The sequence below is a fragment of the Kluyvera intermedia genome, assembly GCF_021440345.1.
Lineage (GTDB): Bacteria > Pseudomonadota > Gammaproteobacteria > Enterobacterales > Enterobacteriaceae > Kluyvera > Kluyvera intermedia_A.
This window is the reverse complement of the sequence record NZ_JAKCNS010000022.1, coordinates 1-115,343: the sequence shown is the minus strand read 5'-3', so window position 1 is coordinate 115,343 and position 115,343 is coordinate 1. Positions and strand designations below refer to the sequence as shown.

General features: G+C 54.1%; 105 protein-coding genes, 14 tRNA genes and 1 riboswitch. Of the genes, 70 read left to right on the top strand and 49 right to left on the bottom strand.

Annotated features, from left to right (window positions below; all coding sequences use genetic code 11):
• Positions 1–41 precede the first annotated feature (41 nt).
• Positions 42–1,217, top strand: a complete 1,176-nt coding sequence (ubiF, locus tag LZ634_RS07765) for a 3-demethoxyubiquinol 3-hydroxylase (protein WP_234503707.1) — start codon at positions 42–44, stop codon at positions 1,215–1,217.
• A 128-nt stretch (positions 1,218–1,345) separates the two neighbouring features.
• On the opposite strand, the gene LZ634_RS07760 is transcribed toward ubiF, so the two are convergent.
• The 8 genes from LZ634_RS07760 to LZ634_RS07725 all read right to left on the bottom strand — a co-directional run bounded on the left by LZ634_RS07760 (position 1,346) and on the right by LZ634_RS07725 (position 2,620).
• A tRNA-Gln gene (locus LZ634_RS07760) sits at positions 1,346–1,420 on the bottom strand.
• A 37-nt stretch (positions 1,421–1,457) separates the two neighbouring features.
• Positions 1,458–1,532: transfer RNA gene (locus tag LZ634_RS07755), tRNA-Gln, on the bottom strand.
• Between the two features lie 46 nt (positions 1,533–1,578).
• Positions 1,579–1,655, bottom strand: a tRNA-Met gene (locus LZ634_RS07750).
• Between the two features lie 20 nt (positions 1,656–1,675).
• Positions 1,676–1,750 (bottom strand) — tRNA-Gln (locus tag LZ634_RS07745).
• Positions 1,751–1,787: 37 nt separating this feature from the next.
• Positions 1,788–1,862: transfer RNA gene (locus tag LZ634_RS07740), tRNA-Gln, on the bottom strand.
• Between the two features lie 23 nt (positions 1,863–1,885).
• Positions 1,886–1,970: transfer RNA gene (locus LZ634_RS07735), tRNA-Leu, on the bottom strand.
• Between the two features lie 8 nt (positions 1,971–1,978).
• A tRNA-Met gene (locus tag LZ634_RS07730) sits at positions 1,979–2,055 on the bottom strand.
• A 199-nt stretch (positions 2,056–2,254) separates the two neighbouring features.
• The gene (locus tag LZ634_RS07725; RefSeq protein WP_234503652.1) at positions 2,255–2,620 is read right to left on the bottom strand and encodes a hypothetical protein; all 366 of its coding nucleotides are present in this window, start codon (positions 2,618–2,620) and stop codon (positions 2,255–2,257) included.
• A gap of 205 nt (positions 2,621–2,825) precedes the next feature.
• On the opposite strand from LZ634_RS07725, the gene LZ634_RS07720 reads away from it, so the two are divergent.
• The 5 genes from LZ634_RS07720 to LZ634_RS07700 are packed head-to-tail and all read left to right on the top strand — an operon-like array spanning position 2,826 to position 6,532.
• Entirely contained in the window at positions 2,826–3,152 is a 327-nt protein-coding gene (locus tag LZ634_RS07720) for an HMA2 domain-containing protein (RefSeq protein ID WP_234503650.1), read from the top strand.
• 19 nt (positions 3,153–3,171) lie between these two features.
• Positions 3,172–3,867, top strand: coding sequence for a hypothetical protein (locus LZ634_RS07715; protein WP_234503648.1), 696 nt, complete (start codon positions 3,172–3,174; stop codon positions 3,865–3,867).
• Entirely contained in the window at positions 3,851–4,162 is a 312-nt protein-coding gene (locus LZ634_RS07710; RefSeq protein ID WP_234503646.1) for a hypothetical protein, read from the top strand. The genes LZ634_RS07715 and LZ634_RS07710 overlap by 17 nt, the downstream gene beginning before the upstream one ends.
• Positions 4,149–4,451, top strand: a complete 303-nt coding sequence (locus LZ634_RS07705) for a YtxH domain-containing protein (RefSeq protein WP_234503644.1) — start codon at positions 4,149–4,151, stop codon at positions 4,449–4,451. The genes LZ634_RS07710 and LZ634_RS07705 overlap by 14 nt, the downstream gene beginning before the upstream one ends.
• Positions 4,448–6,532, top strand: coding sequence for a heavy metal translocating P-type ATPase (locus tag LZ634_RS07700; RefSeq protein ID WP_234503640.1), 2,085 nt, complete (start codon positions 4,448–4,450; stop codon positions 6,530–6,532). Before LZ634_RS07705 ends, LZ634_RS07700 begins: the two co-directional genes overlap by 4 nt.
• A gap of 73 nt (positions 6,533–6,605) precedes the next feature.
• Here LZ634_RS07700 and asnB read toward each other — a convergent pair whose 3' ends face one another.
• The 5 genes from asnB to nagB all read right to left on the bottom strand — a co-directional run bounded on the left by asnB (position 6,606) and on the right by nagB (position 12,718).
• A complete protein-coding gene (gene asnB, locus LZ634_RS07695) occupies positions 6,606–8,267 on the bottom strand; it encodes an asparagine synthase B (RefSeq protein WP_234503637.1) in 1,662 nt (553 codons plus the stop codon).
• 394 nt (positions 8,268–8,661) lie between these two features.
• Positions 8,662–9,414, bottom strand: a complete 753-nt coding sequence (locus LZ634_RS07690) for an HAD-IIA family hydrolase (RefSeq protein ID WP_234503634.1) — start codon at positions 9,412–9,414, stop codon at positions 8,662–8,664.
• Between the two features lie 67 nt (positions 9,415–9,481).
• Positions 9,482–10,702: a DNA-binding transcriptional regulator NagC gene (gene nagC / locus LZ634_RS07685; RefSeq protein ID WP_234503631.1), complete on the bottom strand. Its 1,221-nt coding sequence runs from the start codon at positions 10,700–10,702 to the stop codon at positions 9,482–9,484.
• 8 nt (positions 10,703–10,710) lie between these two features.
• Positions 10,711–11,859 (bottom strand): N-acetylglucosamine-6-phosphate deacetylase, encoded by a 1,149-nt coding sequence (nagA, locus tag LZ634_RS07680; RefSeq protein WP_234503629.1) that lies wholly within the window; start codon positions 11,857–11,859, stop codon positions 10,711–10,713.
• Positions 11,860–11,917: 58 nt separating this feature from the next.
• Entirely contained in the window at positions 11,918–12,718 is an 801-nt protein-coding gene (nagB, locus tag LZ634_RS07675) for a glucosamine-6-phosphate deaminase (RefSeq protein ID WP_234503627.1), read from the bottom strand.
• Between the two features lie 342 nt (positions 12,719–13,060).
• Here nagB and nagE point away from each other — a divergent pair, with 342 nt between their 5' ends.
• From nagE to chiQ, 4 genes are all read left to right on the top strand, one after another.
• Entirely contained in the window at positions 13,061–15,007 is a 1,947-nt protein-coding gene (nagE, locus tag LZ634_RS07670; RefSeq protein WP_234503625.1) for a PTS N-acetyl glucosamine transporter subunit IIABC, read from the top strand.
• A 184-nt stretch (positions 15,008–15,191) separates the two neighbouring features.
• Positions 15,192–16,850, top strand: coding sequence for a glutamine--tRNA ligase (gene glnS / locus LZ634_RS07665; RefSeq protein WP_234503623.1), 1,659 nt, complete (start codon positions 15,192–15,194; stop codon positions 16,848–16,850).
• 421 nt (positions 16,851–17,271) lie between these two features.
• Entirely contained in the window at positions 17,272–18,678 is a 1,407-nt protein-coding gene (gene chiP / locus LZ634_RS07660; protein WP_234503622.1) for a chitoporin ChiP, read from the top strand.
• Between the two features lie 50 nt (positions 18,679–18,728).
• Entirely contained in the window at positions 18,729–19,064 is a 336-nt protein-coding gene (gene chiQ / locus LZ634_RS07655) for a ChiQ/YbfN family lipoprotein (protein WP_234503621.1), read from the top strand.
• A 115-nt stretch (positions 19,065–19,179) separates the two neighbouring features.
• Here chiQ and fur read toward each other — a convergent pair whose 3' ends face one another.
• The 4 genes from fur to ybfF form a co-directional block, all read right to left on the bottom strand.
• The gene (fur, locus tag LZ634_RS07650) at positions 19,180–19,632 is read right to left on the bottom strand and encodes a ferric iron uptake transcriptional regulator (RefSeq protein ID WP_061283437.1); all 453 of its coding nucleotides are present in this window, start codon (positions 19,630–19,632) and stop codon (positions 19,180–19,182) included.
• A 296-nt stretch (positions 19,633–19,928) separates the two neighbouring features.
• Positions 19,929–20,459 carry a flavodoxin FldA gene (gene fldA / locus LZ634_RS07645; protein WP_234503619.1) on the bottom strand — a complete coding sequence of 177 codons (531 nt, stop codon included), beginning with the start codon at positions 20,457–20,459 and terminating at the stop codon, positions 19,929–19,931.
• A gap of 151 nt (positions 20,460–20,610) precedes the next feature.
• Positions 20,611–20,904: a LexA regulated protein gene (gene ybfE / locus LZ634_RS07640; RefSeq protein WP_234503617.1), complete on the bottom strand. Its 294-nt coding sequence runs from the start codon at positions 20,902–20,904 to the stop codon at positions 20,611–20,613.
• A 130-nt stretch (positions 20,905–21,034) separates the two neighbouring features.
• A complete protein-coding gene (gene ybfF, locus LZ634_RS07635) occupies positions 21,035–21,799 on the bottom strand; it encodes an esterase (protein ID WP_234503615.1) in 765 nt (254 codons plus the stop codon).
• Between the two features lie 182 nt (positions 21,800–21,981).
• Here ybfF and seqA point away from each other — a divergent pair, with 182 nt between their 5' ends.
• The 3 genes from seqA (at position 21,982) to LZ634_RS07620 (ending at position 24,731) form a co-directional block, all read left to right on the top strand.
• On the top strand, positions 21,982–22,551 hold the full coding sequence (seqA, locus tag LZ634_RS07630; protein WP_234503612.1) for a replication initiation negative regulator SeqA: 570 nt from the start codon (positions 21,982–21,984) through the stop codon (positions 22,549–22,551).
• Positions 22,552–22,583: 32 nt separating this feature from the next.
• Positions 22,584–24,224, top strand: a complete 1,641-nt coding sequence (pgm, locus tag LZ634_RS07625; protein ID WP_234503611.1) for a phosphoglucomutase (alpha-D-glucose-1,6-bisphosphate-dependent) — start codon at positions 22,584–22,586, stop codon at positions 24,222–24,224.
• 174 nt (positions 24,225–24,398) lie between these two features.
• Positions 24,399–24,731, top strand: a complete 333-nt coding sequence (locus LZ634_RS07620; protein WP_234503609.1) for a DUF1294 domain-containing protein — start codon at positions 24,399–24,401, stop codon at positions 24,729–24,731.
• Positions 24,732–24,768: 37 nt separating this feature from the next.
• Here the strand turns inward: LZ634_RS07620 and LZ634_RS07615 are convergent, their stop codons facing one another.
• The 10 genes from LZ634_RS07615 to kdpF form a co-directional block, all read right to left on the bottom strand.
• Positions 24,769–25,245: a pyridoxamine 5'-phosphate oxidase family protein gene (locus LZ634_RS07615; protein ID WP_234503606.1), complete on the bottom strand. Its 477-nt coding sequence runs from the start codon at positions 25,243–25,245 to the stop codon at positions 24,769–24,771.
• 65 nt (positions 25,246–25,310) lie between these two features.
• Positions 25,311–26,627 carry a putrescine-ornithine antiporter gene (gene potE / locus LZ634_RS07610; RefSeq protein ID WP_234503604.1) on the bottom strand — a complete coding sequence of 439 codons (1,317 nt, stop codon included), beginning with the start codon at positions 26,625–26,627 and terminating at the stop codon, positions 25,311–25,313.
• A complete protein-coding gene (speF, locus tag LZ634_RS07605; RefSeq protein WP_234503601.1) occupies positions 26,624–28,819 on the bottom strand; it encodes an ornithine decarboxylase SpeF in 2,196 nt (731 codons plus the stop codon). The genes potE and speF overlap by 4 nt, the downstream gene beginning before the upstream one ends.
• Before the next feature lie 367 nt (positions 28,820–29,186).
• Positions 29,187–29,291 carry a leader peptide SpeFL gene (gene speFL, locus LZ634_RS07600; protein WP_006819052.1) on the bottom strand — a complete coding sequence of 35 codons (105 nt, stop codon included), beginning with the start codon at positions 29,289–29,291 and terminating at the stop codon, positions 29,187–29,189.
• Positions 29,292–29,569: 278 nt separating this feature from the next.
• Positions 29,570–30,247 carry a two-component system response regulator KdpE gene (kdpE, locus tag LZ634_RS07595; RefSeq protein WP_234503597.1) on the bottom strand — a complete coding sequence of 226 codons (678 nt, stop codon included), beginning with the start codon at positions 30,245–30,247 and terminating at the stop codon, positions 29,570–29,572.
• Positions 30,244–32,931 (bottom strand): two-component system sensor histidine kinase KdpD, encoded by a 2,688-nt coding sequence (gene kdpD, locus LZ634_RS07590; protein ID WP_234503705.1) that lies wholly within the window; start codon positions 32,929–32,931, stop codon positions 30,244–30,246. Before kdpD ends, kdpE begins: the two co-directional genes overlap by 4 nt.
• 2 nt (positions 32,932–32,933) lie before the next feature.
• The gene (gene kdpC / locus LZ634_RS07585; protein ID WP_234503594.1) at positions 32,934–33,509 is read right to left on the bottom strand and encodes a potassium-transporting ATPase subunit KdpC; all 576 of its coding nucleotides are present in this window, start codon (positions 33,507–33,509) and stop codon (positions 32,934–32,936) included.
• 10 nt (positions 33,510–33,519) lie between these two features.
• Entirely contained in the window at positions 33,520–35,568 is a 2,049-nt protein-coding gene (kdpB, locus tag LZ634_RS07580; RefSeq protein ID WP_234503590.1) for a potassium-transporting ATPase subunit KdpB, read from the bottom strand.
• Between the two features lie 20 nt (positions 35,569–35,588).
• Positions 35,589–37,268, bottom strand: a complete 1,680-nt coding sequence (gene kdpA / locus LZ634_RS07575) for a potassium-transporting ATPase subunit KdpA (protein ID WP_234503587.1) — start codon at positions 37,266–37,268, stop codon at positions 35,589–35,591.
• Entirely contained in the window at positions 37,268–37,357 is a 90-nt protein-coding gene (gene kdpF / locus LZ634_RS07570) for a K(+)-transporting ATPase subunit F (RefSeq protein ID WP_077625464.1), read from the bottom strand. Before kdpF ends, kdpA begins: the two co-directional genes overlap by 1 nt.
• A gap of 306 nt (positions 37,358–37,663) precedes the next feature.
• On the opposite strand from kdpF, the gene LZ634_RS07565 reads away from it, so the two are divergent.
• Together LZ634_RS07565 and phrB are read left to right on the top strand one after the other, a co-directional pair.
• Entirely contained in the window at positions 37,664–37,870 is a 207-nt protein-coding gene (locus tag LZ634_RS07565; protein WP_234503584.1) for a YbfA family protein, read from the top strand.
• 170 nt (positions 37,871–38,040) lie between these two features.
• Positions 38,041–39,462: a deoxyribodipyrimidine photo-lyase gene (phrB, locus tag LZ634_RS07560; protein WP_234503582.1), complete on the top strand. Its 1,422-nt coding sequence runs from the start codon at positions 38,041–38,043 to the stop codon at positions 39,460–39,462.
• Between the two features lie 69 nt (positions 39,463–39,531).
• Here phrB and dtpD read toward each other — a convergent pair whose 3' ends face one another.
• Positions 39,532–41,013, bottom strand: coding sequence for a dipeptide permease DtpD (dtpD, locus tag LZ634_RS07555; protein WP_234503580.1), 1,482 nt, complete (start codon positions 41,011–41,013; stop codon positions 39,532–39,534).
• Between the two features lie 281 nt (positions 41,014–41,294).
• Here dtpD and LZ634_RS07550 point away from each other — a divergent pair, with 281 nt between their 5' ends.
• The 6 genes from LZ634_RS07550 (at position 41,295) to nei (ending at position 46,324) form a co-directional block, all read left to right on the top strand.
• Positions 41,295–42,038: a type 2 GTP cyclohydrolase I gene (locus tag LZ634_RS07550; RefSeq protein ID WP_234503703.1), complete on the top strand. Its 744-nt coding sequence runs from the start codon at positions 41,295–41,297 to the stop codon at positions 42,036–42,038.
• A 15-nt stretch (positions 42,039–42,053) separates the two neighbouring features.
• The gene (pxpB, locus tag LZ634_RS07545; RefSeq protein ID WP_234503577.1) at positions 42,054–42,710 is read left to right on the top strand and encodes a 5-oxoprolinase subunit PxpB; all 657 of its coding nucleotides are present in this window, start codon (positions 42,054–42,056) and stop codon (positions 42,708–42,710) included.
• The gene (gene pxpC, locus LZ634_RS07540; protein ID WP_234503575.1) at positions 42,704–43,636 is read left to right on the top strand and encodes a 5-oxoprolinase subunit PxpC; all 933 of its coding nucleotides are present in this window, start codon (positions 42,704–42,706) and stop codon (positions 43,634–43,636) included. The genes pxpB and pxpC overlap by 7 nt, the downstream gene beginning before the upstream one ends.
• Positions 43,626–44,360: a 5-oxoprolinase subunit PxpA gene (gene pxpA, locus LZ634_RS07535; protein WP_234503572.1), complete on the top strand. Its 735-nt coding sequence runs from the start codon at positions 43,626–43,628 to the stop codon at positions 44,358–44,360. The genes pxpC and pxpA overlap by 11 nt, the downstream gene beginning before the upstream one ends.
• A gap of 224 nt (positions 44,361–44,584) precedes the next feature.
• A complete protein-coding gene (locus LZ634_RS07530) occupies positions 44,585–45,454 on the top strand; it encodes a DUF1266 domain-containing protein (RefSeq protein WP_234503569.1) in 870 nt (289 codons plus the stop codon).
• A 78-nt stretch (positions 45,455–45,532) separates the two neighbouring features.
• Positions 45,533–46,324, top strand: a complete 792-nt coding sequence (gene nei, locus LZ634_RS07525; protein WP_234503567.1) for an endonuclease VIII — start codon at positions 45,533–45,535, stop codon at positions 46,322–46,324.
• Between the two features lie 88 nt (positions 46,325–46,412).
• Here the strand turns inward: nei and LZ634_RS07520 are convergent, their stop codons facing one another.
• Positions 46,413–47,696, bottom strand: coding sequence for a citrate synthase (locus LZ634_RS07520; protein ID WP_234503564.1), 1,284 nt, complete (start codon positions 47,694–47,696; stop codon positions 46,413–46,415).
• Positions 47,697–48,333: 637 nt separating this feature from the next.
• On the opposite strand from LZ634_RS07520, the gene sdhC reads away from it, so the two are divergent.
• The 8 genes from sdhC to sucD all read left to right on the top strand — a co-directional run bounded on the left by sdhC (position 48,334) and on the right by sucD (position 58,143).
• On the top strand, positions 48,334–48,738 hold the full coding sequence (sdhC, locus tag LZ634_RS07515) for a succinate dehydrogenase cytochrome b556 subunit (RefSeq protein WP_052284856.1): 405 nt from the start codon (positions 48,334–48,336) through the stop codon (positions 48,736–48,738).
• The gene (gene sdhD, locus LZ634_RS07510; RefSeq protein WP_153743392.1) at positions 48,732–49,079 is read left to right on the top strand and encodes a succinate dehydrogenase membrane anchor subunit; all 348 of its coding nucleotides are present in this window, start codon (positions 48,732–48,734) and stop codon (positions 49,077–49,079) included. Before sdhC ends, sdhD begins: the two co-directional genes overlap by 7 nt.
• The gene (gene sdhA, locus LZ634_RS07505; protein WP_234503561.1) at positions 49,079–50,845 is read left to right on the top strand and encodes a succinate dehydrogenase flavoprotein subunit; all 1,767 of its coding nucleotides are present in this window, start codon (positions 49,079–49,081) and stop codon (positions 50,843–50,845) included. Before sdhD ends, sdhA begins: the two co-directional genes overlap by 1 nt.
• Before the next feature lie 15 nt (positions 50,846–50,860).
• Positions 50,861–51,577 carry a succinate dehydrogenase iron-sulfur subunit SdhB gene (gene sdhB, locus LZ634_RS07500; RefSeq protein ID WP_234503560.1) on the top strand — a complete coding sequence of 239 codons (717 nt, stop codon included), beginning with the start codon at positions 50,861–50,863 and terminating at the stop codon, positions 51,575–51,577.
• Positions 51,578–51,932: 355 nt separating this feature from the next.
• Positions 51,933–54,734 (top strand): 2-oxoglutarate dehydrogenase E1 component, encoded by a 2,802-nt coding sequence (sucA, locus tag LZ634_RS07495; protein WP_234503558.1) that lies wholly within the window; start codon positions 51,933–51,935, stop codon positions 54,732–54,734.
• 13 nt (positions 54,735–54,747) lie between these two features.
• A complete protein-coding gene (odhB, locus tag LZ634_RS07490) occupies positions 54,748–55,968 on the top strand; it encodes a 2-oxoglutarate dehydrogenase complex dihydrolipoyllysine-residue succinyltransferase (protein WP_234503555.1) in 1,221 nt (406 codons plus the stop codon).
• A 139-nt stretch (positions 55,969–56,107) separates the two neighbouring features.
• Positions 56,108–57,274, top strand: coding sequence for an ADP-forming succinate--CoA ligase subunit beta (sucC, locus tag LZ634_RS07485; RefSeq protein WP_234503553.1), 1,167 nt, complete (start codon positions 56,108–56,110; stop codon positions 57,272–57,274).
• Positions 57,274–58,143, top strand: coding sequence for a succinate--CoA ligase subunit alpha (gene sucD / locus LZ634_RS07480; RefSeq protein ID WP_234503550.1), 870 nt, complete (start codon positions 57,274–57,276; stop codon positions 58,141–58,143). The genes sucC and sucD overlap by 1 nt, the downstream gene beginning before the upstream one ends.
• Positions 58,144–58,241: 98 nt before the next feature.
• Here sucD and LZ634_RS07475 read toward each other — a convergent pair whose 3' ends face one another.
• Entirely contained in the window at positions 58,242–58,958 is a 717-nt protein-coding gene (locus LZ634_RS07475) for a GntR family transcriptional regulator (protein WP_234503547.1), read from the bottom strand.
• Between the two features lie 183 nt (positions 58,959–59,141).
• Between LZ634_RS07475 and mngA the strand changes: the two genes are divergently transcribed.
• The 22 genes from mngA to pnuC all read left to right on the top strand — a co-directional run bounded on the left by mngA (position 59,142) and on the right by pnuC (position 76,437).
• On the top strand, positions 59,142–61,058 hold the full coding sequence (gene mngA / locus LZ634_RS07470; RefSeq protein ID WP_234503544.1) for a PTS 2-O-a-mannosyl-D-glycerate transporter subunit IIABC: 1,917 nt from the start codon (positions 59,142–59,144) through the stop codon (positions 61,056–61,058).
• 24 nt (positions 61,059–61,082) lie between these two features.
• Positions 61,083–63,716, top strand: coding sequence for a mannosylglycerate hydrolase (gene mngB, locus LZ634_RS07465; protein WP_234503541.1), 2,634 nt, complete (start codon positions 61,083–61,085; stop codon positions 63,714–63,716).
• A gap of 876 nt (positions 63,717–64,592) precedes the next feature.
• Complete coding sequence (cydA, locus tag LZ634_RS07460) at positions 64,593–66,161, top strand: cytochrome ubiquinol oxidase subunit I (RefSeq protein ID WP_234503539.1); 1,569 nt, start codon at positions 64,593–64,595, stop codon at positions 66,159–66,161.
• Between the two features lie 15 nt (positions 66,162–66,176).
• Positions 66,177–67,316 (top strand): cytochrome d ubiquinol oxidase subunit II, encoded by a 1,140-nt coding sequence (gene cydB / locus LZ634_RS07455; RefSeq protein WP_234503536.1) that lies wholly within the window; start codon positions 66,177–66,179, stop codon positions 67,314–67,316.
• A gap of 14 nt (positions 67,317–67,330) precedes the next feature.
• Positions 67,331–67,444 (top strand): cytochrome bd-I oxidase subunit CydX, encoded by a 114-nt coding sequence (cydX, locus tag LZ634_RS07450; protein ID WP_234503534.1) that lies wholly within the window; start codon positions 67,331–67,333, stop codon positions 67,442–67,444.
• Complete coding sequence (gene ybgE, locus LZ634_RS07445; RefSeq protein ID WP_234503532.1) at positions 67,444–67,740, top strand: cyd operon protein YbgE; 297 nt, start codon at positions 67,444–67,446, stop codon at positions 67,738–67,740. Before cydX ends, ybgE begins: the two co-directional genes overlap by 1 nt.
• A gap of 146 nt (positions 67,741–67,886) precedes the next feature.
• Positions 67,887–68,291 (top strand): tol-pal system-associated acyl-CoA thioesterase, encoded by a 405-nt coding sequence (ybgC, locus tag LZ634_RS07440; protein WP_035892730.1) that lies wholly within the window; start codon positions 67,887–67,889, stop codon positions 68,289–68,291.
• Entirely contained in the window at positions 68,288–68,980 is a 693-nt protein-coding gene (gene tolQ, locus LZ634_RS07435; protein WP_003022976.1) for a Tol-Pal system protein TolQ, read from the top strand. Before ybgC ends, tolQ begins: the two co-directional genes overlap by 4 nt.
• Positions 68,981–68,983: 3 nt before the next feature.
• A complete protein-coding gene (gene tolR / locus LZ634_RS07430) occupies positions 68,984–69,412 on the top strand; it encodes a colicin uptake protein TolR (RefSeq protein WP_234503530.1) in 429 nt (142 codons plus the stop codon).
• Between the two features lie 93 nt (positions 69,413–69,505).
• Positions 69,506–70,753: a cell envelope integrity protein TolA gene (gene tolA, locus LZ634_RS07425; protein WP_234503529.1), complete on the top strand. Its 1,248-nt coding sequence runs from the start codon at positions 69,506–69,508 to the stop codon at positions 70,751–70,753.
• A gap of 132 nt (positions 70,754–70,885) precedes the next feature.
• Positions 70,886–72,178, top strand: a complete 1,293-nt coding sequence (tolB, locus tag LZ634_RS07420; RefSeq protein WP_234503528.1) for a Tol-Pal system beta propeller repeat protein TolB — start codon at positions 70,886–70,888, stop codon at positions 72,176–72,178.
• Positions 72,179–72,212: 34 nt separating this feature from the next.
• On the top strand, positions 72,213–72,734 hold the full coding sequence (gene pal / locus LZ634_RS07415; RefSeq protein ID WP_061283404.1) for a peptidoglycan-associated lipoprotein Pal: 522 nt from the start codon (positions 72,213–72,215) through the stop codon (positions 72,732–72,734).
• 9 nt (positions 72,735–72,743) lie between these two features.
• Positions 72,744–73,538 (top strand): cell division protein CpoB, encoded by a 795-nt coding sequence (cpoB, locus tag LZ634_RS07410; RefSeq protein WP_234503526.1) that lies wholly within the window; start codon positions 72,744–72,746, stop codon positions 73,536–73,538.
• A 165-nt stretch (positions 73,539–73,703) separates the two neighbouring features.
• Positions 73,704–73,779: transfer RNA gene (locus tag LZ634_RS07405), tRNA-Lys, on the top strand.
• A 25-nt stretch (positions 73,780–73,804) separates the two neighbouring features.
• Positions 73,805–73,880 (top strand) — tRNA-Val (locus tag LZ634_RS07400).
• Between the two features lie 2 nt (positions 73,881–73,882).
• Positions 73,883–73,958, top strand: a tRNA-Lys gene (locus LZ634_RS07395).
• Between the two features lie 52 nt (positions 73,959–74,010).
• A tRNA-Val gene (locus tag LZ634_RS07390) sits at positions 74,011–74,086 on the top strand.
• 3 nt (positions 74,087–74,089) lie between these two features.
• Positions 74,090–74,165, top strand: a tRNA-Lys gene (locus LZ634_RS07385).
• 43 nt (positions 74,166–74,208) lie between these two features.
• Positions 74,209–74,284, top strand: a tRNA-Lys gene (locus LZ634_RS07380).
• A gap of 32 nt (positions 74,285–74,316) precedes the next feature.
• Positions 74,317–74,392 (top strand) — tRNA-Lys (locus tag LZ634_RS07375).
• A 258-nt stretch (positions 74,393–74,650) separates the two neighbouring features.
• A complete protein-coding gene (gene nadA / locus LZ634_RS07370; protein WP_234503701.1) occupies positions 74,651–75,694 on the top strand; it encodes a quinolinate synthase NadA in 1,044 nt (347 codons plus the stop codon).
• A 23-nt stretch (positions 75,695–75,717) separates the two neighbouring features.
• Entirely contained in the window at positions 75,718–76,437 is a 720-nt protein-coding gene (pnuC, locus tag LZ634_RS07365; RefSeq protein ID WP_234503524.1) for a nicotinamide riboside transporter PnuC, read from the top strand.
• Here pnuC and zitB read toward each other — a convergent pair.
• Positions 76,434–77,378, bottom strand: coding sequence for a CDF family zinc transporter ZitB (zitB, locus tag LZ634_RS07360; protein ID WP_234503522.1), 945 nt, complete (start codon positions 77,376–77,378; stop codon positions 76,434–76,436). The two genes, pnuC and zitB, sit on opposite strands and share 4 nt — an antisense overlap.
• A gap of 333 nt (positions 77,379–77,711) precedes the next feature.
• On the opposite strand from zitB, the gene aroG reads away from it, so the two are divergent.
• Complete coding sequence (aroG, locus tag LZ634_RS07355) at positions 77,712–78,764, top strand: 3-deoxy-7-phosphoheptulonate synthase AroG (protein ID WP_234503520.1); 1,053 nt, start codon at positions 77,712–77,714, stop codon at positions 78,762–78,764.
• Positions 78,765–78,863: 99 nt separating this feature from the next.
• On the opposite strand, the gene gpmA is transcribed toward aroG, so the two are convergent.
• The 7 genes from gpmA to modE all read right to left on the bottom strand — a co-directional run bounded on the left by gpmA (position 78,864) and on the right by modE (position 86,778).
• Positions 78,864–79,616 carry a 2,3-diphosphoglycerate-dependent phosphoglycerate mutase gene (gpmA, locus tag LZ634_RS07350; RefSeq protein WP_234503519.1) on the bottom strand — a complete coding sequence of 251 codons (753 nt, stop codon included), beginning with the start codon at positions 79,614–79,616 and terminating at the stop codon, positions 78,864–78,866.
• Positions 79,617–79,914: 298 nt separating this feature from the next.
• Positions 79,915–80,955 (bottom strand): galactose-1-epimerase, encoded by a 1,041-nt coding sequence (gene galM / locus LZ634_RS07345; RefSeq protein WP_234503517.1) that lies wholly within the window; start codon positions 80,953–80,955, stop codon positions 79,915–79,917.
• Positions 80,949–82,097: a galactokinase gene (gene galK, locus LZ634_RS07340; protein ID WP_234503515.1), complete on the bottom strand. Its 1,149-nt coding sequence runs from the start codon at positions 82,095–82,097 to the stop codon at positions 80,949–80,951. The genes galM and galK overlap by 7 nt, the downstream gene beginning before the upstream one ends.
• A 2-nt stretch (positions 82,098–82,099) precedes the next feature.
• Positions 82,100–83,146, bottom strand: coding sequence for a galactose-1-phosphate uridylyltransferase (gene galT, locus LZ634_RS07335; protein WP_234503513.1), 1,047 nt, complete (start codon positions 83,144–83,146; stop codon positions 82,100–82,102).
• Positions 83,147–83,156: 10 nt separating this feature from the next.
• Positions 83,157–84,173 (bottom strand): UDP-glucose 4-epimerase GalE, encoded by a 1,017-nt coding sequence (gene galE, locus LZ634_RS07330; RefSeq protein WP_234503512.1) that lies wholly within the window; start codon positions 84,171–84,173, stop codon positions 83,157–83,159.
• A 279-nt stretch (positions 84,174–84,452) separates the two neighbouring features.
• Entirely contained in the window at positions 84,453–85,922 is a 1,470-nt protein-coding gene (modF, locus tag LZ634_RS07325) for a molybdate ABC transporter ATP-binding protein ModF (protein WP_234503510.1), read from the bottom strand.
• Positions 85,923–85,989: 67 nt separating this feature from the next.
• A complete protein-coding gene (modE, locus tag LZ634_RS07320) occupies positions 85,990–86,778 on the bottom strand; it encodes a molybdenum-dependent transcriptional regulator (RefSeq protein WP_234503508.1) in 789 nt (262 codons plus the stop codon).
• Positions 86,779–86,908: 130 nt separating this feature from the next.
• On the opposite strand from modE, the gene LZ634_RS07315 reads away from it, so the two are divergent.
• From LZ634_RS07315 to modC, 4 genes are all read left to right on the top strand, one after another.
• Complete coding sequence (locus LZ634_RS07315; protein WP_234503506.1) at positions 86,909–87,058, top strand: AcrZ family multidrug efflux pump-associated protein; 150 nt, start codon at positions 86,909–86,911, stop codon at positions 87,056–87,058.
• Between the two features lie 176 nt (positions 87,059–87,234).
• Positions 87,235–88,008, top strand: a complete 774-nt coding sequence (modA, locus tag LZ634_RS07310) for a molybdate ABC transporter substrate-binding protein (RefSeq protein ID WP_234503504.1) — start codon at positions 87,235–87,237, stop codon at positions 88,006–88,008.
• Positions 88,008–88,697, top strand: a complete 690-nt coding sequence (gene modB, locus LZ634_RS07305) for a molybdate ABC transporter permease subunit (protein ID WP_234503502.1) — start codon at positions 88,008–88,010, stop codon at positions 88,695–88,697. Before modA ends, modB begins: the two co-directional genes overlap by 1 nt.
• Before the next feature lie 3 nt (positions 88,698–88,700).
• Complete coding sequence (gene modC, locus LZ634_RS07300) at positions 88,701–89,759, top strand: molybdenum ABC transporter ATP-binding protein ModC (RefSeq protein WP_234503500.1); 1,059 nt, start codon at positions 88,701–88,703, stop codon at positions 89,757–89,759.
• On the opposite strand, the gene LZ634_RS07295 is transcribed toward modC, so the two are convergent.
• Positions 89,760–90,578 carry a pyridoxal phosphatase gene (locus LZ634_RS07295; protein WP_234503497.1) on the bottom strand — a complete coding sequence of 273 codons (819 nt, stop codon included), beginning with the start codon at positions 90,576–90,578 and terminating at the stop codon, positions 89,760–89,762.
• Positions 90,579–90,708: 130 nt separating this feature from the next.
• Between LZ634_RS07295 and pgl the strand changes: the two genes are divergently transcribed.
• Positions 90,709–91,704, top strand: coding sequence for a 6-phosphogluconolactonase (gene pgl / locus LZ634_RS07290; protein WP_234503494.1), 996 nt, complete (start codon positions 90,709–90,711; stop codon positions 91,702–91,704).
• A 117-nt stretch (positions 91,705–91,821) separates the two neighbouring features.
• On the opposite strand, the gene LZ634_RS07285 is transcribed toward pgl, so the two are convergent.
• The 6 genes from LZ634_RS07285 to bioA form a co-directional block, all read right to left on the bottom strand.
• Positions 91,822–93,105 (bottom strand): putative acyl-CoA thioester hydrolase, encoded by a 1,284-nt coding sequence (locus tag LZ634_RS07285; protein WP_234503491.1) that lies wholly within the window; start codon positions 93,103–93,105, stop codon positions 91,822–91,824.
• A 217-nt stretch (positions 93,106–93,322) separates the two neighbouring features.
• Complete coding sequence (locus LZ634_RS07280; RefSeq protein WP_414467731.1) at positions 93,323–93,985, bottom strand: MltR family transcriptional regulator; 663 nt, start codon at positions 93,983–93,985, stop codon at positions 93,323–93,325.
• 58 nt (positions 93,986–94,043) lie between these two features.
• Positions 94,044–95,201: a mannitol-1-phosphate 5-dehydrogenase gene (locus tag LZ634_RS07275; RefSeq protein WP_234503488.1), complete on the bottom strand. Its 1,158-nt coding sequence runs from the start codon at positions 95,199–95,201 to the stop codon at positions 94,044–94,046.
• A 55-nt stretch (positions 95,202–95,256) separates the two neighbouring features.
• Entirely contained in the window at positions 95,257–97,233 is a 1,977-nt protein-coding gene (locus LZ634_RS07270) for a PTS mannitol transporter subunit IICBA (protein ID WP_234503485.1), read from the bottom strand.
• 455 nt (positions 97,234–97,688) lie between these two features.
• The gene (locus LZ634_RS07265; protein WP_234503484.1) at positions 97,689–98,165 is read right to left on the bottom strand and encodes a kinase inhibitor; all 477 of its coding nucleotides are present in this window, start codon (positions 98,163–98,165) and stop codon (positions 97,689–97,691) included.
• Positions 98,166–98,234: 69 nt separating this feature from the next.
• Entirely contained in the window at positions 98,235–99,524 is a 1,290-nt protein-coding gene (gene bioA / locus LZ634_RS07260; RefSeq protein ID WP_234503482.1) for an adenosylmethionine--8-amino-7-oxononanoate transaminase, read from the bottom strand.
• An 84-nt stretch (positions 99,525–99,608) separates the two neighbouring features.
• Between bioA and bioB the strand changes: the two genes are divergently transcribed.
• From bioB to uvrB, 5 genes are all read left to right on the top strand, one after another.
• Complete coding sequence (gene bioB / locus LZ634_RS07255; protein ID WP_234503480.1) at positions 99,609–100,649, top strand: biotin synthase BioB; 1,041 nt, start codon at positions 99,609–99,611, stop codon at positions 100,647–100,649.
• On the top strand, positions 100,646–101,803 hold the full coding sequence (bioF, locus tag LZ634_RS07250) for an 8-amino-7-oxononanoate synthase (RefSeq protein WP_234503478.1): 1,158 nt from the start codon (positions 100,646–100,648) through the stop codon (positions 101,801–101,803). Before bioB ends, bioF begins: the two co-directional genes overlap by 4 nt.
• Positions 101,787–102,542: a malonyl-ACP O-methyltransferase BioC gene (bioC, locus tag LZ634_RS07245; RefSeq protein ID WP_234503475.1), complete on the top strand. Its 756-nt coding sequence runs from the start codon at positions 101,787–101,789 to the stop codon at positions 102,540–102,542. The genes bioF and bioC overlap by 17 nt, the downstream gene beginning before the upstream one ends.
• Positions 102,535–103,212: a dethiobiotin synthase gene (bioD, locus tag LZ634_RS07240; protein ID WP_234503473.1), complete on the top strand. Its 678-nt coding sequence runs from the start codon at positions 102,535–102,537 to the stop codon at positions 103,210–103,212. Before bioC ends, bioD begins: the two co-directional genes overlap by 8 nt.
• A gap of 615 nt (positions 103,213–103,827) precedes the next feature.
• A complete protein-coding gene (gene uvrB, locus LZ634_RS07235; RefSeq protein ID WP_234503471.1) occupies positions 103,828–105,852 on the top strand; it encodes an excinuclease ABC subunit UvrB in 2,025 nt (674 codons plus the stop codon).
• A 284-nt stretch (positions 105,853–106,136) separates the two neighbouring features.
• Here uvrB and pmrB read toward each other — a convergent pair whose 3' ends face one another.
• The 4 genes from pmrB to yvcK form a co-directional block, all read right to left on the bottom strand.
• On the bottom strand, positions 106,137–107,216 hold the full coding sequence (gene pmrB, locus LZ634_RS07230; protein ID WP_234503468.1) for a two-component system sensor histidine kinase PmrB: 1,080 nt from the start codon (positions 107,214–107,216) through the stop codon (positions 106,137–106,139).
• A gap of 3 nt (positions 107,217–107,219) precedes the next feature.
• Positions 107,220–107,891: a two-component system response regulator PmrA gene (gene pmrA, locus LZ634_RS07225; RefSeq protein ID WP_052284725.1), complete on the bottom strand. Its 672-nt coding sequence runs from the start codon at positions 107,889–107,891 to the stop codon at positions 107,220–107,222.
• Positions 107,892–107,901: 10 nt separating this feature from the next.
• The gene (gene eptA / locus LZ634_RS07220) at positions 107,902–109,533 is read right to left on the bottom strand and encodes a phosphoethanolamine transferase EptA (RefSeq protein ID WP_234503467.1); all 1,632 of its coding nucleotides are present in this window, start codon (positions 109,531–109,533) and stop codon (positions 107,902–107,904) included.
• 77 nt (positions 109,534–109,610) lie between these two features.
• Positions 109,611–110,516: a uridine diphosphate-N-acetylglucosamine-binding protein YvcK gene (gene yvcK / locus LZ634_RS07215; protein ID WP_234503466.1), complete on the bottom strand. Its 906-nt coding sequence runs from the start codon at positions 110,514–110,516 to the stop codon at positions 109,611–109,613.
• A 238-nt stretch (positions 110,517–110,754) separates the two neighbouring features.
• A riboswitch (molybdenum cofactor riboswitch) is annotated at positions 110,755–110,892 on the top strand.
• Here yvcK and moaA point away from each other — a divergent pair.
• From moaA to LZ634_RS07175, 8 genes are all read left to right on the top strand, one after another.
• On the top strand, positions 110,880–111,869 hold the full coding sequence (gene moaA, locus LZ634_RS07210) for a GTP 3',8-cyclase MoaA (RefSeq protein ID WP_234503464.1): 990 nt from the start codon (positions 110,880–110,882) through the stop codon (positions 111,867–111,869). (Overlaps the previous riboswitch by 13 nt.)
• 22 nt (positions 111,870–111,891) lie before the next feature.
• Positions 111,892–112,404 carry a molybdenum cofactor biosynthesis protein B gene (gene moaB / locus LZ634_RS07205; RefSeq protein WP_234503463.1) on the top strand — a complete coding sequence of 171 codons (513 nt, stop codon included), beginning with the start codon at positions 111,892–111,894 and terminating at the stop codon, positions 112,402–112,404.
• A 4-nt stretch (positions 112,405–112,408) separates the two neighbouring features.
• Positions 112,409–112,894: a cyclic pyranopterin monophosphate synthase MoaC gene (gene moaC, locus LZ634_RS07200; RefSeq protein ID WP_052284730.1), complete on the top strand. Its 486-nt coding sequence runs from the start codon at positions 112,409–112,411 to the stop codon at positions 112,892–112,894.
• Entirely contained in the window at positions 112,887–113,132 is a 246-nt protein-coding gene (gene moaD, locus LZ634_RS07195) for a molybdopterin synthase sulfur carrier subunit (RefSeq protein ID WP_234503461.1), read from the top strand. Before moaC ends, moaD begins: the two co-directional genes overlap by 8 nt.
• A 1-nt stretch (position 113,133) precedes the next feature.
• Positions 113,134–113,586: a molybdopterin synthase catalytic subunit MoaE gene (moaE, locus tag LZ634_RS07190; RefSeq protein WP_061282707.1), complete on the top strand. Its 453-nt coding sequence runs from the start codon at positions 113,134–113,136 to the stop codon at positions 113,584–113,586.
• 98 nt (positions 113,587–113,684) lie between these two features.
• Positions 113,685–114,389, top strand: a complete 705-nt coding sequence (locus tag LZ634_RS07185; protein ID WP_234503460.1) for a Bax inhibitor-1 family protein — start codon at positions 113,685–113,687, stop codon at positions 114,387–114,389.
• A 230-nt stretch (positions 114,390–114,619) separates the two neighbouring features.
• Positions 114,620–115,012 (top strand): hypothetical protein, encoded by a 393-nt coding sequence (locus tag LZ634_RS07180; RefSeq protein WP_234503458.1) that lies wholly within the window; start codon positions 114,620–114,622, stop codon positions 115,010–115,012.
• The coding region (locus LZ634_RS07175; RefSeq protein WP_234503457.1) for a hypothetical protein at positions 114,994–115,343 on the top strand (350 nt) is incomplete at its 3' end. The genes LZ634_RS07180 and LZ634_RS07175, both read left to right, overlap by 19 nt.

Genomic DNA, 115,343 nt, shown 5'->3' with positions numbered 1-115,343 from the left:
TCCGGTAAACTGGAGGGATTCAGGTTTAAGGATAATAAATGATGACAATTCTACACGCAGATGTTGCCGTCGTTGGCGGCGGAATGGTCGGCGCAGCGTTAGCGTTAGGGCTGGCGCAGAATGGTTTTACGGTCGCGGTGCTGGAAAAAAATGCCCCGCCGGCCTTTGACCCGTCTTCGCAGCCTGATGTGCGGATTTCAGCTATCAGCGCCTCTTCTGTTTCCTTATTACGTAGCCTGGGCGTCTGGGATGCGGTGTTGGCCATGCGCGCGCACCCGTGGCGGCGGCTGGAAACCTGGGAGTGGCAGAACGCGCACGTGGTGTTTGATGCCAGCGAACTGAAACTGCCCAACCTTGGTTATATGGTCGAAAATAACGTGCTGCAGCTGGCATTGTGGCAGGCACTGGAGGCTCATCCACAGGTGACGCTGCACCACGGGACATCGCTTGAGTCGATGCATCAGCAAGATGAGGGACAGCTCCTGCATCTGGCCGACGCGAGCGATATTCACGCGAAGCTGGTGGTGGGAGCTGATGGCGCAATGTCGCAGGTACGGCAACTCGCGGGCATTGGTATTCACGGCTGGCAGTATCCGCAATCCTGTATGTTGATAACCGTCAAGTCCGAAAACGACCCCGGTGACAGCACCTGGCAGCAGTTTTCGCCAACCGGCCCTCGTGCCTTCCTGCCGCTGTTTGATCATTGGGCATCGCTGGTGTGGTACGACACACCGGCACGTATTCGTCAGCTCCAGTCGCTTTCGATGCCGCAGCTCAAGCGAGAAATTGCGGCTCATTTCCCGGCGCGATTAGGTGATGTCACGCCGGTGGCTTCCGGTGCCTTTCCACTGACCCGTCGTCATGCCCAGCAGTACGTGCAGCCGGGGCTGGTATTGGTCGGCGATGCTGCGCACACCATTCACCCGCTGGCGGGGCAGGGCGTCAATCTGGGTTATCGTGACGTTGATGCGCTGTTGGATGTATTGGCGAACGCGCGTAGCGTCGGAGAAAACTGGGCCAGTCTGCCGGTGCTGCAACGCTATCAAGCGCGTCGTAGGGTGGATAATTTACTGATGCAAAGCGGAATGGATCTGTTCTATGCCGGGTTCAGTAACGATCTGGCACCATTACGCGTGCTGCGTAATGTCGGTCTGATGGCGGCGCAGCGTGCGGGCGTGTTGAAACGCCAGGCGCTGAAGTACGCATTAGGGGTGTAAACCAAAGACAATCCCGGGCGAGCATAGTGACCCCGGGAAATGGGGATATCAGTCGCAGAGAAGAGAGGGCGGGATGATTCGACGGGTACAAAAACAAAAAAAGCTCGCCGAAGCGAGCTTTTCGAAAATGGCTGGGGTACGAGGATTCGAACCTCGGAATGCTGGTATCAGAAACCAGAGCCTTACCGCTTGGCGATACCCCAACGGGTGCGTCTGCTAAAGCAAACGACTTTTTGAAAATGGCTGGGGTACGAGGATTCGAACCTCGGAATGCTGGTATCAGAAACCAGAGCCTTACCGCTTGGCGATACCCCAACAATTTTTTTTCGAATTTATCGATTAAATCGAGAAATTCTGAATTTGGTGGCTACGACGGGATTCGAACCTGTGACCCCATCATTATGAGTGATGTGCTCTAACCAACTGAGCTACGTAGCCGATACTAACATATTCTTCGATGGCTGGGGTACCTGGATTCGAACCAGGGAATGCCGGTATCAAAAACCGGTGCCTTACCGCTTGGCGATACCCCAATACCGTCGCGGCAATCCGCAAATATCGAAGAAAATATGGCTGGGGTACCTGGATTCGAACCAGGGAATGCCGGTATCAAAAACCGGTGCCTTACCGCTTGGCGATACCCCATCCGTGCAACGCTTACGGGTGAATGGTGCGGGAGGCGAGACTTGAACTCGCACACCTTGCGGCGCCAGAACCTAAATCTGGTGCGTCTACCAATTTCGCCACTCCCGCAAAAAAGATGGTGGCTACGACGGGATTCGAACCTGTGACCCCATCATTATGAGTGATGTGCTCTAACCAACTGAGCTACGTAGCCATCTTTTTTTCGCGTTACCTTATCGGCGTTGCGGGGCGCATTATGCGTATTGAGCCCAATACCGTCAACACCTTTTTCAATGAAATTCACTGGAATGTGACTGTTTGGTTAGGTTGCGAACAGCATGGCGCAATAATCGGCAATTATTGGTTATTTACCGTTATTCAGTGCGGTGAAAGTACCCGCAATCCATAAAGGGTTATCGGGTTAATACGCTGACGATAGAAACAACCGGGCCACCGACTGTACGCTTTAATGCACCAAAAGCCAGCGTTTTCAATAAATGACCGGCGCCAACGCGTAATGTGTTCTCTATATAGCTTTTATCTTTTTGGCTGCTCAGCCACTGCGCCTGTTCCAGCTGTGTTAATAGCTCGCTGGATGAAACGCGTGAGGAGTCGAAATTGATGGCTACCGATCCTGCATATAAACGGTGGACGATCTCCTGGATACCGTCGCGGGCGCGTAGGGTTTCGATAAGTCGCGAAACTTCCTGCGGATGGCGCTGGATCCAGCTGGAACGGATACGAATGCGATTGGGGGTCTGGTGCAGGTAAGGAGTCATAGCCGCCTCATTTTACTTATGTAGTAGTAATGAGAGTAATTTATATTTGCATTACACCCGTGTCCAGCGCTCACCGCACTCAGTGCAAAAAAGAATCGCACCCTGGCTTTTGATACACCGCAAAAGAAGGTCGATTAGCACTGTCTGGTGCTCTACATCTGTGATTTGATTAATACCACTTATAAATATCTGGGTATTAACTGATATGCCTGCCGAATCTTTTGGCGACTTACTGACGCTGCGCCGCTTTGTTGAAGTGGCACACCATATACCCGGGCGTTTACGCCTGCGTTTTTCTAACAAGCTGATTGCCAGCCTGAGTCAGGGCAAGCTCAAACAGCTTGATGCTTATTGCCACCCTGAAGGGTACCTCCGGCGTTATCAGATCAATAGCGATAGCGGCTCCATCGTCCTCGAATACGATGCGGCAGCTATTCGCCCACAGATTTTAAATCAACTGTTTGGTCATGACGGCGAACAAGCGCAACAAGCGCTGGAGCAACTCGCCGCCATTCTCGATCCCTCTCACTAAATGAATAAGGGCAGTCATCATGAGCACTAATGACACCAACGCGCAGCAGGTACCACCAGCAGGCTACTACCCGCCATACGGCTATCCGTGGTACCCGTACCCGCCAATGCCGCAGGGCATGGCCTGGCCGCAGAATGGACAGATGCCGACTCAGCCGCAGGTTCCGCCGCAGCCGCAAATGCAGATGCCACCGCAGATGGCGATGGGTTTTCCTCCGATGGGCTTCCCGCAGGGGGCCGTGCCACCGCAGTTTCCTCAACCGCATCACCCACATCACCAGCATCATCATGCTGCTGCGCCGGGCGTTGACTGGAGTCAGTATGCACAGCATGTGGTCGATGGCGCGATGGGCGATCAGGCAGGCCTGCTGAAGAACATCATCAGCACCGTGGGGATGGACGATAAAGAATTCTGGAAAGGGGCAATGGTCGGCGCGGCCGTCACGCTGCTACTGACCAACGATTCCGTGCGTGGCATGTTGATGCAGACGCTGGCTGGTGCTGGCGACATGCTGAAAGCGGGCTCCAGTAAAGTGAAAGATGGCGTGAAAAACGGTTCTGAGGCTATTAAAGACACAGCCACCTCCAGCGCCGCGATTTTCCGCGACACCATGAAGGCGGGTAAAGACGGTTTCCAGGAATCCGTTGAGCGTCATCGTCAGCCTACTGCCATGCCATTTGACGATGAGGGCGTAGCGGATGAACAACAGCCGTGACAGAAATAGCCGGGTAAGCCGCGCCGCCGTTGCCGGCGCGCTTGTCGGCGGAAGCGCTGCCTGCCTACGGGAATGGCAGCGTTATCAGCAGAGCGAACAAACGCTGAACGAAGCGGCCTGTACGGTGATAAAGGAGACGGCAAAAGCCAGCCTTATCAGCGGCACGGTGATGGCGATTGCGGATGCCAATAAAGCCCGCCCGCTGGAGTCCGTCCTGACTATTATCGGGGTAGGCGCCGCTTCACTTTATCTGATGGATGCGATAGCTAAGCGAGGAAAAAATGAATCAGCCTGAGTACCTGTATAACCCGTACACCGGGATGTGGGAACCGAACCCAGCGGCGATGCCGGTACAAATGCCAGCGGCCACCAATAGCCGTACGCATCTGATTACGGGTCTGGTCGCGGGGGCTGCTATCACCTATCTGTTGACCAATCGTAACGTGCAGCAAGGGATCACCAATACGGCAAGCAAAGCCTGGGGAACCGTACGGGGCGAAATGGAAGAATTGAAGGAACGCGTTGCGGACCTACAGGCAGAGGTCGATTACTACCGCAGCCAGAATAAGGATGATATCGCGTGAGTGCTGTAGGCGAACGTGTGGTTATCGTTCACCAGATCCCAGGACGCGTACGCCTGCGGGTATCCGCGCTGAAAGATTACCCTGATGCCGCAGGATGGCTGAAACAGCAGATCCTCACCTTTCCCGGCGTTAGCGGCGTACGTATTCGTCCTTCAGCGCGCAGCGCGGTGATTGAATGGGATCGCGCGCGGACCTCAGCGGCGGACATCGTGGCGGCGGTGAGTGAGCTTGACTGGCAGACGGCGGACGACATTGAGTTTGAAACCGAGTATTGCGGCGGTGACAACCTGCTCAATCTCGCAGGTCTGGCGCTGACGCAGGTTTTACCTGACCGCTGGGCGCGTCTGCCGGCGGCGCTGCTGACGGCACCGACTATCCTGGAAGGGGCGCATACTTTAAGCCAGGGCCAACTCAAGGTTGAAGTACTGGATGCGCTGGCTCTCAGCCTGTCGATGCTGCGGGGCGATAACCGTACCGCCATGCTGACCCAATCGTTGCTGACGCTTGGCGAATACATGGAGCAGGAGACCAGCCGTCATTCCGATGCGCTGTTAGCCGATCTCATGCAGCCGCGCGAGCATCCGGTATGGGTGGAACGTGCGGGTGAAAGCGTTGAGATCAACAGCAGCGAGCTGGTGACTGGCGACGTGATGCTGCTTGGCCCGGGAGACAATATTCCGGCAGACGGTACCGTATTGCGCGGTGTGGCTCAGGTCAATCAGGCGTCGATGACCGGTGAAAGCGTGCCGGTGCGCCGCGAAGCGGGTTCATGGGTTTATGCGGGAACGCAAATCCAGGAAGGGAACGTGGCGATAACCGCCGAGCAGGTGGGCGAATCTTCTTCTACTGCGCACATCCGCCGTTTTATCCGTGATTCCCTGACCCAGCGTAGCGAAACGCAGCAGGTCACGCAGCAAATGGCCGACCGCCGCGTGGCGATCACGCTGGGCGTCGGTGCCGCTGTGTTCGCGATGACCCGCAGCTGGGAGCGCCTGGCATCGGTATTCCTCGTTGACTACTCCTGCGCGTTGAAGCTCAGCACGCCTATCGCCTTTAAGTCGATTATGTATCGTGCCGCGCAGAGCGGACTGTTGCTCAAAGGCGGCAGGGCGATTGAGAAGCTGGCAGACGTCGATACGGTGGTGTTTGATAAAACCGGTACCCTGACTCACGACCAGATGCAGGTCACCGACGTTATCAGCTTCAACGACCAACTTGTGCAGGCTAAGCGTCTGCTGGCGATTGCTGCGTCGGTGGAAGAGCACAGCAACCATCCGCTGGCACATGCGGTGGTCGCGGCGGCAGAGCACCATGAGCTGCCGCATATTCCGCACGGTGAAGTGGAATACGTTATCGCCCACGGCCTGCTATGCGCGCTGGAAGATCATCAGATGGTGATCGGTAGCCGCCACTTCCTCGACTGTCACTACGATATTGATTTCTCACCGTATGAGGATGAAATCAACGAGCTGGAAGCGAAGGGGCGTCACCTGCTGTTTATCGGTTTCGACGATCAGCTGGTGGGGATGATTGGTCTCCAGGATCATCTGCGTGATGAGGCTTCCGAGGTCATTGCTCAGCTCAAAGCATCGGGTATTCGTCAGGTGGTACTGCTGACCGGCGACCGCGCGGAGAAAGCCTGCCAACTGGCAGAGCGCGTGGGCATCGACCGCTACGTTGCTGAAGCGACGCCGGAAAGCAAAGTTGAGGTTGTGCGGGCCTTGCAGGCGGCGGGGCATAAAGTTCTGTTTGTCGGCGACGGGATTAACGATGCGCCGGTGCTGACTCAGGCGGATGTGGGTTTAGCGATGAACCAAAGCACCGAGCTGGCGCAGCAGGCGGCTGATGCGGTGCTGTTGCAGGATAATCTGCACGGCGTTATCACCGCCCGCCAGCTATCAACGGAAGCGATGAAGCTGGTGAACAGCAACATCAAGCTAACCGAGTGGACTAATAGCGCCATTATGCTGGCGGCCGCACTGGGCTGGCTGTCGCCGGGCGCAAGTGCGATGCTGCATAACGGCACCACGCTGGGTGTGCTATTGCGTTCGCTGGCAGCGAAGAAGGGTCGCGGGGAGTAGACTTAACCCTCGCCCAAAAAAAAGCCCCCTGATGTCACCATCAGAGGGCTTTTCTATTTAAGCATCACGCTGACTAATATGCAGACTGGTGCACGCCTACCGCACGGCCTGACGGGTCGTCCATGGTTTTGAACGCTTCATCCCACTCAATTGCTTTTGCTGAAGAGCATGCCACGGACGGGCCACCAGGGACACACTCTGCGGCGCTTGGTACCGGGAACAGTTCTTCAAAGATTTCGCGGTACAGATAGCCTTCTTTTGAGGTCGGTGTGTTGTACTGGAAGCGGAAATGCGCCGTCTCCAGCTGTTGGTCAGTAACCTGTTTCGCCGCGACTTCTTTCAGCGTATCAATCCAGCTGTAGCCGACACCATCAGAGAACTGCTCTTTCTGGCGCCATGCCACGCTTGCTGGCAGATAGGATTCGAAGCACTCACGCAGCACGTGTTTTTCCATTTTGCCGTTGCCGCACATTTTATCCTGTGGGTTGATGCGCATCGCCACGTCGAGGAATTTCTTATCCAGGAACGGCACACGCGCTTCCACGCCCCAGGCGGACATCGCTTTGTTTGCACGCGCACAGTCGTACATATGCAGCGCCTGCAGCTTACGCACGGTCTCTTCATGCAGCTCTTTGGCGTTTGGCGCTTTATGGAAGTACAGGTAGCCGCCAAATACTTCGTCAGACCCTTCGCCGGACAGCACCATCTTGATGCCCATCGCTTTGATTTTACGCGACATCAGATACATCGGCGTGGAGGCGCGAATAGTCGTCACATCGTAGGTTTCAATGTGGTAGATAACGTCGCGAATCGCATCCAGACCTTCCTGCACGGTGAAGTGAATTTCATGGTGCACGGTGCCGAGGTGGTTTGCCACTTCCCGAGCTGCTTTCAGGTCAGGGGAACCCTCAAGGCCAACGGCGAAGGAGTGCAGCTGAGGCCACCAGGCTTCTGAACGTTCCTGATCTTCCACGCGGCGTGCGGCGAATTTCTTGGTGATAGCCGAAATAACGGAAGAATCCAGGCCGCCGGACAGCAGGACGCCGTAAGGCACGTCGGACATCAGATGGCTTTTCACCGACTCTTCCAGCGCCTGGCGCAGTTCGTTTTTGTCGGTAACGTTGTCTTTCACCGCGTCATAGTCGAACCAATCGCGCTGATAATACTGGCGAATTTCGCCGTCTTTGCTCCACAGGTAGCTACCGGCCGGGAACTCCTGAATGGTGCGGCAGACCGGCGTCAGCGCTTTCATTTCAGACGCGACGTAGAAGTTACCGAATTCATCATGGCCCATATACAGCGGAATAATACCGATATGGTCACGGCCAATCAGGTAAGCATCTTTTTCGCTGTCGTACAGGGCGAAGGCGAACATGCCTTCCAGCTCGTCGAGGAAGTCCGGACCTTTTTCCTGATACAGTGCAAGGATCACTTCACAGTCAGAACCGGTCTGGAACTGATAGCGATCGGCGTATTCTGCACGCAGCGCCTGATGGTTGTAGATTTCACCGTTGACTGCCAGGGCGTGCGTTTTCTTTTCGTTGTACAGCGGCTGAGCGCCGGCGTTGACGTCAACAATCGACAGGCGTTCATGTGCAAGAATGGCTTTGTCGCAAGCGTAGATACCGGACCAGTCTGGGCCACGGTGGCGCATCAGGCGGGAGAGCTCAAGCGCTTTTTTACGCAGCTCGCCCGCGTCAGTTTTAATATCCAATACACCGAAAATAGAACACATAGACTTCTCCGTTAACCCTGTGGTGTTGTGCTGTTTTATTGTGTGGCGCTGCGCTATCGCGGTGCCTTTGCATGACTAAAAAAATGCCGTAAAGGGGCGATGGGTGCAAGGCTTTTTCGGCCTCGGGAAGAAATAATTCAATAGGGGTTAATGAATACTAAAAAATACGTATGTGAATCTCTCTATTATTGATGGATCATCATTTTTATTGCGATTTTTTTGACGATTCAACTTCTTCAGGTGCGAATAGATAGCGAAGTCGCCAGGCATTGCAGGGGAACGTGCGTGACAGCTAAAGAGTTGCATGAAGAAAAGAGGGAAGGGAGTGCGGTAAATCAGGCCGATGCCCGGCTGGGCATCGGTATTGCCGTTATGGATGACCACGGCAGGAAAATTAGATTATCTCGATTTCGGCGACCGACGGGTAAATCCACGATGGCCTGAACGGCATATTGTCGATGTCATCGATGGTGGATACGCCGGAGAGGACCAGAATCGTTTCCAGCCCGGCCTGGAAGCCAGCCAGGATGTCGGTGCGAAGATTATCGCCCACGATAACCGTCTGTTCCGAGTGAGCCTGCATCTTGTTGAGCGCGGCGCGGATAATCCACGGGCTGGGTTTGCCCACGACGAATGGTTTCCGGCCAGAGATTTTTTCGATACCTGCGCAAAGTGCGCCACAGGCCGGGTAATACCCACGGCCATGGGTATCCGGGTTCGTGGCGATGAAGCGTGCGCCATTGGCCACGAAGAATGCGGCCTTGTGCATCATATCCCAGTTAAAGGAGCGGGTTTCGCCGACGATAACGAAATCCGGGTTGACGTCGGTAATGGTGAATCCGGCTTTATACAACTCATGGATCAGCGCGCCTTCGCCGACAACATAGGCTTTTTTCCCTTCCTGGCGACGCAGAAAATCGGCGGTTGCCATGGCGGAGGTGTAAAACACGCTGTCCGGGACGTCGATGCCCGCAGTGGCGAAGCGGTTCGCCAAATCCTGACCTGTCTGTGAAGGGTAGTTGGTCAGACAGACAAACGGCATACCTTTATCCAGTACGCGCGCGACGAATTCTGCCGCGCCCGGCACGGCTTCGTTGTCGTGCATCAGCACGCCGTCAATATCACAGATTACATTCTGAATGGTCATGGACTTCCTGGCGTTTGTATTAAAGAGGCGTAATTATACACGTTATCCCCAGCATTACCTCTTACGACTAGCCTTCCAGCAAATGCTGCAGCAAAGAGCCGTTTAGCATCGCCCGTTTTACCAGCGCAAAAGCACCAATCGCCGAGCGATGGTCGAGAGTCGAACGTACGACCGGTAGATTTTTACGAAACGCCTTCAAAACCTGAGTGTTAATGCAGCCTTCAATCGCGGGCAGCAGCACGCGGTCGGCCTCAATAATTTCGCCGGCTATCACTACTTTCTGCGGGTTGAACAGGTTAATGGCGATAGCGATGGTTTTTCCCAGATGACGCCCGACGTGCTCGATCACTTCAGTCGCCAGCGGGTCGCCTTTATTGGCAGCCTTGCAGATGGTTTTGATATGGCAATCGTCCAGCGTTAACCGGCTATGATAGCCCTGCTCCAGCAGATGACGAACGCGTTGCTCGATAGCGGCGTTGGCGGCGACCGTTTCCAGACAGCCAAAGTTACCGCAGTGGCAGCGCTCGCCGAGCGGGTCGACCTGAATATGGCCGATTTCGCCGACGTTACCGTTACGGCCGATAAAAATACGCCCATTGGAGATGATCCCGGCACCTGTCCCGCGGTGTACGCGCACCAAAATGGAGTCTTCGCAGTCATGACTTGCCCCAAAGTAGTGCTCGGCGAGCGCCAGACTACGGATATCATGACCGACAAAGCAGGTGACTTTAAACTGTTTTTCCAGCGCTTCAACCAAACGCCAGTTTTCGACCGGGATGTGCGGCATATAGCGGATTACGCCGCTTTCAGGATCGACGAGGCCCGGTAGGATGACCGAGATGGCAATCAGCTCGCGGATTTTGCGCTGGCACGATTCAATAAACGTCGCAATGGTGTTAAGCAGCGCATGTTCCAGCGTCTCCTGAGTGCGCTCAGGCAGCGGATAGTGCTCTTCAGCCACCACTTTACTGCTCAGATCGTACAGCGTGAGGGTCGTGTCATGACGGCCAAGACGAACGCCGATGGCGTGGAAATTGCGGGTTTCGGTGATGATAGATATTGCGCGGCGGCCCCCGGTGGAGGCCTGCTGATCGACTTCTTTGATCAGTCCGCGCTCAATAAGCTGACGCGTGATTTTGGTCACGCTGGCGGGCGCAAGCTGGCTCTGCTCGGCAATCTGAATACGCGAGATTGGCCCATGCTGGTCAATCAGGCGGTAAACGGCCGCGCTGTTTAACTGTTTTACGAGGTCAACATTACCAATTTGAGCTTGTCCGCCTGATGTCATACTTTCTCTTACTCAGTAACGACCTCGTTGCCATTAACGATGGTCTTGATGATTTTAAAATCGTGGGTGAACGCAGTGAGGTTCGCCACTTTGCCCGGTGCGATGCTGCCCAGCTGTTTGTCGACGCCAATCGCGCGAGCAGGGTAGAGGGTTGCCATGCGCAGTACTTCGTCCAGCGCAATATTGGCGTGATTGACCAGGTTACGCACCCCTTCAATCATGGTCAGGGACGAACCGCTCAATGTCCCGTTTTCATCAACACAGAGTCCATTGCGGTAGTATATTGTTTTACCAGCAAAAATGAACTGCTCAATATTGGCACCCGCCGGCGCAGTTGCATCGGTGACGAGGCACAGTTTATCGCCTTTTAAGCGCTTGGCGTTACGGATATTGATGTAGTCAACGTGCAGACCGTCGGCGATGATGCCGCAGTAAATTTCGTTGGCATCAAGGATAGCGCCGGTCAGGCCGGGTTCACGGCCTGACATATACGGCATGGCGTTAAACAGGTGCGTTGCAAAAGAGATGCCTGCGCGGAAACCGATACGTGCCTCTTTCGCCGTGGCGTTGGAGTGGCCCGCAGATACCACGATACCGGCATTGGCCAGTTGGGTAATCACGGCGGGGTCTACCATTTCCGGTGCCAGAGTGACTTTGGTGATAACGTCAGCGTTATCGCACAGGAATTGCACCAGTTCGGCGTCAGGTTTACGCACGAAGCTTGGGTTGTGCGTCCCTTTTTTGACGATGTTCAGCCACGGGCCTTCAAGGTGCAGACCGAGCGCTTGATTAGGGTGTTTAGCCAGATATTCGCGCATCACGCGTACGCCCTGTTTCATCAGGTCGTCGCTGGTGGTGATGAGCGTTGGCAGGAAGCTGGTACAGCCCGATTTCTCGTTGGCTTTCTGCATGATTTCCAGCGTTTCAACGGTCACCGCTTCGGCGGTATCGTTGAACTGCACGCCGCCGCAGCCGTTAAGCTGAACGTCGATAAAGCCAGGGGCGAGTATGGCGCCATTAACGGAACGCTGTTCGACGTTCGCTGGTACATCAGCCAGTGGGCAAATACGTTCAATAAGGCCATTGGCGACGATAATCGCATGGTCATCCAGAATTTCGTGACCGGTATAAATCCGGCCATGGGTTAATGCATACATTACGACCCCCGGTGTTCAAAAATGTTGTCCCGCGGCGAGCCACGGGACGGTAAGACAATTACAGACCTTTGATATTTTCCGCTTCGAGCTCGTTGAAATACTTCAGGGTCTTGACCTTCAACTCCATGGTGGAAGGTTCATCGCAGACGATCAGTGATTTCGGGTGCAGCTGCAGACAGGTAATGGTCCACATGTGGTTAACGTTACCTTCAACCGCTTGCTGCAGAGCCAGCGCTTTCGGCGCGCCCTGAACCAGGATCATCACTTCTTCCGCATCCAGAAGCGTACCTACGCCTACGGTCAGCGCATATTTTGGTACCATTGCTACGTCGCCGTCAAAGAAGCGAGAGTTCGCCACGCGGGTTTCGTGCGTCAAGGTTTTGATACGGGTACGGGAAGAGAGGGAAGAGGCCGGTTCGTTAAACGCGATATGACCGTCGTTACCTACGCCACCCATAAACAGGTGAATTTTGCCGTATGAACGGATTTTTTCTTCGTAGCGACGACATTCTGCATCAACATCCGGTGCATTGCCGTTCAGCAGGTTGATGTTTTCTGCTGGAATATCGATATGATCGAAGAAGTTACGGTTCATAAAGCTGTGATAGCTTTCAGGATGCTCTTTCGCCAGACCTACATATTCGTCCATATTGAAAGTGACAACGTGCTGGAAACTAACCTGGCCCGCTTTATGCATTTCAACTAAAACTTTATAGGTCGCCAGCGGAGTACCGCCGGTTGGCAGGCCCAGCACGAACGGACGGTCCGCGGTAGGTTTAAATGCGTTGATACGGTTAACGATATGGCGAGCTGCCCATTTGCCGACTTGCTCAGCGTTAACGAGAGGAATCAGTCTCATTCTTCACCTCAATATGTAAAATGTAAGATGTTGGCGGATGGCATCTCCATGCATGCTCTAAGCGTAACCTGTTTACATCGACAGGGAGCGATCCGTTTTGATTTTTTGAATGATAAAATAAGTTTTCATAGTTAGCCAGTGAAAGGGAGTGGTGTTGACAATTTTTGGTGACAATAGTCACAAAAAACACGTGTTTAATTTGCGATACGAATTAAACTTCCACACACTCACAATCCATAAGAGTTGTGAATGCAGTTTACAAGACATCGCAGTTACATGCTTTTTTGTACAATAAAAAAATGGCTTAAATGAGCCGTATCGGGGTCTCGTAGGGGGAATAAGATGAATATTTTAGGTTTTTTCCAGCGACTGGGTAGGGCGTTACAGCTCCCTATCGCCGTGCTGCCGGTGGCGGCGCTGTTGCTGCGATTTGGTCAGCCAGATTTACTGAACGTTCCATTCATCGCACAGGCGGGTGGATCAATCTTTGATAACCTGGCGCTAATCTTCGCTATCGGTGTGGCCTCCAGCTGGTCGAAAGACAACGCGGGTTCGGCAGCATTGGCGGGTGCAGTGGGTTATTTCGTCCTGACGAAAGCCATGGTCACCATCAACCCAGCGATTAACATGGGTGTGCTGGCGGGTATCATTACCGGTCTGGTCGGCGGTGCCGCGTATAACCGTTGGGCAGGCATCAAACTGCCTGACTTCCTGAGCTTCTTCGGCGGCAAACGCTTCGTTCCAATCGCCACTGGCTTCTTCTGTCTGGTGCTGGCTGCCATCTTCGGCTACGTATGGCCGCCGGTGCAGAACGCAATCCATGCTGGTGGTGAATGGATCGTCGGCGCAGGCGCGCTGGGTTCCGGCATCTTCGGTTTCATTAACCGTCTGCTGATCCCAACCGGTCTGCATCAGGTGCTGAACACCATCGCCTGGTTCCAGATTGGTGAGTTCACCAACGCCGCTGGCGCAGTCTTCCACGGTGACATCAACCGCTTCTATGCGGGTGACGGCACTGCGGGTATGTTCATGTCCGGCTTCTTCCCAATCATGATGTTTGGTCTGCCGGGTGCAGCGCTGGCGATGTACTTCGCCGCACCGAAAGAGCGTCGCCCAATGGTTGGCGGTATGCTGCTGTCCGTTGCAGTCACCGCGTTCCTGACCGGTGTTACCGAGCCGCTGGAATTCCTGTTCATGTTCCTGGCTCCGCTGCTGTACCTCCTGCACGCGATTCTGACCGGTGTAAGCCTGTTTATCGCCACGCTGCTGGGTATCCACGCTGGCTTCTCCTTCTCCGCAGGTGCTATCGACTACGTGTTGATGTACAGCCTGCCGGCAGCAAGTAAGAACGTCTGGATGCTGGTAGTCATGGGTCTGGCGTTCTTCGTTATCTACTTCGTGCTGTTCAGCGTGGTTATTCGCATGTTTAACCTGAAAACGCCTGGCCGCGAAGACAAAGACGACAACGTCGTGACTGAAGAAGCCAACAGCAACACCGAAGAAGGTCTGAACCAGCTGGCAACCAGCTACATTGCAGCGGTTGGCGGTACTGACAACCTGAAAGCGATTGACGCATGTATTACCCGTCTGCGTCTGACCGTGGGTGATTCTGCGAAGGTGAGCGATGCGATGTGTAAACGTCTGGGCGCTTCCGGTGTTGTAAAACTGAACAAACAGACTATTCAGGTCATCGTGGGTGCGAAAGCTGAATCTGTCGGCGACGCAATGAAGAAAGTCGTTGCACGTGGCCCGGTTGCTGCAGCAGCGGCAGAAAGCGCACCGGCAGCAGCGGCCGCGGTAAAACCGCAGGCTGTGGCTAACGCGACCACCGTTGAAGCGCTGGTTTCACCAATCACTGGTGACATCGTTGCTCTGGAACAGGTTCCTGACGAAGCGTTCGCCAGCAAAGCAGTAGGCGACGGCGTAGCGGTAAAACCAACGGATAAAACCGTTGTTTCACCGGCAGCGGGTACCATCGTGAAAATCTTTAACACCAACCACGCGTTCTGTCTGGAAACTGACAAAGGTGCGGAGATCGTTGTCCACATGGGTATCGATACCGTCGTGCTGGAAGGTAAAGGCTTCAAACGCCTGGTCGAAGAGGGTGCGGAAGTGGTTGCGGGTCAGCCAATTCTGGAAATGGATCTGGAGTTCCTCAACGCTAACGCGCGTTCAATGATTAGCCCGGTTGTTTGCAGCAACAGCGATGATTTCGGTGGTTTGGTAATCAAAGCCGAAGGTCATGTAGTTGCCGGTCAAACGCCACTGTATGAGATTAAAGGTAAATAATCGCTCCTGAGTAAAGTTGATTAATGCCTTAAGCGGCGGGGGAAATCCTCCGCCGCTTTTTTTTGCAGCAATTTGCCCCAATATTTTCGTTTGCGACATTTTTTGCGTAACTAAAGGTTGTCAGTCCGTCCGGCTTATAAGATCATATGCCGTTATACGTTGTTTACGCTTTGAGGAATCTACGATGAGTGAGGCTGAAGCCCGCCCGACAAACTTTATTCGTCAGATCATTGACGAAGATCTGGCTACCGGTAAGCACACTACGGTGCATACTCGTTTTCCGCCAGAGCCAAATGGCTATCTGCACATCGGCCATGCGAAATCTATCTGCCTGAACTTCGGTATTGCGCAAGACTATCAAGGCCAGTGCAACCTGCGTTTCGATGACACCAACCCAGTTAAAGAAGACATCGAATACGTTGAGTCCATCAAAAACGACGTCGAGTGGTTAGGTTTTCACTGGTCTGGCAACGTTCGCTACTCCTCTGATTACTTCGATCAGCTGCATGCCTATGCGGTAGAACTTATCAATAAAGGTCTGGCCTACGTCGATGAACTGACGCCAGAACAAATCCGCGAATACCGCGGCTCGCTGACCGCACCGGGCAAAAACAGCCCATTCCGCGATCGCAGCGTGGAAGAGAACCTGGCGCTGTTCGAAAAAATGCGTACCGGTGGCTTCGAAGAAGGCAAAGCCTGTCTGCGTGCCAAAATCGACATGGCATCCTCTTTTGTGGTGATGCGCGATCCGGTTCTTTACCGTATTAAATTTGCCGATCACCACCAGACCGGCACCAAGTGGTGCATCTACCCGATGTACGACTTCACCCACTGCATCAGCGATGCGCTGGAAGGGATTACGCATTCACTGTGTACTCTTGAATTCCAGGACAACCGTCGTCTGTATGACTGGGTTCTCGACAACATCACTATTCCGGTTCATCCGCGCCAGTACGAATTCTCGCGCCTGAATCTGGAATATACCGTGATGTCTAAGCGTAAGCTGAACCAACTGGTGACTGAGAAGCACGTTGAAGGTTGGGATGACCCACGTATGCCGACGATTTCCGGTCTGCGTCGCCGTGGTTACACCGCAGCTGCTATTCGTGAATTCTGCAAACGCATCGGCGTGACCAAACAGGACAACACCATTGAGATGGCTTCTCTGGAATCCTGCATTCGCGAAGATCTGAACGAAAACGCTCCACGCGCGATGGCGGTTATCGATCCAGTTAAACTGGTCATCGAAAACTATCCGCAGGGCGAGAGCGAAATGGTCTCTATGCCTAACCATCCGAATAAACCGGAAATGGGTAGCCGTGAAGTGCCGTTTAGCGCAGAGATCTGGATCGACCGCGCCGACTTCCGTGAAGAAGCGAACAAACAGTACAAGCGTCTGGTGATGGGTAAAGAAGTTCGCCTGCGTAACGCCTACGTGGTGAAAGCAGAGCGCGTGGAGAAAGATGCCGAAGGCAATATCACCACGATTTTCTGTACCTACGATGCGGATACCCTGAGCAAAGATCCGGCCGATGGCCGTAAAGTGAAGGGCGTAATTCATTGGGTCAGCGCTGCACACGCGTTGCCGATTGAAATCCGTCTCTACGATCGCCTGTTCAGCGTCCCGAATCCAGGTGCCGCAGAAGACTTCCTGTCGGTGATGAATCCGGAATCACTGGTTATCACTCAGGGCTATGGCGAGCCATCTCTGCAGGCCGCTGAGGCCGGTAAAGCGTATCAGTTTGAGCGTGAGGGTTACTTCTGTCTCGACAGCCGCTATAGCACCGCTGACAAGCTGGTATTTAACCGCACCGTCGGTTTACGTGATACCTGGGTTGGCTAAACGGTCATTTGCCCTACCAAAACGCCGCCTCTGAGCGGCGTTTTTTTATCCTCCAATTGCCTATCCGTAGTTTCGCGCAGCGAATTAATACATACCTTCGAGTTCTAAGAACTCCGTATATCGCGCGATGCCTCGCTTGAAAATCACGATGTAAGCGTTCTCATTAACATTTCATCCAGGCCCCATAAGGGTTGGTGACGGGAAATGTTAATAACGCACTCCGTTACACATTGAAACCAAATATGTGCGCTTTGTCATAATCCTGCACTCTTGTTGCGGAAAAGGATTGATAATTCGCGTCGCGAAAAATAGTCTATCGGTGTAGCGAAACACCTTTTTCCAGAAGTTCATTTTTTTTAAAGTTTTTATTTTTTTGCCTCTGCTTTGCGGCGGCATTTTAAAAGTCAAAGAGGATTTAACTATGCGTACGTTTAGTGGCAAACGTAGTACGCTGGCGCTGGCTATCGCCGGTGTGACAGCACTGTCGGGCTTTACAATGGCACCGGATGCAAAAGCTGAAGGGTTCATTGACGACTCATCATTAACTGGCGGCATCTATTACTGGCAGCGTGAGCGTGACCGTAAAGATGTTACCGATCACGATAAATATAAAACCAACCTTTCTCACTCCACCTGGAACGCCAACCTCGACTTCCAGTCTGGCTATGCCGCCGATATGTTCGGTCTTGATATCGCTGCGTTTACCGCGATTGAAATGAACGAAAGCAGCGAAAGTGGCCACCCGAACGAAATCGCGTTCTCTTCAAAAAACAAAGGTTATAGCGAAGATTACAGCGGTGATAAGTCTGGTATCAGCCTGTATAAAGCGGCGGCTAAATTCAAGCTTGGGCCAACCTGGGCACGTGCCGGTTACATTCAGCCAACCGGTCAAACCCTGCTGGCACCACACTGGAGCTTTATGCCTGGTACTTACCAGGGCGCTGAAGCCGGGGCCAATTTCGACTACGGCGACAACGGTGCACTGAGCTTCTCCTACATGTGGACCAACGAGTACAAGGCACCTTGGCATCTGGAGATGGATAACTTCTATCAGAACGATAAGAAGACCAAGGTCGACTACCTGCACTCCATCGGTGCTAAATACGATTTCAAAAATGACCTGGTGCTGGAAGCGGCATTTGGTCAGGCAGAAGGCTATGTTGATCAGTACTTCGCCAAAGGTAGCTACAAATTCGATATCCCTGGCGGCCCTCTGACCACCAGCTATCAGTTCTACGGTACCCGTGACAAAGTGAGCGATCACGGCGTGAACGATATTTACGACGGCACCGCGTGGCTGCAAGCGTTAACCTTCGGCTACAAGCTGAAAGAGGTCTTCGACTTCCGCCTGGAAGGGACCTGGGTTAAAGCTGAAGGTCAGCAGGGCTTCTTCCTGCAGCGTATGACGCCAACCTACGCTTCCTCCAACGGTCGTCTGGATATCTGGTGGGATAACCGCTCTGACTTCAACGCCAACGGCGAAAAAGCAGTGTTCTTCGGCTCCATGTATGACCTGAAAAACTGGGATCTCCCGGGCTGGGCAGTGGGCGCGTCTTACGTCTACGCATGGGATGCTAAGCCATCGACCTGGCAGATGAACCCGGATGCTTACTACGACAAAAACAATAAAATCAAAGAGTCTGCTTACAGCCTCGATGTGGCTTACACCGTACAGGATGGCCGCGCGAAAGGGACTCTGTTCAAACTGCACTTCACGCAGTATGACAACCACTCCGACATTCCAAGCTGGGGCGGTGGTTACGGCAACATCTTCCAGGACGAGCGTGACGTGAAATTCATGGTTATCGCACCGTTCACTATTTTCTGATGCATGACGCGGCAGGGGGAAACCTCTGCCGCCGCTAAGAGGTTCATCGCATGAAAAAATTGATTCTTGTTGCTTTAATGGCTGCTGGTCTCACCGCCTGCGTCCAGTCACCTGCGCCGAAAGAAGACACCAAACTGAAAGATGCCTATAGCGCCTGTATCAATACGGCGGAAGGTAATCCGGATAAAATCCAGGCCTGCCAGAGCGTATTGAACGTGCTGAAACAAGATAAGAAGCACGAGCAGTTCGCGAATCAGGAAAGCGTACGCGTGCTGGATTATCAGCAGTGTATTCTGGCGAGAAAAACGGGTAACGACCAGGCCGTTGCCAGCAAGTGCGATAAGATTTGGCAGGAAATTCGCAGCAACAATACGCCACAAAAATAATGTCGTGTTAAGAACTGAAAACCGCTGCTTGCAGCGGTTTTTTTATGTCGATACCAGACCGACAGGCAAAAAAAAACCAGCACACAATGGCTGGTTTTTTGACGAGCGGCGGTCGTTACTTCTCGATGCCGTCGTGAGCGTGTTCATCTTCGCGGCAGTCGCCTTCAGCGCAGTGACCGTAAAGATACAGGCTATGGTTGGTTAAGCGAATTCCGTACTTGGTGGCGATTTCACGCTGGCGCGCTTCAATCGAATCATCGCTGAACTCGATAACTTTGCCGCAGTCGAGGCAGATCAGGTGATCGTGGTGATGCTGCTGAGTCAGTTCGAATACGGATTTGCCGCCTTCAAAATTATGGCGAGTCACAATGCCAGCGTCATCAAACTGGTTCAGTACGCGGTAAACCGTGGCTAAACCGATCTCTTCACCCATGTCGATCAGGCGTTTGTATAAGTCTTCCGCGCTGACATGGTGGTTATGAGGTTCCTGAAGAACTTCCAGAATCTTTAACCGTGGAAGTGTGACTTTCAGGCCAGCCTTCTTTAATGCGGTATTATTGTCAGTCATGCGGAATCTGTCCTGTTGCTAAACGATTAACTTCCATCAGCGAAAGTTTCACAGAGAATGCACCCGAATTAATGCGTCTCATTATAGAATGGCCCTATCAAAATGAAAACAGCAAGGCCCGGGTAAGCTAAGCTTTCAAAAACGAGGCTTCACCGACAAACTGAGCGATGAACCTGCGCTAAATCAGAAGATATTGTACAGGTATGCGATAAAAAGTTAAAAATTTGTAGCTATTATTTTAATTGCTTTTACCTATTAATGAGGTGCAGTTTGATAATTGCACCTCATTATTGCGATTAGGCGTTTTTGATTTCGTCCAGGTGCAGTTCTTCAGCCACCTGCTTAACCCACTTCTCAACGCGCTCCGCGGTCAATTCTGGCTGACGGTCTTCGTCAATTGCCAGACCCACGAAGTGATCGTCATCGGCAAGTCCCTTAGACGCTTCAAAATGGTAGCCTGCGGTTGGCCAATGACCCACGATGGTTGCGCCACGTGGTTCAATAATATCGCGAATGGTGCCCAGGGCATCACAGAAATATTCCGCGTAATCTTCCTGGTCGCCACAACCGAACAGCGCAACCAGTTTACCGTTGAAATCGACTTCTTCCAGCGTCGGGAAGAAATCATCCCAGTCGCACTGTGCTTCACCGTAGTACCAGGTTGGGATACCCAGCAGCAGGATATCGAACGCAGCCAGATCTTCTTTGCTGCTCTTGGCGATGTCATGCACGTCAGCGACATCTTTACCAAGCTGTTTTTGAATCATTTTTGCGATATTTTCGGTGTTTCCGGTATCGCTACCGAAGAAGATGCCAACGATTGCCATGAGTAAAATAACCTCTTGAAACTTAATGATATGGTGGTGGCTTATTGCCCACAGATAAGGGCAATCATAGCAGAACAGCGCAGTGTGCGGAAACAGCAATCGTGCCGGACTGCACACTCTGCTACATGAAAGCGTGTTTTGGGGGGATTTTTCAGACTTTCCCCTGTCCGTGCAGCAGCGCAAGCTGGTTCATCAACATCTCTTCGATGAGTTCGCTGCGGCTCATATCACGGGCAGTCGCCAGCTCGTTGAGTGCATCAACGGCTTCGTTATTCAGCTTCAGTTCGACGCGCTTAAGCCCGCGAACCTTATCGCGTTTTAGCTGATTACGCTTATTGATGCGGAGCTGTTCGTCACGCGAAAGCGGATTGGTTTTTGGTCTTCCCGGGCGACGCTCATTTGCGAACAAATCTAGTGTCGTACGGTCCGTTTGTTCTTTTGCCATGATTCTGAGTGACTTCGGGGAAAACAAGCTACCGGGCAGTGCCCAGCGCAGACAGCGCGCAATCATACATCAGTGGAACCCGCACGCCAACGACCGCGGCCATTCTGGCGCGCGGTCGATGCATTTTTAATCACTCTGCGAGGTAACGGCGGATAGCGCGCATTACAGCGTCTGGTTTTTCCGCATGAACCCAGTGACCGGCACCGGCAATAACGTGTGCTTTGGCCTGCGGGAACTGGGCTAACAGGCTGTCTCGATAGGCTTCGGTGACGTACGACGAATTGCCGCCAGGAATAAAGAGCGCAGGCTTATTCCACGCGGGGATAGTTTCCCAGCCAACAATGTGCGGGTATTGTTCCCACAGCACCGGCACGTTGAAGCGCCAGGCACCGTCAACGAACGATTTCAGCAGAAACTGGATGACCCCTTCTTCATGGAGGAACTCGCGCATCACCGTGGCAGCCTGCTGACGCGTGGCCACGCCGGCGTTGGTCACCGCATTGATCGCCGCAAAAATTTCATCATGACGACGAACATGATAATCCACCGGCGCAATATCAATCGCCACCAGGTGGTCGATACGCTCTGGTGCCAGTGCGGTCAGCGCCATCACCGCTTTACCGCCCATGGAGTGGCCAATTAGCGTTGCGGTTTCAATATTATGCTCGTCAAGCGTATCGAGGAGATCCTGGGCCATGGCCGGGTAGTTCATCTCTTCCGAACGCGGCGACAGCCCGTGGTTACGCATATCGACCTGGATGATATCGTGGTCGGCAACGAGGTCGCGGGCAAGGATACCGAGATTGTCCAGGCTGCCAAACAGGCCGTGGACGAGGACGATGGGGGAATTATTGTGCAGGTTTTGTGCAGATTGCGCTCGGACATTCAATTTCATAGCAAAGTTCTTTTTTTCGCGTTGTCGGGTTAGGGTATCATGTTGGACATTCTAACGCTCAGGGGCAAGTAAGGAACTCATCCGAATTTTGCCGCGTTCCTGGTTTGGCGCTACCCGCTGTTGGGTTTTGACTTTATAATCCCAATGAATTGTATTCAGAAAAATTATTGCACCGGATTAAGATGAAAACGATCGAAGTTGATGACGAGCTCTATCGCTATATTGCGGCTCACACTCTGCACATTGGCGAGAGCGCGTCCGACATTTTACGGCGTATGCTGAAATTCTCCGCCGCTTCACAGCCTGCTGTTGCCGCAGCGCCGGTCGTCAAAGCAGAACCGGCCCCTGCGCCAGCTGCTGCTCCCGTTGCTGAAGTTAAAACGGTTAAAACGACGAAAGACAAAGTTCGCGCGATGCGTGAACTGCTGCTCTCCGACGAATACGCCGAGCAGAAAAAAGCGGTAAACCGCTTTATGCTGATCCTGACCACGCTCTATTCGCTGGACAACAAAGCCTTTGCTGAAGCCACCGAATCGCTCCATGGTCGCACCCGCGTCTACTTTGCTGCCGATGAGCAGACGCTGCTGAAAAACGGTAACCAGACGAAACCTAAACAGGTGCCGGATACGCCATACTGGGTCATTACCAACACGAATACAGGCCGTAAATGCAGCATGGTCGAACATATCATGCAGTCAATGCAGTTCCCGGTGGAGCTGATTGAAAAGGTTTGCGGTACCATTTCATACTGAAAATCTAACCCTTGCATAAGAAGGACCAGGCAATGGCAAACCATACCCGTGCGGGTCAGCCTGCACAGCAAAGTGACTTGATCAACGTGGCCCAGCTGACGTCTCAGTACTACGTACTGCAGCCGGAAGTGGGCAATGCGGAACACGCGGTGAAATTCGGGACTTCCGGTCACCGCGGGAGCGCAGGTCGTCACAGCTTCAACGAAAAGCATATTTTGGCCATTGCTCAGGCAATCGCTGAAGAGCGCGCGAAAAATGGAATTACGGGCCCATGCTATGTCGGGAAAGATACTCACGCGCTCTCCGAGCCTGCGTTTATCTCTGTTCTTGAAGTGTTGGCAGCAAATGGTGTTGATGTCATTGTGCAGGAAAACAATGGTTTTACGCCGACTCCGGCTATCTCCAACGCCATCCTTGTGCATAACAAAAAAGGCGGCCCGCTGGCTGATGGGATCGTCATTACGCCATCCCATAACCCGCCGGACGATGGCGGTATCAAGTACAACCCACCAAACGGTGGCCCGGCTGATACCAACGTCACCAAAGTGGTTGAAGATCGCGCCAACGCGCTGCTGGCAGCCGACCTTAACGGCGTGAAGCGCATTTCCTACACTGCGGCGCTGGCTTCCGGTCACGTTAAAGAAGTGGATCTGGTGCAGCCGTTTATTGAAGGGCTGGCGGATATCGTCGATATGGCGGCTATCCAGAAAGCGGGTCTGACGCTGGGCGTTGATCCGCTGGGCGGCTCCGGTATTGAATACTGGAAGCGTATTGCCAAACACTACAACCTGAACCTGACCATCGTGAACGATCACGTTGACCAGACTTTCCGCTTTATGCACCTCGATAAAGACGGCGCAATCCGTATGGACTGTTCCTCCGAGTGCGCGATGGCGGGCCTGCTGGCGCTGCGTGATAAGTTCGACCTGGCGTTTGCCAATGACCCGGATTACGACCGTCACGGTATCGTAACTCCGGCTGGTTTGATGAACCCGAACCATTATCTGGCGGTGGCTATCAACTATCTGTTCCAGCATCGTCCGCAGTGGGGCAAAGATGTGGCGGTCGGCAAGACGCTGGTTTCTTCTGCGATGATTGACCGCGTGGTCAACGATCTGGGCCGTAAGCTGGTGGAAGTCCCGGTTGGCTTTAAATGGTTTGTTGACGGTCTGTTCGACGGCAGCTTTGGCTTTGGCGGCGAAGAGAGCGCGGGGGCTTCTTTCCTGCGCTTTGACGGTACGCCATGGTCCACCGATAAAGACGGCATCATCATGTGCCTGCTGGCGGCGGAAATTACCGCTGTCACCGGTAAAAACCCGCAGGAGCACTACAATGAGCTGGCGGCACGCTTTGGTGCGCCGAGCTACAACCGTCTGCAGGCCAGTGCAACTTCCGCGCAGAAAGCGGCGTTGTCTAAGCTGTCTCCAGAAATGGTCAGCGCCAGCACCCTGGCGGGCGACCTTATCACCGCCCGTCTGACGGCGGCGCCGGGTAACGGCGCATCGATTGGTGGCCTGAAGGTGATGACCGACAACGGCTGGTTTGCTGCGCGTCCATCGGGCACCGAAGACGCCTACAAAATCTACTGTGAAAGCTTCCTCGGCGCTGAACATCGTCAGCAGATCGAGAAAGAAGCGGTAGAGATTGTTAGCGAAGTGCTGAAAAACGCCTGATAGCGAAAGCGTCGTGAGGTTTAATGCCGAACGATTTAGGGGTTCCTGAAAGTTCGCTGATGCAAGAATCCGTAGTCCCCTCGGGATTACGGATTTTTTTATGGCTGAAATACGTTTACGGCTCGCTTACGGTGTATCCAGGAATGAGCCGATGACCAAAGGATGTATAGAGAGATGAGATTTAACCCGTTTTGTTATGGCCTGTTGGCCCTCTTAGCGACAGCCAGCTATTTCCATTTTCATTCTTTCTGGGCATGGTTGGTGATGGTCAATATCGCCACGCTGTTGGTGTACGGTATCGATAAATTTGCCGCCCGTAAAAGCTGGCAGCGAGTGCCTGAAATGACGCTGCTGGTGTTCGGGATCGTTGGCGGCTGGGTAGGGGCACTGGTGGCGCAGCAGCTGTTCCGTCATAAAACCCAGAAACAGCCGTTTCGTACCTGGTTTATGCTGAGCGTGGTGTTGAACGTATTGGCGGTGGTGGGGTGGGGATACTGGCAGGTATAGAATCCGCCGTCTCCCCGCGGAGCTTAAGATGGCTCCGCTATTCCGCCTGATTGCGGCGGCAGGTTAACTCCTCGCAGTCGATACGCACTACGCAAACCGCTTTCATCATGTCGTCACGGTAGCTGAAGGTTTTTCCCGGTACGGCCTGATGCATGATGATGTCGAGGCCCCGTTTCATCTCTTCGGGCTGCTGCAAAATGGTTGCCCGTCCTTTGGCGATAATACTGGTGTAGCCGTAGCTGTAATCGCAGGCTTCTTCGGCCGGAATCAACCGATGATCGCCGTCTATCTCAATGCTAACGGCTGGGTTTTTTCGCAGCAGCCGCATTTTTTTCCCGCAGCGCGCGCCGTGAAAATAGATTGCCCAATGCCCATTTTGATACTCATAGCCAAAATTGACCGGCACGATATACGGGCTGCTTTCGTCGTTAAGCGCAATCCGGCAGATGTGGTGGTGCTGAATAATGGCAAGCGTGGTGTCGATATCGGAGACGATGCGCTCTGGGTTGCTCATGATGATTGTCTTAAGAAGGGAAGTAAAAGAAAGCGGGTTGCCGTTGCCAGCAACCCGCGAAGGTCTTAACTGTGTTTGTTTTTCAGTTCAAAGCGTGGTGATACCAGGCCGTACAGCGTCCAGCCAAGGAAGGTCACGATAGAACCGTACAGCATCGCTTCTTCACCGGAGGAGAACAGGGCGTAGAAGCTATACATCGCACCAATAAAGGCCACGATGTTGGCCATGCGGGCTTTGCCAGCAGGAACATTCGCCATGCGCTGAATAATCACCAGCGCCGCCATCGACAGGATGTACGGAATGATGTTGGTCACCACCGCCAGGTTAACCAGCACGTTGAACTGATTATTCAGCGATGGGCTGATGGTCATTAATGACAACCCAGACTGAATGACCACAATCACCAGCATCCCTTTCACCGGCGCATCGGCTTTACTGACCTGAGAGAACACTTTCGGGAAGTAGCCTTCATCCGCAGAGGATTTAAACACCTGCGCAATGGTGAACTGCCAGCCGAGTAGTGAACCGCAGCAGGACATCACCATCAGCGCCATGATCACTTTCCCGACTTCCGGGGTGAACATCTGCGCGAAGGCCAGACCAAACGGCGCGGTGGAGTTCGCCAGATCCATGTTTGGCACGATACCGGCAATGACGTTGGTGGAGATGATGTAAATCACCGCCGCCCCCAGCGTCCCGCCCAGTACGGCGATTGGCACGTTACGTTCTGGATTCTCAACCACTTCAGCATTCGCACAGGCGGATTCCAGACCGAGGAAGGCCCACAGCGTCATGGCGATGGATGAACCTACCGCGGTGAAGAACGGTACGTGGTGCGGGTTCCAGGACTCTGCGTACATGGTTGGACTGAACCAGTACCAGCCGATGATGCACAGACCGACCACCGGAATAATAACCCCCCATACCGTAATGCTGCTGAGCTGACCGGTAATACGCGCACCGCCGAAGTTAGCAACGGTACAGATCCACAGCACGCAGATGGTGGCGATCCCGATTTGCACCGGGCTGAGTGCGGCACCGAAAAGCTCGGTGCCGTAACCGACGGCAGAAATGGCGATGGCCACGTTGGCAATCAGCAACGAAACACCGTAGGTATAGTTGGCCATAAAGTTGCCCGACTTACCAAAGGCATACTCGGCATAACCGCCCATACCACCGGATTTCTTACTGAACATCCCGCATTTGGCGAAGGCCCAGGCTAACGCCATCGAACCGACGGCGGTGACTAGCCAGGAGATAATCGAAATGGTGCCGACTTCAGCCAGTTTGGTGGGCAGCATGATAATACCGGAGCCCATCATGTTCACCATCGTCAGGATGGTGAGCTGAACAACACCCATTTTATTGTTGGCTTTGCTCATAATTTCTCCCCTTTCAGCAGCGCAGGTTGCGGCAGCTGAGACTGAATCACGTAGCACCACACCTGTTTGCGCCCATCATGCTCCTGGATATAAACCCCCTGCAGTTCAGGCGCAAAGCCCGGCAACAGGTTGATCCCTTCTTCCAGCGCGGTGAAGTAGCGCAGTACCGAATCGCCCCAGATTTCGCCAGGGACTACGCACAGCACTCCTGGAGGATATGGCAGAGCACCTTCGGCGGCGATTCGACCTTCCGCCTGTGACAACGGAACCAGCTCAACTTCGCCACGCAGATAGGCGTAGTTGGCATCCTGCGGATTCATGCTGACAGGTGGGAAGTGTGATTTGCGGAACATCTCTTTTTGCAGTTGTTTCACGTTATGACGGGCATACAGGTTATGCATCTCCTGGCACAGCTGGCGCAGGGTGTAATCCGCATAGCGATCTTTGTACTGACCGTAGAGTGATGGCAGAACCTCTTTCAGCGGCGCATCCGCTTCCAGCAGCGTTTCGAAGCGGACCAGTAGGGCAACCAGTTGCTGCAACTTAGCCATATCTTCGGCCGGGGTCAGCAGGAACAGGATGGAGTTCAGGTCGCATTTTTCCGGGACCACGCCATGCTCACGCAGGAAGTTCGCCAGAATGGTTGCCGGTACGCCGAAGGTGTCGTACTCGCCGTTAGCATCGATGCCTGGGGTGGTCAGCAGCAGTTTGCATGGGTCGACAAAGTACTGATGCTCGGCATAGCCTTCAAAACCGTGCCAGCGTTCGCCAGGTACAAAGTGGAAGAAGCGCAGGTCGTTGGCGATCTGTTTGGTTTCAAACGACTGCCATGCTTTACCGTCAACCTGTTCTGGAACAAACGGACGAATGTGGCGGCAGTTATCGAGAATCAGCTTACGCGCTTCGATACCGTTAGAAACGCAGTCCATCCACATGTTGCGGCCCGCTTGCCCTTCGTGCATTTTGGCGTTGATATCCAGTGCCGCAAACAGCGGATAGAACGGGCTGGTGGAGGCATGCATCATGAAGGCGTTGTTAAGACGCTTATGCGGAACGTAACGTTGCTGGCCTTTAATGTGGCTGTCTTTTTTATGAATCTGCGAAGTCTGTGAGAAACCAGCCTGCTGTTTATGCACTGACTGAGTGACCAGGATACCAGGGTCATTTTCGTTCAGTTCAAGAAGCAGCGGCGAGCAGTCGGCCATCATCGGAATAAACTGTTCGTAGCCCACCCAAGCGGAGTCAAACAGGATGTAGTCGCATAGATGGCCAATTTTATCGACGACCTGACGGGCGTTATAAATGGTGCCGTCATAAGTACCGAGCTGAATAACGGCCAGACGGAATGGACGTTCATTGCGGGCGCGGTTTGGTGCGACTTCAGCGACCAGTTCACGCAGATAGCTCTCTTCGAAACAGTGGGCGTCGATACCGCCGATAAAGCCGTACGGGTTACGTGCGGTTTCCAGATACACCGGCGTGGCCCCAGCTTGCAGCAGCGCGCCGTGGTGGTTGGATTTGTGGTTATTACGGTCAAACAGTACCAGATCCCCAGGGGTCAGCAGCGCGTTAAGCACCACTTTGTTAGAAGAAGAGGTTCCGTTAAGAACGAAATAGGTTTTATCGGCGTTAAACACTTTGGCGGCGTGCTGCTGGGCAATGCACGGTGCGCCTTCGTGGATTAACAGGTCGCCCATCGCGACGTCGGCGTTACATAAGTCAGAGCGGAATAATGTTTCGCCAAAATATTCAACGAACTGGTTACCGGCAGGATGGCGGCGGAAGAATTCACCACCCTGGTGCCCTGGGCAATCAAAGGCGCTGTTGCCCTGAGCAACGTAATCGACCAGTGCGCTGAAGAATGGTGGACGCAGTTGCACTTCATACTTGTGCGCCGCGGCTTCTAGCTGACGACCATAGAAGTCGTTACGCGTTTCGTCGTGCTCAAATACCCCTTGAATTCGTGAGAGATATTCTGATGGAACGATTTGATCTTTATTAATAGCAATAAAAACTGGCAGGTTATAACCCGTAGCATCTATTTCATCGAGTTTACCGCACTCAATGTCTTCAATAGATAACACGGCAGCGGCAACATCAATGAAATTCGTGTCGCAGGTATTAGTAATATTACGCTGGGTAGTAAAACAATCCGGGCAAGTACGGCTGACGGCAATTTTTAATTCAGACATTTTTCGACTCTTTATTTTTGATAATAGCAGTCCCTCAATTTCTCGAATGAGAAATTGATATCGCCGGAAAAAAATCAATACGATCTCGCTGATGATAAAATCAGGGCGTAAGTTTTTTCAGGATGTCACAAACCCAACCGGTCCGGTGGCCGGAAGCTTTAGGTTTGTTATGGCGAGCGCATGCAGCAGGCAAAAGCCTGTATTATACACACCATCCTTCAAGTCGTTTCTGCGTTGGCTACGTTCATTAACCAAGGTCACTTACTGAAGTAAGCTCCTGGGGATTCACTCACTCGCCGCGTTGATGCAACTTGAATGACTTTGCGTATCGCAAGGAATAACTGCGGGGCGCCCGAAGTCGGAAGACTTATCGGGCGTTAAAGAAGTGAAAGTCGAAACTATTACGGTGGGCAAACATCATAATATGAGTTGTCCGCCTTATGTGGGGCATCATTCGATTATTATTTTCCATTTCGTATACCTCCGAGAAATATCTTAAAGCGGAGTCATTTTATCTCCAGTCAGGCTTAAAACTGTGATGGTGATCAACTACGAGAGATCATTTATAAAATAATCCATTGTTGGTAGGGGTTCGTCTAGTATGAAATGCTGAATTGTGTAATTTATGTAAATGGAGTGTTTTAAATTTGATTTAAATAAACGCTGGGAGTTAGGTGTTTATATAAAAGGTCCCATTATCAGAGTTGCTATAATAATAGGATTAAGATTTTACTTATTATGAATAAATATTCATAACATAAAGCGGTAGCCTATCCCTGTTTCGGTTAATAAATGCTGTGGGCGTGCGGGATCTATTTCCAGCTTCTGCCGCAGATGCCCCATATAAATGCGCAAATAGTGACTATGTTCCACCGCATTGGGCCCCCACACCTGGTTTAGCAGCTGACGTTGGGTGAGTACTTTGCCCACGTTATTGAGCAGCACCGCCAGCAGGCGGAACTCAATCGGGGTGAGATGAACTTCCTCGCTGCCGCGCACGATGCGGCGGGCGGCGAGATCAACGGTAATGTTGGAGAAGGCGACGACAGGTTCATTTGGCTGAGCGCCCGCATGACGGCGCAGCGCCACGCGCAGGCGGGCCTGCAGTTCGCCAATACCGAACGGTTTGCTGAGATAGTCATCCGCACCGGCATCCAGCGCGGCAATTTTGTCGCTTTCCTCACTGCGGGCCGATAGCACAATAATCGGCACCGGGCTCCACTGGCGAATGTCGCGAATAAAATCGAGGCCGTCGCCATCGGGCAATCCGAGGTCGAGGATAATCAGATCCGGTTTGCGCGTTGCGGCCTCCAGCAGGCCACGCTGGAGGGTCGGTGCGTCATACACGCGCAGCGCGTCGGCTTCCAGCGCGGTGCGCAGAAAACGGCGGATGGCATCTTCATCTTCAACAATCAGAACGCTGGTCACAGATCTTCCGGAGCCTCTTCCAGTTCAGGCGGTTTCTCTCGTGGAAGTGTAACACGAAAACAGGCGCCGCCTTCCGGCCGGTTACTGGCGGAAAGGGTACCGCCGTGAATATCAACAATCGCCTGACAGATGGCCAGCCCCAGCCCTACGCCGGGGATCGCGGACTCTTTATGACCACGGGAGAACTTGGCGAAAATCTGCTGTTCTTGCCCACTTGGGATCCCTGGGCCGCTGTCCCAAACATCCAGCTGCAGGCTGTCGTGGGTGGTGGTCGCCGTGATGCCAATCTCCGCCTCGCTACCCGCATATTTCACCGCATTCTCCAGCAGATTAATCAGCACCCGTTCGAACAGCGGGCCGTCCAGAAACACCAGCATCAGCGGGTCGGGTAGGGCGAGTTTAATCTGCCTGCCGTTCAATCCCGGCTCCAGCATGCGTAGCGCGCTGCCGACCACTTCTTCCAGCGTCAGCCACTCTTTATTCAGGTTAAACCCGCCGGACTGAATGCGCGCCATATCCAGCAGATTATTCACTAACCGGGTGGTATTGAGCACGTGCTGGCGAATCTCGTTGGCCTGCGGGGCATACGGGGAACCGCTGCTGGCGAGATCGAGGGTGAGAATTTCGGCCTGGCCAAACAGCACGGTGAGCGGCGTGCGCAGGTCATGGGAAAGCGCCGCCAGCAGTGAGTTACGCAGGCTTTCGCGCTCGCTAATCAGCCGCGACTGTTCTTCGCTGGCGGTGAGTGCCAGGCGTTCCAGCGCGCTGGCGACCAGCAGAGTAAAGGTCTCCAGCAGCCGCTGCTGTTCCGGAATCATCAACTGACGCAGATTCTGCGGTTCGACCACGATAAGTCCGTGAGTGCTGTCGGCGCTGCGTAGCGGCAAAATAAGATAGGGCACGCCGGGTAAGGTATCGGTACCGGCTCCGGCGGGGAGTCCTTTATCAAAACTCCAGTGGGCAATCGCGTCATCCCACGGCGTCATCCCTTCTTGCTGGGTGAGCGCAGTCAGTTTGCCGTGCTCATCCGGCATCAGCACCTGGCTGCGAGCGTGGAAAGTGGAGCGGATATACTGCTCGCAGGTGTGGGCAATATCGAAGGCGTTACGGCCCACCGCCAGAGTTTTCGACATTTCATACAGATGGCGGGTGCGCTGCTCACGATAGCGCGCAACCCGCGCCTGGTAGCGCACCCCGGCGGTGAGATTACCAATCACGAGTCCGACGGTCAGCATCACACCAAACGTCAGCAGATACTGGACGTCAGAAACCGCCAGCGTCCCGCGCGGGGCGACAAATACCAGGTCGAAGCTAACCACGTTAATCACCGTCGCCAGCACCGACGGCCAGCGGCCGTAAAACAGCGCAACGATCACCACGCCCAACAGATAAAGCATCACCAGGTTGGCCGCCTCGAAGGCCACCAGCCACTGTGCGGCGATAAAGGTAATGGCCGCACACAGCCCCAATGCGACCAGGCAACCGCGAATTTGTACGCGCCATTTGTCGATAAAAGGCCGCCGGTCATGCGCGCTGTCCGGTAGCGGTAGCGGCGATTCATCAATGCCTACCACCAGCAGATCCAGCTCAGGGGCGTGGTGGGAAATTCGGTCGCCAAAACGTTCGCCGCGCCACCAGTGACGTTTCTTCTGGCGGCCAATCACAATCTTGCCAAGATTATGCTCGCGGGCGTAACGAATGACCGCCGCCTCTTCCGATGGCTCGGAGAGGGTTGCCGTTTCGGCCCCCAGTTCCTGCGCCAGCCGTAGAGCGTTGAGAATGGCCCGTCGCTGCGGTTCAGGCAGGCGGTGCAGCGTAGGTGTTTCGACGTACACCGCGTGCCAGGTGCTGCCTAGCCGCGAAGCCAGACGGGCGGCGGTCCGCACCAGTTTTTCGCTGCCGGTGTGGTGACCAATACACAATAATATTGCGTCGTGGGTATGCCAGACTTTTTCCTGGCCCTGGGTGTCGCGCCAGGCGCGCATTTGATCGTCAACACGCTCGGCAGTCCGGCGCAGCGCCAGTTCGCGCAGGGCAATCAGGTTGCCTTTACGGAAGAAGTTTTCAATCGCCCGCTCGGCCTGACCGGCGAGATACACCTTGCCTTCGTTGAGGCGCTGGCGAAGATCGTCCGGGGGAAGGTCAACTAATACCACTTCATCGGCGGCATCAAAAAAAGGATCGGGTACGGTCTCGCGCACCTGAATGCCGGTGACGCCGCTGACCACATCGTTCAGGCTCTCCAGATGCTGAACGTTGACGGTGGTAAAAACGTCGATCCCGGCTTCCAGCAGTTCGTCGATATCCTGCCAGCGCTTAGGATGGCGAGAGCCGGGGGCATTGCTGTGCGCCAGCTCATCCATTAACACCAGCGCCGGGCGGCGGGCGAGGGCGGCATCGAGATCGAACTCCTGCACATAGCGCCCGCGGTAGGCGGTACGTTTGGGGGGTAACGTGCTCAGTCCTTTGAGCATCGCCGCCGTCTCCTTACGTCCGTGGGTTTCTACTACCCCCGCCAGTACATCCAAACCCTGTGAACGAAGCCGCTGCGCTTCCGCCAGCATGGCCCAGGTTTTGCCCACACCGGCGCAGGCGCCGAAGAAAATTTTCAGTTTTCCCCGGTGCGCTTCGGCGGTATGTTCCAGCAGGCGATCCGGGTTTGGACGCAGCGGTTCGTCGGTCATCATCAATTATCCTTGTGGGCATCCAGCGCCATATTCAGCTCATTAATATTTACCACAGGTTGGCCGAGAAAGCCGAGCAGCGGCGTATGCGTCGCTGCTTCCACCTGTTCTCTGAGCCAGGCGGTGGAAACATTACGGACTTTAGCGATGCGCGGCACCTGCCATAATGCGGCGGCAGGTGTCAGGTTAGGATCTAACCCGCTGGCGGAAGCAGTTACCAGCTCAACCGGTACCGTACGGCTGGCGTCGGGGTTAGCTGCGTGCAGCGCGGCGATGCGGTCGCTGAACAGTTTATCCAGCGCCGGGTTACTGGCGGCCAGATTGCTGCCGCCAGAAGCCATCGGGTTATCCGGCATATCAGCGGTCGCCGAAGGGCGGCCCTGGAAGTAGCCAGGATCGCTATAGTTCTGACCTATCAGTCGCGATCCGCGCAGCTCGTGGTTCTCGAAAATCAGCGAACCGTTGGCCTGGGTCGGGAACAACCATTGTCCCAGAGCAGTAGTCACCAGCGGATACAGGCCGCCGGTAATCAGCGTCAGGAACAGAAAAATCACAATGGCAGGACGTAATGCAGACATGGTTATTTCCTCACACCAAACCCAGCAGGGTTAACAGCACATCAATGATTTTAATGCCAATAAACGGCACCACCAGGCCACCTGCGCCATAAATCCACAGGTTGCGGCGCAGCATCGCCGAGGCCGACAGTGGACGATAGCTCACGCCTTTCAGCGCCAGCGGCAGCAGGAAGACGATAATCAGCGCGTTGAAGATAACGGCGCTGAGAATGGCCGAGTTCGGCGAGTGTAGATGCATAATGTTCAGCACCCCGAGCTGCGGCCAGCTGGCGGCAAACGCTGCGGGAATAATGGCAAAATACTTCGCCACGTCGTTGGCGATACTGAAAGTGGTTAATGAGCCACGGGTCATCAGCATCTGTTTACCGATATGCACCACTTCAATCAGTTTGGTCGGATTAGAGTCGAGGTCGACCATGTTGCCGGCTTCTTTCGCCGCCTGGGTACCGGAGTTCATTGCGACCGCCACATCGGCCTGCGCCAGCGCCGGGGCATCGTTGGTGCCGTCCCCGGTCATCGCCACCATCCGGCCTTCCGACTGGTACTGACGAATCAGCGCCAGCTTCGCTTCCGGCGTTGCTTCGGCGAGGAAGTCATCCACGCCCGCTTCGGCGGCAATGGCGGCGGCCGTTAAGCGGTTATCGCCGGTGATCATCACCGTCTTGATCCCCATCTTCCGCAGCTGGGCAAAGCGTTCTTTAATGCCGCCTTTGACGATATCTTTGAGGGCAATAACGCCCAGCACGCGGGCGCCTTCGGCGACCACCAGCGGCGTCGCGCCAAGGCTTGCCACGCTTTCCACTTTTTGCTCCACGTCGAGCGGGAAGCTGCCGCCGTTGCTTTCAATATGACGACGAATAGCATCCACTGAGCCTTTGCGGATCATGCGGTTGTCGATATTGATCCCGCTCATTCGGCTTTGGGCGGTAAACGGTACAAAGGTCGCGTGCAGGGCCTGCACATCGCGTTCGCGCAGGTTAAAGCGCTGTTTCGCCAGTACCACGATGCTGCGGCCTTCCGGGGTTTCATCCGCCAGCGAAGAGAGCTGCGCGGCGTCGGCCAGCGTTTTTTCGTCCACGCCCTGGGCGGGCAGGAACTGCGAAGCCTGACGGTTGCCGAGAGTGATGGTGCCGGTCTTGTCGAGCAGCAGAACGTCAACATCGCCCGCCGCTTCCACCGCGCGTCCGCTGGTGGCGATAACGTTAGCACCCAGCATACGGCTCATCCCGGCAACACCAATGGCTGATAACAGCCCGCCGATGGTGGTTGGGATCAGGCATACCAGCAGCGCGACCAGCACGGTGACGCTAATTGGCGTACCGCTCCAGGCGGAAAACGGCCAGATGGTGGCGGTCGCCAGCAGGAACACAATCGTTAAGGCCACCAGCAGAATGGTCAGCGCGATTTCGTTCGGCGTTTTACGGCGCTGGGCGCCCTCGACCATGGCGATCATCCGGTCAAGGAAGGTTTCGCCAGGGTTAACGCTGCAGCGTACGACCAGCCAGTCGGAGAGAATGCGCGTCCCGCCGGTGACCGAGGCAAAGTCGCCGCCGGACTCGCGGATAACCGGCGCGGATTCACCGGTAATTGCGCTCTCATCTACCGAGGCACCGCCTTCAATGACTTCACCGTCGCAGGGGATGATGTCGCCGGCTTCCACCAGCACCACATCGCCTTTGCGCAGCTCATCTGCCGGGACGTGATCCATCTGCGCACCGTAGCGCGCTTCACGCAGCTTGCGGGCAAACGCGGTTTTCTTCACCCCGCGCAGGCTGTTGGCCTGTGCTTTGCTGCGGCCTTCGGCCATTGCTTCGGCAAAGTTGGCAAACAGAACGGTAAACCACAGCCACAGAGCAATCGCTCCACTAAACCAGACGTTACCGGGCAATATGCCCATCGCCATGGCGATAGCCAGACCGCTGGTCAGCACGCTTCCCAGCCAGACGATAAACATCACTGGGTTACGCCACTGGATGGTGGGGTTGAGTTTCTTCACGGCGTCGATCAGCGCCTGGCGAACCAAAGAGGGCTCAAACAGGGCCAGTTGTTTGCGACTCATAACCAATAGCTCCGCATCACTCAAAACAGGGAAAGATGTTCCGCCACCGGGCCAATTGCCAGGGCGGGAATAAAGGTCAGGGCGCCAACCAGCAGCACGGTGCCAATCAGCAGGCCGATAAACAGCGCATCGTGCGTTGCCAGCGTGCCAGGGGTGGCGGGCTGGATCTTTTTCGTCACCAGCGAACCGGCAATCGCCAGTACTGGGACGATGACCCCAAAGCGACCGACAAACATGCACACCGCCAGCAGACAGTTCCAGAACGGCGTGTTGGCGCTCAGCCCGGCAAAGGCGCTGCCGTTATTGTTTGCCGCCGATGACACGGCATAGAGCACTTCGCTAAATCCGTGCGAACCCGGGTTGGCCATCGCGCTGCGTCCGGCATCGGTCATCATCGCCAGCGCCGTGCCGAGCAGCACCAATGTTGGTGTCACCAGAATGGCCAGCGCGGTCATCTTCATCTCCGGTACATCGATTTTCTTACCGAGGTATTCCGGGGTGCGGCCAATCATCAGCCCGGCGATAAACACCGCCAGCAGGACAAACAGCAGCATGCCGTACAGGCCAGAGCCCACGCCGCCGAACACCACCTCGCCAATCTGCATCAGCCACATTGGGATCATGCCGCCCAGTGCGGTGAACGAGTCATGCATAGCGTTGACCGCCCCACAGGAGGCTGCCGTAGTGACTACCGCGTACAGGCTGCTGGCGAGAATGCCGAAGCGACTCTCTTTACCTTCCATATTGATACTGCTATCAGCACCCAGCTGGAGCAGGTGCGGGTTGCCTTGGGTTTCTGCCCACATCACTACCGCCACGCAGACGATGAAAATCAGCGTCATCGCCCACAGAATGGCGCGGCCCTGGCGGTTGTCACCGACCGCCTCACCAAAGGCAAAGCACAGCGCGGCGGGGATCAGGAAGATCGCCAGCATTTGCACGAAGCTGGTCAGTGCGGTTGGGTTTTCAAACGGGTGTGAGGAGTTAGCGTTAAAGAAGCCGCCGCCGTTGGTCCCCAGCATCTTAATCGCTTCCTGCGAGGCGACCGGCCCCATCGGCAGCACCTGATGGACCCCTTCAAGCGAGGTGAACGGCTGGTAGGGCAGAACGTTTTGCAGCGCACCCTGCTGAATAAAGAACAGCGCCAGCAGCAGCGAAATCGGCAGCAGCAGCCACAGCGTAATACGGGTGAGATCGACCCAGGCGTTCCCCAGCGTGTTGACGCTGTGACGGGCAAAGGCGCGTACCAGCGCAAACAGTACGGCGATACCGGTGGCGGCGGAGAGGAAGTTCTGCACCGTCAGCCCAGCCATCTGGCTCAAATAGCTCAGGGTGGTTTCACCGCTGTAAGATTGCCAGTTGGTATTGCTGACAAAGCTCACGGCGGTATTGAGCGCCAGATGCCATGACAGCCCGGGCAACTGCTGCGGGTTAAGTGGCAGAATGCCTTGCAGCATAAGTAGGGCAAAGAGCGCCAGCAGCCCGCACAGATTGAGCAGTAAAATGGCCGCCGCATAGCGTCCCCAGCTCATCTCCTGCCCGGAAATACCCAGCGCCCGCCACAGCACATTTTCGCAGCGCGCCACGCCCGGCAGCGGGGTATTAACGATCATCCCCGCCAGCATTTTGCCGAGCGGGCGGGCGAGTACGAACAATACCAGCAGGAAGCTGGCGACCAGTAAAAATCCTTGAGCAGCCATCACAGGGCCTCCGCCTTTAATAGGGCATAAACCAGATACGCCAGTAACAGGAACACCAGCACCACGCCGGCTATTACGCCTGTAGTCACAATCCACCTCCGGACTCTTGAGTTATTGCGCTAAGCGTAGGATTTCGGGTGCAAAGATTTCGCAAAAATAGAATGGCGGGGTGTAAAAAAAGTATAAAAATGGCAAAAGGCACAATTTAACTAATGGTTAGTATTAACTTAACAATCGTGTAACCCAGTTACGTGAGTAAAGTAAATAAAGGCAAAACGAGCATAAAAAAGTGGTCGGATGAGTAGTAAAATTACACAAAAGGCGGTACTCTTTTAGCCAGATTACTGAGATTTATTTTCCGGCGAGCATTGCCGGCCAACTTAGGGGAGAGAAAAATGGAACTGTATAAAAAATATCCTGCGCACATTGTGTTGCTGCGCCGTACTTTCGCCGTGGTGGCGGGGATTGTCGCGCTGCCGGTGATGTTGTTCTGGAAAGATCGCGGTCGTTTTTATAGCTACCTGCACCGCGTCTGGTCTAAAACCAGCGATAAGCCGGTATGGATGGAGCAGGCTGAAGAAGCCGCCTGCGACTTCTATTAATCTGTAAATAAACGATCAAAACCGCGCCTGTGAAGGTGCGGTTTTTTTTCGCCTGCTGAATACGTACTTTGCGCCAGAACTCAGAGATATTGCGACGACGGGCAGAGCACGCGTGTTATGAAATATTTGGTGTACTATTGAATTCATTCACTAATGTATTCAGGAAATGTATGTCCACTCATCTGGTCTGGTTCCGCGCTGATTTACGCCTGCATGACAATCTTGCCCTTGCCGCCGCCTGTCGCGATGCGAATGCCCAGGTGCTGGCGCTTTACATCGCCACTCCGCGGCAGTGGGCTGAACATCATATGGCTCCGCGCCAGGCGGCCTATATTGCCACGCAGTTGAACGTGCTACGTCAGGCGTTGGCAGAAAAAAACATCCCGCTGATTTTTCTACAGGTTGATGATTTTGCTGCCAGCGTTGAAGCGGTAAAAAATGTTTGCCAGCAACACGAGGTGACGCAGCTTTTTTACAACTACCAGTACGAATTCAACGAGCGTCAGCGTGATGCGGCAGTGGAGCGGGCGCTGATGGACACGGTTTGCCAGGGGTTTGACGACAGCGTCATCCTGCCGCCGGGCGCGGTAATGACCGGCAATCACGAGATGTATAAAGTGTTTACGCCGTATAAAAATGTCTGGCTGCGGCGTTTGCGCGAGCATCTGCCGGAATGCGTTCGCGCCCCGGCGCCCAGAAAGGCACCGGCGGTGGACAATACGCCTGCCATCACCCTCGATTATCCGCAGCAGCCGTTTGATAGCGCGCTGTTTCCCGCTGATGAAAACGCGGCGATTGCACAGCTGCGCAAGTTCTGCCAGCAGTCGGCGGCGGAGTATGAAGCTCAGCGTGATTTCCCGGCCATTGAAGGCACCAGCCGGTTATCCGCCTGCCTTGCGGTGGGCGTGCTGTCGCCGCGTCAGTGTTTGCATCGCCTGCTCGCCGAACAGCCAGCCGCGCTTGATGGCGGCGCGGGCAGCGTTTGGCTCAATGAACTGATCTGGCGCGAATTTTACCGCCATCTGATGACCTACTACCCTCGCTTGTGCAAGCATCGCCCGTTTATCGACTGGACCGATAACGTCCGCTGGCGCGAGGCGCCGGACGAACTGAAGGCCTGGCAGGAGGGGAAAACCGGCTATCCGATTGTTGATGCCGCGATGCGCCAGCTCAACGAAACCGGCTGGATGCACAACCGCCTGCGGATGATTGTCGCCAGCTTCCTGGTGAAGGATTTACTTATCGATTGGCGGGCAGGGGAGCGTTACTTTATGTCGCAGCTGGTGGACGGTTGTCTGGCGGCCAATAACGGCGGCTGGCAATGGGCCGCATCTACCGGCACCGACGCTGCGCCGTATTTCCGCATCTTTAACCCCACCACTCAAGGCGAGCGCTTTGATAAAAGCGGTGAATTTATTCGCCACTGGCTGCCGGAGTTGAAAACGGTGCCCGATAAGGCGATTCATCAGCCTTGGGCGTGGGCCGATAAGCAGGGGGCTGCGTTGGATTACCCGCGCCCGATAGTCAGCCATGGTGAGGCGCGAGTCGCAACATTGGCAGCCTATGAGGCCGCGAAAAAATCAGGTGGCTGATAAACCGCTATCGGGCAACGGCGGGCGGTAGAAGAAGCGAGGCCTGAAACATCAGGCCTCGTGGTGTCATTAAGCCTCAGCGGCCAACCGGCGGCTGCGGACTTTGAGCGAATGGTACAGCCAGATAACCAATACGGCGGCGACGCAGGCGACGGAGCCCCAGGTGATTTGGCTAAACACGTCGATGTAGGCGTTGATGGAGTAATCCACCGCACCGGCGGCATCGAAAGAGGCCTGCGACGTCTGGTCGGCAATAAGACCGGCAACATAGTTCGCCACCGCACCAGAGAGCAGCATATAAATACCCGTTAACACGCCGGTCACGCCCGGGATCTGAATACGGGTGATTTGCGACATCGCCACCGGGTCGATAAACAGTTCGGCAAAGCCCATCACCGACAGCCCCAGAAGCATCAGCGGCATTGACGAGTGGCCGTAGGTTGCCGACCAGCGGGCGCTCAGCGTCAGGATGCAGAAGCCAGCGCTCATCAGGCCGAGGCCAAGTGCATATTTGCCCCAGATACGCAGATCGCGATGGCTGGTGACATGTTCTTTAATCAACCACGCCAGCACCACGCCGCACGCCATTACCGCAAAGGCGTTAACCGACTGGAACATCGCGGTCGGTACTTCATAGCCCAGCACGTTACGGTTGACGAAACGGTCAATATACAGGCTGATTGAGCTGCCGCCCTGCTGGGCGAACGCCCAGAACAGCAGGCTGAAGAAGGTCAGTACCATTATCAGACGCAGATCTTTGCGTTGCTCGGCGGTTTCGGCGCGACGGTAAATTCTCGCCAATACCACCAGACCGATAATCGAAGCGACAATCAGCGCGTAGACCGACCACTCCTGCCAGAACAGCACGGTGATAAACAGTGGCGCAACTACCAGCAGCACCAGCAGCCAGCCCCAGTTCGGCATCAGGAATTTCTTCGCACACAGCACTTCTTTATTTACCCCACGGGTGTGGGCAAAGTGGCGGCGACCGCTAATGAAGATAACCAGACCGGCAAGCATACCAACGGCGGCGAGGGTGAAGCCCATTGCCCAGCTGTACTGCTCCTGAGCAAAACCGCAGGCGATAGGTGCAATGATAGAGCCGACGTTGCCCGCAGCGTACATCAGCGAGAAACCGCCATCGCGACGTGGGTCGGTGGGTTCATACAATTCGCCCAACAGGCAACTGACGTTGGATTTAAACAGTCCATAACCACAGACGATAATCGCGAGCGACAAATACAGGAACATCGGTGCGATTTCACTGGCACCCAGAACCATATGGCCGACGACCATTAGCAGCGCACCCAGCATCACCGCCATGCGGTTGCCGAGGACTTTATCGGCCAGATAGCCGCCAAGGATTGGCGTGACGTAAACCAGCGAACAGTAGGCGCTAAACAGTTCGTAAGCGTGGGTATCGTTATATTTCAGCTGATTAGTGAGATACAGGATCAGCAGCGCGCGCATGCCATAGAAGCTGAAGTATTCCCAGATTTGCAGCGCGACGACGTAGTAAATTGCCTTCGGCTGAGATTGTGATTTATTCATTACACATCTGACCTCGAAACCCTGCACAGCCATGCTGCGTAAGGTTTTGTTTCTATACTGTAATCATACGATGAAAATCGTATTATCTTTGTAATATGCGGTATGGTTGCATAAATATACATTAATTGCGTCACATAAAAACAGTCAAATCGTGTTGTTTAAGCACTTATTGCGCGTAATTACGCGGCATGGCGGAGAGTGTAAGGAATTGCGTATCGACGTAGCGCCTGCAGGACGCTATTTTATTCTGTAGTACGGCATCAATGGCAAAGGGAGCGATGATGAAAAATACTGAGCTAGAACAACTGATTAATGAAAAACTCAACAGCGCCGCCTTTAGCGATTATGCGCCCAATGGTCTGCAGGTTGAAGGGCGTGAGACGGTGCAAAAAATTGTCACCGGCGTCACCGCCAGCCAGGCTCTGATTGACGAGGCCGTGCGCCAACAGGCGGACGCGGTCATTGTGCATCATGGCTACTTCTGGAAGGGCGAGTCGCCGGTCATTCGCGGCATGAAGCGCAACCGTCTGAAGGCGCTGCTGGCAAATGATATTAATCTTTATGGCTGGCACCTGCCGCTGGATGCGCATCCTGAACTGGGGAATAACGCCCAGTTGGCGCAGCTGCTGGGAATCAACATCCAGGGTGAGATTGAAGCGCTGGTACCGTGGGGAGAGCTGTCGATGCCGGTTTCCGGCCTTGAGCTGGCGTCGTGGATTGAAGCGCGTCTGGGACGTAAACCGTTGTGGAGTGGGGATACCGGGCCAGATAAAGTCCAGCGCGTGGCCTGGTGTACCGGCGGTGGTCAAGGCTTTATCGACAGCGCGGCGCGCTTTGGCGTCGATGCGTTTATTACCGGTGAAGTCTCTGAACAGACTATTCATTCTGCCCGCGAGCAGGGATTACACTTTTATGCAGCCGGTCATCATGCCACCGAACGCGGCGGCATTCGCGCGCTGAGCGAATGGCTCAATGAGACGACCGATCTGGATGTGACCTTTGTGGATATCGCCAACCCGGCCTGATGATGAGGGAATAAAGTGCAGCGAGCGCGTTGTTATCTATTAGGAGAGACGGCGGTGGTGCTGGAGCTGGAGCCGCCGGTCACGCTTACAACCCAAAAGCGAATCTGGGGTTTGGCGCAGCGTGTCGCACAGATGCCTGGCGTGGTGGATGCCATTCCAGGGATGAATAACATCACGGTCACATTGCGTGACCCGCAGACTCAGGCGCTGGATGCGATTGAGCGTTTGCAGCGCTGGTGGGAAGAGAGCGAAGCGCTGGAGCCTGAATCACGGTGTATTGATATTCCGGTGGTGTACGGTGGCGATAGCGGCCCGGATCTGCCGGAAGTGGCGGGCATTAGCGGCCTGACGCCTAAGCAGGTGGTTGAGCTGCATGCCTCGGTTGATTATGTGGTGTGGTTCCTCGGTTTTCAGCCGGGTTTCCCCTATCTAGGCGGGCTGCCATCCGCGCTTGCAATGCCGCGCCGTGCTGAGCCCAGATTGCAGGTGCCTGCCGGTTCGGTCGGGATTGGCGGTGTGCAAACGGGGATTTATCCACTGGCGACGCCAGGTGGCTGGCAGTTAATTGGCCGTACGCCGCTGTCGCTGTTCTCGCCCAATCGTGAAGAACCTGTCTTGCTACGCCCGGGTGACACGGTGCGTTTCGTGCCGCAAAAGGAGGGAATATGCTGAAGGTGATTCGAGCGGGGATGTACACCACGGTACAAGATTGTGGGCGTGATGGGCTCCGTCAGTCCGGTGTCAGCCGCGGTGGCGCGATGGACCAGCCCGCGCTAATAACCGCGAACCTGCTGGTAGGTAACGATGCTAACGCTGCGGCGCTGGAAATTACCCTCGGCATGGCGTCGTTTCACTTTGCCCGTGACGGTTGGTTTGCCTTAACGGGGGCGGGTAGCGAAGCGACGCTTGATGATGAGGCGGTGTGGAGCGGCTGGCGGCACTGGGCGAAAGCCGGACAAACGTTGACCTTAAAACGCCCGCAGTACGGCATTCGCAGCTATCTGGCCGTCGCGGGAGGCATTGACGTTCCGGCGGTAATGGGATCGCGCAGTACCGATCTCAACGTGGGGATCGGCGGGCTGGAAGGGCGGCGGCTCCAGGATGGCGATGTGCTGCCATTGGGCAATCCACTGCGGACGTTTAAAGCGCCGCGCGGGGTGAAGCCGCTGCTGCCCAGTAACCATATTCGTGCGCTGCCAGGCCCGGAATATCACGAATTTGATGAGGTGTCGCAGGAGAGCTTCTGGCGTTCGCCATGGCACTTAAGCCCGCAGAGTAACCGCATGGGCTATCGTCTGAACGGGCAGCCGTTGACGCGCACAGCCGGGCGTGAACTGCTGTCTCATGGCTTGGTTCCCGGTGTCGTGCAGGTGCCGCACAATGGCCAGCCTATTGTGCTGATGAACGATGCCCAGACCACCGGCGGCTACCCGCGTATCGCCTGTATTATCGAGGCCGATATGTTCCAGCTTGCGCAGATCCCACTCGGACAGCCCATTCACTTCGTTCGCTGCAGCCTTGAAGAGGCGCTGAAGGCGCGGCATGACCAGCAGCGCTATCTGCAACAATTATCCTGGCGGCTTGGCGATGATGATTGATCTTAATGCCGATGTCGGCGAAGGCTGTGCCAGTGACGCGCAATTGCTGACGCTGGTTTCCTCGGTCAATATTGCCTGCGGTTTTCACGCAGGCGATGCCCGGATGATGCTTGACTGCGTGCGCGAATCATTGAAAAACGGCGTGGCCGTGGGGGCGCATCCGAGCTTTCCCGATAGGGACAATTTCGGCCGCTCGGCAATGCAATTACCGCCAGAAACGGTTTACGCCCAGACGCTGTATCAGGTAGGCGCGCTGGCGGCCATTGTTCAGGCTGAGGGGGGGACGCTGCGTCACGTCAAGCCGCACGGTATGTTGTATAACCAGGCGGCGAAAGATGCTGTGCTGGCAGGAGCAATCGCCAAAGCGGTGCTGGCAATTAGCCCGGCCTTGATTCTGGTTGGGCTAGCGGGCAGTGAACTGATTCGGGCCGGCGAGCGTTTGGGGTTATCGACCCGTCAGGAGGTATTTGCCGACCGGGGCTATCAGGCGGATGGACAACTGGTGCCGCGTAGCCAGCCAGGTGCACTGATTACGGATGAGGCGCAGGCACTGGCGCAAACGCTGGAGATGGTGCAGAACGGGCGGGTGTGCAGCGTTGATGGACAATGGACGTCGGTACAGGCGCAGACGGTTTGTCTACACGGTGACGGAGAACATGCGCTGGCATTTGCCCGACGCCTGCGTAACGCGTTCATGGCGCAGGGAATTGTTGTTCAGGCGTAGATATTTTTTAAGGTGCGTCCCAGGCCATTGCGCACCTTGAGTTATTTATTATTTTTATATTTTGTTCTTTCTTATATTTTTTAATTGATTAATTTATTCTGATTTTCTCTGCTGTTTGTATTTTTTACTAGCATGGTTGAGAAAATTATACTTACACTTGCCCGGTGTAAACGGTCGTTTTCCTGCCGACTTTTACCGTTCATGTGTCCAGGGATGGAGTTTTTATGGTACGTAAAATTGCGTTACCAACTATCATATTAGTTGTAGGTGTAATTGCTCAGAGTAAGTTTAATTTAATCGGTAATCATCTTACCTTTCATATTATAACCGGGGCATTAATGGCGTGGGCTGTGTTTTCTTTGGTGCTTCATGTTCGCGCTTCTTCCCATCACAGAGATATACCCGAGTTTGTTATCAGTCAGTTGTACAACACGCAGCCTTGTTACCCACTAACATCACCAAACGAGCAGCGTTCAGCATGCGCAGAGTCGCTATGTTTGATTGCTGAAACGGGACGTTACAGTACTTCAATAAGTTATGTGAATTCACTTGAACAGCTGGACTTAAATAATCTGGAAGATGTTAAAGAGGCGCGTTTTTTAATGAGTACTTCGTGGGATATTGATAACGATCGGAAATTAAGGAAGGTTATCCGCACGTTAATTAATAATTCTATTGCTGCTTCGCGCTCATCTCTGGATGCCGTGGTAGCCAAAGACCGCTATATTTCTTTTTTACAGCAGCAAGGTCTTTTTTTTCAAAATGTTGATGCTTGTCCGAAGACCGGATTTGATTTGGTCAGAGCCTCCTGGCTTACCCGAATAGGTTTTTCAATCGGTTATATTGATGAACAGGAAGCAAGAGCGTTTCTCAATACTATCGGAGAGCTTATTCAACAACAATTCTCATCGTGGGAACAACTCACCGCGTCATACTTAATCATGTATTTAGAGTGGAATGGTGCCTGGAAAGGCGCTCTAGGCGTGCTGAGAACGGGGTTTGTCGCCAGTAATCGTTTTCAAGGGGCAAAGCTGCTGCTAGAGGACAACGACTCGCCGTTTCGGACCTTAGAATTCCGCGTTTGTGATGCCTGACTCTTCATCATTGCGCTTGCTAACCAGGGCTGAGACGCTCAGGATAGTTGGCGTTTTGATTGATAAAAGGACACCACTATGCCAGAAGGCCCAGAAATCCGCCGCGCAGCGGATAGCCTGGAAGCGGCTATCAAAGGCAAGCCACTGACCGATGTCTGGTTTGCTTTTCCTGAATTAAAACCCTATGCCTCCCTCCTTGTCGACCAATACGTCACCCACGTCGAAACGCGTGGCAAAGCGCTGCTTACCCATTTTTCCGGCGGTCTGACGCTGTATAGCCATAACCAGCTTTATGGCGTATGGCGGGTGGTGAACACCGGTGACTCGCTGGATACGACGCGGGTTCTGCGCGTGAAGCTACAGACTGCGGACAAGACCATTCTGTTGTATAGCGCATCGGATATTGAAATGTTGACGCCGGAGCAGGTGAAGACGCATCCGTTTTTACTGCGCGTGGGGCCGGATGTGCTCGATATGACGCTGACGCCCCAAAAGGTCAAAGAGCGACTGCTGTTGCCGAAATTTCGCAACCGCCAATTTTCCGGGCTGTTTTTAGATCAGGCGTTTCTGGCAGGGCTTGGCAACTATTTGCGTGTCGAGATCCTCTGGCAAGTTGGGCTCACCGGGAATCATAAAGCGTCGCAGCTAAACGACGCTCAGCTTGACTCGCTGGCGCAGGCGCTGCTGGCGATCCCGCGGCTTTCGTACAACACACGCGGTCAGGTGGATGACAATAAGTATCATGGTGCGCTGTTTCGCTTTAAAGTCTTTCACCGCGACGGGGAGGCGTGTGAGCGCTGCGGGACGATGATTGAGAAAACAATGCTTTCTTCACGGCCATTTTACTGGTGCCCGGGTTGTCAGCATTGAAAATACCATTCAATGGATGAGGTTTTCCCACCGATAGTGGGTGATAAAAAAAGCGCCCGCAGGCGCTTTTTGTCTATCAAACTCTCATTTATTTCTTGAGTTCTGATTTGAAGTCACGCTGTTCGTAGCCGGTGTACAGCTGACGTGGACGCGCAATCTTCATGCCGTCAGTGTGCATTTCGTTCCAGTGCGCAATCCAGCCGATGGTACGCGCCATCGCGAAGATAACGGTGAACATGGTTGACGGAATGCCCATCGCTTTCAGGATGATACCGGAGTAGAAGTCGACGTTCGGGTACAGTTTCTTCTCGATGAAGTACGGGTCGTTCAGTGCGATGTGCTCAAGCTCCATCGCGACTTCCAGCAGATCATCTTTCGAGCCCAGTTCGCGCAGAACTTCGTGGCAGGTTTCACGCATCACGGTGGCGCGCGGGTCGTAGTTCTTGTAGACGCGGTGGCCAAAGCCCATCAGGCGGAAAGAGTCGTTCTTGTCTTTCGCGCGACGGACAAACTCAGGAATGTGTTTAACGGAGCTGATCTCTTCGAGCATCTTCAGTGCTGCTTCGTTGGCGCCACCGTGTGCTGGCCCCCACAGAGAAGCAATACCGGCTGCGATACAAGCGAACGGGTTAGCACCGGAAGAACCGGCAGTACGAACGGTCGAGGTTGATGCGTTCTGTTCGTGGTCAGCGTGCAGGATCAGAATACGGTCCATGGCGCGTTCCAGCACAGGATTCACTACATACTCTTCGCAAGGGGTGGCAAACATCATGCGCAGGAAGTTACCGGCATAAGAGAGGTCATTACGCGGATAGACGAACGGCTGGCCGATAGAATATTTGTAACACATCGCTGCCATGGTTGGCATTTTCGACAGCAGACGGAATGCGGCGATTTCACGATGACGTGGGTTATTCACATCCAGAGAGTCGTGATAGAACGCAGCCAGCGCGCCAGTTATCCCGCACATCACCGCCATTGGGTGAGAATCGCGACGGAACGCGTGGAACAGACGGGTAATCTGCTCGTGGATCATAGTGTGGCGAGTGACGGTGGTGGTGAACTCGTCAAATTCAGCTTGAGAAGGTTTTTCACCGTACAGCAGGATGTAGCACACTTCGAGATAGTTAGACTCGGTGGCTAACTGATCGATAGGGAAGCCACGGTGCAGCAAGATCCCTTCGTCACCATCAATAAAAGTAATTTTAGATTCGCAAGATGCGGTAGAGGTAAAACCAGGATCAAAAGTAAAAATGCCTTTCGAACCAAGACTACGGATATCAATAACATCCTGACCGAGCGTACCTTTTAGCACATCAAGTTCAATAGCATTTTCACCGGTCACAGTGATTTTTGCCTTAGTATCAGCCATTTACGGTCTCCTTAGCGCCTTTTTGCTTAAGACTGCTGGATGCCGGATTTGCAATTCAAAACATATTTCGACGTTGCCTGTTTGTTATTTGGCTCACGGCTCTGCTGAAGAAATAAAGCAAGGGTACAGAGCAAGGGCGCTTGACGGTGCACGTCTAATCTACAGTGAAACAACAGCAAATCAGGGTCTTAGCAATCCGATGATTCAAACCTGTACAACACTAATAACTGTCCTGATTGGTTAGGTCAACTCCGGAACACTGTTACATAACTTATTATCAGGTTAAAGAGTGACCCCATAACTTTTGAGCATTATATGCTTTTACAGGTAATGGTTGTAACAATAATGTTTAATATTTGTCAAATCACGTGGTTAATTTTTAAAAAATTGTTTTAATCGTGAGCATGATCACTGTTCTGCATAAAACCGGACAAACTATATGTAGGTTAATTGTAATGATTTTGTGAACGGCCTATACTGCCGCCAGGTCTCCGGAATACCCTGCAATCCCGAGCCACCCAGCGTTGCAACGTGTCGTTTTAGCATCTGTGAGCAGATTTTTACATGACGCGAAGTTATAGAAAAGAACGCTGCTTGACCCGCCTGCGGACCGGAGGAAGGAAATAATAAGAACAGCATGTGGGCGTTATTCATGATAAGAAATGTGAAAAAACAAAGACCTGTCAATCTGGATTTGACAACAATCCGGTTCCCTATAACAGCGATAGCGTCCATTCTCCATCGCGTATCCGGTGTGATCACGTTTGTGGCGGTCGGTATTCTGCTGTGGTTGCTGGGCACCAGTCTCTCTTCTCCGGAAGGCTTCCAAACCGCTTCATCTATCATGGGCAGTTTCTTCGCCAAATTCATTATGTGGGGCATCCTGACTGCGCTGGCGTATCACGCGGTTGTCGGTATTCGTCACGTGTTAATGGATTTCGGTTATCTGGAAGAAACGCTCGAAGCCGGTAAGCGCTCAGCGAAAATTTCTTTTGTTATTACTGTCGTGCTTTCAATTCTTGCAGGAGTCCTCGTATGGTAAGCAACGCCTCAGCATTAGGACGCAACGGCGTACATGACTTCATCCTGGTCCGCGCCACCGCCATTGTTTTGACGCTCTACATTATCTATATGGTTGGCTTCTTCGCGGTAACGGGTGACGTCACGTGGGAAGTCTGGAGTGGTTTCTTTGCCTCTGCGTTCACCAAAGTATTCACCTTGCTGGCCCTGTTCTCGATTTTGATTCATGCCTGGATTGGCATGTGGCAGGTGTTAACCGACTACGTTAAACCACTGGCTCTGCGCCTGACGCTGCAACTGCTGATTGTTGTTGCGCTGCTGGTTTACGTTATCTATGGATTTGTTGTGGTGTGGGGTGTGTGATGAAACTGCCAGTCAGAGAATTTGATGCTGTTGTGATTGGTGCCGGTGGCGCAGGTATGCGCGCGGCGCTGCAAATTTCCCAAAGCGGCCAGACCTGTGCGCTGCTGTCCAAAGTGTTCCCGACCCGTTCCCATACCGTGTCAGCGCAGGGTGGTATCACCGTGGCGCTCGGTAATACCCATGAAGATAACTGGGAATGGCACATGTACGACACCGTTAAAGGGTCGGACTACATCGGTGACCAGGACGCTATCGAATATATGTGCAAAACCGGTCCGGAAGCGATTCTGGAGCTGGATCACATGGGCCTGCCATTCTCCCGTCTGGATGATGGCACCATCTATCAACGTCCGTTTGGCGGCCAGTCGAAAAACTTCGGCGGCGAGCAGGCGGCACGTACCGCAGCGGCGGCGGACCGTACTGGTCACGCACTGCTGCACACGCTGTATCAGCAAAACCTGAAAAACCACACCACCATCTTCTCCGAGTGGTATGCGCTGGATCTGGTGAAAAACGCCGATGGCGCAGTGGTGGGTTGTACCGCTCTGTGTATCGAAACCGGCGAAGTGGTCTACTTCAAAGCCCGCGCAACCGTGCTGGCGACCGGCGGTGCAGGTCGTATTTACCAGTCCACCACCAACGCCCACATTAATACCGGTGACGGCGTAGGTATGGCTATCCGCGCTGGTGTGCCGGTGCAGGATATGGAAATGTGGCAGTTCCACCCAACCGGTATTGCGGGTGCGGGTGTTCTGGTGACGGAAGGCTGCCGTGGTGAAGGTGGCTACCTGCTGAACAAACACGGCGAACGCTTTATGGAGCGTTATGCCCCGAATGCGAAAGACCTGGCGGGTCGTGACGTGGTGGCGCGTTCCATCATGATCGAAATCCGTGAAGGCCGCGGTTGCGATGGCCCATGGGGTCCGCACGCTAAGCTGAAACTTGACCATCTGGGTAAAGAAGTTCTGGAATCCCGTCTGCCGGGCATCCTGGAACTGTCGCGTACCTTTGCGCACGTCGACCCGGTTAAAGAGCCGATTCCGGTTATTCCAACCTGCCACTACATGATGGGCGGTATTCCGACCAAAGTGAGCGGCCAGGCACTGACCGTGAACGAGCAGGGCGAAGATGTAGTGATTCCGGGCCTGTTCGCGGTGGGCGAAATCGCCTGCGTATCGGTACACGGTGCAAACCGTCTGGGCGGCAACTCGCTGCTGGATCTGGTGGTCTTCGGTCGTGCGGTGGGTCTGCATCTGCAAGAGTCTATCGCCGAGCAGGGCGTGCTGCGTGACGCGACGGAAGAAGAGATTGATGCTTCTCTGGAACGTCTTAACCGCTGGAACGGCAACCGTGACGGCGAAGACCCGGTCGAAATCCGCAAAGCGCTGCAAGAATGTATGCAGCACAACTTCTCGGTATTCCGCGAAGGCGATGCAATGGCGAAAGGTCTTGAGCAGCTGAAAGCCATCCGCGAGCGTTTGAAAAATGCCCGTCTGGATGACACTTCCAGCGAGTTCAACACCCAGCGCGTTGAGTGTCTGGAGCTGGATAACCTGATGGAAACCGCTTACGCCACCGCGGTGTCTGCGAACTTCCGTACCGAAAGCCGTGGCGCGCATAGCCGCTTCGACTTCCCGGATCGTGATGATGAAAACTGGCTGTGCCATTCCCTGTACCTGCCAGAGTCGGAATCTATGACGCGTCGTAGCGTCAATATGGAACCGAAACTGCGTCCGGCATTCCCGCCGAAGATTCGTACTTATTAATGCGGAGACAGGAAAATGAAACTCGAGTTTTCAGTTTATCGTTATAACCCGGACGTAGACGATGCTCCGCGCATGCAGGATTACACCCTGGAAGCGGAAGAAGGTCGCGACATGATGCTGCTGGATGCACTGATGCAGCTGAAAGAAAAAGATCCATCGCTGTCGTTCCGTCGTTCTTGCCGTGAAGGGGTTTGTGGCTCTGACGGCCTCAACATGAATGGCAAAAACGGTCTGGCATGCATCACGCCGATCTCTGCGCTGAATCAGCCGGGTAAGAAAATTGTTATCCGTCCACTGCCTGGTCTGCCGGTTATCCGCGATTTGGTGGTAGACATGGGGCAATTCTATGCACAATATGAGAAGATTAAGCCTTACTTATTGAATAATGGGCAAAATCCTCCGGCTCGTGAGCATCTGCAGATGCCAGAGCAGCGTGAGAAACTCGATGGCTTGTACGAGTGTATTCTTTGCGCATGTTGTTCAACTTCTTGCCCGTCGTTCTGGTGGAACCCGGACAAGTTCGTGGGCCCGGCAGGCCTGTTGGCCGCGTATCGCTTCCTGATTGACAGCCGCGATACCGAAACCGACAGCCGTCTTGAAGGGTTAAGTGACGCTTTCAGCGTATTCCGCTGCCACAGCATCATGAACTGCGTCAGTGTATGTCCTAAGGGGCTGAACCCGACGCGCGCCATCGGCCATATTAAGTCGATGCTGCTGCAACGTAGTGCATAAATAGTAAGAGGGGAGCGTTGTTCCCCTCACCCTAACCCTCTCCCTTAGGGAGAGGGTACAGATAGCAGGAAATCTCTAAAAACTGCCATATGAGCGGTAATAATCGAGATGTTCAGAGCGAGACAAGGCGCGGTCTGAATGAGTCTCCGGGAGCATAGTTAACTCTGTGACCGGAGTGAGTGAAGGCCGCAACGCAGTCGTAGCCTGAACAGTGACGATTATTAGACAGTTTTTAAAGGTTCCTTAGCGGACGCAGATGACACGACAGTCCGCAACAGGTGAACCCCGGCACGCACAGCGGTGTGCGTGGTAGTATCCACGGCGAAGTAAGCATAAAAATGCTTAAGGGATCACGATGCAGAACAGCGCTTTGAAAGCCTGGTTGGACTCTTCTTACCTCTCTGGCTCAAACCAGAGCTGGATAGAACAGCTCTATGAAGACTTCTTAACCGATCCTGACTCGGTAGACGCTAACTGGCGTTCGACGTTCCAGCAGTTACCTGGTACCGGAGTCAAACCGGATCAACTCCATTCAACAACGCGTGAATATTTCCGTCGTCTGGCGAAGGATGCCTCACGTTACTCTTCTTCCGTTTCCGACCCTGATACGAATGCGAAGCAGGTTAAAGTCCTGCAGCTTATCAACGCATATCGCTTCCGTGGTCACCAGCATGCGATCCTCGATCCGCTGGGACTGTGGCAGCAGGATAAAGTGGCTGATTTAGATCCCGCTTTCCACGATCTGACTGAAGCTGACTTCCAGGAGAGCTTTAACGTCGGTTCTTTTGCTATCGGCAAAGAGACGATGAAGCTCGGCGAGCTGATTGACGCGCTGAAACAGACCTACTGTGGTCACATCGGCGCGGAATACATGCACATTACCAACACCGAAGAAAAACGTTGGATTCAGCAGCGTTTTGAAGCGGGGCATGCCACCTTTAGCGCAGAAGAAAAAACGCGTTTCCTCAGCGAACTGACCGCAGCAGAAGGTCTGGAACGCTATCTGGGGGCGAAATTCCCGGGTGCAAAACGCTTCTCGCTGGAAGGCGGCGATGCGCTGGTGCCAATGCTTAAAGAGATGATCCGCCACGCTGGCAAGAGCGGCACGCGTGAAGTGGTGCTGGGTATGGCGCACCGTGGTCGTCTGAACGTGCTTATCAACGTGCTGGGCAAACAGTCCCAGGAGCTGTTCGACGAGTTCTCCGGTAAGCATAAAGAACACCTCGGCACCGGTGACGTGAAGTACCACATGGGCTTCTCTTCCGATATCGAAACCGAAGGCGGCCTGGTGCACCTGGCGCTGGCGTTCAACCCATCGCACCTCGAAATCGTTAGCCCAGTGGTGATTGGTTCCGTTCGTGCGCGTCTGGATCGTCTGGACGAGCCGAGCATCAACCAGGTTCTGCCAATTACCATTCACGGTGATGCGGCAGTGACCGGTCAGGGCGTGGTTCAGGAAACCCTGAACATGTCCAAGGCTCGCGGTTATGAAGTGGGCGGTACCGTACGTATCGTTATCAACAACCAGGTTGGTTTCACCACCTCGAACCCGCTGGATGCGCGCTCAACGCCATACTGTACCGATATCGGTAAGATGGTGATGGCGCCGATTTTCCACGTCAACGCGGATGACCCGGAAGCCGTTGCTTTCGTCACTCGTCTGGCGCTGGACTTCCGTAATACATTCAAACGCGATGTGTTTATCGACCTGGTTTGCTACCGTCGTCACGGCCACAACGAAGCCGACGAGCCAAGCGCAACTCAGCCGTTGATGTATCAGAAAATCAAAAAGCATCCGACCCCGCGCAAAATCTACGCTGACAAGCTAGAAGCCGACAAAGTCGCGACGCTGGAAGATGCCACCGAGATGGTTAACCTGTATCGCGACGCGCTGGACGCGGGCGAATGCGTGGTGAAAGAGTGGCGTCCAATGAACATGCACTCCTTCACCTGGTCTCCGTACCTCAACCATGAATGGGACGAAAGCTACCCGAACAAGGTTGACATGAAGCGCCTGCAGGAGTTGGCTAACCGTATCAGCACCGTGCCTGAAGCGATTGAAATGCAGTCCCGCGTAGCGAAAATCTACGGCGACCGTCAATCCATGGCTGCCGGTGAGAAGCTGTTCGATTGGGGCGGCGCGGAAAACCTGGCTTACGCCACGTTGGTTGATGAAGGCGTTCCGGTTCGTCTGTCTGGCGAAGATGCCGGTCGCGGCACCTTCTTCCACCGCCACGCGGTTATTCATAACCAGTCGAACGGCTCAACCTACACGCCGCTGCAGCACGTGCACAACGGCCAGGGCGACTTTAAAGTCTGGGACTCCGTACTGTCTGAAGAAGCGGTGCTGGCATTTGAATACGGTTATGCGACGGCTGAGCCGCGCACGCTGACCATCTGGGAAGCCCAGTTCGGCGACTTCGCCAACGGCGCTCAGGTTGTTATTGACCAGTTCATCTCTTCCGGCGAGCAGAAATGGGGCCGTATGTGCGGTCTGGTAATGCTGCTGCCGCACGGTTACGAAGGGCAGGGGCCGGAGCACTCCTCCGCGCGTCTGGAACGTTATCTGCAGCTTTGCGCTCAGCAGAACATGCAGGTTTGCGTACCGTCGACCCCGGCTCAGGTTTATCACATGCTGCGTCGTCAGGCGCTGCGCGGGATGCGCCGTCCGCTGGTGGTGATGTCACCGAAATCGCTGCTGCGTCATCCGCTGGCGGTTTCCTCTCTCGACGAACTGGCAAACGGCACCTTCATGCCGGCCATTGGCGAGATTGATGAGCTGGATCCGCAGGGTGTGAAACGCGTGGTACTGTGTTCAGGTAAGGTGTACTACGACCTGCTGGAACAGCGTCGCAAAAACAACCAGAAAGATGTTGCCATCGTGCGTATCGAACAGCTTTATCCGTTCCCGCACCAGGCAGTACAGGAAGCATTGAAACCATTTGCTCACGTACATGATTTCGTCTGGTGTCAGGAAGAGCCCCTTAACCAGGGTGCCTGGTACTGCAGCCAGCATCATTTCCGTGATGTGATTCCATTTGGGGCCGCTCTGCGTTACGCAGGTCGCCCAGCCTCCGCCTCGCCGGCGGTAGGGTATATGTCCGTTCACCAGAAGCAACAACAAGATCTGGTCAATGACGCGCTGAACGTCGATTAATTAAGGATACAAAATGAGTAGCGTAGATATTCTGGTTCCCGACCTGCCTGAATCCGTAGCAGATGCGACCGTGGCAACCTGGCATAAAAAACCCGGCGATGCGGTAGTTCGTGATGAAGTGCTGGTAGAAATCGAAACTGACAAAGTGGTACTGGAAGTACCGGCGTCGGCGGATGGCATTCTGGATGCCGTTCTGGAAGATGAAGGCACCACCGTGACTTCACGTCAGATCCTGGGTCGCCTGCGTGAAGGCAACAGCGCCGGTAAAGCCACCGAAGCGAAGGCTGATGCTAAAGAGTCTACCCCGGCTCAGCGCCAGCAGGCTTCCCTGGAAGAACAGACTAACGATGCGCTGAGCCCGGCGATCCGTCGCCTGCTGGCTGAGCATAATCTTGATGCCAATGCCATTAAAGGCTCTGGCGTTGGTGGCCGTCTGACTCGCGAAGACGTTGAAAAACATCTGGCGAAAGCTCCAGCGAAAGCCGCTGCTGCTCCGGCCGCAGCAGCTGCTGCACCAATTGCACCGCTGGCGGGTCGCTCAGAGAAACGCGTCCCGATGACGCGTCTGCGCAAACGCGTTGCCGAACGTCTGCTGGAAGCGAAAAACTCAACCGCCATGCTGACGACTTTCAACGAAGTCAACATGAAGCCAATCATGGATCTGCGTAAGCAGTACGGCGACGCGTTTGAAAAACGTCACGGCATCCGTTTGGGCTTCATGTCCTTCTATGTGAAGGCAGTGGTTGAAGCGCTGAAACGCTATCCGGAAGTGAACGCTTCTATCGATGGCGACGATGTGGTTTATCACAACTACTTCGACGTGAGCATGGCCGTTTCTACGCCGCGTGGCCTGGTAACCCCAGTTCTGCGTGACGTCGATGCCCTCGGCATGGCTGACATTGAGAAGAACATCAAGACCCTGGCGCTGAAAGGCCGCGACGGCAAACTGACCGTAGAAGATCTGACCGGCGGTAATTTCACCATTACCAACGGCGGTGTTTTCGGTTCGCTGATGTCTACCCCGATTATCAACCCGCCTCAGAGCGCGATTCTGGGTATGCACGCCATTAAAGATCGTCCGATGGCGGTTGACGGTAAAGTTGAGATCCTGCCGATGATGTACCTGGCACTTTCTTACGATCACCGTCTGATCGATGGCCGCGAGTCCGTGGGCTTCCTGGTAGCGATTAAAGAGCTGCTGGAAGATCCGACTCGTCTGCTGCTGGACGTGTAGTAAACAGAGTATCACCTGCCCTGTAGGCCGGATGGGGCGTTTGCGCTGCCATCCGGCGATGGTGTCATGCCTGATGGCGTTACGCTTATCAGGCCTACAGGTTTAAAGATAACGATTACCTGAAAAATGGATAGAACGCATGAATTTACATGAATACCAGGCCAAACAGCTGTTTGCCCGCTACGGTTTACCTGCACCAGTAGGCTATGCCTGCTCAACTCCACGCGAAGCAGAAGAAGCCGCTTCAAAAATCGGCGCTGGCCCGTGGGTAGTGAAATGTCAGGTTCACGCAGGTGGCCGCGGTAAAGCTGGCGGTGTGAAGGTTGTTAATTCTAAAGAAGACATCCGCGCGTTCGCTGAGCATTGGCTGGGCAAACGTCTGGTGACCTATCAGACGGACGCACACGGTCAGCCGGTTAACCAGATTCTGGTTGAAGCCGCGACCGATATCGGTAAAGAACTGTACCTGGGCGCGGTTGTTGACCGTAGCTCCCGTCGCGTGGTGTTCATGGCGTCTACCGAAGGCGGCGTGGAAATCGAAAAAGTGGCGGAAGAAACTCCACACCTGATCCACAAGGTTGCACTGGATCCACTGGCAGGCCCAATGCCTTACCAGGGTCGTGAGCTGGCGTTCAAACTGGGTCTGGAAGGTAAACAGGTTCAGCAGTTCACCAAAATTTTCATGGGTCTGGCGACTATCTTCCTTGAGCGCGATCTGGCGCTTATCGAAATTAACCCGCTGGTTGTGACCAAGCAGGGCGACCTTATCTGCCTCGACGGCAAACTGGGCGCTGACGGCAACGCACTGTTCCGCCAGGCTGACCTGCGCGAAATGCGCGACCAGTCTCAGGAAGATCCACGTGAAGCGCAGGCGGCACAGTGGGAACTGAACTACGTTGCGCTGGACGGCAACATCGGCTGTATGGTTAACGGTGCGGGCCTGGCAATGGGCACCATGGACATCGTTAAGCTGCACGGCGGCGAACCGGCTAACTTCTTAGACGTTGGCGGCGGCGCAACCAAAGAGCGCGTAACCGAAGCATTCAAAATCATTCTGTCTGATGACAATGTGAAAGCGGTTCTGGTGAACATCTTCGGCGGTATCGTACGTTGCGACCTGATCGCTGACGGTATCATCGGCGCGGTAGCAGAAGTGGGCGTTAACGTCCCGGTCGTTGTCCGTCTGGAAGGTAACAACGCCGAACTCGGCGCGAAAAAACTGGCTGACAGCGGCCTGAATATTATTGCAGCGAAAAGTCTGACGGACGCAGCACAGCAGGTTGTTGCCGCAGTGGAGGGAAAATAATGTCCATTTTAATCGATAAAAACACCAAGGTTATCTGTCAAGGTTTCACCGGTAGCCAGGGTTCTTTCCACTCCGAACAGGCAATTGCTTACGGTACGCAGATGGTTGGCGGCGTAACCCCAGGTAAAGGCGGTACTGAGCATCTGGGTCTGCCGGTGTTCAACACCGTACGTGAAGCGGTTGAAGCAACCGGCGCAACCGCGACCGTTATCTACGTTCCGGCTCCGTTCTGCAAAGACTCCATCCTGGAAGCTATTGATGCAGGCATCAAACTGATCATCACCATCACCGAAGGTATCCCGACTCTGGATATGCTGACCGTGAAGGTGAAACTGGATGAAGCGGGCGTTCGCATGATCGGCCCTAACTGCCCAGGTGTTATCACCCCAGGCGCATGCAAAATCGGCATCATGCCGGGCCACATTCATAAGCCGGGTAAAGTGGGTATCGTTTCCCGTTCTGGTACCCTGACCTATGAAGCGGTTAAGCAGACTACCGACTACGGTTTCGGCCAGTCTACCTGTGTCGGCATCGGCGGTGACCCGATCCCAGGCTCTAACTTCATCGATATCCTGAAGCTGTTCCAGGAAGATCCGCAGACTGAAGCTATCGTGATGATCGGTGAGATCGGCGGGAGTGCTGAAGAAGAAGCGGCTGCCTACATTAAAGATCATGTGACCAAGCCGGTTGTTGGCTACATCGCGGGTGTTACCGCGCCGAAAGGCAAGCGTATGGGCCACGCAGGCGCCATCATCGCAGGCGGTAAAGGTACAGCAGACGAGAAGTTTGCAGCACTGGAAGCGGCTGGCGTGAAAACCGTTCGCAGCCTGGCCGACATCGGCGAAGCGCTGAAATCTGTTATTAAGTAATCCTCTCTGCTCCCTCATCGAATTCCCGCGTATACAGGGAAAGAGGGAGCCTTATATGTCTAGTTTCGACATGGTTGGCCATCTTCGGATGGCCTTTTTTAATGGCGACGTTTCGCCACCAGCGTAAATTTGTAGTCGTCGCTTTTGAAGGTGTTACGGCTATATTCAAATATACGACCATCCTGCAGAAAACCGCGTGATACCTTTTCCAGTACGGGTTTTCCCGCCGCAATATCCAGCATCGATACCGTTTCGTTATCGGGGATCACCGGGATTAACTCCTGTTCGCTACGATCAATAACCATTTTTTTGATCTGCTCGATAAAGTGATATTTGGAATTTTCCATCACTTCCCACGTCAGGTCGGGGAAGAGTGCTAGCGGCATCCACGTCTCCTCCAGAGCGACGGCTTTTTGTTTAATAAAACGAACCCTTTTTACGTGCCAGATTTTATCTGTCGTGGCCAGCTGTAGCTGCTCGGCCAACATATCCCCAGCGGAAATAACCTCAAATATTTTAACTTCGCTATGCGTGTCAACGTGCCTGTCAGCCAGCTTTTCATAGAAGCTCGTGAGTTGATAGATGTCGTAGTTAACGCGCTCTTCCTTCACATAGGAACCACTACCCTGAATGCTTTCAATGATCCCCAGCTCAGTGAGCAGTTTCAGGGCCTGTCGAACGGTAACGCGACTGACCTGAAAAGTGGCCTGAAGTGCTGATTCAGTGGGTAGGGCATCGCCAGGTTTTAAATCGCCGCGTGAAATTTGCTCGCGTAGCTCATCCGCAATCTGGCGATACATCGGTTTTTTGCTCATGTTATTTCGCTTTTGTATGAATAGGTTAATACCTTTGAGGCAAATTATGCCGACATCTGCGCAATAGTAAATAATACAAATTAGATACAAATAATAGCTACTCAGTGAAAGTGATCACATAAATGTATTGTTTTGTCTGTCACAATCGCGGCACTTAACGATGACAACTCTGTGAGGATCATGATGAACCTGACGTCCCTGTCCCATTCGCATGCGGTCCTTTTGCATGCACGATTTACCGATCGTGATGATGCTATCTGCCAGCTTGCACAGCGCCTTGCCGAGCAAGGGAAAATTGCCGATACCTCAGCTTTTCTGAATGAAGTTTTCCACCGTGAATCGCTGGGGCCAACGGCGCTGGGCGAAGGGCTTGCGGTACCGCACGGTAAAAGTGCAGCGGTGAAAGAGGCGGCCTTTGCCGTCGCGACGCTAAGCGAACCGCTGGCATGGGAAGGGGTCGATGGTCCTGAACCCGTTGAGCTGATCTTTTTGTTGGCCATTCCGCCTAATGAAGCGGGCTCAACGCATATTCAGATTCTGACCGAACTGACCACACGGCTTGCCGATGACCGTTTACGTGAGCGTGTGATGGCGGCTACCAGCGCAGAGGCGCTGTTGGCCGCGCTGGATGCGGCTCCGGAGGCGCAAACCGCGGTGGTTAAACCGGATGCGCCGACCATTGTTTGCGTGACGGCGTGCCCGGCGGGGATTGCGCACACTTACATGGCCGCAGAGTATCTGGAAAAAGCGGGGCGGCAGATGGGGGTGAACGTCGTCGTTGAAAAGCAGGGGGCCAACGGCATTGAGGGGCGTTTAACGCCGCAACAGATTAACGACGCGCGAGCCTGCATTTTTGCGGCGGAAGTTGCCATCAAAGAGAGTGAACGATTTAACGGGATACCGTCTATCTCTGTGCCGGTAGCCGAACCTTTGCGCCATGCAAAAGCGCTGATTGAACGTGCACTGGCGCTAGAACCCACTAATGGCCGCAGAGTGACGCAGCCGCAGACAGAAATTAAAAAAGGCGTTAAGGCTGAGCTGAAACAGGCGTTGCTGAGCGGTATCTCCTACGCTGTGCCGCTGATTGTCGCGGGCGGTACGGTTCTGGCCGTCGCCGTGCTGCTGGCGCAGATTTTTGGTCTGCAGCATCTCTTTGACCTGGAAAACTCATGGTTGTGGATGTACCGCAAACTCGGCGGTGGAATGCTGGGGACGCTAATGGTACCGGTGCTGGCGGCCTATACGGCGTATTCACTGGCGGATAAACCGGCGCTAGCGCCTGGGTTTGCCGCCGGGCTCGCTGCCAACATGATTGGCGCTGGTTTTTTAGGTGCGGTCGCCGGTGGTTTGATTGCGGGCTATCTCATGCGCTGGGTGAAAAATCACATTCGCCTGAGCAGCCGGTTTAACGGTTTTCTGACCTTTTATCTTTATCCGGTTATCGGGACGTTGGCTGCCGGCAGCCTGATGCTGTTCGTGGTCGGCGAGCCGGTGGCCTGGATTAATAACTCTCTCACGGCATGGCTGAACGGGCTGTCGGGGGCTAACGCACTGTTGCTCGGCGTGATTCTCGGTTTCATGTGCTCCTTTGATTTAGGTGGCCCGGTTAACAAGGCCGCCTATGCTTTCTGCCTCGGAGCGATGGCCAACGGGGTATATGGCCCTTACGCCATCTTCGCGTCGGTAAAAATGGTCTCCGCCTTTACCGTTACGGCCTCCACCATGCTGGCACCACATCTGTTTAAACAGTTCGAAATTGAGACCGGTAAATCCACCTGGCTACTTGGGCTTGCAGGAATTACCGAAGGGGCGATTCCGATGGCGATAGAAGATCCGCTTCGGGTGATTGGCTCATTTGTCCTTGGGTCAATGGCGACAGGGGCCATCGTTGGGGCTATGGGGATTGGACTCTCTACGCCAGGCGCCGGGATTTTCTCTCTATTTTTACTCCAGCATACCGGGATGAGCGCCTTTATTGCGGCGGCAGGTTGGTTTGGTGCTGCGCTGGTGGGGACATTAATTTCCACCGCGGTGCTTCTTGTCTGGCGACGCCGGGCGGTAAAGCAGGGGAAATACGTCACCGATAGCGTGATGCCGTAAGTACTGATGAAACAGGAAACGAAGATGAAAGCTGTATCTCGCGTTCACATTACGCCGCATATGCACTGGGATCGAGAGTGGTATTTCACCACCGAAGAGTCGCGCATTTTACTGGTCAACAATATGGAAGAGATCCTCGCTCGTCTCGAGCAGGACCAAAACTATAAATACTACGTCCTCGATGGGCAAACGGCGATACTCGAAGACTATTTCGCCGTTAAATCAGAGAACCGGGAGCGCGTTAAGGCGCTGGTTCAGGCGGGAAAACTCATTATTGGGCCATGGTATACGCAAACGGATACGACGCTCGTTTCTGGCGAGTCCATTGTTCGCAACCTGATGTACGGTATCCGTGACTGCATGGCATTTGGTGAGCCAATGAAGATTGGTTATCTCCCGGACTCATTCGGCATGTCCGGGCAGTTACCGCATATTTACCACGGATTTGGTATTACCCGAGCACTGTTCTGGCGCGGTTGCTCAGAACGTCATGGTACCGATAAAACCGAGTTCTTATGGCAAAGCCAGGACGGTAGCGAGGTGACAACTCAGGTACTGCCTCTGGGCTATGCGATTGGTAAGTACTTACCTGAGGATGAAGCCGGACTGCGTAAACGGCTTGATAGTTATTTTGAAGTGCTGGAAAAAGCCTCGGTGACTAAAGAGATTTTGCTGCCTAACGGCCATGACCAGATGCCACTGCAACAAAATATCTTCGCCGTTATGGACAAGCTGCGGGAAATCTATCCGCAGCGGCAGTTTGTGATGAGTCGCTTCGAGGAAGTATTTGCACTGATTGAAGCGCACCGTGATGAGCTGGCGACCCTGCAAGGTGAGTTTATTGATGGTAAATACATGCGTGTTCACCGGACGATTGGCTCTACGCGAATGGATATTAAGATAGCGCATGCCAGAATTGAGAACAAAATCGTCAATCTGCTGGAACCGCTCGCCACGCTGGCCTGGAGCTTAGGCTTTGAATATCACCACGGCCTGCTGGAGAAAATGTGGAAAGAGATTCTGAAAAACCACGCGCATGACAGCATTGGCTGCTGTTGTAGCGATAAGGTACACCGGGAAATAGCCTCACGTTTTCTGCTGGCTGAAGATATGGCGGATAATCTGATTCGCTTCTATCTGCGTAAGATTACCGACAATATGGCGCAGAGCGAAGAAGACAAACTGGTGATGTTTAACCTGATGCCGTGGCCGCGTGAGGAGGTTCTCAATACCACCATCCGTCTGCGGGCGAGCCAGTTCCGGCTGGTGGACAGCAAAGGCCATGAAATTCCCTATTTTATCCGCCAGGCGCGAGAAATCGATCCTGGGCTTATCGACCGACAAATTGTGCATTATGGCAACTACGAGCCGTTCATGGAGTTCGATATCCAGCTGAACCAGATCCTGCCGTCTATGGGATATCGCACGCTGTATATCGAACCAAACGTTGCCGGAAACCAGATGAAAAGCCAGGAGCCCACGCAGGCGCTGCTGGAAAATGCGTTTTGGCAGATTGATATCAACCGCGATGGGACGTTACGGTTGCGTGATAAGGATTCTGGTGTTGTGTATCAGCGGGTGCTGGAAATAGAAGAAGGGGCCGACGATGGCGATGAGTACGACTACTCGCCGTCGCGCGAAGAGTGGCTGCTTACTTCCGCTGATACGCCATTTGAACATGAGGTCGTCCATGAAGCCTGGCAAAGTCGGGCATATATCCGTTACCGGATGGCAGTTCCGGCAAATTTAAACGCGCGCTCGGCACGTCTTCGCAACGCTGAACTTGGTGTGGAAATCGAGGTAACGCTCAGCCATAACAGTCGCCGTATCGACGTGGATGTCCGGCTGGACAATCAGGCGGATGACCATCGCGTACGCGTGCTGATTCCTACCCCGTTTAGCACGCAGGAGGTGTTGGCCGATACACAGTTTGGCACCATCGTGCGCCCGGTACGCGATGAGGCAATGGACCGCTGGCAGGAAGAGGGGTGGAAAGAAGCGCCGGTTCCGGTATGGAATCTGCTTAACTATGCCGCTTTACAGGAAGGGCGCAACGGGTTGGCGGTCTTTAGCGAAGGGTTGCGTGAGTTTGAAGTGGTTGGGGAAGAGAAGAAAACCTTCGCGTTGACGCTGCTTCGCGGCGTAGGTTTGCTGGGTAAAGAAGATCTCTTATTACGCCCCGGTCGGCCTTCTGGTATTAAATTGCCGGTACCAGATTCTCAGATGCGTGGTTCGCTGCATGGCCGATTCAGCCTGTTTAGCTACAGCGGTAAGCCGCTTAATGTTGGCCTTGCCCAGCAGGCTCGTGCCTGGTTAACGCCGGTCCAGTGCTATAACAAAATCCCATGGGATGCGATGAAACTGAATAAAGCTGAGTTGACCACTCCAGACAGCTACAGTTTGCTGAGTATGTCGCCGGTAGGTTGCCAGTTAAGTGCATTGAAGAAAGCGGAAGACTGCGATGAAATCATTCTGCGTTTGTTTAATCCGTCAGACAGCCAGTGCAGCGAAGCGGCGGTGTCGTTTAGCCGCGACGTTATGCAGTGCCGGGAAACGGGAATGGACGAAATCCCCTATCCTGAGCAGGAGAGTTCACAGAGTATCACCGGTGTATTCCATCCAGGACAATCGAGAACGTTTAGCCTTAAGCTAGGCTGATAGCCACTGAACAACGCCAGCCTGTTTCGTTGGCGTTGTTTGCGCGCATGTCCATCTTTCCATCGAGCATCGTTTCGATGCGCCATTGCTCCCTAATTATCAGCGAGTTATTGACACACAGTATCCTTCCCGGTGTGTCCTTGCGCATATAGCGCTCAGCAACATACGGCAAGCTGATATCTGACGCGGCTGTTTTTTGTGCGATCAATCAATAACTAAACTCAATCGCATCGCGGCGAGTTCTTGTGCCAATTGATGCAAATGTTGATTTAATAATTCAATTGGTTAATTAAATGTTAATTGTGACGGTGGGATTAATAGCGGGTGGAAAAAAATGACGGACGGTCTATTGTCAGTCAGATGGGGATACTCCCAGGATTTGTCCTGCCAACGGTTAAATTCAATTACCTTAATGCCAATTTAACGCTTAACTGATAACCGATGAAGTCAAATATTACACACATCATTAACATTAAATTCACCGAGATACCCAATTAAAAACATAATTAACAAAATCAAGGTAAGTTGATTTAAATCAATATGTAATGACTGGATATAACTTACTAAAACCGTTAAATTGTCGTGGATCAAATTGGCTGAAACCTATCTGATTCGCTATAAATTGATCACCGTCGAAAAACGTAAAACTTATCCAATAAAAACCTGTTTATTGTAAGGGTTTTACAGCGTAATATATTTTAGGGATCAATTGAGTTTTTTATTAACACGTTTGTAACTTTCACTTATTGCTGTTTCCTGTTCTTCGCAAGGGGTGGCAGTAGGGAAGGGGACAAATAAATTTGTATTGGGGCATGTGTTTGAATCCTGCAAATGGGTTCAATCTCGGAGTCTTCATGCGATGAGCAAGGAGTCATGATGTTAGATATAGTCGAACTGTCGCGCTTACAGTTTGCCTTGACCGCGATGTACCACTTCCTGTTTGTTCCGCTGACGCTGGGTATGGCGTTCCTGCTGGCAATCATGGAAACGGTTTACGTCCTTTCCGGCAAACAGATTTATAAAGATATGACCAAGTTCTGGGGCAAGTTGTTTGGTATCAACTTTGCGCTGGGTGTGGCTACCGGTCTGACGATGGAGTTCCAGTTCGGGACTAACTGGTCATACTATTCCCACTATGTGGGCGATATCTTCGGTGCGCCGCTGGCCATCGAAGGTCTGATGGCCTTCTTCCTCGAATCTACCTTTGTAGGTCTGTTCTTCTTCGGTTGGGATCGTCTGGGTAAAGTCCAGCACATGGCTGTCACCTGGCTGGTGGCGCTTGGCTCCAACCTCTCCGCACTGTGGATTCTGGTAGCGAACGGCTGGATGCAAAACCCAATCGCTTCCGATTTCAACTTCGAAACCATGCGTATGGAAATGGTCAGCTTCTCCGAGCTGGTCCTGAACCCGGTTGCGCAGGTTAAGTTCGTCCACACCGTGGCATCTGGCTACGTTTGCGGCGCGATGTTCGTTCTCGGTATCAGCTCCTACTATATGCTGCGCGGACGCGATTTCGCTTTTGCGAAACGCTCCTTCGCGATTGCAGCAAGCTTCGGCATGGCGGCTATCCTCTCCGTTATCGTTCTGGGTGATGAATCCGGCTACGAAATGGGTGACGTACAGAAAACCAAACTGGCTGCGATTGAAGCCGAATGGGAAACGCAGCCGGCTCCGGCAGCCTTCACTCTGTTTGGTATTCCGGACCAGGATGCGCAGGAAAACCACTTCGCTATTCAGATTCCTTACGCGCTGGGCATCATTGCCACCCGTTCGGTTGATAAGCAGGTGACGGGCCTGAAAGATCTGATGGTGCAGCACGAAGAGCGTATTCGTAACGGCATGAAAGCTTACTCGCTGCTGGAACAGCTGCGCGGTGGCTCGACTGACCAGACCATTCGCGATGAGTTCAACAACGTTAAGAAAGACCTGGGCTACGGTCTGCTGCTGAAACGCTATACCGACAACGTCGCTGACGCGACGGAAGCGCAGATTAGCCAGGCAACCAAAGACTCGATCCCACGCGTTGCGCCGCTGTACTTCGCTTTCCGTATCATGGTGGCGTGCGGCATCCTGATGCTGGCGATTATAGCTGTCTCCTTCTGGACCGTTATTCGTAACAAGATCGGCGAGAAAAAATGGCTGCTGCGTACCGCGCTGTATGCGATTCCGCTGCCGTGGATTGCTATCGAGTCCGGCTGGTTCGTTGCCGAATACGGCCGTCAGCCGTGGGCGATTGGTGAGGTGCTGCCAACGGCAGTGGCCAACTCCAGCCTGACCCCAGGCGATCTGATCTTCTCGATGCTGTTGATTTGTGGTCTGTACACCCTGTTCCTCGTGGCGGAGCTGTACCTGATGTTCAAATTTGCCCGCCGTGGCCCAAGCAGCCTGAAAACCGGTCGTTACCACTATGAGCAGTCTACCGCGACTACTCAGCCGGCACGCTAAGACAGGAGTCGTCAAATGATCGATTATGAAGTATTGCGTTTTATCTGGTGGCTGCTGATCGGTATCTTGCTGATTGGTTTTGCTGTCGCCGATGGCTTCGACATGGGGGTGGGCATGCTCACCCGTTTCCTCGGTCGTAACGACACCGAGCGTCGAATCATGATTAACTCCATCGCTCCACACTGGGACGGTAACCAGGTATGGCTCATCACCGCAGGCGGCGCGCTGTTCGCCGCATGGCCGATGGTCTATGCTGCCGCGTTCTCCGGCTTCTATGTGGCGATGATTCTGGTGCTGGCGTCCTTGTTCTTCCGTCCGGTCGGTTTTGACTACCGCTCGAAGATTGAAGACACCCGTTGGCGCAACATGTGGGACTGGGGCATCTTCATCGGTAGCTTCGTGCCACCGCTGGTTATCGGCGTGGCGTTTGGTAACCTGCTGCAGGGCGTACCGTTCCATGTCGACGAATATATGCGTCTGTACTACACCGGTAACTTCTTCCAGTTGCTGAACCCGTTTGGTCTGCTGGCCGGTATCGTCAGTGCCGCAATGATCCTGACTCAGGGCGCCACCTACCTGCAAATGCGTACCGTGGGCGAACTGCACCTGCGTACTCGTAACGTTTCTATGGTTGCGGCGCTGGTCACGCTGGTGTGCTTCGCACTGGCAGGCGTTTGGGTTTACTACGGCATTGATGGCTATGTGGTGAAATCGGTTCTGGATCACACCGGTCCGTCTAACCCACTGACCAAAGAAGTGGCGCGTGAAGCCGGTGCATGGATGGTGAACTTCAACAACATGCCAGCGCTGTGGGCGATTCCTGCTCTGGGCGTGGTGCTGCCGTTGCTGACTATTGTGACCACCAAAGCAGATAAAGGGGCATGGGCGTTCCTGTTCTCTTCACTGACTCTGGCATGCATCATCCTGACCGCTGGCATTGCAATGTTCCCGTTCATTATGCCTTCCAGCACGATGATGAACGCAAGCCTGACCATGTGGGATGCGACATCTAGCCAGCTGACGCTGAACCTGATGACCTATGTAGCGATTATCTTCGTACCGATTATTCTGGCCTACACCACCTGGTGTTACTGGAAAATGTTCGGTCGTATCACTAAAGAAGATATCGAACGTAACACCCACTCTCTGTACTAAGTAAGGAGCTGAATATGTGGTATTTCGCATGGATTTTGGGAACGCTTCTTGCCTGTGCATTCGGCGTGATCACCGCCCTGGCGCTTGAGCACGTTGAAGCGACCAAAGCGGGTGAAGAAGAACACTGATGAAAAATATTATCGCAACGTTGTACGCGATAATGGATAAGCGCCCCTTGCGGGCGCTTTCCCTTGTTATGGCCCTGGCGTTAGCTGGCTGTATTTTCTGGGATCCGACGCGTTTTGCGGCGAAGACCAGCGAGCTGGAAATCTGGCACGGTTTTCTGCTGATGTGGTCAGTGTGCGCTGGCGTGATTCACGGGGTCGGTTTCCGCCCTCGGTCGATTCACTGGCAGGGGATTTTTTGTCCGCTTATCGCCGATCTTGTATTATTCGCAGGTCTGATATTTTTCTTCTACCGCTGAAAACTCCCGCCTGATAATGATGGGCTTGCACAAGCCCATAAAAATTTACTCTCCGTTTACTTCTTCCCATTCCAAACCATCTTTCCCGCGCGTATAGTAGCGAAGTTCAAAAACCCAAAAAATTTTTTGCATTACTGGGACGTAAAGTGAATACAACGCTGTTTCGATGGCCGGTTAGGGTCTACTACGAAGATACCGACGCCGGGGGTGTGGTTTACCACGCCAGCTATGTGGCTTTCTATGAAAGAGCACGTACTGAGATGCTGCGTCACCATCACTTCAGCCAACAGGTTTTGCTGGCTGAACGCGTGGCCTTTGTCGTGCGCAAAATGACGCTGGAGTATTTTGCAGCTGCCAGACTCGACGATATGCTCGAAGTCCAAACAGAAATTACATCAATGCGTGGTACGTCAATGGTATTTACGCAGAGAATAGTCAACGCTGAGAATAAGGTTCTGAACGAAGCAGAAGTCCTGATTGTCTGTGTTGATCCACTCATCATGAAGCCTCGTGCGCTTCCCAAGTCTATTGTCGCGGAGTTTAAGCAGTGACTGACATGAACATCCTTGATTTGTTCCTGAAGGCTAGCCTTCTGGTTAAACTTATCATGTTGATTTTGATTGGTTTTTCAATCGCATCCTGGGCCATCATCATCCAGAGAACGCGCATCCTTAATGCGGCTAGCCGTGAGGCTGAAGCGTTCGAAGATAAATTCTGGTCCGGCATCGAGCTGTCTCGTCTGTACCAGGAAAGCCAGGGGCGCCGTGATAATCTGGCGGGCTCTGAGCAGATCTTCTACAGTGGATTCAAAGAGTTTGCTCGCCTGCATCGCGCTAACAGCCATGCGCCGGAAGCGGTCGTGGAAGGGGCGTCGCGTGCGATGCGTATCTCCATGAATCGTGAGCTGGAAACTCTGGAAACGCACATTCCGTTCCTCGGCACTGTCGGTTCTATCAGCCCATACATTGGTCTGTTCGGTACCGTATGGGGGATCATGCATGCCTTTATCGCACTGGGTGCGGTGAAACAGGCTACGTTGCAGATGGTTGCGCCAGGGATCGCGGAAGCGCTGATCGCTACGGCAATCGGTCTGTTCGCGGCAATTCCTGCGGTTATGGCGTACAACCGTCTGAACCAGCGCGTGAACAAACTGGAGCTGAACTACGACAACTTTATGGAAGAGTTCACCGCCATTCTGCACCGTCAGGCTTTTACCGTCAGCGAGAGCAACAAGGGGTAAGCCATGGCCAGAGCACGTGGACGCGGACGTCGCGAACTGAAGTCCGAAATTAACATCGTTCCGCTGCTGGATGTGTTGTTGGTGCTGCTGCTGATCTTTATGGCGACAGCGCCGATCATTACGCAGAGCGTGGAAGTGGATCTCCCTGATGCAACCGAATCACAGGCTGTCAGCAGTAATGATGAACCCCCGGTCATTGTTGAAGTGTCCGGCGTAGGGCAGTACAGCGTGAACGTTGGCCAGGAGAAGATGCCGCAACTGCCACCTGAACAGGTTGTTGCAGAAGCGCAGCGCCGTTTAGAGGCGAATCCGAAGACGGTCTTCTTAATTGGGGGCGCGAAAGACGTGCCTTATGATGAAATAATTAAAGCGCTTAACCTGTTACACAGCGCCGGGGTGAAATCGGTCGGGTTAATGACCCAGCCAATTTAATCGCCGACATGCCGCGCAGCAGCAGACGTAGGTTGGCAACAGCCTATGTTGTTTGCTGCAGGGTAATGGGTGAACAGTTTTTGGGAACCGAGAGTGTCAAAGGCAACCGAACAAAACGACAAGCTTAAACGAGCGATAATTATTTCAGCTGTGCTGCACGTCATTCTTTTTGCAGCACTGATCTGGAGTTCGTTCGATGAGCATATAGACGCTGCAGCCGGCGGTGGCGGCGGTTCGTCCATCGATGCAGTTATGGTCGATCCCGGTGCGGTCGTCGAGAACTATAATCGTACGCAGCAGCAGCAGGCTAGTTCAAAACGTGCGCAAGAGCAGCGTGAAAAACAGGCTCAACAGCAGGCTGAAGAATTGCGTGAAAAGCAGGCGGCAGAACAGGCTCGCTTAAAAGCGCTGGAAAAAGAGCGTTTACAGGCTCAGGATGCAGCGAAGCAGGCGCAGGAGCAGCAGAAACAAGCTGAAGAAGCGGCGGCGAAAGCGGCAGCAGATGCGAAAGCAAAAGTGGATGCTCAGGCCAAAGAGGCCGCGGAAGCTGCTGTTAAAGCGGCTGCTGATGCCAAAGTAAAAGCAGACGCACAGGCTAAAGTCGCCGCGGAAGCCGCGAAAAAAGCTGCCGCAGATGCTCAGAAGAAAGCGGAAGCCGAAGCTGCCAAAGCGGCCGCCGATGCGAAAAAGGTAGCCGAAGCGACGGCTGCTAAAGCGGCGGCGAAAGCCGCTGCCGATGCAGAGAAGAAAGCGGCTGCTGAAGCAGAGAAAAAAGCGGCAGCTGCCGCTGAGAAAGCCGCTGCAGATAAAGCTGCCGCCGCCGAAAAGGCTGCTGCAGATAAAAAAGCCGCTGCCGATAAAGCTGCCGCAGATAAAAAAGCTGCCGCAGCGAAGAAAGCGGCTGCAGCTGAAAAAGCGGCTGCAGCTGAAAAAGCGGCTGCAGCTTCCGGTGTTGATGACCTGCTGGGCGATCTCAGTTCAGGTAAGAATGCGCCGAAAGGAAATACCAGCGGTAGCGCTGGGGGCTCATCTCCTGCTAAAGGTAGTAAACAAGGACAGGGTGGGGCATCACAGGCTGAAATTGCGTCATACATTGCGCAGGTTCAGGCTGCGATCAAAGGTCATTTATATGACTGGGATACCTACAAAGGAAAAACCTGTACCTTGCGTGTCAACATGGCCGAAGACGGTACTGTGTTGAGCGTGAAGCAGGAAGGTGGCGATCCGGCGTTTTGTCAGCAGATGCTGGCGGCAACAAACCGGATGACCAAGTTCCCGAAACCGCCTTCACAATCGGTTTGGCAGACCTTTAAAAATGCGCCACTGGACTTCAAGCCATAAAGATTATTTTTCGCGGCAGTACGTGAAAAATAAAGGCGAGATCGTCGCAGGGTTTTGGTAGTTTTGTGTATTTTAGTTTGTTAACATTCTGCTAAATTATCGTGGGCTTTCCGCCTGGATAAGGGAGAAATGATGAAGCAGGCATTACGAGTAGCGTTTGGTTTTCTGATGCTGTGGGCAGCCGTGCTGCACGCAGAAGTACGTATCGAGATCACCCAAGGGGTGGACTCCGCACGTCCGATTGGCGTCGTTCCGTTCCAGTGGGCCGGGCCGGGTGCTGCACCTGAAGATATTGGCGGCATCGTTGGCGCCGACCTGCGTAACAGCGGGAAATTTAACCCATTAGATCGCTCTCGTCTGCCGCAGCAGCCGGGTACCGCTCAAGAAGTTCAGCCGGCAGCATGGTCTGCGCTGGGTATTGATACTGTTGTTGTCGGTCAGGTAACGCCTAACGCTGACGGCAGCTATAATGTGTCTTATCAGCTGGTTGATACCGGTGCGGCACCAGGTACCGTGCTGGCACAGAACACCTATAAAGTGAACAAGCAGTGGCTGCGTTATGCTGGCCATACTGCCAGTGACGAAGTGTTCGAGAAGCTGACCAGCATTAAAGGTGCATTCCGTACCCGTATCGCCTACGTGGTTCAGACCAACGGCGGTCAGTTCCCGTATGAGCTGCGCGTATCCGATTACGATGGTTACAACCAGTTCGTGGTTCACCGTTCTCCACAGCCGCTGATGTCTCCGGCGTGGTCTCCAGACGGTTCTAAACTGGCTTACGTGACCTTCGAAAGCGGCCGTTCAGCGCTGGTTATCCAGACATTGGCTAACGGTGCAGTACGTCAGGTGGCTTCGTTCCCTCGTCACAACGGTGCACCAGCGTTCTCTCCGGATGGCAGCAAACTGGCGTTTGCCCTGTCTAAAACCGGTAGCCTGAACCTGTACGTGATGGATATCGGCTCCGGCCAGATTCGTCAGGTCACTGATGGTCGTAGTAACAACACCGAACCAACCTGGTTCCCGGACAGCCAGAACCTGGCCTTTACTTCTGACCAGGCCGGTCGTCCACAGGTGTATAAAGTTAATGTTGGCGGCGGTGCTCCGCAGCGTATTACCTGGGAAGGTTCGCAGAACCAGGACGCAGATGTCAGCAGCGACGGTAAATTTATGGTAATGGTAAGCTCGGCTAACGGCCAGCAGCACATTGCTAAGCAGGATCTGGTAGCGGGTGGCGTACAAGTATTGTCGTCAACGTTCCTGGACGAAACGCCAAGTCTGGCACCTAACGGCACGATGGTAATCTACAGCTCTTCTCAGGGGATGGGATCCGTGCTGAATTTGGTTTCTACAGATGGGCGTTTCAAAGCGCGTCTTCCGGCAACTGATGGACAGGTCAAATTCCCTGCCTGGTCGCCGTATCTGTAATAATAATTAATTGATTACTAAAGGAATCATAGAAATGCAACTGAACAAAGTGCTGAAAGGGCTGATGATCGCTCTGCCTGTAATGGCAATCGCAGCGTGTTCTTCTAACAAGAACGCAAGCAATGACCAGAGCGGCGAAGGCATGCTGGGTGCCGGCACTGGTATGGATGCGAACGGTAACGGCAACATGTCTTCTGAAGAGCAAGCGCGTCTTCAGATGCAGCAGCTGCAGCAGAACAACATCGTTTACTTCGATCTGGACAAATACGATATCCGTTCTGACTTCGCTGCAATGCTGGATGCGCACGCAAACTTCCTGCGTAGCAACCCGTCTTACAAAGTCACCGTAGAAGGTCACGCGGACGAACGTGGTACTCCTGAGTACAACATCTCCCTGGGTGAGCGTCGTGCTAACGCCGTTAAGATGTACCTGCAGGGTAAAGGCGTTTCTGCTGACCAGATCTCCATCGTTTCTTACGGTAAAGAAAAACCTGCAGTACTGGGTCATGACGAAGCGGCTTACTCCAAAAACCGTCGTGCCGTACTGGTTTACTAAGAGAATTGCATGAGCAGTAACTTCAGACATCACCTGTTGAGTCTGTCGTTACTGGTTGGCATAGCGGCCCCCTGGGCCGCTTTTGCTCAGGCGCCAATCAGTAGTGTCGGCTCAGGCTCGGTCGAAGACCGTGTCACTCAACTCGAGCGTATTTCTAATGCTCACAGTCAGCTTTTGACCCAACTCCAGCAACAACTCTCCGATAATCAGACCGATATTGACGCCCTGCGAGGCCAAATCCAGGAAAGTCAGTACCAGCTGAATCAGATTGTGGATCGTCAAAAACAGATCATGCTGCAAATTGACAGCCTAAACGGCGGTAGCGGCAGTGCGCAGACGCAGCAAGCTTCGGGTGACCAAAGCAATGCGGCGGCGACAGCAGCGCCTGCAGGCGGCGATACGGCGGCTTCCGGCGTGCCTGCGCAGACGGGCGATGCGAATACCGATTACAACGCAGCGATTGCGTTAGTAAAAGATAGCGCTCGTCAGGATGACGCGATTGCGGCGTTTCAGAACTTCATCAAAAAGTACCCTGATTCAACCTATCAGCCAAATGCTAACTATTGGCTGGGCCAGTTGAATTACAACAAGGGTAAAAAAGATGATGCGGCCTTTTATTTTGCATCGGTGGTGAAAAACTACCCGAAGTCGCCTAAGGCGGCGGACGCGATGTTTAAGGTTGGGGTTATCATGCAGGACAAAGGGGACACCGCAAAAGCAAAAGCGGTCTACCAGCAGGTTGTCAGCAAGTACCCAGGTACCGACGGTGCGAAACAGGCGCAAAAACGTCTTAGCGGACTGTAATGCATAAAGTAAGACCAGAAATCGCGTTATTTCTGGTCTTGCCGCATGAAACATAAGCAGTTAAGTGATCTTTGTCGAAATTTTTGTTGCGCAGAATTCTGAATTCAGTAATATATGCCGCCGTTGCCAAGGGATATCAAACAGCCCGAAAGTGACAAAAAAAGTGGGGCGTTAGCTCAGTTGGTAGAGCAGTTGACTTTTAATCAATTGGTCGCAGGTTCGAATCCTGCACGCCCCACCACTTAAAGCAGTATCCAGCGTAGTACGGGTGATTAGCTCAGCTGGGAGAGCACCTCCCTTACAAGGAGGGGGTCGGCGGTTCGATCCCGTCATCACCCACCACCGGGGCGTTAGCTCAGTTGGTAGAGCAGTTGACTTTTAATCAATTGGTCGCAGGTTCGAATCCTGCACGCCCCACCATCTTAACGGTGGGCACGGTGAAAGCAGTACCGGCAGTATCCAGCGCAGTTTCGGGTGATTAGCTCAGCTGGGAGAGCACCTCCCTTACAAGGAGGGGGTCGGCGGTTCGATCCCGTCATCACCCACCACTCGGGTCGTTAGCTCAGTTGGTAGAGCAGTTGACTTTTAATCAATTGGTCGCAGGTTCGAATCCTGCACGACCCACCATCATTGATGGTCCCGAGTAAAATCTTTCAGGCAACACCCGAATGGGGCGTTAGCTCAGTTGGTAGAGCAGTTGACTTTTAATCAATTGGTCGCAGGTTCGAATCCTGCACGCCCCACCATCCTGAAAAGATTATGTAGTAAACCCCATAAGGGGGCGTTAGCTCAGTTGGTAGAGCAGTTGACTTTTAATCAATTGGTCGCAGGTTCGAATCCTGCACGCCCCACCAGTGTAAAAAGGCGCCCTAAAGGCGCCTTTTTGCTATCTGTGATTTAGAGATTTCTTTTCCCATGCGGGGCCGAGCCCCAACGCATTTCTCATCCTGTTTGGCTGTTTATATCAACGCATCTTAAATGCCCAAAATTCATCACGACTTTTTTTCTACAATCCGCTATCTTGTTTAGCATATAAAACATATTGCCGCGGTATAGGCGATACTTTGCCTGATAGCCGCTTATTTCGTTAAGCCAGTAAAACGAGAAGCATGATGAGCGTGATGTTTGATCCAGAAGCAGCGATTTACCCGTTTCCGCCGAAGCCAACGCCGTTAAGTCGCGATGAGAAGCAATTTTACCGTGAAAAAATCAAGCGGTTACTCAAAGAGCGTAACGCCGTCATGGTCGCGCACTACTATACCGACCCGGAGATCCAGCAACTGGCAGAAGAAACCGGTGGCTGTATTTCCGACTCGCTAGAGATGGCGCGCTTTGGCGCAAAGCATGAAGCTTCAACGCTGCTTGTGGCGGGGGTGCGCTTTATGGGCGAGACCGCTAAGATCCTTAGCCCGGAAAAAACCATTCTGATGCCCACGCTGAACGCGGAATGTTCGCTGGACCTTGGCTGTCCTATTGATGCGTTCAATGATTTTTGCGACGCGCACCCCGATCGTACCGTCGTGGTGTACGCCAATACCTCAGCGGCGGTGAAAGCGCGGGCGGATTGGGTGGTGACCTCGAGCATCGCCGTTGAGCTGATCGAACATCTTGATAGCCTGGGTGAGAAAATTATCTGGGCACCGGATCGTCATCTGGGTCGCTATGTGCAAAAACAAACCGGTGCTGACGTCTTATGCTGGCAGGGAGCCTGTATCGTTCATGACGAATTCAAAACGCAGGCATTAAGCCGGATGAAGTCGCTCTACCCGCAGGCTGCGGTACTGGTTCATCCAGAATCCCCGCAGGCGATTGTTGATATGGCCGATGCTGTGGGATCGACCAGCCAGTTGATTAACGCGGCTAAAATGCTGCCGCATCAGCAACTGATTGTGGCCACCGATCGCGGTATCTTCTACAAGATGCAGCAGGCCGTACCCGAGAAAGAGCTCTTTGAAGCACCGACGGCCGGAGAAGGGGCAACCTGTCGAACCTGCGCACACTGTCCGTGGATGGCGATGAATGGCCTGAAGGCGATTGCCGAAAGCCTGGAAAACGGTGGTGCTGCGCATGAAATTCACGTGGATGCCGCGCTGCGGGAAGGGGCGTTAATTCCGCTTAACCGCATGCTGGATTTTGCGGCTACACTTCGAGGGTAATTGTCTAACACGCTGGAGTTAAAATGGATTTTTTAAGTACGCAAAACATTCTGGTGCACATCCCGATAGGCGCGGGCGGTTATGATCTGTCGTGGATTGAAGCAATAGGCACCATCGCGGGCCTGCTGTGTATCTGGCTGGCGAGTCTGGAGAAGATCGTTAACTACCTGTTTGGGCTGATTAACGTCACGCTGTTTGCGATTATCTTTTTCCAGATTCAGCTCTACGCTAGCCTGCTGCTACAGCTCTTCTTTTTTGCTGCCAACATTTATGGCTGGTACGCGTGGTCGCGGCAAACCAGTCATCATCAAGCGGAGCTGCAAATTCGCTGGCTGCCTCTGCCGAAAGCCATCGCCTGGCTCGCTGCCTGCGTGATTGCCATTGGCCTGATGACCTTGTACATCGACCCGGTCTTTGCCGTGCTGACTCATATTGCAGTCAGCGTAATGCAAACAATGGGGATGAATGTGACCATGCCAGTGCTCCAGCCGGATGCTTTCCCGTTCTGGGATTCCTGCATGATGGTGCTGTCGATAGCGGCAATGGTCTTGATGACGCGAAAATATGTTGAGAACTGGCTGCTGTGGGTGGTGATTAACGTGATTAGTGTGGCTATTTTCGCCCTTCAGGGTGTGTATGCCATGGCGCTGGAATATTTGATCCTGACCTTTATTGCCCTGAACGGCAGCCGGATGTGGATGAATAGCGCGCGTGAACGCGGTTCTCGCGCGCTATCCCATTAATGGTGATGGTGATGCCCGTGTCCGGAATGCACCTCGTTAAGGTGGCATTCCGGGCCGTTACAGGGTTGATATTCCATCTGTACGGTTGCGTGGTCAATCTGATACTGCTCTTCAAGAAAATGATGAATCCTGTCCAGGAGGGCATCGTGATCGTGTGGGGGCACTACCTGTACGTGTAGCGTCATCAGCGGCTTCTCACCGACTAGCCAGACATGAACATGATGGACATCGCGCACTTCCGGCAAGGATCGGCGCATATTGCGTTTTAACGCCGCGACGTCAATTGTCTGCGGTGCCCCTTCCAGCAGCTCATTGAGACTCTCTTTTAGCAACGACCAAGCGCTGCGCAACACCAGGCAGGAAACCAGCACCGACAGGATCGGGTCAATCGGCGTCCAGCCGGTGGTCATTATCACTATCGCCGCAATAATCGCGCCCACGGATCCTAATAGATCGCCCATCACGTGCAGCGCTGCCGCGCGCACGTTGAGATTTTTCTCTTCACTACCGCGATGCAATATCCAGAAGGCCAGAATATTCGCCAGCAGTCCGGCAACGGCAATCACCATCATGGTGGTGCCAGCCACCGGCTGCGGAGTATAGAAACGCTTCACCGCTTCCCAGACAATTAAAACAATAATAAACAGCAGGGCAATGGCGTTAACGAAAGCCGCAAGAGTCGTCAGACGCAGCCAACCAAAAGTGTGTCGTGTGCTCGGAGGGCGTCGGGCAAAGTGCACCGCCAGGAGCGCAAACAGCAGGGCGGCAGAATCCGTCAGCATATGCCCGGCATCCGCCAGCAGCGCTAGCGAGCCGGAGACCACGCCACCGATAGCCTCAATAACCATAAAGCCAGCCGTAACACCGAAAGCCAGCAGCAAGCGGCGGCCGTTACCATCATCAGGGGCGGCATGGGAATGTGAATCATGCTGGTGCGGCATGAGCGTCGTCCTTCGTTAATTGATTGTGACTATCTGACATCATTGCAGATCTTTGCTTTTTGCGCACAGAAATAGATGCAGGAGTTCACAGGGGGAAAATAGCGCCCGCTTCGGTTTGTTAAGCTGATATATATTGTTTTTTATATTGTTCTTGGTTATATGAACTGGATGTGGGAGGTTAAAGCGCCTTTAATTACTATTAAATTCTAAATAGTAGGGTTTTTTTAGTAATAAACCGGCTAAAGTGTAAAAGCCAGTTTACACTTTTTTGCTGACGATATAGATTGAAGGGATTGCACTCAATTGTATAAGTATGGCAACACTGGGACAGTCATGAATTATCAGAACGACGATTTACGTATTAAAGAGATCAATGAGTTATTACCTCCTGTAGCACTCCTTGAAAAATTTCCCGCGACTGAAAACGCCGCAAACACCGTTTCTCATGCACGCAAAGCGATCCACCAGATCCTGAGAGGGGATGACGATCGCCTGCTGGTTGTTATCGGCCCGTGCTCCATCCACGATCCGGTTGCGGCGAAAGAATATGCGCAGCGCCTGCTGAAAATCCGTGAAGAGTTGAAGGGTGAGCTGGAAATCGTCATGCGCGTCTATTTTGAAAAACCGCGCACTACCGTTGGCTGGAAAGGGCTTATCAACGATCCGCACATGGATAACAGCTTCCAGATTAACGATGGCCTGCGTATTGCCCGCAAGCTGCTGCTGGACATCAATGATACCGGCCTACCGGCTGCGGGTGAGTTCCTCGATATGATCACCCCGCAGTATCTGGCCGACCTGATGAGCTGGGGCGCCATTGGTGCGCGTACCACCGAATCACAGGTTCACCGCGAACTGGCTTCCGGCCTTTCTTGCCCGGTTGGCTTCAAAAACGGTACCGATGGCACGATTAAAGTCGCCATTGATGCTATCAACGCCGCGGGCGCGCCTCACTGTTTCCTGTCGGTGACCAAATGGGGTCATTCCGCCATTGTGAACACTAGCGGTAACGGCGATTGCCATATCATTCTGCGTGGCGGTAAAGAGCCGAACTACAGCGCATCCCATGTGGCAGCAGTGAAAGAAGGGCTGTCGAAAGCCGGCCTGCCTGCGCAAATCATGATTGATTTCAGCCACGCCAACTCCAGCAAGCAGTTCAAAAAGCAGATGGAAGTCGGCGCTGACGTATGCCAGCAGGTGGCAAGCGGCGAAAAAGCAATTATGGGTGTGATGATTGAAAGTCACCTGGTCGAAGGCAACCAGAACCCGGACAGCGGCGAGCCGTTGGTTTATGGCAAAAGCATCACCGATGCCTGCATTAACTGGGATGATACTGATACGATTTTGCGTCAGCTGGCGAATGCGGTAAAAGCGCGTCGCGGCTAATGCCATGGCTATCCGGACAGGCGTCGCGCCGCCGGGTAGTCAGCAATAAAAAAAAGCGTGGAATCTTCCACGCTTTTTCTATTCTAACCGGGGGTAAAATTACTTCGCTTTACCCTGATTAGCTACCGCTGCCGCTTTCGCTGCGATTTCATCAGCGTTGCCCAGATAGTAGTGTTTGATAGGTTTGAAGTTCTCGTCGAACTCATAAACCAGCGGTACGCCGGTCGGGATGTTCAGTTCGAGGATTTCGTCTTCGCCCATGTTGTCCAGGTATTTCACCAGCGCACGCAGGGAGTTACCGTGAGCCGCGATGATCACGCGCTCACCGCTTTTCAGGCGTGGCAGAATGGTTTCATTCCAGTAAGGCACTACGCGGTCGATGGTCAGCGCCAGGCTCTCGGTTGTTGGCAGCTCTTTATCGGTCAGTTTCGCATAGCGCGGGTCGTGGCCTGGGAAGCGCTCGTCATCTTTGGTCAGCTCTGGCGGAGTCACCGCGAAGCCGCGACGCCATTGTTTAACCTGCTCGTCACCGTATTTCTCAGCGGTTTCTGCTTTGTTCAGACCCTGCAGCGCGCCGTAGTGACGTTCGTTCAGTTTCCAGGATTTCTCAACCGGCAGCCAGGCCTGATCCAGTTCATCCAGCACGTTCCACAAAGTGTGGATGGCACGTTTCAGCACAGAGGTATAAGCAAAATCGAAGCTGAAGCCTTCAGCCTTCAGCAGTTTGCCTGCCGCTTTTGCTTCGCTAACGCCTTTCTCAGACAGATCAACGTCGTACCAACCGGTGAAACGGTTTTCGTTGTTCCACTGACTTTCACCGTGACGAACCAGTACCAGCTTAGTTACAGCCATACTCTCACTCCTCAAGCTTTATTGAATGATAACAATTCTCATTATATTGCTGTGATCGTCTCAGCAGCAACGCTTATGCATAACCATAGCGAAAATAGTGCCCCAGTGTAAGGCGCATGTGAACTCAGCGTTATTATTTTGTCTTTGCGTGGCGTTAATTTCAGCGATATGGCGAAAAGATCGGCGAGGGAGAGAAGGGAATGGCGCTAACGTTCAGGCAAAGTACAGAGATTGGTCCTGGAGTAGGGAGGAATAAAGGCTCCCGGCGTCGCGTTGCTCAGCCGGGAGTTTTTGTATTTTACCGCACGATAAATTGATATTCAGTCAGGCTCACGTACTCTTCGCCCGGGCGCAGCACGCAGTCTGGCTGCGGCCATTCCGGATGATTAGGGCTATCCGGCAGGAACTCACTCTCCAGCGCCAGGCCCTGCCAGGCCGCATACGGCTGGTTTGTCCGGGATAAGGTGCCGTCGAGATAGTTGCCTGAGTAGAACTGGATAGCCGGGGCCGAAGTATAAACCGCCATCTGCAGTTTCTTATCCTGCGACCACACGTTGGCAACCACCTGGGTTGCATCGCCCTGGGCCTGGAGCAGAAATGCATGATCGTAACCTTTCACCTTCTGCTGATCGGCGTCGCTTAAGAAATCCTGGGCCACGGTTTTAGGTTCACGGAAATCGAAGCTGGTGTTGGCGACGTCTTTCAAGCCTTCATGCGGAATGCCGCTGGAGTCAACCGGCAAGTAAGCATCTGCCAGCAGCTGCAACGTATGGTGACGCACGTCGGTCTGCGCCCCGTCGAGGTTGAAGTAGACGTGGTTGGTCAGGTTCACTGGGCACGCTTTATCAACTGTCGCACGGTACTCAATTGAAATACGGTTATCGTCGGTCAAACGATAGGTCGCCGTGGCCTGCAACGTGCCAGGGAAGCCCTGATCGCCATCCTCTGAGGTGAGGGTAAACACGACCTCGGTAGGATTCTGTGAGGCAATCGCCCAGCGGCGTTTATCAAACCCATTCGGGCCGCCGTGCAGCTGGTGCTCACCCTGGCTTGGCGCGACGTTGACCGTTTTACCGTCCAGCGTAAAACGGCTGTTGGCGATACGGTTAGCATAACGACCAATCGAGGCGCCAAGAAACGCCGCCTGTTCGGTGTATTGTTCAGGCGATGCGCAGCCCAGCAGCGCTTCACGCACGCTGCCGTCCTGCAGCGGAATGCGCGCGGACAGCAGCGTGGCACCCCAATCCATTAGGGTCACGACAACGTTATGGGCGTTGCGTAACGTGATCAGCTGATACGGCTGGCCGTCGGCGGCCAGCGCGGAAGATGGGTTTAGCACTGGCCGGCTCCTTGTGATGCTTTGCACACGTAGAACGTCTCTTTAATACCGGTTTTGGCTTCGTACTGCTCGGCCACCGCCTGCTGCACCGCTGGAACCAGTGCTTCAGGGATCAGCGCGACAATACAGCCACCGAAACCGCCGCCGGTCATACGCACGCCGCCTTTATCGCCGATGGTCGCTTTTACAATCTCCACCAGGGTGTCAATTTGCGGGACGGTAATTTCGAAGTCATCACGCATTGACGCGTGCGATTCTGCCATCAGCTGGCCCATACGCAGTAAATCACCTTTCGCAAGGGCAGAAGCCGCTTCCACGGTACGGGCGTTTTCCGTGAGCACGTGGCGCACACGTTTAGCAACGATAGGATCCAGCTCATTCGCCACCGCGTTAAACTGCTCGATGGTCACATCACGCAGCGCAGGTTGCTGGAAGAAACGCGCACCGGTTTCACACTGTTCGCGGCGGGTGTTGTATTCGCTGCCCACCAGGGTACGCTTAAAGTTACTGTTGATAATCACCACCGCCACGCCTTCCGGCATGGAAACGGCTTTGGTATCTAAAGAACGGCAGTCGATCAGCAGCGCGTGGTCTTTTTTACCCAATGCTGAAATCAGCTGATCCATGATGCCGCAGTTACAGCCGACAAACTGGTTCTCTGCTTCCTGGCCGTTCAGGGCAATCTGCGCCCCGTTAAGTGGCAGCTGATATAGCTGCTGGAAGACGGTGCCGACAGCCACTTCCAGTGAAGCCGAGGAGCTTAATCCCGCGCCCTGCGGCACGTTACCGCTGATCACCAGGTCTGCACCGCCAAACGCGTTGTTGCGTTTTTGCAGATGTTTCACCACACCGCGCACGTAATTGGACCACTGCTGGGTGTCATGAGCGACGATAGGGGCATCGAGCGAAAATTCATCAATCTGGTTGTCGTAGTCAGCGGCAATGACGCGAACCTGGCGGTCGCTACGCGGAGAACAGCTGATCACGGTCTGATAATCGATAGCGCACGGCAGGACAAAACCATCGTTGTAGTCGGTGTGCTCGCCGATCAGGTTGACGCGGCCCGGAGCCTGAATCACGTGGGTGGCAGGGTAGCCAAATTTTTCAGCAAACAGGGTTTGTGTTTTATCTTTCAGACTCATTGTTATTCTCCGGATTCGCGAAAATGGACGTCGCTGACCGCGCGCAGGCGCTCAGCCGCTTGTTCTGCCGTCAGGTCACGCTGGGTCTCTGCCAGCATTTCGTACCCGACCATAAATTTACGCACGGTGGCGGAGCGCAGCAGCGGCGGGTAGAAGTGCGCATGCAGCTGCCAGTGTGCGTTCTCTTCACCGTTGAACGGTGCGCCGTGCCAGCCCATGGAATAAGGGAATGAGCACTGGAACAGGTTGTCGTAACGGCTGGTTAATTTCTTCAATGCCAGCGCCAAATCGTCGCGCTGAGCGTCGGTTAAGTCGGTGATGCGCAGCACGTGAGTCTTCGGCAGCAGCAGCGTTTCAAACGGCCAGGCCGCCCAGTAAGGCACCACGGCTAACCAATGCTCGGTTTCCACCACGGTACGGCTGCCATCGGCAAGCTCGCGGGTGACGTAGTCCATCAGCATTGGTGTACGGTGTTCGGCGTAGTACTCGCGCATCAGGCGGTCTTCACGCTCAATTTCATTGGGCAGGAAGCTGTTGGCCCAAACCTGGCCGTGCGGGTGCGGGTTAGAGCAACCCATCGCCGCGCCTTTGTTTTCAAAGACCTGTACCCACGGGTATTTTTGGCCCAGTTCAGCGGTCTGCTGTTGCCAGGTTTGAACCACCGATTGCAATGCGCTAAGGCTCAACTCCGGCAGCGTTTTGCTGTGATCCGGCGAGAAGCAGATAACCCGGCTGGTGCCGCGTGCGCTCTGGCAGCGCATCAGCGGATCGTCGCTTTCCGGTGCATCCGGTGTGTCGGTCATCAGCGCGGCGAAATCGTTGGTAAAGACGTAAGTGCTGGTGTAGTCGGGATTTTTATCGCCCGTCACCCGGGTATTACCCGGGCATAAAAAACAATCCGGATCGTGCTTGGGCAGCGTTTGTTTTGCTGGTGTCTCTTGCGCCCCTTGCCATGGGCGCTTTGCACGATGCGGTGAAACGAGGATCCACTGGCCGGTTAACGGATTAAAGCGGCGATGTGGATGGTCGACGGGGTTAAATTGTGTCATCACAAAATCCTTAGTCTGGATAGCCCTGAGGGTGACGGGACTGCCAGTTCCAGGTGTCCTGCGCCATCTCATCAAGATTACGGGTTACGTGCCAGTTCAGCTCTTTATCGGCTTTGGTGGCATCGGCCCAGTAGGCCGGGAGATCGCCATCGCGACGCGGCGCGAAGTGGTAGTTAACCGGTTTGCCACAGGCTTTGCTGAACGCATTGACCACATCAAGCACGCTGCTGCCGACGCCTGCGCCGAGGTTGTAAATATGAACACCCGCTTTATTCGCCAGTTTCTCCATCGCCGCAACGTGGCCATCAGCCAGATCCATCACGTGGATATAGTCGCGTACGCCGGTGCCATCTGGGGTTGGGTAGTCGTTACCAAAAATCGCCAGCGATTCACGGCGGCCCACCGCCACCTGTGCGATATAAGGCATCAGGTTATTTGGGATGCCCTGTGGATCTTCGCCCATATCGCCGGACTGATGTGCGCCAACCGGGTTGAAGTAGCGCAGCAGCGCGATGCTCCAGTCAGGCTGTGCTTTTTGCAGGTCAGTCAGGATTTGCTCCACCATCAGTTTGCTTTTGCCGTATGGGCTTTGCGGTGTACCGGTAGGGAAGCTTTCGACGTAAGGGATTTTCGGCTGGTCGCCATAGACCGTTGCAGAAGAGCTGAAAATGAAGTTTTTGACGTTGGCTGCGCGCATGGCGGCAATCAGACGCAGGGTACCGTTGACGTTGTTGTCATAGTACTCCAGCGGTTTTTGTACCGACTCACCGACGGCTTTTAGGCCAGCAAAGTGGATCACCGCTTCAATGGCATTTTCACGCAGGATCTCGGTGAGTAGCGCTTCGTTACGGATATCGCCTTCGATAAAGGTTGCCTGCTTACCGCTCAAACGCGCAATAACCGGCAGGACGCTGTGCTTGCTGTTGCACAGGTTGTCGAGGATGACGACGTCGTGGCCCTGTTGCAGCAGCTGTACACATGTGTGGCTTCCTATGTAACCGCTACCACCTGTAACCAATACTTTCATTTTTAGCTCCGTTAAGCTTATGGCATGGAATAAACATAGCATAACAGAGAAGCCAAAAGTGTGACATGGGCTAAATTAGTGGAATCGCTTACACTGGCGCGGCAAGTGTTACCCGCCACAGAATTTACATTGTAAATCAAAGGCGCTATCGCTGTATTGTGTACTTAATCCGAAAATGGAGTGGGAGCGGTGAAGGAACGATGATGCACACCCTTTCAGAGGGGGGACGGGCGTGACGAGCAAATAACGGGGCGAACGGAGCGCCCCGGGGAAGAGCAGTTAAAGAGGCCCCACCTCATAGCGATATCCGTCGCCGTCGGTAACAAATTCCAGACGGTGAGTAATGCACTCCGGCGCATCTTCGGCATGGTGTGAAACAAACAGCAGCTGTGTTTTGCCTTCGCTAATCAGCACATCAATGAAACGGCGTACTACCTGGCGGTTCAACGGATCCAACCCCTGTAACGGCTCGTCAAGAATCAGCAGCGTCGGGTGTTTCACCAGCGCACGGACAATCAGCGCCAAACGCTGCTGCCCCCACGACAGACCGTGGAACGGGGCGTCGGCGGTACGCGCATCCATGCCGAGAATATGTAACCACTCATCGACCAATTTGCGCTGTTTATCGGAAACCGCCTGATAAATCCCGATGGAGTCGAAGTAGCCGGAAAGGATAACGTTGCGCACATTGGTGCTCACCCGGTAATCCAGATGCAGGCTGCTGCTGACGTAGCCAATGTGTTTTTTGATATCCCAGATGGTTTCCCCGCTGCCGCGACGGCGGCCAAACAGCGTCAGATCGTTGCTGTAGCCCTGCGGATGGTCGCCGGTCACGAGGCTTAACAGCGTCGATTTTCCCGCACCGTTCGGGCCGACGATTTGCCAGTGCTCATTGGGCGCGACCGTCCAGCTGAGGTGGTTAATTATCGGCCGATCGTTATAGGACACCACGCCATCATTAAGCACAATACGCGGTTGGTCGTCGGGCAGGGAGAGGCGTGCCGACGGCGAATCAGGCTCGGGCAGCGTCATGCCGTCGAGTTTCTCGCTGTGCGCCAGCTGGGCTATCAGCGTTTGCGCCAGCAGCGCTTGGGTTTCGCCGGTTTCCGTCAGGGTACAGTCGGCCAGCACGCCGGCAAAAGGCACAAAGTCAGGAATGTCGTCAAAGCGGTTGAGTACCAAAACCAGGGTATAGCCCGCTTCATGGAGGGTCGCCAGATGATCCGCCAGCTGGCGGCGTGAGGCGACGTCGAGGCCGTCAAAAGGTTCATCGAGAATCAACAGGTCGGGCTGCGCCATTAGCGCCTGGCACAGTAAGGTTTTGCGCGTTTCGCCGGTGGAGAGGTATTTGAAGCGGCGTTCGAGCAGATGACCTATGCCAAACTGCTCAGCAAGCGTCGCGCACAGCACCGGATCTTTGACTTCATCCTGGATAATTTGCGCGGTGGTACGGCCGGTATCTTCCTCGCCAGGGCTTAACATATCCGTATTGTTGCGCTGCCACTCGTCACTCACCAGTTTTTGTAGCTGTTCGAAAGAGAGACGAGTGATGCGCGTGAATTGGCATTCCCGGCTGCCAGAAAGCAGCGTCAATTCGCCCGCCAGTGCGCGGGCGAGGGCGGACTTGCCGCTGCCGTTGCTGCCGACAAACGCCCAGCTCTCCCCGGCACGCAGGGTCAATTGCCCAATTTTTAATGTTTTTGTGTCGCTAAGACGAAACGTGCCTTGCGAAATTTGCAATGATGACATGATGTATCCCATTTTTTGCAGCGGTATGCATCAGGGATACGTCTTCAGGCGCGTAATGTCAATGCCATCAGCACAAGGTGGCGACAATGATTCTGTCGGCGTTAAAGAATGCGATGACGTTAGCACCTTCCTCCAGCGTTTCGGCATCAGTGAGCGGCAGGGTGGCGCATAGGGTCTGCCCATCCGGCAGCGCCATCAGCACTTCGCACTGTTCATCGCCGCGCAGGATATGACTGATGCGACAGGCGAGCTGGTTGTCGGCTTCGGCGGCAACGGACGGATCGCGAGTGACGTTAACCCACGGCGCTTTTAACAGCACCAGCACTTCTTTGCCTTCATCCAGACCAAGGCGCTCGCCGCTCTGGGCGGTAATCGCGACTTTCAGGCGAGTGGTGCCGTCGGCCAGCAGAATATCGACGTGCTGCTGCACCTGCTGGTGGTCACGCTGGGTGACCGTACCAAACCACTGGTTGCGGGCGCTGGTTTGCAGCGAGAAGCGTGAGATAGCGGCCAGCAGGCTATCCAGCGGCAGTGCATCGTCATCGCTCAGTACGTCAAAGGCTTTTTGCTGGATTTGTGCCAGCAGATCGTAGAGCTGAATCAGGCGCTGGCCGTAGCGAGTCAACACCGCGCCGCCGCCGCCTTTGCCGCCGGTGGCGCGGTCAACTAGCGACTGCTCGCTGAGCTGATTCATTTCATTAATGGCGTCCCAGGCGCTCTTATAGCTGATGCCGGCATTTTTCGCTCCCTGGCTGATAGAGCCAGTCTGTGCTATTTGTTTGAGGAGTGAAATGCGGCGCGGATCGGCAAACAGACGCTGCTGAAGCTTGAGGGTAAGAAGGATTTCAGCCTGCATAAGAGTATCCTGGTAAGAAAAAGGGTATTTTGACCCAAATGGAGGCAGACGCAAAGCGCACAGCACAAAAGGGAGTGTATTTCTGCGCTATCCGGTTACAATAGCCGCATCACAATGTCTGGAGTAAACCATGTTAGAGCTGTTGAAAAGTCTGGTATTTGCCGTAATCATGGTACCCGTAGTGATGGCTATCATCCTGGGGTTGATTTACGGTCTGGGTGAAGTGTTTAACATCTTCTCCGGCGTCGGTCACAAAGATCGCGGCCAGCAAAACCACTGATTTCCCCAAAACGCCCGCTTCTGTCGGGCGTTTTGCTATTAAGCATTTCACACTTCTGCCGATAACTCCCTGTAATACCCACAATCATTCATGTATCTGTAATGCATTAATGCCAGAAAACCCCTATACTCAGCGCTGTATTTTTTTGTATACAACGGTACTCACAGGAGTTTTAAATGACAGGTTCATGGTTACGTTTATTTGCAGGGGCGACATTAACGCTTTCCGTCGCAGGTCACGCGCTGGCGGATGAAGCCAAAATTACCGTATTTGCCGCCGCGTCGCTGACTAACGCGATGCAGGATATTGCCAAAGAGTACAAAAAAGAGAAGAACGTTGAGGTTGTCTCCTCTTTTGCTTCTTCTTCTACCCTGGCTCGCCAGATTGAAGCAGGCGCACCGGCCGATCTGTTTATCTCCGCAGATCAAAAATGGATGGACTACGCGGTTGATAAAAAAGCTATCGATACCGCAACCCGCGAAACGCTGTTGGGCAACAGTCTGGTAGTGGTCGCGCCAAAAGCCAGCGCACAGGGCGATATCACCATTGATGCGAAAACCAACTGGACCAGCCTGCTGAAAGGCGGCCGTCTGGCGGTTGGCGACCCGGAACACGTTCCTGCGGGCATCTATGCGAAAGAAGCGCTGCAGAAACTCGGTGCCTGGGAAACGTTGTCACCAAAACTGGCGCCAGCGGAAGATGTGCGCGGGGCCCTGGCCCTGGTTGAACGTAACGAAGCTCCGCTGGGCATCGTTTACGGTTCTGATGCCGTTGCCAGCAAAGGTGTTAAAGTTGTTGGGACTTTCCCGGAAGACTCGCACAAGAAAGTGGAATACCCGATTGCCATCACCGATGGCCATAAAAATGCAACCGTCTCGGCGTTTTATGACTACCTGAAAGGGCCGCAGGCGTCTGAAATCTTTAAACGTTACGGATTCACGACTCGCTAATGATATTGTCCGATCCCGAATGGCAAGCGGTTCTGCTGAGCCTGAAAGTGTCATCCCTGGCCGTGGTATTTAGCCTGCCGTTTGGGATCTTCTTTGCCTGGCTGCTGGTGCGCCGCAACTTCCCCGGTAAGGCGCTGCTCGACGGCCTTATCCATCTGCCGCTGGTGTTACCGCCGGTGGTGGTCGGTTATTTGTTGCTGGTCGCAATGGGGCGTCGCGGTTTTATTGGCAGCTGGTTGTATGACTGGTTTGGCCTGACCTTTGCGTTTAGCTGGCGTGGCGCGGTGATGGCTGCGGCGGTGATGTCTTTCCCGCTGATGGTCAGGGCCATTCGCCTGGCGCTGGAAGGCGTTGACGTTAAGCTCGAACAGGCCGCACGTACGCTCGGCGCGGGGCGCTGGCGGGTGTTTTGCACCATTACGCTCCCGCTGATGCTGCCCGGTATTATCGTCGGTACGGTGCTGGCATTTGCCCGTTCACTGGGCGAATTCGGCGCGACCATTACGTTTGTCTCTAATATTCCCGGCGAGACCCGCACGATCCCATCTGCCATGTACACCTTGATTCAGACTCCTGGCGGTGAAAGCGCGGCGGCGCGTCTGTGTCTGATTTCTATCGTCCTGGCGCTGATTTCCCTGATGATTTCTGAATGGCTGGCGCGTCTTAGCCGCCAGCGGATAGGAGCGTAACCGATGCTGGAGCTGAACTTTAGCCAGACGCTGGGCACGCACTGTCTGCAAATTAATGAATCCCTGCCAGCCTCCGGGATTACCGCCGTGTTTGGCGTCTCGGGTGCGGGTAAAACCTCGCTCATCAACGCGATTAGCGGCCTGACACAGCCGCAGCAGGGGCGTATTGTCCTTAATGGCCGAGTGCTGAACGATGCGGAGCAGGGCGTGAGTCTGGCGCCGGAGAAGCGGCGTATCGGCTATGTATTCCAGGATGCTCGACTCTTTCCTCACTATAAAGTACGCGGGAATCTGCGCTACGGCATGGCAAAAAGCATGGCCGATCAGTTTGATAAGCTGGTGGCGCTGCTGGGTATTGAATCACTTTTGGATCGCCTGCCCGGCAGCCTTTCCGGCGGCGAAAAACAGCGCGTCGCGATTGGACGCGCACTGTTGACCGCACCAGAACTGCTGCTGCTTGATGAGCCGCTGGCTTCGCTGGATATTCCGCGTAAACGTGAACTGCTGCCGTATCTACAGCGTCTGGCGCGCGAAATTAATATCCCGATGCTTTACGTCAGCCATTCTCTGGATGAAATTCTGCATCTGGCGGATAAAGTGCTGGTGTTAGAAGGCGGGCAGGTCAAAGCCTTTGGCAATCTGGAAGAGGTCTGGGGGAGCAGCGTGATGCATCCGTGGCTGCCGCAGGATCAGCAAAGCAGCATTCTGCGCGTGACGGTGCTGGAACATCACCCGCACTATGCGATGACCGCGCTGGCGCTGGGCGATCAGCATATCTGGGTGAATAAACTCGATAAACCGCTGCAAAGCGCGGTGCGGGTGCGTATTCAGGCGACCGACGTGTCGCTGGTGCTCCAGCCCTCGCAGCACACCAGTATTCGCAACGTCCTGCACGCCAAAGTCCTGCAGTGTTATGACGATAACGGCCAGGTTGAAGTGCAGCTCGACGTCAGCGGACGTACGCTGTGGGCGCGAATCAGCCCATGGGCAAGAGATGACCTGGCGGTGAAACCAGGTCAATGGCTCTATGCGCAGATAAAGAGCGTCTCGATCACCGCCTGATTACAACAGGTGCTGGTTGATATAGTCGGCGATGGCATCGGTGGTGTTATCGCCGATGACGACATTAGCGCGGGCTTTTACCGCGTCATCGGCATTGCCCATCGCCACGCCGGTTCCGGCAGCTTCCAGCATACTGATATCGTTAAAGTTGTCGCCAAAGGCAATCACATCCTGCATTGACCAGCCCTGAGCGGTGACAAACTGCGTCAGGCGCTTACCCTTGCTGTTACCCTGGCGGGCGATATCTACCTGATCGTGCCAGGACCATTCGCACTCCAGCTGCAGCGTCTGCTCAACGTGTTTGGCGAAATCCTGCAGTCTCTGGCCATTTTCATCGGTGAGGGCAAATTTCCACACGTTTTTAACGTCACGCGCGGCCTGAGCCAGGGAGTCGACCTGGGTAAAGGATGGGCGTTGGTTTTCCGGCAGAGTCAGCGCCCAGTTGCTGGTGCGAGTGACGTGCCCGGTGGGGTGCTGGTACATCATGGTATCGTCGACGTACATCAGTCCGTGAATCTGATGCTCATCAAGCAAACTGATTAACTGCTGGGCTTTTTCTACCGGCATTGGATCGGCCTCCAGTATTTTTTTTGCTTGATAATCATACAAATAGGTGCCATTACAACAAATTGCAGGTGTATCTAACGCCAGTGCCTGATAAAAAGGATGAATGGCAACGTGGTGACGACCGGTCACAATCATTAATTGGTACCCCGCGGCCCGGGCTCGATTCAGCGCTTCCAGAGAAGAGGGGAGCAGAGTTTTCTTTGGCGTCAGGAGCGTTCCGTCCAGATCCAGGGCAATTACACGTGCAGTCATAGTCAGGTCTCGAGTTTAAGAGAAAATTCGCTGTGCAGGATGGTACACCCAGATACCTGTGCGGCAAAATGGTGTGAAGCAGGCGCCGAAAAGCCGCCGCAAATTCTACGTTTTCGTAAAAGGAGTATTCATGAAACAGACCGTTTATACCGCCAGCCCGGAAAGCCAGCAGATCCACGTCTGGACGCTGAACCAAGACGGCAGCCTGACGCTGGTACAGGTGGTGGATGTGCCAGGCCAGGTGCAGCCGATGGTCGTCAGTCCTGATAAACGCTTCCTGTATGTTGGCGTCCGCCCGGAATTCCGCGTGCTGGCCTACCGTATCGCTCCGGATGACGGTGCGCTGACCTTCGCTGCCGAAGCGCCGCTGCCGGGCAGCCCAACCCATATCTCCACCGACCGTAAAGGCAACTTCGTATTCAGCGCTTCCTACAATCAGGCCAACGTCGCCGTTATTCGTCTGGAAGATGGCCTGCCGCGCGATACCGTCAACGTCGTTGAAGGGCTTGAAGGTTGTCACTCGGCGAATATCACCCCGGATAACCGTACGCTGTGGGTTCCGGCGCTGAAGCAGGATCGCATTTGCCTGTTCACCCTCAGCGATGATGGCTTCCTGGCCGAGCAGTGTCCGGCGGAAGTGACCACCGTAGAAGGGGCGGGCCCGCGCCATCTGGTGTTCCATCCGAACGAACAGTACGCCTACTGCGTCAATGAGCTCAACGGCACCGTAAATGTCTGGGAGCTTAAAAATCCGCACGGTGAAATTGAATGCGTGCAGACGCTGGATATGATGCCAGCTGATTTCTCCGACACTCGCTGGGCGGCAGATATTCACATTACGCCGGATGGCCGTCATCTGTATGCCTGCGACCGAACTTCCAGCTTGATCACGGTATTCAGCGTTTCGGAAGACGGCAGCGTGCTGTCGCTGGAAGGTTTCCAGCCGACCGAAACTCAGCCGCGTGGCTTTAACATCGATCACAGCGGTAAATATCTGGTGGCCTCCGGTCAGAAATCTCACCATATCGCGGTGTATGAAATTGCCGGTGAGCAGGGACTGCTGCAGGAAAAAGGTCGCTATGCGGTAGGGCAGGGGCCGATGTGGGTGGTGGTTAACGCCCATTGATTTGCTGATTGATGCGGAGCTGACAAAGCCTATTGGCTTGATTTACGGCTCCCCGTTTTGCGTATCGCCAATAAAAAAGGCCCATGATTTCATGGGCCTTTTATCTTTACAGCAAGATTACTTCTTCGGTTCAGCCACGATGTGACTGCCAACACCGCGGTTGTTATATTCCCACATGCGGTTGAAGTTGCGGTCGTTCAGATCGCGTTTCATCTGGCCTTTCTCGTCCTGCGCGCCGATATTGCCGCTGAACGGACGTTTTGATACTGCGGCATCCGCCCACGGTTTCGCCACGTTGAAGCCTTCGTTAATCACGCTATCGCGAATAACGACCTGGCCGTTGGTGTTGCTGTCTACGTCCAGAGAACGACCCAGCTGCGCCACGCCTTCACCGGCTGCGGTGAAGCGGCTGTTGGTCGCCAGGAAACCGTAGAAAATGTTGGACTGGGTCGCCGGGGCAAACACGTAGCCTTCCTGCTGGGTGCGAGAATTCACCACGCGGAAGTCGGTGTTGTCAAAGACCACCGCGCCGCGACCGGAGACGATATCTACATCGCCTTCGAGGTAGCTGTTGCTCACCAGCGTGCGGGTCTGACGGTTGTTCTGCAGACGGTTATCAACGCCACTGTTGGTGACGAAGAAGGTATTCTGACGACCCAGAATGTTGACGTTATTCAGCTGGGTTTTGTCGCCATCGGTACGCAGTGCTACCGCCTGGTGCGTTCCAGCATCAACGCTGTCGCCCAGATTGTTTTCGATAGTCAGGTTCTGCAATTGCAGACCGCTATTTTGTGACCACACCACCGCAGAACACATTACGCCGATAGTCGCGCTACGCTTGCTCTGGCAGTTATCAAACATGTACCACGCCGGTTTGCCTGGCATGTATTTACCGCCTGGGTTCACCAGACGACGCCAGTCCGCTGGGCTCATTTCGGAATCCACCGCCAGACCGATTTTCACGTCGACCGCTTTATCGCCGGTACCGTAAATCGTTACGCTGCCCGGTGCCGCAGGAATATATACGGTGCCCTGATATTCGCCCGGCATAACCGCAATGTACTGACGTGCGCTGCTGTGGCGGGTAATGGCAGCATCAACCGCGGCCTGAACCGTCGTATGCGTTACGCCCTGGGTACCGGCAGGCCCAACCACGAAGTCCGCTTTCGCCGGAATAGCGATAGATGACGGTGTCCAGGCGGCGGCCTTAGGATCGAGCGATGAGAAATAATGCGCGGCGGTAAAGTTCTGCGCTTCATCTGCTGACAGTACCGGACGGGAAGACGTTCCAGGTGCGGCCTGGTCAGACGGACGCTGATCCGCAGGCGTTGAGCTGCAAGCCGTCAGTGTCACGCCAAAAGCCAATGCCAGCGCCAGACGAGAAACCGATAAAGTGTTCATGTTGCTCCAGGCTAGTTAAGTGAATGTGAATCCTGTAAAAAAAGCCTTTTTATACTAAGTTGAACGAAACGGGAAGATAAACTGGCAAAAAAATCACCTGTTTTTTTGACAGCTCAGGTATGGGGAAGAAAAGGGGGAAATTTCGAGCAAACAATAGCGGTAAATCAACGGCCTCATAAAGCCGTAGCGGGGTGGCCCTGTACTTTCTCATGGCCACCTAAAAGGCTTTTTTATGCGTCAGACTGGTAATTAAATCGGTGATGCTGAGCACCAGCGTCGAGCGAACCATTTGCTGATAGCGCTGTTCTTGCATGGTAATGAGTGATTCATCAACCACATCCTCTGGCAAATGCAGCGTAGGCTGCGGCGGCAGCGCCGTCATACAGTGCAGCATGTTGATAGGCCCAAGGATTTCATCGTCGGTAAAGCTGTAAATCGTATTTTCGGTCAGCAATTCGTTGTTGAGCGCAATCAGCAGTTCGATGTCTTCGTATTCATCGCGGCTAATAACGCCCATCGCGTAGATGAGCTTGAGGCGTACCGAGAGGTTTGCCAACGGGCCGCTACCTTCCAGCAACGGTTCCACCGCGTATTTGACGGCGTAGTCATCTTTGCGAAAGGCCTGAAGAATCAGCAGGTCTACGGCTTCGGCCAGGAGTCCAACGGCGGTCTGAATAAATCCGGTGAGCGTCTGGCGTGCATTAAGTCGTTCCAGAACGCGATTTTCAACCGCCTGATTTTTATAAAGATCGGAGTCATCCATTGTGGTCATCATCGTGGTGTCATATTCCGCAGCGCGCGGCTTCTCTGGCGCCGGTGTCGCCGGACGATGTGTGTTTTCTTCGGGTTGCGCAGCTAAGCGCAGGCGATTGTGTTTCATCTTATCCTTCTTATTCTGGCGCTGCCGGTATACGGCAGCGCCAACCACTAAGGTGGCATCATGCCTTGCGTTGCATGGCGTTATACACATTCGCTATCTGGGCGACAAGTTTTGGCTGATCGTTAAGACCGCAAAGCTGAATAATGGCGTTAACCACGCCATTTTCGTGTAATAACGTCGCCATCTCTTGAGCCTGTGGGTCATTAAGGCTGCGATAGCTCAGCGCAGCGGCAATGCCCATCACCAGGTTTGCGTTGGGAAGACCATACTCCAAAGTCCCTCGCAGCGGCTTGATGAGACGATCGTTTTCGCTCAGTTTGCGCAGCGGCTGGCGGCCGACGCGTTCAACATCGTCATGCAAATAGGGGTTTTCAAAGCGGGCTAAAATCTTGTCGATATAGGCCGCATGCTGCGCCGGATCGAAGCCGTAGCGTTTAATCAGTACGTCACCACTTTCCGCCATGGCACTTTTCACCACCTGACGAATCGCCGGGTCGAGAATAGCGTCGCGGATGGTCTGATGCCCTGCCAACTGGCCGAGATAGGCGGTGATGGCATGGCCGGTGTTAAGGGTAAACAGTTTACGCTCAATGTAGGCCATCAAATTGCTGGTTGGTTCCATTCCAGCAATATTCGGCAATTGTCCTTTGAACTGAGTGCTATCGACAATCCATTCGCTAAAGGTTTCCACCGTCACGTCCAGCGGATCGTCGTTCGCCGCCGCGCTTGGCGGAACAATACGGTCCACGGCGGAATCGACAAAACCGACATGCTCTTCAACCCAGGCATGAAGCTCGGCAGGGATAGCCTCGAGCACATGATTTTTGAGCTGACTGGTGCCGCGCACCATGTTTTCACAGGCGATGATGTTCATCGGCTGCTGGTTGCCACTGGTGTGGCGGGCTATCAGCCCCTGTGCCAGCGTGTTGGCGATTTTACTGAGCACCTGCGGGCCAACGGCGGTGGTAATCATATCGGCTTGCGCAATCTGTTGAATGGCATCCGGGCTGTTGCTATTAATCGCGCGGATATGGCTGACCTGTTCGACGCGTGCCTGTTCGCCGACCACGTTGACCTGGTAATGCTGCTGGTGGGCAAGCTGATCGATTAACGGCTGGTTGACGTCGGCAAAGGTTAATTCTGCCTGCGCATCGGCCAGCAGTTTACCAATAAAACCACGACCAATATTCCCTGCGCCAAAATGAATTGCTTTCATAAATGTTACTCCGAAAAAGTCTTTCCGTATCAGGGGGCGAATGGCCCCCGAAACCTTACGCTGCTTGCTCGCCGGACAGGATCTGCAAGATTTCCTGTACGCTGCTGGTCTGCGTCAGACGTTCGATAACGTCTTTATCATCCAGCGCGTTGGCTAAGCGGGCGATAACCTGCACGTGTTCGTTATTGCGGGCGGCAATGCCGATAACCAGACGGGCCACGTCGTCCGGCTCATCGCCGAATCGAACACCCTGCGGATACTGGCAAATGACGATCCCGGTGCGCAGCACGCGGTCTTTGGCTTCTACGGTGCCGTGTGGGACGGCGATGGACTCTCCCAGATAGGTGGTGGTTAGCGCTTCCCGCGCCAGCATGGCGTCGATGTAGTCCGGCTCTACGTAACCGCCGGAGACCAACATTTCACCGGCAAAGCGGATGGCCTGGGCTTTATTGTCGGCGGTGAGGTTCAGGAAGATGTTGTCAGCGCTCAGTTTAAACAGATTCTCATCGCGCTCGGTGCCGGCGAAGGTTTCATCGTTGGCCGCGATAATGCTTTGGTTAATCAGCCGACCGTCGTTGGCTGCGGGTGGCATTTTGGCAGCCAGCAGGCGGGTCGTGAGATCGGTGTACAGTCCGCTATCGAGGAAGTTGCTCAGCGAAATATGCATCGCCTGCGGTGCATGGCGCATGGCTCGCTCGGTTAAATCCTGATGGGTAATGACCAAATCTACGTCGTCAGGAAGGCTGTTGATGGCACAGTTGCTGACCGAAATGTGGGTCAGACCGGCATCTTTCACCTTCTTACGCAGGACGCCAGCACCCAGGGCGCTTGAGCCCATGCCGGCATCACAGGCCACGATAATTTTGCGAACGTGCTGCAGGTCTTTCGACAAATCGAGAGCCGGAGCTGGAAGTGGCTGCTCGCCAGACGTTTTGCCGCCAGATTTAGACTGCTGCTTCAACGCCTGCATGCGGCGAGTCGCTTCAGACAGACCGTTGCTCTCTTCATCGCCAACGCGAACTCGCTTAAGCAACATGGACGCGGTGAGGAACGACACCAGCGTGGAGGCAATAATCGACAGTGCAACGCCAATCAGCGACGCTTTTGGCGTCATCAGCAGGACCGCGAAAATGGAGCCAGGAGACGCTGGGGATACCAGGCCCGCGTTGAACAGGGTGAGGGTGAACACGCCGGTCATGCCGCCGAGAATCACCGCCAGAATCAGGCGCGGGTTCATCAGCACATACGGGAAGTAGATTTCGTGAATACCGCCGAAGAAGTGAATAATTGCCGCGCCGCCAGCCGACTGCTTAGCGCTGCCTTTGCCAACAAACATATAGGCTAACAGTACGCCGAGGCCTGGGCCTGGGTTTGCTTCAATCAGGAAGAAGATCGATTTGCCGGTTTCAGTCGCCTGCTGAATACCCAGCGGCGAGAAGATGCCGTGGTTAATGGCGTTATTGAGGAACAGGATTTTTGCCGGTTCAACAAACACAGAGGTCAGCGGCAGCAGGTTGTTCTGCACCATGACGTTCACGCCCGATGCCAGCACTTTTGACAACACTTCAACCATTGGGCCAATCGCCATAAAGGCGAGCATAGCCAGCAGCATGCCGATAATACCGGCCGAGAAGTTGTTCACCAGCATCTCAAAACCGCTTTTGATTTTACCGTCTACCCAGCGGTCAAAGCGCTTAATCGCCCAGCCGCCGAGCGGGCCGGCAATCATGGCACCCATAAACATTGGCATATCGGCACCGACGATAACGCCCATCGTGGTGATAGCGCCGACTACGCCACCGCGCTCGCCGCCAATCAGACGACCACCGGTGTAGCCGATGAGCAGCGGCAGCAGATAGGTGATCATCGGGCCAACCAGCTTGGCTAACGTATCGTTAGGCAGCCAGCCCGTCGGAATAAATAAAGCGGTAATCAAACCCCAGGCAATGAATGCGCCAATATTGGGCATCACCATATTGCTGAGAAAGCGGCCAAAATTCTGTACCTTGACCTTGATATCTGGTGATAACATAAAACACCCCTCGTGGTGCGCGTAAAGATGTTACGCGTCGTAATAGTTGTGGTGGTTTCGCCAAAAACCATCCAGTCGTTCTGTATGCAAAATCGACTCTATCACGCCGTTATCATCTCGCGTACTCGAGGGGGATTTGTGATCTTGGTCACCAACTAAACCCCCGTTCACCCACCTTTTAAGTGATGGTGATCACATTAACTTCTGTAATTTCGCTACAATGTTAAAAATAGAGGCCTTATCGGCGATTTTTTGTGATGTTAGTCACCTTTATTTTTGGCGTCTTTGTTTTTAAATTGTGACAGCATTCACAAGATGTTTTTCGTGACTCCTCTCTTCTCCCGTTTTTCTCCTTCGGCCGGTCAATTTACGTCATAAAATTACAAATCTCAGATCACGGATATAAAAAAGCCCCGCACGGTTTACCATGCAGGGCTGAGAAGGTCGGGCGGGTATTAGCTAAACAGCGCGGTCAGCGAGGCGCTCGCCAGGCTGTGGAAGTGGACGTTAAACCCGACCATAGCGCCGCTGGCACCCTCGTCAACGTCGATTTTGTTTACGTCGAGTGCGTGTACGGTAAAGATATAGCGGTGGGTTTCGCCTTTTGGCGGTGCCGCGCCGCCGTAGCCGGCTTTGCCAAAATCGGTACGGGTTTGCAGGGCACCCGCCGGTAAGGCGACTAAGTCAGAGCCGGCACCCGCTGGCAGTTCACGGGTGTCTGCCGGAATATTGGCGACAATCCAGTGCCACCATCCGGAGCCGGTTGGCGCATCCGGATCATAGCAGGTCACGACAAAGCTTTTGGTACCGGCCGGGACGTCGTCCCAGGCCAGATGCGGAGAGATGTTTTCGCCATCATAGCCCATCCCGTTGAAGACCTGACGTTGGGGAAGTTTCTCACCGTCGCGCAGTTCGCGGCTGACTAATTTCATTGACTGCCTCCTTTGTTAATCTACTGATTAACGAAGGAGTTTAATGCTTATTTCGCGGTGTTGCTGCTGCTATTGGATAAAAAATGTTTCCTGCTCGACGGCCAAACAGACCGCGCGCGTCAAGCGGGTGAGCTGTTGCGGGCTAATGAGGTACGGCGGCATCAGATAAATCAGGCGGCCAAACGGGCGGATCCACACCCCTTGCTCGACGAAGAAACGCTGTAGCTGCGCCATGTTCACCGGATAGCGTGTTTCGATAACGCCAATTGCGCCCAGCACGCGCACGTCGGCGACCTGCGGCGAATCCACCGCCGGTGCCAGTTCGCGCTTGAGCTGCTGCTCAATGGCGGCGACCTGCGTTTTCCATTCACCGCTCTCAAGGATAGCGAGACTTTCCGCCGCCACGGCGCAGGCCAGCGGGTTGCCCATAAACGTCGGGCCGTGCATAAAGCAGCCCGCTTCGCCGTTGCTGATGGTCTCTGCGACGTCACGCGTGGTGATGGCTGCCGATAGGGTCATGGTGCCGCCGGTCAAGGCTTTCCCCAAGCACAGAATATCGGCGCTGATGTCCGCGTGTTCGCAGGCGAACAGCTTGCCGGTGCGGCCAAAACCGGTGGCAATCTCATCGGCAATCAGTAGAATGCCTTCCCGGTCGCACATCTTGCGGATCCGCTTGAGCCACTCCGGATGATACATGCGCATCCCGCCCGCGCCCTGCACGACAGGTTCGAGGATCACCGCCGCAATTTCCGAGCGATGCGCCGCCATCAGGCGCGCAAACGCCACCATATCGTATTCATCAAACTCGCCGTCAAAGCGGCTGTGCGGCGCCGGGGCAAACAGGTTTTCCGGCAGGTAGCCTTTCCACAGACTGTGCATCGAGTTATCGGGATCGCACACCGACATCGCACCGAAGGTATCGCCGTGGTAGCCGTTGCGGAAGGTGAGAAAACGCTGGCGCGGCTCGCCTTTGGCCTGCCAGTACTGCAAGGCCATCTTCATCGCCACTTCCACCGCTACCGAACCGGAATCGGCGAGGAACACGCACTCCAGCGGCTCCGGCGTCATTGCCACCAGCTTGCGACACAGGGCCACGGCAGAAGGATGGGTTATCCCGCCAAACATCACGTGCGACATCTGGTCAATCTGCGCCTTCATCGCCGCGTTCAGACGCGGGTGATTGTAGCCATGAATAGTCGCCCACCACGATGACATACCGTCAACCAGACGCTCGCCGCTGGCCAGCTGCAGCTCGCAGCCTTCGGCGGAGACAATCGGGTAAACCGGCAGCGGTGCGGTCATGGAGGTGTAGGGATGCCAGATGTGGCGCTGATCGAAGGCGAGATCGTCCGTTGTCATAATCGACTTGTAAACCATTTTGAAAAGTTTTAGGTTTACGAGTATAAACCGATCCGAAAATTAACAAAACCCCCGGAGAAGCCAATGGCTCACCCTTTACGCTGGACAATGTCGCAGGTCACCGCTCTTTTCGAAAAACCGCTGCTGGATTTACTGTTTGAAGCGCAGCAGGTTCACCGTCAACATTTCGACCCTCAGCAGGTGCAGGTGAGTACGCTGCTGTCGATTAAAACCGGCGCCTGCCCGGAAGACTGTAAATACTGCCCGCAGAGCTCGCGCTACAAAACCGGGCTGGAAAGCGAGCGCCTGATGGAAGTGGAGCAGGTGCTGGAATCCGCTCGCAAAGCGAAGCTGGCAGGCTCCACCCGTTTTTGCATGGGCGCGGCGTGGAAAAACCCGCACGAGCGCGATATGCCGTACCTTGAGCAGATGGTGCAGGGCGTGAAAGAGATGGGGCTGGAAGCCTGTATGACGCTGGGCACGCTGTCCGACAGTCAGGCGGGACGTCTGGCGTCGGCGGGCCTCGATTACTACAACCATAACCTCGACACCTCGCCGGAATTTTACGGCAATATCATCACCACCCGCAGCTATCAGGAACGTCTCGACACGCTCGACAAAGTGCGTGAAGCCGGGATCAAAGTGTGCTCCGGCGGTATCGTAGGCCTGGGCGAAACGGTGACTGACCGTGCCGGGCTGCTGCTGCAGTTGGCCAATCTGCCAACGCCGCCAGAGAGCGTGCCGATCAACATGCTGGTGAAGGTGAAAGGAACCCCGCTGGCCGATAACGAAGACGTTGATGCGTTTGATTTTATTCGCACTATCGCCGTGGCGCGTATCATGATGCCAACCTCCCACGTGCGCCTGTCTGCCGGTCGTGAGCAGATGAACGAGCAGACCCAGGCGATGTGCTTTATGGCCGGTGCCAACTCGGTGTTCTACGGCTGCAAACTGCTGACCACGCCAAACCCGGAAGAGGACAAAGATCTGCAACTGTTCCGCAAGCTGGGTCTCAACCCGCAGCAGACCATGGTCACCGCGGGTGATAACGAACAGCAGCAGCGTCTGGAACAGGCGTTGATGACGCCGGATACCGAGGAATATTACAACGCGGCGGCGGTATGAGCTGGCAGCTGAGAATCGAACAAGCGGTCGCCGAGCGGCGGGAAGCACAGGCATTTCGCCAGCGCCAGCCGCTCACGCAGGGGGCGGGGCGCTGGCTGGTCCGTGACGATCGTCGTTATCTGAATTTTTCCAGTAATGATTATCTGGGCTTAAGCCAGCATCCACGGGTGATCCAGGCCTGGCAGCAGGGGGCCGAGCGTTACGGCGTGGGTTCCGGCGGCTCGGGGCACGTCACCGGCTATCACCAGGCGCATCAGCGGCTGGAAGAAGAGCTGGCCGGCTGGCTGGGCTATGACCGTGCACTGCTGTTTATCTCCGGATTCGCCGCCAACCAGGCGGTGATTGCCGCGCTGGCCGGACGCGAGGATCGCATTGTTGCCGACCGTCTCAGCCACGCTTCGCTGCTGGAAGCTGCGGCGCAGAGCCCGGCGCAGCTGCGACGTTTTCAGCACAATGACAGCCAGCATCTCGCTCGCCTGCTTGCCGCTCCGCTCACAGGGCAGCAACTGGTAGTGACCGAAGGGGTGTTCAGCATGGACGGCGACCGTGCGCCGCTGGCCGATATTGCCAGCGCCACGCGAGCGGCCAACGGCTGGCTGATGGTGGATGATGCGCACGGTATTGGCGTTGACGGGGACAACGGTCGTGGCAGCTGTCAGCAGCAGGGCGTTCATCCGGAGCTGTTGATTGTCACGTTTGGCAAAGCCTTCGGCCTCAGCGGCGCGGCGGTATTGTGCAGCCACGCGGTAGCGGACTACTTCCTGCAGTTTGCCCGTCATTTGATTTACAGCACCGCCATGCCCCCGGCTCAGGCAGTGGCGCTGCAGGCGGCGCTGGCGGTTATTCAAAGCGATGAGGGCCAACAGCGGCGAGAAACGCTGTCACAGCACGTGGCGGATTTTCGTCACGGGGCCAGCGACCTGGCGTATCCGTTGACCGATTCGCTCAGCGCCATTCAGCCGCTTATCGTCGGCGATAATCAGCATACGCTCCAGCTGGCAGTGCGGCTGCGCGAACAGGGCTGTTGGGTGACGGCGATTCGCCCACCGACGGTTCCCGCCGGTACCGCACGCCTGCGTCTGACGCTGACCGCCGCGCATGAACCGCAGGATATTACGCAGCTGCTGGAGGTACTGCATGGCGAGCGTGGATAAACAGGCGGTAGCAGCGGCGTTTGGCCGTGCCGCCGCCCACTACCATCAGCACGATGAGCTGCAGCGCCTGAGCGCGGCGTATCTGCTGGCCCAGCTGCCATCGGCGTCGTTCGCGCGAGTGCTGGACGCTGGATGCGGGCCCGGCAGCTACAGCCGCTACTGGCGCGACCAGGGAAGCCACGTCACCGCCCTTGATCTTTCCGACGACATGTTGCAGCAGGCGCAGCGCCTGCAGTCGGCAGACCGTTATGTTCAAGCGGATATCGAAGATATTCCGCTGCCGGAAGGCGGTTTTGAGCTGGTGTGGAGCAATCTGGCGGTGCAGTGGTGCAGCGATATTCGCGTGGCGCTTGCCGGGCTTTATCGCCAGCTGAGCCCCGGCGGCACGCTGGCGTTTACCACGCTAACCGCAGGTTCTTTACCCGAACTCAATCAGGCCTGGCGAGCTATTGATAGCCATCCGCATGCGAATCGTTTTCTGTCCGAAACAATGCTGCGCGACGCGCTGGCAGGCTACCGCCATCAGGCGACGTTAACCTCTATCACACTGTCGTTTCCCGATGCGTTAAGCGCCATGCGTTCGCTGAAGGGGATCGGCGCGACGCACCTCCATCAGGGGCGCAGCAGTCAGCCATTAACGCGCGGCAGGTTGCAGCAGCTTCAACTGGCATGGCCGTCGCAGGCGGGTGAATGCCCGCTGACTTACCATCTTTTTACAGGAGTAATTACGCGTGATTGAACGCTACTATGTGACCGGCACCGATACCGAGGTGGGAAAAACCGTTGCCAGCACCGCGCTTTTGCAAGCGGCAGGTCTGCTGGGACGACGCACCGCCGGATATAAGCCGGTGGCCTCCGGCAGCGAAATGACGCCAGAGGGATTGCGCAACAGCGATGCGCTGGCGCTGCAGCGTAACAGCGTCGTGCCGCTCGATTACGATGTGGTGAACCCATACACCTTCGCGGAACCCACCTCGCCGCATATCGTCAGCGCCGATGAGCAGCGTCCGATTGAAGCCAGCGTGCTTTCAGCCGGATTGCGTTCGCTGGAAGGGCAGGCGGATTGGGTGTTGGTGGAAGGGGCCGGAGGCTGGTTTACGCCGCTGTCGCCGACGCTGACGTTAGCGGATTGGGTGAAGATGGAACAGCTGCCGGTGATTCTGGTCGTTGGTGTGAAGCTGGGCTGCATTAACCATGCGGTGTTAACTGCGCAGGCGGTGCAGCAGGCCGGGCTACGGCTGGCGGGGTGGATTGCTAATGATGTGACGCCGCCGGGCCGTCGACATGCCGAATATCTCAGTACGCTTCAGCGGATGCTACCAGCCCCTATGCTGGGTGAAATTCCATGGCTGGGCGACGCAGTAGAGACTCAACCGCTGGGGCACTATCTTTCACTGACCGCCCTCTGACGTTGCTTGCGGGTTATCTTCATTCGTAAGCGCTAACCCGCAGAAAACGTAAAAGAATCGAACAAAATTTCCTTAAAACGACTACGCCTTTTCGCTGATAAATATCAAAATCAGCGGGAAAATTTTTTTTTGCTGTCGCTTTTGGAGTGCGTTGCGCAAATCGCCGGGTGGCGGGGGATAGGGGCTAGAGGTAGTTATCCACTATTCCTGTGGATAACCCTGTGTATTAGGGTTAGAAAACTTGCGGTAAACGAGAGAGCATGCGGCTTTCGCCTGAATTGGCGCGAAACGCGTCTTTTGGTTGTTTGTTTTATAAATCAATAAGATAAATAAAAGCAATGGCGTCATAAAAAGTGCTGTCAATTGCCATAAAACTTTCATGACCTATATTGACAAATGTTAAAAGAGAAAATGTTCTGGGGATAACCCTGTACGACTAGTTTTTTATCTGGTCTGAGGACAAATTTTAGCCGCTCTTGCTTGTTATCGCCGCGAGTATACGAAATACGATAATGCACTACTGTTTTTATATCCAGTCTTTTTTATTGGCAAATCCGCAGGCGACGAGTAGAATTAATCTCCAGCCCGGCCATCAGTCATCAGGTAGCGTTGCCCATGAGTAAACCCTTTAAGTTGCATTCTGCGTTTAGTCCTTCAGGCGACCAGCCTGTTGCCATCTCACGTCTGAAAGAGGGTCTGGAAGACGGTCTGGCGCACCAGACGCTGCTGGGCGTAACCGGGTCGGGTAAAACTTTTACCGTGGCTAACGTCATTGCTGACCTCCAGCGCCCAACGATGGTGCTGGCACCGAATAAAACGCTGGCGGCACAGCTGTATGGCGAAATGAAAGCGTTCTTTCCGGAGAATGCGGTCGAGTATTTTGTCTCCTACTACGATTACTACCAGCCGGAAGCCTACGTCCCGAGCTCCGATACCTTTATCGAAAAAGATTCCGCCGTTAACGAACATATCGATCAGATGCGTCTGTCGGCGACCAAGGCGCTGCTTGAGCGCCGCGATGTCATTGTGGTGGCCTCGGTGTCGGCGATCTACGGTCTGGGTGACCCGGATCTGTATCTGAAAATGATGCTGCACCTGACGGTGGGCACCATTATCGACCAGCGCGCCATTCTGCGCCGTCTGGCGGATTTGCAGTACACCCGTAACGATCAGGCGTTCCAGCGTGGGACCTTCCGCGTACGCGGCGAGGTTATCGATATTTTCCCTGCGGAATCAGACGACATCGCGCTGCGCGTGGAGCTGTTTGATGAAGAGGTCGAGCGGCTGTCGCTGTTCGACCCGCTGACCGGGCATATCGAATCCACTCTCCAGCGCTATACGGTCTACCCAAAAAGTCACTACGTAACACCGCGTGAACGTATCGTGCAGGCGATGGAAGAGATCAAAGTTGAGCTGGCGGAGCGACGTAAAGTGCTGCTGGACAACAACAAACTGCTGGAAGAGCAGCGCCTCAGCCAGCGTACCCAGTTCGATCTCGAGATGATGAACGAGCTGGGCTATTGCTCGGGCATTGAAAACTACTCGCGCTTCCTCTCCGGCCGAGGCCCAGGCGAGCCGCCGCCGACGCTATTTGACTATCTGCCGGCCGATGGCCTGCTGGTTATTGACGAATCGCACGTCACTATTCCGCAAATTGGCGGTATGTATCGCGGCGACAGGGCGCGTAAAGAGACGCTGGTGGAGTACGGCTTCCGCCTGCCATCGGCGCTGGATAACCGCCCATTGAAATTTGAAGAGTTTGAAGCGCTGGCGCCGCAAACCATTTATGTGTCGGCGACGCCGGGTAACTACGAACTGGAGAAATCCGGTGGTGACGTGATTGATCAGGTTGTGCGCCCTACGGGGCTGCTCGATCCCATTATTGAAGTGCGTCCGGTCGGTACTCAGGTTGATGATCTGCTATCGGAAATCCGTAAGCGTTCGGTGATTAACGAGCGTGTGCTGGTGACAACGTTGACCAAACGTATGGCGGAAGATCTCACCGACTATCTGGAAGAGCACGGCGAGCGGGTGCGTTATCTGCACTCGGATATCGATACCGTTGAGCGTATGGAAATCATTCGCGACCTGCGTCTGGGTGAGTTCGACGTGCTGGTGGGCATCAACCTGCTGCGTGAAGGGCTGGACATGCCGGAAGTCTCGCTGGTGGCTATTCTCGATGCCGATAAAGAAGGCTTCCTGCGTTCCGAGCGTTCGCTGATTCAGACCATTGGCCGCGCCGCGCGTAACATCAACGGTAAGGCCATTCTGTACGGTGACAGAATTACTGCCTCAATGGCCAAAGCAATCGGCGAGACCGAACGCCGCCGTGAGAAGCAGCAGCTCTACAATGAAGAGCACGGGATTGTGCCTCAGGGGCTGGTGAAAGATGTGGTCGACATTCTGTCGATGGGCGAGGGGCTGGCGAAGACCAAAGCCAAAGGCCGCGGCAAGTCTCGCGGCGCATCTTCTATCGTCGAGCCAGATGTGCAGGCGTTGACGCCGAAGGCGCTACAGCAGCAAATCCAGACGCTGGAGGCGCAGATGATGAAGCATGCGCAGAATCTCGAATTCGAAGAGGCGGCGCAGGCTCGCGACCGTTTGCACAAGCTGCGCGAACTGTTTATTGCGACGTCCTGATACGGTATTTTGCCCGCTGACTTAGGTCGGCCGGGCTATGCTGAAGACGTTGGTTGTCCAGGCTAGCGTACGCTGTGGCTGATATTGGCGCGAAATGTGGCAGGGGTCACGCTGCGGGTTGAATCCTTAATGTTCACTTAATAAATACGACTGATACTATTCCCAAAATCTATGAGGGTAGCGTCATGTCGAATTTAAGTTTTCAGCAGTTGTTTACCATGCTTGTCTTTGCGGCTATCGTCGCCGGTTTTGCCTGCCACTGGATGCTAACTTACTAAAGCGCTTTAGCGCTTCGGCGCCTGAAATTCTACCCATGCCCGCGTGCCGGTTCCGGTATCACGGTTCTGTAAGAAGAAAGCGGCCTCATGCAGCTGGGCGATACGCGTCACAATACTTAGCCCGAGGCCAATCCCGCCGTAGCGGCTGTCCATACGAACAAACGCCTGGCTCAGCTCGCCGACTTTCGACTCATCAATCCCCGGCCCCTCATCCTCAACCACCAGCATCGGATGCGATGCGGACTCCAGCAAGAGCGTAATGGTTGACGCTTGCGGGCTATAACGATGTGCATTTTCCACCAGATTACGCACCAATAGCCGCAGTAGGGTGGCATCGCCGGAAACGATCAGCGCTGAGGCTGGTTCCTCAATCGCCAACGTTTGCCCGCGTGCGCCCAGCATGGTCTCCAGCTCGCTTTTTATCGGCTCAACCACATCGGCTAGCAAGTCAACCTGCTGGTAGCTTCCCGCGGAAAATGATTGCCCGACTCGCGCTAATAGCAGTAGTTGCGCAACGCTCTCGGTCATTTGGTCCAGACGCTGCACCAGGGCGGACAGATCCAGGTGCTGCGTTTTTTCCAGCAGTTCGAGATGCAATTTCAGCCCCGCCAGCGGCGTGCGCAGTTCGTGGGCGACGTCGGCGGTAAACAGGCGTTCGCGATCGAGCGTTTGGGTCAAATTCTCGACCAGCTGGTTAATCGCCCTGGTCACTGCTTCAACTTCAACCGTGGTCTGCTGCAGATAAATGGGCTGCAAATTTCCCGGCGTACGCGCATCGAGCTCTTTTTGCAGATCGGCCAGCGGGCGCGTAATGCGCTTGACCGCCTGCAGACATAAATATAGCGCCAGGCCGATAATCACCAGGCTTGGTACCAACAGGCTGGCAATCGCCTCTCGCACTTCGTGGCGTATGTGTTTGGCATTGTTGTGGTTGTTAAGCAGCATTGCCACTTCCAGCTCGATCTGTTCTTTACTCTCGTGCCAGAGCCAGAACACGCTGATAAGCTGGAACACCACCAGAATAACGCCGATGGCCAGTAGTAACTGATGGCGCATCGGCCATTTGCGAATGGAGAAGAGTGCCATGCTTTATTCTGCCTTTGCGGTCGTAACCAACTGATAGCCGAAGCCGCGTACGGTGCGGATACGCGCTTTACCCACTTTGTCGCGCAGGTTATGGATATGTACTTCCAGCGTATTGGTCGCCGGCTCGTTATCCCAGTTGTAGATATCGTTGTAGAGAATTTCGCGGTGTACCGGGCTACCGGCTTTGAGCATCAGGCGCGACAGTAAAGCGTACTCTTTGGGGGTGAGTTCCAGCAGTTCACCGTCCAGCCACACCTGGCGGCGGGTGACGTTGAGGCGCAGATTCTCAACGGTGACTTCGTTATCACCCTGGTTCAGATTGCGTCGCAGCAGAGCTCGAATGCGGGCGTTAAGTTCTTCCAGCGCGAATGGCTTCACCAGATAATCGTCGGCACCGGTATCCAGACCGCTCACGCGATCCTCTAACGTATCGCGAGCAGTGAGGATCAACACTGGAACGCTGAGTTTTTCCTGGCGCATCCGGTTGAGGAAATGCAGCCCGTCTTCATCCGGCAGACCTAAATCCAGCACGACAAGGCTGTAATGCCCGTTGGCGAGGCTAAGCGCTGCCTGCTGGGCGGTAGCCACGCCATCACAGGCGTAGCCCTCACTTTGCATGGCCAGAATCAGCCCCTGTAATAGCAAGGTGTCATCTTCAACGACTAAAATTTTCATCTACTGGCCTCTATTTACACGTGGCTAAGATATCATCCGCTGCGCGATATTCCTGCGTCTCTACGCCGGTCAGACCTAGCATTGTAGAGAACAGGTTATCCTGCGAGTAGTTATTTTCTTTGGCCTGCTTTTGCAGACAGTCGTAATTAACGCCATAGCGCTTTTGATAATCATCCGATAACCATAACAGCATTGGCACATGTTTTTGTGTTTCTGGCGCGATGGAATAGGGCAACCCGTGCAGATAAACGCCGTTCTCGCCCAATGATTCACCGTGATCGGAAAGATAGACCAGGCTGGTGGTAAATTTATCCTGTCTCGATTGCAGCAATTTAATCGCCTTATCGACGATATAGTCGACGTACAAAATGGTGTTGTCGTAGCTATTCTTGAGCTGCTCCTGGGTACAGGATTGAATTTCGCTGGTATCGCAGGTTGGCGTATAGCGACGGAATTCCGCTGGATAGCGATTGTAATAAGTTGGACCGTGACTACCGATGGTGTGCAGAACAATTACGCCGTTGCCCTGCATATTATCAATGGTTTTTTCCAGGTCATGGAACAGCACGTCATCGTAGCACTCGCCGTTAATACATTGGCCGGGCAGATTCAGCGCCGTGACGTCCTGATGTGGTACACGGTCGCAGGCACCTTTACAGCCGCCGTCGTTATCGTTCCACAGCACCTGAATTCCGGCGCGCTGAATAATGTCCAGCAAACCTTCCTGATGATGAGCCAGCGACTCGTTGTAGCTGGTGCGCGGCATATTTGAGAACATGCAGGGAACCGAGACGGCGGTGGCGGTTCCGCAGGAAGTCGTTTTCGGGAAGTAGACCACGTTGTCTTTGGCTAACAGTGGGTTGGTTTCACGGTCATAGCCGCCCAACGAAAAATCAGCGGCGCGTGAAGTCTCACCGAGCACTAAAATAGTCAGATTTTTACGCGGGCCATTATTCATCACCGCTTTTTGTTTGGCGTCTTCACCGATTTTTACCAGCGGCAGGTTGTCCATCTCATGGTGAAAATACCAGGAATTAACCGCCACAATGCTGTTTGACGGGTTAAGCGATTTCACTAGCTCTTTATTATTACGAAACAGCGAGGCGTAATCTTTATAAAACAGTGCGGCGACCAGCAGAATTAATACCGCCGAAACGACAAACATCCCGACCCGCATCAGGGTACCGCGCACCAGGCTGGCAGCGGGTTTAATTTTAATCCACCATGCCAGTGCAATAAACAGCAGGGCGGAGACAGCGAGGACGGCAATCATTTGCCCGGAGAGCAGGGCGTAACTTTCGGCAGGCGTGGTGTCGAAGATGTTGGTGACCATCGAGCGGTCAATAATGACCCCGAAGCTCATCATAAAATACTGGGCGCTGGCGCTAAGCAGGATAAATAGCGAAGCGACCAGTTTTTCCAGCCGAATAATGGAGGCCAGCGTTAGCAATATCACCATGACCGAGAACGCCACCACCGGCATACTTATAAAGACCAGCGTGTTATGCAGGCCGTCAACGGGCAGCAGGGTAAACACCTGACGATAAAAATCGATATTCAGCGGCAGCGCAATATAGAGCGCAAACAGAATGATATAAGTCAGCCGGCTGACGGTCGAGCGGTTGCGTAACAGGCGAAGCATAGCGTTGGACTCAAAAGTGATGATGTTCGCTATGCTGCCCGAGCTATTTTAAGACAACCTTAAGAAGTTAAGGAAACTCAACCAAAGGCCTGTAACGCTTCTTCGAGTGCCGCACGCAGCAGAACGCGGTCGTGACGATAGGGGATATCACCGGCTTCCAGCGGTTGCTGAATAACCACTTTGCACTGAACGTGGCTGGCGTCGACTTTCGGGCCGACAACGACCGCATCGATCACCGCTTTGCCGATATAGTGCTCCAGCAGCGCGATCCGTTCATCAATGCCGAGGTCGCCCGCCGGGCTGTGCTCGCGGCCGAGATTATCGATATAGACCATCGGCGCCGGGGTGCGGCGAAGCGCCTGAGCAATATCCGGCAGCAGAATAATCGGTAACAGGCTGGTGTAGAAACTGTCGGGCCCAATAAGAATCAGGTCCGCATCGGCAATCGCTTCTACTGCTTCGCGAGTCGCCGAGACTAAAGGGGTTAACATTAATTCGCGCGGCGGCAGCTTGAGTTGGTCAATATTCACTTCACCGTAAATTTCATGGCCCTCACTGTCGATTGCCATTAAATCAACCGGCTGTTCGGACATTGGAATCAGTGAAGCTTCAACTTTCAGCAGGTTTTTTATTAAATTGATGGCTTCTAAAGGCCGGATACTCAGGTTGTCCAGTGCCTTTAACATTAGATTTCCGAGGTTATGTCCGGAAAGTTCGCCGTTACCCGTAAAACGGTACTCAAACATCGTTGAGGCGACGCTGGGCTCGGTAATTAATTGGTTAAGGCAGTTGCGCATATCCCCCCAGGCGATACCGCCTTCGGAACGGCGAATTCTCCCGGTAGAGCCGCCGTTGTCGGTGGTCGTGACGATGCCGGTCAGGCGCGAGCCGAGCGATGAGAGAGATGACATCACGCGTCCAAGGCCATGTCCGCCGCCTAGCGCGACGACGCGGTCGAGATCGGCAAAAGTACGATTGCGCATACAACTTCCTTATAGTGAAAAACGTGCTTACATTAGCCTAACTACCTCTAAAAGACGATGCTCTGTGCTGGTCAAAATGACGTATATCAATGCAAAAGCGTGATTTTTACGTATTCTGTAGGGAAAGTGCACGATCAGGTCGTTATGTATAGCTTTATATAACGATTGTGGGAATGGCGAAACTGTTATTCTCGCGCTACTATTCGGCATAACCAGGTTCAGTACTGTTTCTACTTTAGTCTGAACAACACACTCTAGCCTCTGCGCCTAAGTTGAAAAATACGGTGCTTTGGCCGCGACAGATAATCTGTCGCCAGGGCGAAGGAAGAAATGATCTCGCCTCCCGTATTTGGAAAGGTGTCTATGGCTTCACAACTCACTGATGCGTTTGCGCGCAGATTCTTTTATCTGCGCCTGTCGATTACCGACGTATGCAACTTTCGCTGCACCTACTGTCTGCCTAACGGCTACCAGCCCAATGGGGTCACCAACAAAGGATTTTTGTCGCTGGACGAGATTCGCCGGGTGACGCGCGCCTTTTCGGCATTGGGTACGGAAAAAGTCCGTTTAACCGGCGGGGAGCCGTCGTTACGTCGCGACTTTACCGACGTGATTGCCGCAGTGAAAGAGAACGCCTCAATTCGCCAGATTGCCGTGACCACTAACGGTTATCGAATGGCGCGCGATGTTGCCGCCTGGCGCGAAGCCGGACTCACCGCGTTAAACGTCAGCGTTGACAGTCTCGACGCGCGACAGTTTCACGCGATTACCGGTCAGGATAAGTTCCGCCAGGTGATGGATGGCATCGATGCCGCCTTTACCGCGGGCTTTGATAAAGTGAAGGTCAACACCGTGCTGATGCGCGATGTCAACCATCACCAGCTCGACACCTTTCTGGCGTGGATCAAACCGCGCCGCATTCAACTCCGCTTTATTGAACTGATGGAAACCGGCGACGGCAGCGAACTGTTCCGCAAACACCATATCTCAGGCATGGTGCTGCGTGACCAACTGCTCCAGCGCGGCTGGATCCATCAAATCCGTCAGCGCAGCGACGGCCCGGCGCAGGTCTTTTGTCACCCCGATTACGAAGGGGAAATCGGCTTAATTATGCCGTATGAAAAAGACTTCTGCGCCAGCTGTAACCGTCTGCGCGTATCGTCCATTGGGAAACTGCATCTGTGCCTGTTTGGCGACGGCGGCGTTGACCTGCGCGAACTGCTGGCGGATGACGCCCAGCAGCAGGCGCTGGAAGACCGTATTGCCGAAGCGCTAACGCATAAAAAACAGACCCACTTCCTGCATCAGGGCAATACCGGAATTACCCAGAATTTATCCTATATTGGTGGATGATTCGTCATCAAGGAGCTATCAAATGAGTCAGGTGAGCGCTGAATTTATCCCAGCACGCGTTGCTATTCTTACTATTTCCAATCGCCGTGGCGAAGAGGACGATACCTCCGGCCATTTCCTGCGCGACTCGGCGCAGGAAGCGGGCCATCAGGTCGTCGATAAGGCCATTGTCAAAGAGAACCGCTACCAGATCCGCGCCCAGGTTTCCGCATGGATTGCCCGCGACGATGTGCAGGTGGTGTTGATCACCGGTGGTACCGGTTTAACCGACGGCGATCAGGCACCTGAAGCCCTGCTGCCGCTGTTTGACCGCGAAATTGAAGGTTTTGGCGAAGTGTTCCGCATGCTCTCTTTCGAAGAAATTGGCACCGCCACGCTGCAATCGCGTGCCGTCGCCGGAATGGCAAACCGTACGCTGATTTTCGCCATGCCGGGTTCAACCAAAGCGTGCCGCACCGCGTGGGATAACATCATTGCCCCACAGCTTGATGCCCGTACGCGCCCGTGCAACTTCCACCCTCATTTGAAGAAATAAAACGATGTCGCAACTGACCCATATCAACGCGGCCGGTGAAGCCCATATGGTGGATGTCTCCGCCAAGGCGGAAACCGTTCGCGAAGCGCGCGCTGAAGCGTTTGTTACTATGCTGCCGGAAACTCTGTCGATGATTATCGACGGCAGCCATCATAAGGGCGACGTCTTTGCCACCGCTCGTATCGCTGGCATTCAAGCGGCAAAACGTACCTGGGATCTGATTCCACTGTGTCATCCGCTGATGCTGAGCAAAGTGGAAGTCAATCTGCAGGCCCAGCCGGAGCATAACCGCGTGCGGATTGAGTCGCTGTGTCGCTTAACCGGCAAGACCGGCGTCGAGATGGAAGCGCTCACTGCCGCATCGGTTGCGGCACTCACCATTTATGACATGTGCAAAGCGGTACAAAAAGACATGGTCATTGGCCCGGTGCGTCTGCTGGCGAAAAGCGGCGGCAAGTCGGGAGACTTTAAGGTGGATGCTCATGATTAACGTGCTGTTTTTTGCTCAAGTCCGCGAGCTGGTCGGCACCGACTCACTGACCCTGGCCTCTGATTTTTCGACGGTAGAAGCCGTGCGCCAGCATCTGGTGGCGCAAGAAGGGCGCTGGGCGCTGGCGCTGGAAGAGGGCAAGCTGCTGGCGGCGGTAAATCAAACGCTGGTGAGTTTCGACCATCCGGTGGCCGATGGCGATGAAGTGGCCTTTTTCCCACCGGTTACGGGAGGTTGATATGAGTGAAACCCGTATTCGTGTCGGCCATGAGCCGTTCAGCGTCGGTGATGAATATCCGTGGCTGGCTGCCCGTGATGAAGACGGCGCGGTGGTCACATTCACCGGTAAAGTACGTAACCATAACCTTGGCGACAGCGTCAAAGCGCTGAGTCTTGAGCACTATCCCGGCATGACCGAAAAAGCACTCGCGGAGATCGTTGATGCCGCGCGCGAACGCTGGCCGCTGGGCCGCGTCACCGTGATTCACCGTATTGGCGAACTGTGGCCGGGCGAAGAGATCGTCTTTGTCGGTGTGACCAGCGCTCATCGCAGCAGCGCCTTTGACGCGGGCGAGTTTATCATGGACTATCTAAAGACCCGCGCGCCGTTCTGGAAGCGTGAAGCGACCCCGGAAGGGGAGCGTTGGGTGGAAGCGCGCGACAGCGATAAACAGGCAGCCGAGCGCTGGTAGAGTACACTTAAATTCATGGAGTTCAGGTTGTCGCTGATGCGCTGGTAGCCTGAATAACGGCGAATATTTTAGGTTCATACTAACTTCAGGAGAACGTCATGGAACGATTCCCGCGCTCAGATTCTATTGTGCAGGCGCGTAGCGGCCTGCAAACCTATATGGCTCAGGTGTATGGCTGGATGACCTGTGGTCTGCTGCTGACCGCGTTTATTGCGTGGTATGCGGCCAATACGCCGGCGGTGATGGAGTTCGTTTTCTCCAGTAAAATCACCTTCTTTGGGCTGATTATCGCCCAGCTGGCGCTGGTGTTCGTGCTCTCTGGCATGGTACAGCGCCTGAGTTCGGGCATGGCGACGACGCTATTTATGCTCTACTCGGCTCTTACCGGGTTGACGCTCTCCAGCATTTTTATCGTCTATACCTATTCATCAATTGCCAGCACCTTCGTGGTGACCGGCGGCATGTTCGGTATCATGAGCCTGTACGGCTACACCACCAAGCGTGACCTGAGCGGCTTAGGCAACATGCTGTTTATGGCGCTCATCGGCATTGTGCTGGCGTCGCTGGTGAACTTCTGGCTGAAAAGCGAAGCGCTGATGTGGGCAGTGACCTATATCGGGGTGATCGTGTTCGTCGGCCTTACCGCCTATGACACTCAGAAGCTGAAAAACATTGGCGAACAGATTGATGTGCGTGATTCATCTAATCTGCGCAAATACGCCATTCTCGGTGCGCTGACCCTGTATCTCGACTTTATTAACCTGTTCCTGATGCTGCTGCGTATCTTCGGCAACCGCCGCTAACTCAGCGAATTGATATTGAAAAAATCCCGGACTGGTTCCGGGATTTTTTTTGTCCAAAAGCAGCCCTTGGGCACTTTTCTGAAAGAATTAGTCGTACTCATAAATCATGAGGAGGTCACGGATTAAATATTTCAAATAATGAAAATGCATTGCACAACATTGCTTAATGGAATTTTCAATGTCTGCACCAGTGTATTGGATAGGATGCAGAGCTTGTTAAGAAGGATGTTGTGGATAGTAGCCGTTTATCGAAAAAGACGGCTGACTATTTGAAAGAAACTAACAAAATAATCAACCATGCAACTAATAAGGTGGTAACTGAGTATATAGTTGTTCTTTCTGGTAAAGCTCCAAAGACTTTAACGCCGAACTCTGTCTATGAGGTGTCGAGGGGGGATGGTTCAAAAAGTATCACTTATTATGATAGTAAGGGGAGAACGTTTTCTCGAGAAGATTATGGTCAGCAACGTACTCATAGTTCTTTAGGTTACGATTCTAACGGAAAAGTGCCTCCGCATGAACATAAAATAACCTATGATGAACGAGGGTTTATGGATAAAAAATACCACCGTGAAATTGATAAAAATGGTAAAGCTGTAGGGCCATGGATTTTGGAAAAATAGAGGTCATTATGTCAAATGATGTTTGTGGTTATATTATGCCTTCTCTAAATAGAGAAAAAGAGATATTGTTACTAAAGTATATATCAAGGATATCCATAGGTATTTGTAAGATAAAATATAATGAGCTGTACAATTTTCCTGAAGAATACATTCCTTCTGGTGATTGTTTTGCTTTTCTTATAGGTGATAGACCTGGGTATCCTAATGCAACATATCTAATCGATTATGATGAGTATGATCCTGAATCTTCTGGTATAGGATTTCCTCCTGGGGCAAAAGAAAGGCTTAAAATTTTGTTAGATACTCTAACAGATATAATAAGAATAACCAA

Coding starts and splice junctions, on each gene's coding strand:
- mngA (WP_234503544.1), top strand. CDS start 59,142: ATGAACCTGACGTCCCTGTCCCATTCGCATGCGGTCCTTTTGCATGCA.
- tolB (WP_234503528.1), top strand. CDS start 70,886: ATGAAGCAGGCATTACGAGTAGCGTTTGGTTTTCTGATGCTGTGGGCA.
- kdpA (WP_234503587.1), bottom strand. CDS start 37,268: ATGGCTGCTCAAGGATTTTTACTGGTCGCCAGCTTCCTGCTGGTATTG.
- LZ634_RS07550 (WP_234503703.1), top strand. CDS start 41,295: ATGAAAAATACTGAGCTAGAACAACTGATTAATGAAAAACTCAACAGC.
- fldA (WP_234503619.1), bottom strand. CDS start 20,459: ATGGCAATCGTTGGCATCTTCTTCGGTAGCGATACCGGAAACACCGAA.
- cydX (WP_234503534.1), top strand. CDS start 67,331: ATGTGGTATTTCGCATGGATTTTGGGAACGCTTCTTGCCTGTGCATTC.
- LZ634_RS07275 (WP_234503488.1), bottom strand. CDS start 95,201: ATGAAAGCAATTCATTTTGGCGCAGGGAATATTGGTCGTGGTTTTATT.
- LZ634_RS07690 (WP_234503634.1), bottom strand. CDS start 9,414: ATGACCATTCAGAATGTAATCTGTGATATTGACGGCGTGCTGATGCAC.
- tolR (WP_234503530.1), top strand. CDS start 68,984: ATGGCCAGAGCACGTGGACGCGGACGTCGCGAACTGAAGTCCGAAATT.
- modE (WP_234503508.1), bottom strand. CDS start 86,778: ATGCAGGCTGAAATCCTTCTTACCCTCAAGCTTCAGCAGCGTCTGTTT.
- LZ634_RS07565 (WP_234503584.1), top strand. CDS start 37,664: ATGGAACTGTATAAAAAATATCCTGCGCACATTGTGTTGCTGCGCCGT.
- nagB (WP_234503627.1), bottom strand. CDS start 12,718: ATGAGACTGATTCCTCTCGTTAACGCTGAGCAAGTCGGCAAATGGGCA.
- modB (WP_234503502.1), top strand. CDS start 88,008: ATGATATTGTCCGATCCCGAATGGCAAGCGGTTCTGCTGAGCCTGAAA.
- galT (WP_234503513.1), bottom strand. CDS start 83,146: ATGACACAATTTAACCCCGTCGACCATCCACATCGCCGCTTTAATCCG.
- kdpB (WP_234503590.1), bottom strand. CDS start 35,568: ATGAGTCGCAAACAACTGGCCCTGTTTGAGCCCTCTTTGGTTCGCCAG.
- LZ634_RS07705 (WP_234503644.1), top strand. CDS start 4,149: ATGAATCAGCCTGAGTACCTGTATAACCCGTACACCGGGATGTGGGAA.
- cpoB (WP_234503526.1), top strand. CDS start 72,744: ATGAGCAGTAACTTCAGACATCACCTGTTGAGTCTGTCGTTACTGGTT.
- bioF (WP_234503478.1), top strand. CDS start 100,646: ATGAGCTGGCAGCTGAGAATCGAACAAGCGGTCGCCGAGCGGCGGGAA.
- sdhC (WP_052284856.1), top strand. CDS start 48,334: ATGTGGGCGTTATTCATGATAAGAAATGTGAAAAAACAAAGACCTGTC.
- cydA (WP_234503539.1), top strand. CDS start 64,593: ATGTTAGATATAGTCGAACTGTCGCGCTTACAGTTTGCCTTGACCGCG.
- mngB (WP_234503541.1), top strand. CDS start 61,083: ATGAAAGCTGTATCTCGCGTTCACATTACGCCGCATATGCACTGGGAT.
- zitB (WP_234503522.1), bottom strand. CDS start 77,378: ATGCCGCACCAGCATGATTCACATTCCCATGCCGCCCCTGATGATGGT.
- LZ634_RS07710 (WP_234503646.1), top strand. CDS start 3,851: ATGAACAACAGCCGTGACAGAAATAGCCGGGTAAGCCGCGCCGCCGTT.
- nei (WP_234503567.1), top strand. CDS start 45,533: ATGCCAGAAGGCCCAGAAATCCGCCGCGCAGCGGATAGCCTGGAAGCG.
- chiP (WP_234503622.1), top strand. CDS start 17,272: ATGCGTACGTTTAGTGGCAAACGTAGTACGCTGGCGCTGGCTATCGCC.
- modC (WP_234503500.1), top strand. CDS start 88,701: ATGCTGGAGCTGAACTTTAGCCAGACGCTGGGCACGCACTGTCTGCAA.
- ybgE (WP_234503532.1), top strand. CDS start 67,444: ATGAAAAATATTATCGCAACGTTGTACGCGATAATGGATAAGCGCCCC.
- kdpC (WP_234503594.1), bottom strand. CDS start 33,509: ATGTCTGCATTACGTCCTGCCATTGTGATTTTTCTGTTCCTGACGCTG.
- pal (WP_061283404.1), top strand. CDS start 72,213: ATGCAACTGAACAAAGTGCTGAAAGGGCTGATGATCGCTCTGCCTGTA.
- moaB (WP_234503463.1), top strand. CDS start 111,892: ATGAGTCAGGTGAGCGCTGAATTTATCCCAGCACGCGTTGCTATTCTT.
- pmrB (WP_234503468.1), bottom strand. CDS start 107,216: ATGGCACTCTTCTCCATTCGCAAATGGCCGATGCGCCATCAGTTACTA.
- LZ634_RS07720 (WP_234503650.1), top strand. CDS start 2,826: ATGCCTGCCGAATCTTTTGGCGACTTACTGACGCTGCGCCGCTTTGTT.
- sdhD (WP_153743392.1), top strand. CDS start 48,732: ATGGTAAGCAACGCCTCAGCATTAGGACGCAACGGCGTACATGACTTC.
- sdhA (WP_234503561.1), top strand. CDS start 49,079: ATGAAACTGCCAGTCAGAGAATTTGATGCTGTTGTGATTGGTGCCGGT.
- nadA (WP_234503701.1), top strand. CDS start 74,651: ATGAGCGTGATGTTTGATCCAGAAGCAGCGATTTACCCGTTTCCGCCG.
- pgm (WP_234503611.1), top strand. CDS start 22,584: ATGGCAAACCATACCCGTGCGGGTCAGCCTGCACAGCAAAGTGACTTG.
- LZ634_RS07265 (WP_234503484.1), bottom strand. CDS start 98,165: ATGAAATTAGTCAGCCGCGAACTGCGCGACGGTGAGAAACTTCCCCAA.
- LZ634_RS07315 (WP_234503506.1), top strand. CDS start 86,909: ATGTTAGAGCTGTTGAAAAGTCTGGTATTTGCCGTAATCATGGTACCC.
- bioB (WP_234503480.1), top strand. CDS start 99,609: ATGGCTCACCCTTTACGCTGGACAATGTCGCAGGTCACCGCTCTTTTC.
- sucC (WP_234503553.1), top strand. CDS start 56,108: ATGAATTTACATGAATACCAGGCCAAACAGCTGTTTGCCCGCTACGGT.
- LZ634_RS07185 (WP_234503460.1), top strand. CDS start 113,685: ATGGAACGATTCCCGCGCTCAGATTCTATTGTGCAGGCGCGTAGCGGC.
- bioA (WP_234503482.1), bottom strand. CDS start 99,524: ATGACAACGGACGATCTCGCCTTCGATCAGCGCCACATCTGGCATCCC.
- LZ634_RS07520 (WP_234503564.1), bottom strand. CDS start 47,696: ATGGCTGATACTAAGGCAAAAATCACTGTGACCGGTGAAAATGCTATT.
- LZ634_RS07620 (WP_234503609.1), top strand. CDS start 24,399: ATGAGATTTAACCCGTTTTGTTATGGCCTGTTGGCCCTCTTAGCGACA.
- ybfE (WP_234503617.1), bottom strand. CDS start 20,904: ATGGCAAAAGAACAAACGGACCGTACGACACTAGATTTGTTCGCAAAT.
- dtpD (WP_234503580.1), bottom strand. CDS start 41,013: ATGAATAAATCACAATCTCAGCCGAAGGCAATTTACTACGTCGTCGCG.
- pmrA (WP_052284725.1), bottom strand. CDS start 107,891: ATGAAAATTTTAGTCGTTGAAGATGACACCTTGCTATTACAGGGGCTG.
- LZ634_RS07475 (WP_234503547.1), bottom strand. CDS start 58,958: ATGAGCAAAAAACCGATGTATCGCCAGATTGCGGATGAGCTACGCGAG.
- phrB (WP_234503582.1), top strand. CDS start 38,041: ATGTCCACTCATCTGGTCTGGTTCCGCGCTGATTTACGCCTGCATGAC.
- kdpD (WP_234503705.1), bottom strand. CDS start 32,931: ATGACCGACGAACCGCTGCGTCCAAACCCGGATCGCCTGCTGGAACAT.
- gpmA (WP_234503519.1), bottom strand. CDS start 79,616: ATGGCTGTAACTAAGCTGGTACTGGTTCGTCACGGTGAAAGTCAGTGG.
- cydB (WP_234503536.1), top strand. CDS start 66,177: ATGATCGATTATGAAGTATTGCGTTTTATCTGGTGGCTGCTGATCGGT.
- seqA (WP_234503612.1), top strand. CDS start 21,982: ATGAAAACGATCGAAGTTGATGACGAGCTCTATCGCTATATTGCGGCT.
- LZ634_RS07530 (WP_234503569.1), top strand. CDS start 44,585: ATGGTACGTAAAATTGCGTTACCAACTATCATATTAGTTGTAGGTGTA.
- moaD (WP_234503461.1), top strand. CDS start 112,887: ATGATTAACGTGCTGTTTTTTGCTCAAGTCCGCGAGCTGGTCGGCACC.
- fur (WP_061283437.1), bottom strand. CDS start 19,632: ATGACTGACAATAATACCGCATTAAAGAAGGCTGGCCTGAAAGTCACA.
- galK (WP_234503515.1), bottom strand. CDS start 82,097: ATGAGTCTGAAAGATAAAACACAAACCCTGTTTGCTGAAAAATTTGGC.
- moaE (WP_061282707.1), top strand. CDS start 113,134: ATGAGTGAAACCCGTATTCGTGTCGGCCATGAGCCGTTCAGCGTCGGT.
- LZ634_RS07295 (WP_234503497.1), bottom strand. CDS start 90,578: ATGACTGCACGTGTAATTGCCCTGGATCTGGACGGAACGCTCCTGACG.
- odhB (WP_234503555.1), top strand. CDS start 54,748: ATGAGTAGCGTAGATATTCTGGTTCCCGACCTGCCTGAATCCGTAGCA.
- bioC (WP_234503475.1), top strand. CDS start 101,787: ATGGCGAGCGTGGATAAACAGGCGGTAGCAGCGGCGTTTGGCCGTGCC.
- LZ634_RS07715 (WP_234503648.1), top strand. CDS start 3,172: ATGAGCACTAATGACACCAACGCGCAGCAGGTACCACCAGCAGGCTAC.
- pxpA (WP_234503572.1), top strand. CDS start 43,626: ATGATGATTGATCTTAATGCCGATGTCGGCGAAGGCTGTGCCAGTGAC.
- LZ634_RS07285 (WP_234503491.1), bottom strand. CDS start 93,105: ATGAACACTTTATCGGTTTCTCGTCTGGCGCTGGCATTGGCTTTTGGC.
- asnB (WP_234503637.1), bottom strand. CDS start 8,267: ATGTGTTCTATTTTCGGTGTATTGGATATTAAAACTGACGCGGGCGAG.
- speF (WP_234503601.1), bottom strand. CDS start 28,819: ATGTCTGAATTAAAAATTGCCGTCAGCCGTACTTGCCCGGATTGTTTT.
- moaA (WP_234503464.1), top strand. CDS start 110,880: ATGGCTTCACAACTCACTGATGCGTTTGCGCGCAGATTCTTTTATCTG.
- ybfF (WP_234503615.1), bottom strand. CDS start 21,799: ATGAAATTGAATGTCCGAGCGCAATCTGCACAAAACCTGCACAATAAT.
- moaC (WP_052284730.1), top strand. CDS start 112,409: ATGTCGCAACTGACCCATATCAACGCGGCCGGTGAAGCCCATATGGTG.
- uvrB (WP_234503471.1), top strand. CDS start 103,828: ATGAGTAAACCCTTTAAGTTGCATTCTGCGTTTAGTCCTTCAGGCGAC.
- LZ634_RS07270 (WP_234503485.1), bottom strand. CDS start 97,233: ATGTTATCACCAGATATCAAGGTCAAGGTACAGAATTTTGGCCGCTTT.
- modF (WP_234503510.1), bottom strand. CDS start 85,922: ATGTCATCATTGCAAATTTCGCAAGGCACGTTTCGTCTTAGCGACACA.
- modA (WP_234503504.1), top strand. CDS start 87,235: ATGACAGGTTCATGGTTACGTTTATTTGCAGGGGCGACATTAACGCTT.
- pgl (WP_234503494.1), top strand. CDS start 90,709: ATGAAACAGACCGTTTATACCGCCAGCCCGGAAAGCCAGCAGATCCAC.
- galE (WP_234503512.1), bottom strand. CDS start 84,173: ATGAAAGTATTGGTTACAGGTGGTAGCGGTTACATAGGAAGCCACACA.
- potE (WP_234503604.1), bottom strand. CDS start 26,627: ATGAGCAAAGCCAACAATAAAATGGGTGTTGTTCAGCTCACCATCCTG.
- ubiF (WP_234503707.1), top strand. CDS start 42: ATGACAATTCTACACGCAGATGTTGCCGTCGTTGGCGGCGGAATGGTC.
- sucD (WP_234503550.1), top strand. CDS start 57,274: ATGTCCATTTTAATCGATAAAAACACCAAGGTTATCTGTCAAGGTTTC.
- sucA (WP_234503558.1), top strand. CDS start 51,933: ATGCAGAACAGCGCTTTGAAAGCCTGGTTGGACTCTTCTTACCTCTCT.
- speFL (WP_006819052.1), bottom strand. CDS start 29,291: ATGGAAAATAATAATCGAATGATGCCCCACATAAGGCGGACAACTCAT.
- nagA (WP_234503629.1), bottom strand. CDS start 11,859: ATGTATGCATTAACCCATGGCCGGATTTATACCGGTCACGAAATTCTG.
- eptA (WP_234503467.1), bottom strand. CDS start 109,533: ATGCTTCGCCTGTTACGCAACCGCTCGACCGTCAGCCGGCTGACTTAT.
- sdhB (WP_234503560.1), top strand. CDS start 50,861: ATGAAACTCGAGTTTTCAGTTTATCGTTATAACCCGGACGTAGACGAT.
- LZ634_RS07280 (WP_414467731.1), bottom strand. CDS start 93,985: ATGAAACACAATCGCCTGCGCTTAGCTGCGCAACCCGAAGAAAACACA.
- chiQ (WP_234503621.1), top strand. CDS start 18,729: ATGAAAAAATTGATTCTTGTTGCTTTAATGGCTGCTGGTCTCACCGCC.
- nagE (WP_234503625.1), top strand. CDS start 13,061: ATGAATATTTTAGGTTTTTTCCAGCGACTGGGTAGGGCGTTACAGCTC.
- aroG (WP_234503520.1), top strand. CDS start 77,712: ATGAATTATCAGAACGACGATTTACGTATTAAAGAGATCAATGAGTTA.
- pnuC (WP_234503524.1), top strand. CDS start 75,718: ATGGATTTTTTAAGTACGCAAAACATTCTGGTGCACATCCCGATAGGC.
- LZ634_RS07725 (WP_234503652.1), bottom strand. CDS start 2,620: ATGACTCCTTACCTGCACCAGACCCCCAATCGCATTCGTATCCGTTCC.
- LZ634_RS07615 (WP_234503606.1), bottom strand. CDS start 25,245: ATGAGCAACCCAGAGCGCATCGTCTCCGATATCGACACCACGCTTGCC.
- glnS (WP_234503623.1), top strand. CDS start 15,192: ATGAGTGAGGCTGAAGCCCGCCCGACAAACTTTATTCGTCAGATCATT.
- yvcK (WP_234503466.1), bottom strand. CDS start 110,516: ATGCGCAATCGTACTTTTGCCGATCTCGACCGCGTCGTCGCGCTAGGC.
- pxpC (WP_234503575.1), top strand. CDS start 42,704: ATGCTGAAGGTGATTCGAGCGGGGATGTACACCACGGTACAAGATTGT.
- nagC (WP_234503631.1), bottom strand. CDS start 10,702: ATGACATCAGGCGGACAAGCTCAAATTGGTAATGTTGACCTCGTAAAA.